The 115,343-nt window shown below is 50.8% G+C and carries 111 protein-coding genes and 1 tRNA gene (1 of these 112 running past the window's edge); 60 read left to right on the forward strand and 52 right to left on the reverse strand.

The window, feature by feature from the left end; translation table 11 throughout:
• Positions 1–46: 46 nt before the first annotated feature.
• From AC5JLP_RS32250 to fghA, 3 genes are all read right to left on the reverse strand, one after another.
• A complete protein-coding gene (locus AC5JLP_RS32250; protein WP_496071964.1) occupies positions 47–382 on the reverse strand; it encodes a DUF6883 domain-containing protein in 336 nt (111 codons plus the stop codon).
• 65 nt (positions 383–447) lie between these two features.
• The gene (locus tag AC5JLP_RS32255; protein WP_496071965.1) at positions 448–690 is read right to left on the reverse strand and encodes a hypothetical protein; all 243 of its coding nucleotides are present in this window, start codon (positions 688–690) and stop codon (positions 448–450) included.
• Positions 691–786: 96 nt separating this feature from the next.
• Positions 787–1,635, reverse strand: coding sequence for an S-formylglutathione hydrolase (fghA, locus tag AC5JLP_RS32260; protein ID WP_496071966.1), 849 nt, complete (start codon positions 1,633–1,635; stop codon positions 787–789).
• Between the two features lie 125 nt (positions 1,636–1,760).
• On the opposite strand from fghA, the gene AC5JLP_RS32265 reads away from it, so the two are divergent.
• Positions 1,761–1,898, forward strand: coding sequence for an IS1/IS1595 family N-terminal zinc-binding domain-containing protein (locus AC5JLP_RS32265; RefSeq protein WP_496071967.1), 138 nt, complete (start codon positions 1,761–1,763; stop codon positions 1,896–1,898).
• Between the two features lie 256 nt (positions 1,899–2,154).
• A complete protein-coding gene (locus AC5JLP_RS32270) occupies positions 2,155–2,559 on the forward strand; it encodes a TIGR03985 family CRISPR-associated protein (protein WP_496072140.1) in 405 nt (134 codons plus the stop codon).
• A gap of 483 nt (positions 2,560–3,042) precedes the next feature.
• On the opposite strand, the gene AC5JLP_RS32275 is transcribed toward AC5JLP_RS32270, so the two are convergent.
• Complete coding sequence (locus AC5JLP_RS32275; protein WP_496071968.1) at positions 3,043–4,305, reverse strand: ATP-binding protein; 1,263 nt, start codon at positions 4,303–4,305, stop codon at positions 3,043–3,045.
• A gap of 855 nt (positions 4,306–5,160) precedes the next feature.
• On the opposite strand from AC5JLP_RS32275, the gene AC5JLP_RS32280 reads away from it, so the two are divergent.
• From AC5JLP_RS32280 to AC5JLP_RS32300, 5 genes are all read left to right on the forward strand, one after another.
• The gene (locus AC5JLP_RS32280) at positions 5,161–5,694 is read left to right on the forward strand and encodes a DM13 domain-containing protein (protein WP_496071969.1); all 534 of its coding nucleotides are present in this window, start codon (positions 5,161–5,163) and stop codon (positions 5,692–5,694) included.
• A gap of 169 nt (positions 5,695–5,863) precedes the next feature.
• Positions 5,864–7,255, forward strand: coding sequence for a glycoside hydrolase 100 family protein (locus tag AC5JLP_RS32285; protein WP_496071970.1), 1,392 nt, complete (start codon positions 5,864–5,866; stop codon positions 7,253–7,255).
• 57 nt (positions 7,256–7,312) lie between these two features.
• Positions 7,313–8,635, forward strand: coding sequence for a 2Fe-2S iron-sulfur cluster-binding protein (locus AC5JLP_RS32290; RefSeq protein WP_496071971.1), 1,323 nt, complete (start codon positions 7,313–7,315; stop codon positions 8,633–8,635).
• Positions 8,636–8,876: 241 nt separating this feature from the next.
• Complete coding sequence (locus AC5JLP_RS32295; protein ID WP_496071972.1) at positions 8,877–9,755, forward strand: hypothetical protein; 879 nt, start codon at positions 8,877–8,879, stop codon at positions 9,753–9,755.
• A gap of 47 nt (positions 9,756–9,802) precedes the next feature.
• Complete coding sequence (locus AC5JLP_RS32300) at positions 9,803–11,023, forward strand: VOC family protein (protein ID WP_496071973.1); 1,221 nt, start codon at positions 9,803–9,805, stop codon at positions 11,021–11,023.
• A 285-nt stretch (positions 11,024–11,308) separates the two neighbouring features.
• Here AC5JLP_RS32300 and AC5JLP_RS32305 read toward each other — a convergent pair whose 3' ends face one another.
• A complete protein-coding gene (locus tag AC5JLP_RS32305; RefSeq protein WP_496071974.1) occupies positions 11,309–12,214 on the reverse strand; it encodes a LysR family transcriptional regulator in 906 nt (301 codons plus the stop codon).
• Between the two features lie 180 nt (positions 12,215–12,394).
• Between AC5JLP_RS32305 and AC5JLP_RS32310 the strand changes: the two genes are divergently transcribed.
• The 4 genes from AC5JLP_RS32310 (at position 12,395) to AC5JLP_RS32325 (ending at position 15,763) form a co-directional block, all read left to right on the forward strand.
• Entirely contained in the window at positions 12,395–12,676 is a 282-nt protein-coding gene (locus AC5JLP_RS32310) for a hypothetical protein (RefSeq protein WP_496071975.1), read from the forward strand.
• 175 nt (positions 12,677–12,851) lie between these two features.
• Positions 12,852–13,733 (forward strand): formylglycine-generating enzyme family protein, encoded by an 882-nt coding sequence (locus AC5JLP_RS32315; protein WP_496071976.1) that lies wholly within the window; start codon positions 12,852–12,854, stop codon positions 13,731–13,733.
• 81 nt (positions 13,734–13,814) lie between these two features.
• Positions 13,815–14,741, forward strand: coding sequence for a homoserine kinase (gene thrB / locus AC5JLP_RS32320; RefSeq protein ID WP_496071977.1), 927 nt, complete (start codon positions 13,815–13,817; stop codon positions 14,739–14,741).
• A gap of 98 nt (positions 14,742–14,839) precedes the next feature.
• Positions 14,840–15,763 (forward strand): ion channel, encoded by a 924-nt coding sequence (locus tag AC5JLP_RS32325; protein WP_496071978.1) that lies wholly within the window; start codon positions 14,840–14,842, stop codon positions 15,761–15,763.
• A 12-nt stretch (positions 15,764–15,775) separates the two neighbouring features.
• Here AC5JLP_RS32325 and AC5JLP_RS32330 read toward each other — a convergent pair whose 3' ends face one another.
• A complete protein-coding gene (locus tag AC5JLP_RS32330) occupies positions 15,776–16,048 on the reverse strand; it encodes a hypothetical protein (protein WP_496071979.1) in 273 nt (90 codons plus the stop codon).
• A 174-nt stretch (positions 16,049–16,222) separates the two neighbouring features.
• On the opposite strand from AC5JLP_RS32330, the gene AC5JLP_RS32335 reads away from it, so the two are divergent.
• Positions 16,223–17,446 carry a heavy metal-binding domain-containing protein gene (locus AC5JLP_RS32335; RefSeq protein WP_496071980.1) on the forward strand — a complete coding sequence of 408 codons (1,224 nt, stop codon included), beginning with the start codon at positions 16,223–16,225 and terminating at the stop codon, positions 17,444–17,446.
• Positions 17,447–17,571: 125 nt separating this feature from the next.
• Here the strand turns inward: AC5JLP_RS32335 and AC5JLP_RS32340 are convergent, their stop codons facing one another.
• Positions 17,572–18,267 (reverse strand): dienelactone hydrolase family protein, encoded by a 696-nt coding sequence (locus AC5JLP_RS32340; protein ID WP_496071981.1) that lies wholly within the window; start codon positions 18,265–18,267, stop codon positions 17,572–17,574.
• A gap of 274 nt (positions 18,268–18,541) precedes the next feature.
• Between AC5JLP_RS32340 and AC5JLP_RS32345 the strand changes: the two genes are divergently transcribed.
• From AC5JLP_RS32345 to frr, 8 genes are all read left to right on the forward strand, one after another.
• Positions 18,542–20,758 carry a phosphoketolase family protein gene (locus AC5JLP_RS32345; protein ID WP_496071982.1) on the forward strand — a complete coding sequence of 739 codons (2,217 nt, stop codon included), beginning with the start codon at positions 18,542–18,544 and terminating at the stop codon, positions 20,756–20,758.
• A 334-nt stretch (positions 20,759–21,092) separates the two neighbouring features.
• Positions 21,093–21,491: a hypothetical protein gene (locus tag AC5JLP_RS32350; protein ID WP_496071983.1), complete on the forward strand. Its 399-nt coding sequence runs from the start codon at positions 21,093–21,095 to the stop codon at positions 21,489–21,491.
• 530 nt (positions 21,492–22,021) lie between these two features.
• Positions 22,022–22,567: a dTDP-4-dehydrorhamnose 3,5-epimerase gene (rfbC, locus tag AC5JLP_RS32355; protein WP_496071984.1), complete on the forward strand. Its 546-nt coding sequence runs from the start codon at positions 22,022–22,024 to the stop codon at positions 22,565–22,567.
• Positions 22,568–22,596: 29 nt separating this feature from the next.
• On the forward strand, positions 22,597–23,670 hold the full coding sequence (locus AC5JLP_RS32360; RefSeq protein ID WP_496071985.1) for a glucose-1-phosphate thymidylyltransferase: 1,074 nt from the start codon (positions 22,597–22,599) through the stop codon (positions 23,668–23,670).
• Between the two features lie 189 nt (positions 23,671–23,859).
• Positions 23,860–25,272, forward strand: coding sequence for a glycosyltransferase family 4 protein (locus AC5JLP_RS32365; protein WP_496071986.1), 1,413 nt, complete (start codon positions 23,860–23,862; stop codon positions 25,270–25,272).
• A 113-nt stretch (positions 25,273–25,385) separates the two neighbouring features.
• Entirely contained in the window at positions 25,386–26,489 is a 1,104-nt protein-coding gene (gene rfbB, locus AC5JLP_RS32370) for a dTDP-glucose 4,6-dehydratase (protein WP_496071987.1), read from the forward strand.
• Positions 26,490–26,713: 224 nt separating this feature from the next.
• Positions 26,714–27,442, forward strand: a complete 729-nt coding sequence (gene pyrH, locus AC5JLP_RS32375) for a UMP kinase (RefSeq protein WP_496071988.1) — start codon at positions 26,714–26,716, stop codon at positions 27,440–27,442.
• On the forward strand, positions 27,429–27,977 hold the full coding sequence (gene frr, locus AC5JLP_RS32380) for a ribosome recycling factor (protein ID WP_496071989.1): 549 nt from the start codon (positions 27,429–27,431) through the stop codon (positions 27,975–27,977). The genes pyrH and frr overlap by 14 nt, the downstream gene beginning before the upstream one ends.
• A 107-nt stretch (positions 27,978–28,084) precedes the next feature.
• Here frr and AC5JLP_RS32385 read toward each other — a convergent pair whose 3' ends face one another.
• Entirely contained in the window at positions 28,085–28,255 is a 171-nt protein-coding gene (locus AC5JLP_RS32385; RefSeq protein ID WP_496071990.1) for a family 2 glycosyl transferase, read from the reverse strand.
• Between the two features lie 595 nt (positions 28,256–28,850).
• Between AC5JLP_RS32385 and AC5JLP_RS32390 the strand changes: the two genes are divergently transcribed.
• Positions 28,851–29,975 carry a geranylgeranyl reductase family protein gene (locus tag AC5JLP_RS32390; protein WP_496071991.1) on the forward strand — a complete coding sequence of 375 codons (1,125 nt, stop codon included), beginning with the start codon at positions 28,851–28,853 and terminating at the stop codon, positions 29,973–29,975.
• A 91-nt stretch (positions 29,976–30,066) separates the two neighbouring features.
• Here AC5JLP_RS32390 and AC5JLP_RS32395 read toward each other — a convergent pair whose 3' ends face one another.
• The 3 genes from AC5JLP_RS32395 to AC5JLP_RS32405 all read right to left on the reverse strand — a co-directional run bounded on the left by AC5JLP_RS32395 (position 30,067) and on the right by AC5JLP_RS32405 (position 33,918).
• Positions 30,067–31,449: a chloride channel protein gene (locus AC5JLP_RS32395; protein ID WP_496071992.1), complete on the reverse strand. Its 1,383-nt coding sequence runs from the start codon at positions 31,447–31,449 to the stop codon at positions 30,067–30,069.
• Positions 31,450–31,544: 95 nt separating this feature from the next.
• Positions 31,545–33,029 (reverse strand): NarK family nitrate/nitrite MFS transporter, encoded by a 1,485-nt coding sequence (locus AC5JLP_RS32400; protein ID WP_496071993.1) that lies wholly within the window; start codon positions 33,027–33,029, stop codon positions 31,545–31,547.
• A 718-nt stretch (positions 33,030–33,747) separates the two neighbouring features.
• Positions 33,748–33,918, reverse strand: coding sequence for a hypothetical protein (locus tag AC5JLP_RS32405; protein ID WP_496071994.1), 171 nt, complete (start codon positions 33,916–33,918; stop codon positions 33,748–33,750).
• A 25-nt stretch (positions 33,919–33,943) separates the two neighbouring features.
• Between AC5JLP_RS32405 and AC5JLP_RS32410 the strand changes: the two genes are divergently transcribed.
• Both AC5JLP_RS32410 and gpmI read left to right on the forward strand, forming a co-directional pair.
• Positions 33,944–34,855, forward strand: coding sequence for an ABC transporter permease (locus AC5JLP_RS32410; RefSeq protein WP_496071995.1), 912 nt, complete (start codon positions 33,944–33,946; stop codon positions 34,853–34,855).
• Positions 34,856–35,115: 260 nt separating this feature from the next.
• Complete coding sequence (gene gpmI / locus AC5JLP_RS32415; protein WP_496071996.1) at positions 35,116–36,732, forward strand: 2,3-bisphosphoglycerate-independent phosphoglycerate mutase; 1,617 nt, start codon at positions 35,116–35,118, stop codon at positions 36,730–36,732.
• 152 nt (positions 36,733–36,884) lie between these two features.
• On the opposite strand, the gene AC5JLP_RS32420 is transcribed toward gpmI, so the two are convergent.
• Complete coding sequence (locus AC5JLP_RS32420; RefSeq protein WP_496071997.1) at positions 36,885–37,721, reverse strand: Cof-type HAD-IIB family hydrolase; 837 nt, start codon at positions 37,719–37,721, stop codon at positions 36,885–36,887.
• Positions 37,722–38,004: 283 nt separating this feature from the next.
• Here AC5JLP_RS32420 and AC5JLP_RS32425 point away from each other — a divergent pair, with 283 nt between their 5' ends.
• Positions 38,005–38,898 (forward strand): cation diffusion facilitator family transporter, encoded by an 894-nt coding sequence (locus AC5JLP_RS32425; protein WP_496071998.1) that lies wholly within the window; start codon positions 38,005–38,007, stop codon positions 38,896–38,898.
• Positions 38,899–38,940: 42 nt separating this feature from the next.
• Here the strand turns inward: AC5JLP_RS32425 and AC5JLP_RS32430 are convergent, their stop codons facing one another.
• Entirely contained in the window at positions 38,941–39,510 is a 570-nt protein-coding gene (locus AC5JLP_RS32430; protein WP_496071999.1) for a hypothetical protein, read from the reverse strand.
• Between the two features lie 632 nt (positions 39,511–40,142).
• On the opposite strand from AC5JLP_RS32430, the gene polA reads away from it, so the two are divergent.
• From polA to AC5JLP_RS32445, 3 genes are all read left to right on the forward strand, one after another.
• The gene (polA, locus tag AC5JLP_RS32435) at positions 40,143–43,061 is read left to right on the forward strand and encodes a DNA polymerase I (protein WP_496072000.1); all 2,919 of its coding nucleotides are present in this window, start codon (positions 40,143–40,145) and stop codon (positions 43,059–43,061) included.
• A gap of 70 nt (positions 43,062–43,131) precedes the next feature.
• Complete coding sequence (locus AC5JLP_RS32440) at positions 43,132–43,329, forward strand: hypothetical protein (protein WP_496072001.1); 198 nt, start codon at positions 43,132–43,134, stop codon at positions 43,327–43,329.
• A 6-nt stretch (positions 43,330–43,335) separates the two neighbouring features.
• Positions 43,336–43,527 (forward strand): hypothetical protein, encoded by a 192-nt coding sequence (locus AC5JLP_RS32445; protein WP_496072002.1) that lies wholly within the window; start codon positions 43,336–43,338, stop codon positions 43,525–43,527.
• 111 nt (positions 43,528–43,638) lie between these two features.
• Here AC5JLP_RS32445 and AC5JLP_RS32450 read toward each other — a convergent pair whose 3' ends face one another.
• Entirely contained in the window at positions 43,639–44,007 is a 369-nt protein-coding gene (locus AC5JLP_RS32450) for a clan AA aspartic protease (protein WP_496072003.1), read from the reverse strand.
• Positions 44,004–44,303: a hypothetical protein gene (locus AC5JLP_RS32455; RefSeq protein WP_496072004.1), complete on the reverse strand. Its 300-nt coding sequence runs from the start codon at positions 44,301–44,303 to the stop codon at positions 44,004–44,006. The genes AC5JLP_RS32450 and AC5JLP_RS32455 overlap by 4 nt, the downstream gene beginning before the upstream one ends.
• Positions 44,304–44,513: 210 nt before the next feature.
• Here AC5JLP_RS32455 and AC5JLP_RS32460 point away from each other — a divergent pair, with 210 nt between their 5' ends.
• Positions 44,514–45,023: a hypothetical protein gene (locus AC5JLP_RS32460; RefSeq protein ID WP_496072005.1), complete on the forward strand. Its 510-nt coding sequence runs from the start codon at positions 44,514–44,516 to the stop codon at positions 45,021–45,023.
• 48 nt (positions 45,024–45,071) lie between these two features.
• Here AC5JLP_RS32460 and AC5JLP_RS32465 read toward each other — a convergent pair whose 3' ends face one another.
• A complete protein-coding gene (locus AC5JLP_RS32465) occupies positions 45,072–45,305 on the reverse strand; it encodes an ankyrin repeat domain-containing protein (RefSeq protein ID WP_496072006.1) in 234 nt (77 codons plus the stop codon).
• Positions 45,306–45,580: 275 nt separating this feature from the next.
• Between AC5JLP_RS32465 and purE the strand changes: the two genes are divergently transcribed.
• Entirely contained in the window at positions 45,581–46,108 is a 528-nt protein-coding gene (gene purE, locus AC5JLP_RS32470; RefSeq protein WP_496072007.1) for a 5-(carboxyamino)imidazole ribonucleotide mutase, read from the forward strand.
• A 33-nt stretch (positions 46,109–46,141) separates the two neighbouring features.
• Here the strand turns inward: purE and AC5JLP_RS32475 are convergent, their stop codons facing one another.
• From AC5JLP_RS32475 to AC5JLP_RS32490, 4 genes are all read right to left on the reverse strand, one after another.
• Positions 46,142–46,879: a Uma2 family endonuclease gene (locus AC5JLP_RS32475; RefSeq protein WP_496072008.1), complete on the reverse strand. Its 738-nt coding sequence runs from the start codon at positions 46,877–46,879 to the stop codon at positions 46,142–46,144.
• 52 nt (positions 46,880–46,931) lie between these two features.
• Positions 46,932–47,507: a GNAT family N-acetyltransferase gene (locus AC5JLP_RS32480; RefSeq protein WP_496072009.1), complete on the reverse strand. Its 576-nt coding sequence runs from the start codon at positions 47,505–47,507 to the stop codon at positions 46,932–46,934.
• A 181-nt stretch (positions 47,508–47,688) separates the two neighbouring features.
• A complete protein-coding gene (locus tag AC5JLP_RS32485) occupies positions 47,689–48,549 on the reverse strand; it encodes a PD-(D/E)XK nuclease family protein (RefSeq protein ID WP_496072010.1) in 861 nt (286 codons plus the stop codon).
• 311 nt (positions 48,550–48,860) lie between these two features.
• Complete coding sequence (locus tag AC5JLP_RS32490) at positions 48,861–49,445, reverse strand: PAP/fibrillin family protein (protein WP_496072011.1); 585 nt, start codon at positions 49,443–49,445, stop codon at positions 48,861–48,863.
• 280 nt (positions 49,446–49,725) lie between these two features.
• Here AC5JLP_RS32490 and AC5JLP_RS32495 point away from each other — a divergent pair, with 280 nt between their 5' ends.
• Together AC5JLP_RS32495 and mraY are read left to right on the forward strand one after the other, a co-directional pair.
• Entirely contained in the window at positions 49,726–49,965 is a 240-nt protein-coding gene (locus AC5JLP_RS32495; protein WP_496072012.1) for a DUF3134 domain-containing protein, read from the forward strand.
• A gap of 98 nt (positions 49,966–50,063) precedes the next feature.
• A complete protein-coding gene (gene mraY / locus AC5JLP_RS32500) occupies positions 50,064–51,158 on the forward strand; it encodes a phospho-N-acetylmuramoyl-pentapeptide-transferase (protein ID WP_496072013.1) in 1,095 nt (364 codons plus the stop codon).
• Here the strand turns inward: mraY and AC5JLP_RS32505 are convergent.
• A complete protein-coding gene (locus AC5JLP_RS32505; RefSeq protein WP_496072014.1) occupies positions 51,155–51,295 on the reverse strand; it encodes a hypothetical protein in 141 nt (46 codons plus the stop codon). The two genes, mraY and AC5JLP_RS32505, sit on opposite strands and share 4 nt — an antisense overlap.
• A 15-nt stretch (positions 51,296–51,310) precedes the next feature.
• On the opposite strand from AC5JLP_RS32505, the gene AC5JLP_RS32510 reads away from it, so the two are divergent.
• Both AC5JLP_RS32510 and AC5JLP_RS32515 read left to right on the forward strand, forming a co-directional pair.
• Positions 51,311–51,402: transfer RNA gene (locus AC5JLP_RS32510), tRNA-Ser, on the forward strand.
• Positions 51,403–51,642: 240 nt separating this feature from the next.
• The gene (locus AC5JLP_RS32515) at positions 51,643–52,404 is read left to right on the forward strand and encodes a hypothetical protein (RefSeq protein ID WP_496072015.1); all 762 of its coding nucleotides are present in this window, start codon (positions 51,643–51,645) and stop codon (positions 52,402–52,404) included.
• A gap of 71 nt (positions 52,405–52,475) precedes the next feature.
• Here AC5JLP_RS32515 and AC5JLP_RS32520 read toward each other — a convergent pair whose 3' ends face one another.
• From AC5JLP_RS32520 to AC5JLP_RS32535, 4 genes are all read right to left on the reverse strand, one after another.
• Positions 52,476–53,429 carry a hypothetical protein gene (locus tag AC5JLP_RS32520; protein ID WP_496072016.1) on the reverse strand — a complete coding sequence of 318 codons (954 nt, stop codon included), beginning with the start codon at positions 53,427–53,429 and terminating at the stop codon, positions 52,476–52,478.
• A 58-nt stretch (positions 53,430–53,487) separates the two neighbouring features.
• A complete protein-coding gene (locus AC5JLP_RS32525) occupies positions 53,488–54,027 on the reverse strand; it encodes a hypothetical protein (RefSeq protein ID WP_496072017.1) in 540 nt (179 codons plus the stop codon).
• A gap of 178 nt (positions 54,028–54,205) precedes the next feature.
• Positions 54,206–55,276, reverse strand: a complete 1,071-nt coding sequence (locus AC5JLP_RS32530; RefSeq protein WP_496072018.1) for a zinc-dependent alcohol dehydrogenase — start codon at positions 55,274–55,276, stop codon at positions 54,206–54,208.
• Between the two features lie 70 nt (positions 55,277–55,346).
• Positions 55,347–56,456 carry a tetratricopeptide repeat-containing glycosyltransferase family 2 protein gene (locus tag AC5JLP_RS32535; protein ID WP_496072019.1) on the reverse strand — a complete coding sequence of 370 codons (1,110 nt, stop codon included), beginning with the start codon at positions 56,454–56,456 and terminating at the stop codon, positions 55,347–55,349.
• Positions 56,457–56,608: 152 nt separating this feature from the next.
• Here AC5JLP_RS32535 and AC5JLP_RS32540 point away from each other — a divergent pair, with 152 nt between their 5' ends.
• The 3 genes from AC5JLP_RS32540 (at position 56,609) to AC5JLP_RS32550 (ending at position 58,329) form a co-directional block, all read left to right on the forward strand.
• The gene (locus tag AC5JLP_RS32540) at positions 56,609–57,331 is read left to right on the forward strand and encodes a hypothetical protein (RefSeq protein ID WP_496072020.1); all 723 of its coding nucleotides are present in this window, start codon (positions 56,609–56,611) and stop codon (positions 57,329–57,331) included.
• A gap of 490 nt (positions 57,332–57,821) precedes the next feature.
• Complete coding sequence (locus tag AC5JLP_RS32545; protein WP_496072021.1) at positions 57,822–57,989, forward strand: hypothetical protein; 168 nt, start codon at positions 57,822–57,824, stop codon at positions 57,987–57,989.
• The gene (locus tag AC5JLP_RS32550; RefSeq protein WP_496072022.1) at positions 57,961–58,329 is read left to right on the forward strand and encodes a nuclear transport factor 2 family protein; all 369 of its coding nucleotides are present in this window, start codon (positions 57,961–57,963) and stop codon (positions 58,327–58,329) included. Before AC5JLP_RS32545 ends, AC5JLP_RS32550 begins: the two co-directional genes overlap by 29 nt.
• 162 nt (positions 58,330–58,491) lie before the next feature.
• Here AC5JLP_RS32550 and AC5JLP_RS32555 read toward each other — a convergent pair whose 3' ends face one another.
• From AC5JLP_RS32555 to AC5JLP_RS32570, 4 genes are all read right to left on the reverse strand, one after another.
• Entirely contained in the window at positions 58,492–59,199 is a 708-nt protein-coding gene (locus AC5JLP_RS32555; RefSeq protein ID WP_496072023.1) for a PHP domain-containing protein, read from the reverse strand.
• Positions 59,200–59,606: 407 nt separating this feature from the next.
• Positions 59,607–60,521 carry a ferritin-like domain-containing protein gene (locus tag AC5JLP_RS32560; protein WP_496072024.1) on the reverse strand — a complete coding sequence of 305 codons (915 nt, stop codon included), beginning with the start codon at positions 60,519–60,521 and terminating at the stop codon, positions 59,607–59,609.
• A gap of 363 nt (positions 60,522–60,884) precedes the next feature.
• Positions 60,885–62,303, reverse strand: a complete 1,419-nt coding sequence (glnA, locus tag AC5JLP_RS32565; RefSeq protein WP_496072025.1) for a type I glutamate--ammonia ligase — start codon at positions 62,301–62,303, stop codon at positions 60,885–60,887.
• A gap of 517 nt (positions 62,304–62,820) precedes the next feature.
• Positions 62,821–62,973, reverse strand: a complete 153-nt coding sequence (locus AC5JLP_RS32570; protein ID WP_496072026.1) for a hypothetical protein — start codon at positions 62,971–62,973, stop codon at positions 62,821–62,823.
• A gap of 101 nt (positions 62,974–63,074) precedes the next feature.
• Between AC5JLP_RS32570 and apcB the strand changes: the two genes are divergently transcribed.
• Positions 63,075–63,584, forward strand: coding sequence for an allophycocyanin subunit beta (gene apcB, locus AC5JLP_RS32575; RefSeq protein WP_496072027.1), 510 nt, complete (start codon positions 63,075–63,077; stop codon positions 63,582–63,584).
• 194 nt (positions 63,585–63,778) lie between these two features.
• Here the strand turns inward: apcB and AC5JLP_RS32580 are convergent, their stop codons facing one another.
• Positions 63,779–65,158 (reverse strand): S-layer homology domain-containing protein, encoded by a 1,380-nt coding sequence (locus tag AC5JLP_RS32580; RefSeq protein ID WP_496072028.1) that lies wholly within the window; start codon positions 65,156–65,158, stop codon positions 63,779–63,781.
• Positions 65,159–65,529: 371 nt separating this feature from the next.
• On the opposite strand from AC5JLP_RS32580, the gene AC5JLP_RS32585 reads away from it, so the two are divergent.
• Together AC5JLP_RS32585 and AC5JLP_RS32590 are read left to right on the forward strand one after the other, a co-directional pair.
• Positions 65,530–66,579, forward strand: a complete 1,050-nt coding sequence (locus AC5JLP_RS32585; protein ID WP_496072029.1) for a potassium channel family protein — start codon at positions 65,530–65,532, stop codon at positions 66,577–66,579.
• A gap of 187 nt (positions 66,580–66,766) precedes the next feature.
• A complete protein-coding gene (locus AC5JLP_RS32590; RefSeq protein WP_496072030.1) occupies positions 66,767–67,249 on the forward strand; it encodes a glutathione peroxidase in 483 nt (160 codons plus the stop codon).
• A gap of 82 nt (positions 67,250–67,331) precedes the next feature.
• Here AC5JLP_RS32590 and phnE read toward each other — a convergent pair whose 3' ends face one another.
• The 4 genes from phnE to AC5JLP_RS32610 form a co-directional block, all read right to left on the reverse strand.
• Positions 67,332–68,135 carry a phosphonate ABC transporter, permease protein PhnE gene (phnE, locus tag AC5JLP_RS32595; protein ID WP_496072031.1) on the reverse strand — a complete coding sequence of 268 codons (804 nt, stop codon included), beginning with the start codon at positions 68,133–68,135 and terminating at the stop codon, positions 67,332–67,334.
• Positions 68,132–68,950: a phosphonate ABC transporter ATP-binding protein gene (locus AC5JLP_RS32600; protein WP_496072032.1), complete on the reverse strand. Its 819-nt coding sequence runs from the start codon at positions 68,948–68,950 to the stop codon at positions 68,132–68,134. Before AC5JLP_RS32600 ends, phnE begins: the two co-directional genes overlap by 4 nt.
• 28 nt (positions 68,951–68,978) lie before the next feature.
• A complete protein-coding gene (locus AC5JLP_RS32605) occupies positions 68,979–69,968 on the reverse strand; it encodes a phosphate/phosphite/phosphonate ABC transporter substrate-binding protein (RefSeq protein WP_496072033.1) in 990 nt (329 codons plus the stop codon).
• Between the two features lie 482 nt (positions 69,969–70,450).
• Complete coding sequence (locus tag AC5JLP_RS32610) at positions 70,451–71,326, reverse strand: SDR family oxidoreductase (RefSeq protein WP_496072034.1); 876 nt, start codon at positions 71,324–71,326, stop codon at positions 70,451–70,453.
• 114 nt (positions 71,327–71,440) lie between these two features.
• Between AC5JLP_RS32610 and AC5JLP_RS32615 the strand changes: the two genes are divergently transcribed.
• The gene (locus AC5JLP_RS32615) at positions 71,441–72,427 is read left to right on the forward strand and encodes an alpha/beta fold hydrolase (RefSeq protein WP_496072035.1); all 987 of its coding nucleotides are present in this window, start codon (positions 71,441–71,443) and stop codon (positions 72,425–72,427) included.
• Positions 72,428–72,715: 288 nt separating this feature from the next.
• On the opposite strand, the gene AC5JLP_RS32620 is transcribed toward AC5JLP_RS32615, so the two are convergent.
• Positions 72,716–73,087: a clan AA aspartic protease gene (locus AC5JLP_RS32620; protein WP_496072036.1), complete on the reverse strand. Its 372-nt coding sequence runs from the start codon at positions 73,085–73,087 to the stop codon at positions 72,716–72,718.
• Positions 73,084–73,359, reverse strand: a complete 276-nt coding sequence (locus tag AC5JLP_RS32625) for a hypothetical protein (protein WP_496072037.1) — start codon at positions 73,357–73,359, stop codon at positions 73,084–73,086. Before AC5JLP_RS32625 ends, AC5JLP_RS32620 begins: the two co-directional genes overlap by 4 nt.
• A 566-nt stretch (positions 73,360–73,925) precedes the next feature.
• Here AC5JLP_RS32625 and dnaK point away from each other — a divergent pair.
• A complete protein-coding gene (dnaK, locus tag AC5JLP_RS32630; RefSeq protein ID WP_496072038.1) occupies positions 73,926–76,436 on the forward strand; it encodes a molecular chaperone DnaK in 2,511 nt (836 codons plus the stop codon).
• Between the two features lie 90 nt (positions 76,437–76,526).
• On the forward strand, positions 76,527–77,495 hold the full coding sequence (locus tag AC5JLP_RS32635; protein WP_496072039.1) for a DnaJ C-terminal domain-containing protein: 969 nt from the start codon (positions 76,527–76,529) through the stop codon (positions 77,493–77,495).
• A 10-nt stretch (positions 77,496–77,505) separates the two neighbouring features.
• Here the strand turns inward: AC5JLP_RS32635 and AC5JLP_RS32640 are convergent, their stop codons facing one another.
• On the reverse strand, positions 77,506–79,806 hold the full coding sequence (locus AC5JLP_RS32640; RefSeq protein ID WP_496072040.1) for a recombinase family protein: 2,301 nt from the start codon (positions 79,804–79,806) through the stop codon (positions 77,506–77,508).
• A 146-nt stretch (positions 79,807–79,952) separates the two neighbouring features.
• Here AC5JLP_RS32640 and AC5JLP_RS32645 point away from each other — a divergent pair, with 146 nt between their 5' ends.
• Entirely contained in the window at positions 79,953–81,467 is a 1,515-nt protein-coding gene (locus tag AC5JLP_RS32645; protein WP_496072041.1) for a proton extrusion protein PcxA, read from the forward strand.
• Between the two features lie 410 nt (positions 81,468–81,877).
• Positions 81,878–82,225, forward strand: a complete 348-nt coding sequence (locus AC5JLP_RS32650; RefSeq protein ID WP_496072141.1) for an HU family DNA-binding protein — start codon at positions 81,878–81,880, stop codon at positions 82,223–82,225.
• A gap of 307 nt (positions 82,226–82,532) precedes the next feature.
• Here the strand turns inward: AC5JLP_RS32650 and AC5JLP_RS32655 are convergent, their stop codons facing one another.
• Positions 82,533–82,691 (reverse strand): lmo0937 family membrane protein, encoded by a 159-nt coding sequence (locus AC5JLP_RS32655; RefSeq protein ID WP_496072042.1) that lies wholly within the window; start codon positions 82,689–82,691, stop codon positions 82,533–82,535.
• Positions 82,692–83,168: 477 nt separating this feature from the next.
• On the opposite strand from AC5JLP_RS32655, the gene AC5JLP_RS32660 reads away from it, so the two are divergent.
• From AC5JLP_RS32660 to AC5JLP_RS32670, 3 genes are all read left to right on the forward strand, one after another.
• A complete protein-coding gene (locus tag AC5JLP_RS32660) occupies positions 83,169–83,732 on the forward strand; it encodes an antibiotic biosynthesis monooxygenase (RefSeq protein ID WP_496072043.1) in 564 nt (187 codons plus the stop codon).
• Between the two features lie 347 nt (positions 83,733–84,079).
• On the forward strand, positions 84,080–84,511 hold the full coding sequence (locus tag AC5JLP_RS32665; RefSeq protein ID WP_496072044.1) for a hypothetical protein: 432 nt from the start codon (positions 84,080–84,082) through the stop codon (positions 84,509–84,511).
• Positions 84,512–84,606: 95 nt separating this feature from the next.
• Positions 84,607–85,122, forward strand: coding sequence for a hypothetical protein (locus AC5JLP_RS32670; protein WP_496072045.1), 516 nt, complete (start codon positions 84,607–84,609; stop codon positions 85,120–85,122).
• Positions 85,123–85,833: 711 nt separating this feature from the next.
• Here AC5JLP_RS32670 and AC5JLP_RS32675 read toward each other — a convergent pair.
• From AC5JLP_RS32675 to AC5JLP_RS32685, 3 genes are all read right to left on the reverse strand, one after another.
• Entirely contained in the window at positions 85,834–87,105 is a 1,272-nt protein-coding gene (locus AC5JLP_RS32675) for an ATP-grasp domain-containing protein (protein ID WP_496072046.1), read from the reverse strand.
• Positions 87,106–87,115: 10 nt separating this feature from the next.
• Positions 87,116–87,343 carry an isoaspartyl peptidase/L-asparaginase gene (locus tag AC5JLP_RS32680; protein WP_496072047.1) on the reverse strand — a complete coding sequence of 76 codons (228 nt, stop codon included), beginning with the start codon at positions 87,341–87,343 and terminating at the stop codon, positions 87,116–87,118.
• Between the two features lie 256 nt (positions 87,344–87,599).
• Complete coding sequence (locus tag AC5JLP_RS32685; RefSeq protein ID WP_496072048.1) at positions 87,600–88,004, reverse strand: response regulator transcription factor; 405 nt, start codon at positions 88,002–88,004, stop codon at positions 87,600–87,602.
• Positions 88,005–88,369: 365 nt separating this feature from the next.
• Here AC5JLP_RS32685 and AC5JLP_RS32690 point away from each other — a divergent pair, with 365 nt between their 5' ends.
• Positions 88,370–88,759, forward strand: coding sequence for a hypothetical protein (locus AC5JLP_RS32690; RefSeq protein ID WP_496072049.1), 390 nt, complete (start codon positions 88,370–88,372; stop codon positions 88,757–88,759).
• A 130-nt stretch (positions 88,760–88,889) separates the two neighbouring features.
• Here AC5JLP_RS32690 and AC5JLP_RS32695 read toward each other — a convergent pair whose 3' ends face one another.
• The 3 genes from AC5JLP_RS32695 to AC5JLP_RS32705 form a co-directional block, all read right to left on the reverse strand.
• Positions 88,890–89,489, reverse strand: coding sequence for a pentapeptide repeat-containing protein (locus AC5JLP_RS32695; protein ID WP_496072050.1), 600 nt, complete (start codon positions 89,487–89,489; stop codon positions 88,890–88,892).
• A gap of 55 nt (positions 89,490–89,544) precedes the next feature.
• Positions 89,545–90,348, reverse strand: coding sequence for an SPFH domain-containing protein (locus AC5JLP_RS32700; RefSeq protein ID WP_496072051.1), 804 nt, complete (start codon positions 90,346–90,348; stop codon positions 89,545–89,547).
• Between the two features lie 400 nt (positions 90,349–90,748).
• Positions 90,749–92,335 carry a cation:proton antiporter gene (locus AC5JLP_RS32705; RefSeq protein ID WP_496072052.1) on the reverse strand — a complete coding sequence of 529 codons (1,587 nt, stop codon included), beginning with the start codon at positions 92,333–92,335 and terminating at the stop codon, positions 90,749–90,751.
• Between the two features lie 248 nt (positions 92,336–92,583).
• On the opposite strand from AC5JLP_RS32705, the gene AC5JLP_RS32710 reads away from it, so the two are divergent.
• Positions 92,584–93,858, forward strand: a complete 1,275-nt coding sequence (locus AC5JLP_RS32710; RefSeq protein WP_496072053.1) for an aspartate aminotransferase family protein — start codon at positions 92,584–92,586, stop codon at positions 93,856–93,858.
• Positions 93,859–94,036: 178 nt separating this feature from the next.
• Here the strand turns inward: AC5JLP_RS32710 and AC5JLP_RS32715 are convergent, their stop codons facing one another.
• A complete protein-coding gene (locus tag AC5JLP_RS32715) occupies positions 94,037–94,228 on the reverse strand; it encodes a PIN domain-containing protein (RefSeq protein WP_496072054.1) in 192 nt (63 codons plus the stop codon).
• Positions 94,218–94,535: an antitoxin family protein gene (locus AC5JLP_RS32720; protein ID WP_496072055.1), complete on the reverse strand. Its 318-nt coding sequence runs from the start codon at positions 94,533–94,535 to the stop codon at positions 94,218–94,220. Before AC5JLP_RS32720 ends, AC5JLP_RS32715 begins: the two co-directional genes overlap by 11 nt.
• Positions 94,536–94,653: 118 nt before the next feature.
• Here AC5JLP_RS32720 and AC5JLP_RS32725 point away from each other — a divergent pair, with 118 nt between their 5' ends.
• On the forward strand, positions 94,654–95,421 hold the full coding sequence (locus tag AC5JLP_RS32725) for a hypothetical protein (RefSeq protein ID WP_496072056.1): 768 nt from the start codon (positions 94,654–94,656) through the stop codon (positions 95,419–95,421).
• A gap of 104 nt (positions 95,422–95,525) precedes the next feature.
• Here AC5JLP_RS32725 and AC5JLP_RS32730 read toward each other — a convergent pair whose 3' ends face one another.
• Entirely contained in the window at positions 95,526–95,690 is a 165-nt protein-coding gene (locus AC5JLP_RS32730; protein WP_496072057.1) for a hypothetical protein, read from the reverse strand.
• A gap of 214 nt (positions 95,691–95,904) precedes the next feature.
• Between AC5JLP_RS32730 and mfd the strand changes: the two genes are divergently transcribed.
• Positions 95,905–99,471, forward strand: coding sequence for a transcription-repair coupling factor (gene mfd / locus AC5JLP_RS32735; RefSeq protein ID WP_496072058.1), 3,567 nt, complete (start codon positions 95,905–95,907; stop codon positions 99,469–99,471).
• A gap of 462 nt (positions 99,472–99,933) precedes the next feature.
• A complete protein-coding gene (locus AC5JLP_RS32740) occupies positions 99,934–100,353 on the forward strand; it encodes a response regulator (protein ID WP_496072059.1) in 420 nt (139 codons plus the stop codon).
• A 187-nt stretch (positions 100,354–100,540) separates the two neighbouring features.
• Here the strand turns inward: AC5JLP_RS32740 and AC5JLP_RS32745 are convergent, their stop codons facing one another.
• On the reverse strand, positions 100,541–100,720 hold the full coding sequence (locus tag AC5JLP_RS32745; protein ID WP_496072060.1) for a hypothetical protein: 180 nt from the start codon (positions 100,718–100,720) through the stop codon (positions 100,541–100,543).
• Positions 100,721–100,867: 147 nt separating this feature from the next.
• Between AC5JLP_RS32745 and uvrC the strand changes: the two genes are divergently transcribed.
• From uvrC to AC5JLP_RS32760, 3 genes are all read left to right on the forward strand, one after another.
• Positions 100,868–102,826 carry an excinuclease ABC subunit UvrC gene (gene uvrC / locus AC5JLP_RS32750; protein WP_496072061.1) on the forward strand — a complete coding sequence of 653 codons (1,959 nt, stop codon included), beginning with the start codon at positions 100,868–100,870 and terminating at the stop codon, positions 102,824–102,826.
• Positions 102,827–103,192: 366 nt separating this feature from the next.
• Positions 103,193–104,233, forward strand: a complete 1,041-nt coding sequence (locus AC5JLP_RS32755) for a glycosyltransferase family 2 protein (RefSeq protein ID WP_496072062.1) — start codon at positions 103,193–103,195, stop codon at positions 104,231–104,233.
• Positions 104,234–104,236: 3 nt separating this feature from the next.
• Entirely contained in the window at positions 104,237–106,384 is a 2,148-nt protein-coding gene (locus AC5JLP_RS32760; RefSeq protein ID WP_496072063.1) for an NAD-dependent epimerase/dehydratase family protein, read from the forward strand.
• A gap of 23 nt (positions 106,385–106,407) precedes the next feature.
• Here AC5JLP_RS32760 and AC5JLP_RS32765 read toward each other — a convergent pair whose 3' ends face one another.
• The 3 genes from AC5JLP_RS32765 to AC5JLP_RS32775 all read right to left on the reverse strand — a co-directional run bounded on the left by AC5JLP_RS32765 (position 106,408) and on the right by AC5JLP_RS32775 (position 109,650).
• Positions 106,408–107,769, reverse strand: a complete 1,362-nt coding sequence (locus tag AC5JLP_RS32765; protein ID WP_496072064.1) for a bifunctional folylpolyglutamate synthase/dihydrofolate synthase — start codon at positions 107,767–107,769, stop codon at positions 106,408–106,410.
• A 73-nt stretch (positions 107,770–107,842) separates the two neighbouring features.
• A complete protein-coding gene (locus AC5JLP_RS32770; protein ID WP_496072065.1) occupies positions 107,843–109,123 on the reverse strand; it encodes a serpin family protein in 1,281 nt (426 codons plus the stop codon).
• A gap of 329 nt (positions 109,124–109,452) precedes the next feature.
• Positions 109,453–109,650, reverse strand: coding sequence for a PIN domain-containing protein (locus AC5JLP_RS32775; RefSeq protein ID WP_496072142.1), 198 nt, complete (start codon positions 109,648–109,650; stop codon positions 109,453–109,455).
• Positions 109,651–109,681: 31 nt separating this feature from the next.
• Between AC5JLP_RS32775 and AC5JLP_RS32780 the strand changes: the two genes are divergently transcribed.
• Positions 109,682–109,918: a hypothetical protein gene (locus tag AC5JLP_RS32780; protein WP_496072066.1), complete on the forward strand. Its 237-nt coding sequence runs from the start codon at positions 109,682–109,684 to the stop codon at positions 109,916–109,918.
• A gap of 47 nt (positions 109,919–109,965) precedes the next feature.
• On the opposite strand, the gene AC5JLP_RS32785 is transcribed toward AC5JLP_RS32780, so the two are convergent.
• The gene (locus AC5JLP_RS32785; protein WP_496072067.1) at positions 109,966–110,934 is read right to left on the reverse strand and encodes a hypothetical protein; all 969 of its coding nucleotides are present in this window, start codon (positions 110,932–110,934) and stop codon (positions 109,966–109,968) included.
• 356 nt (positions 110,935–111,290) lie between these two features.
• Between AC5JLP_RS32785 and AC5JLP_RS32790 the strand changes: the two genes are divergently transcribed.
• The 4 genes from AC5JLP_RS32790 to AC5JLP_RS32805 form a co-directional block, all read left to right on the forward strand.
• Positions 111,291–111,941 (forward strand): Uma2 family endonuclease, encoded by a 651-nt coding sequence (locus tag AC5JLP_RS32790; RefSeq protein ID WP_496072068.1) that lies wholly within the window; start codon positions 111,291–111,293, stop codon positions 111,939–111,941.
• Positions 111,942–112,282: 341 nt separating this feature from the next.
• Positions 112,283–114,910, forward strand: a complete 2,628-nt coding sequence (gene alaS / locus AC5JLP_RS32795; protein ID WP_496072069.1) for an alanine--tRNA ligase — start codon at positions 112,283–112,285, stop codon at positions 114,908–114,910.
• Positions 114,911–114,961: 51 nt separating this feature from the next.
• Positions 114,962–115,159 (forward strand): hypothetical protein, encoded by a 198-nt coding sequence (locus tag AC5JLP_RS32800; protein WP_496072070.1) that lies wholly within the window; start codon positions 114,962–114,964, stop codon positions 115,157–115,159.
• Positions 115,160–115,184: 25 nt separating this feature from the next.
• Positions 115,185–115,343, forward strand: partial view of a hypothetical protein gene (locus AC5JLP_RS32805; RefSeq protein ID WP_496072071.1) — the beginning only. Its footprint extends 372 nt past the window's final position; 159 of the gene's 531 nt are visible here — the first part of the coding sequence; the start codon lies at positions 115,185–115,187; the stop codon falls past the right edge of the window.

Genomic DNA, 115,343 nt, shown 5'->3' on the forward strand with positions numbered 1-115,343 from the left:
GTTTCAAGTCCATACGGTTACCGCCGCTGCTTAAGAGTTGTGTCAGTCAATCAGGAGGGTAGCAGGTTGTTAGCTTAGGAATCGCTGAGTCATGCTCAATGATCCAGCCACTGCGAAGGGTTACACTTCTATTTTGCCATTCGATTGTGAAGTCGAGCGTGTAGCGCTGTCCAAACTCATCTCGTCTTCCCAACTGGGCTTTCTGCACTTTGACAGCCTCAAGCAGGATTTGACGCAACTCCTCAGCATGATCAACCGTCATTCCAAGCATTGAGCCAAAAAGCCGTGCTTTGTGCTTTCCATCGTTATGTTCTAAGTTGAGGCAGTAGTCACGCAGTTTACGAACATCAACAACGGCATTCTCTGAATTTGGAATGAGCATCTTGAAGCAGCACTATTTCACAAGTGGCTATTGCACTTAAGTCTTTGCCAATCAGCATCCGCCTCTCATCTAGTTGCTACCCAACCCAGCGGCAAATCGGCTAACTGCATTACAGAGCAATCAAGCTCGACAATTCTTTTCAACGCCACGACTTTAGCATCCGATTCATTCATCGTCGCACCTGTATGGAACTGCCAAGCACCGTCTTCTTCATCGTGACTCACATACAAAATTGTCTCGCCCTTCAAGACCTGATGAGTTGTCAGAACCGCTACATTTGGCGGATCATCAAACAACCAATGACTCATAACACAGACTTTGAAAGCATGGTTTTCTCAGACAATATAGCCTACAGCGAAGGCTAGTGAGCCATCCCCTAATCACTCAAGCAGCACAACAAGCCATTAGTGGTACAGCACTTCGGCATGATGGCGAATGTGGTCTTCGATAAAGGTGGAGACGAAGTAGTAGCTGTGGTCGTAGCCGTTCTGCATTCGTAGGGTTAGTGGTTGTCCTGCTTTCGCACACGCCTGCTCAAACACCTGGGGTATCAGTTGCTTTTCCAGGAAGTTATCTGCTGTACCCTGATCGATCAGAATCGGATGCTGGAGTTGAGTTTTCAAAACTAGTTCGCTGGCATCGTACGATCGCCACTTTTCCTGATCCGCTCCTAGATAGTTAGTAAACGCTTTCTGTCCCCAAGGTACACAGGTAGGAGCGACGATCGGCGCAAAGGCAGACACCGATCGATACTGGTCAGGGTTCCGTAGCGCGCAGACCAAGGCACCATGTCCGCCCATCGAATGCCCGAAGATACCCTGACGATTGACTAGCACCGGAAAGTTTGCTGCAATCAACGCAGGCAATTCTTGCGTGACGTAGCTGTACATCTGGTAGTGCGATCGCCAGGGTGCTTCAGTAGCATCTACATAGAATCCGGCTCCCGTGCCAAAATCCCAATCGTCATCTTCACCCAGAATTCCTGCACCACGTGGACTAGTATCTGGTGCAACGAGAATGACCCTGTATTTTGCTGCAAACTGCTGCGCACCCGCTTTCGCCATAAAATTCTCTTCCGTACAGGTCAGCCCCGACAGAAAATACAGCACAGGCAAAGGTTCAGTCTGCGATCGGGTTGGCAAGTACACCGCAAATTTCATCATCCCATTACAGCTCACTGACAGATGGCTGTAGAAACTGACGGTACCGCCAAAGCAGGCAGACTGATTCAAGAGGCTAAGTGGTTGAGACATAATTTAATCAATAACCGACTACTTGAAGGTTTGGGCCACTTGATAGTGCTCAATCTACGGTTGGGTTAGTAAAGTAGAAGAGCATTTACTCTCAAACACGAGTTATGAAATGTGTAACACGAGCTATGGAATGTCGGCTCTGTGGTCATCCACCTTCGCATGAGTATGGCAAAGCTCTCGACAGCAGCCAGCGATATTTCTGTCCCCAATGCCAGCAAACGTTCAACGAACGGTTTGATACCTCGTACTACACCAACAAGTGACTCCAGAACAAATTCGGCAGGTTCTACAGGCCCATAGTTAGAGCAGCAGTTTTAGAGAAATCAGTCGTACGAATGGACTGCGCATAACATAGTCGTTAATATTGTTCGTGCTGCTAGCTAGCAAGCGCAGTTGGCACATAATCCTCAGGTTCAAGCAGTACAAACCGAGAAGGTGAGTGCGAATGAGCTGTGGTCATGGTAGCAAAAAAAACAGAAGCAGTGCTTCCCCGATGAGTTAGCAGTAGGGATTGGTGAACTGCCCTCCCCGGAAGCTGTCAAAGCGAAGTTAGACGAGGCGTGGGGGTTCAATTTCTACCTGCCTCGTCAACTGCTACTTTTGCGCTTCCCAGCCACCTTTGCCCGTTGGTATGTAGACAACACTGTGCGCCACCCCACCTTTCGCTCGATCGCTTACAGTCGCCTGCCGGATTTAGTTCGTCAGGAGATTCCTGATCCACTGGAGCAGCAGGAAGTCTTAAAGCTGATCGATCGGCGCTCCGCCAACGACGCTTATTCCGCTGTATGGATTCGGGCAGGCGATATTAACGTCACGATGCGCCTGCGCGACTGGCGACCCAATGGCGAAGTGATTGCACCCCTGTCACTAAGGCAAGACATTGCGAAGGAGGTAACCCAGGAGTTGGCACACTATAGTGATTAACCAAGCATGAGCCATTGCTTTGTCAGGTGATTAGCCAGAAACCCTTATAAAATAGGGAGATTAGCCAAATGAGTCAGTTTTACATAGCAGGCTGCAAATTAATTCAAGGACTGTAGGGTGTGTGGCGAACGGTTATTTTTCTCTCAATGTTTACGTCGTAGACAATGCACGAGTAAAAGAGCTAACGCCAAAACTGACAAAGGAATAACAGGCACTTCAGCCTTTAGACTGTTTTAAGCACAGTGCTTTTTTGAGTCCTGAAAAGACTTCTTGGCAAGCATTTCGGTCTTAGGCTTTGCGCTCGAATCCCGCCAATCTCGTATGTTTCAAGCCAAAATCGAAGACAGCTGGGGGTAAGCTGCAAGCCTGAGAACGTGGGAAAGGCGTTGGAACGGATTAGAGGCTTACGGTATCGGTCGTATTGCAAAGCATGGGCGTGAGATTGGCAGCGTGCTCATCGCTACTCTCGCAATCGCTGAGCTGTTATGGGTTTAGCACAGGCAGTGTAATGCTGACGATCGTCCCCCGTTCGGCTGTCGATTGAATTGCTAATGTACCACCATGAGCAGTCGCAATGCGTTTGGTAATCGCTAGCCCTAACCCAGTACCACCAGGCTTTGTAGAACAAAAGGGCTGCGTCAACCTGGGCAGGATAGCGGCTGGAATTGGTTCGCCACCGTTATGAATGCGAATGTCAATCTGCTGAGTGGCTGTACTGTCGACAGCCCAGGTGACGACCTCTCCTGCTGCGATCGCCTCGCAAGCGTTGCGAATGAGATTAATAAACACCTGTTTCAGTTTATCTTCGTCTCCCAGGATCTTGATAGGTGCGGGTGCAGGTGTGAAGGCAATGCGTCGCTCTTGAGCTTCCGGCATCTCCTTGATTACAATCAGCAGCTTGTGCAAAAAAGCGTTGATCTCTAATTCAACCAGCTGCAATGTTTGGGGCTTGGCATACTGCAAAATCTCACCCAGCAACCGTTCCAGACGGCTGGCTTCATCCAGAGCGAGTGACAGCCGTTCTTGCGCCGAGGTTGTCAGCACCGTTTTTTGAAAATATTTCAACCCCATAGCGATCGTGGTGAATGGGTTCCGAATTTCGTGCACAATCATAGCTGCAAATTCACCAATCGCCGCCAGTCGTTCCCGTTCCACCAGCTTTGCTTGAGCGATTTGCAATTCTTCGGTTCGCTTTTGCACTTCGGTTTCCAGAGCTTCGTTAAACTGGCGTTGCTGCTGATAAAGATGAAAGTGGTCGATCGCGGTTGCAGCCCGTTCGGCAAACAGTTCCACGATTTGAATTTCCTCTGGTGTAAATTCGCGGGGCTGGCGATGAAAGGAGCAAACGGTGCCGATGATTTCACTTTCAGCCGTCCGCATGGGAATGCCAAGATAGGCCCGATAGCCCGGCGCTGGCTTACCATACTCTGGTTGCGCGATCGCGTCTCTGACCGCCAGCGTGCAGCGATTTTGCATCACCGTGTTAATCAGCCGTCCATGTAGGGCATAAGTGCGAGGCGCATCGCCCATCTCTAAACTACTTGCCAGGACGTTCTCAAACCCTGCCTGACAAATGGTTACAACTGTCCAATCCACATCAACCAGTTGGCTCACGGCGCAGGCAATGTTGTGTAAATAGCCGTTAAGTTCACCTGTGCGATAGTTGAGGGAGGATAAGATCGCCATTGCTTGCCGCTCTCGCTGCCAGGCAAGCTGTTGTCGAGACTCATCATCCGCACTTATCACAAGTCACAACCTGCATCATACGTGGAGCTATAGCGATCCAATTTGATTTGTGAAAATGATTCTGCTTGGCTATCAGCATTCAGCGTTCAGCGTTCAGCTTTAAACTCCAGGCTGATAGCTGACGGCTGATTAACTCAAACACAGCATGCTTTTCACGAATAATTTAGGACTGCTATGTCAGAAATCTACCATGTTTGTTGGTCAAGTTTGTTAATTGAGATCTTGCATCTCTCGCAATAACCCGCCCTGTAATAATTACGGGCTATAAATGGCAGTCAAAGATCATGCACAACCGCGTAGGGTGTGTTAGCGACAGCGTAACGCACCAAACTCAAGACCAGCGCTGCGTTACGGCAAAGCCTAACACACCCTACGCAATCGTAGAGGACTTTGCAAATAGGTACGAACAAACATTGCTGGGTTAATAACAGTACGAAGTCCGTTAAAACGGACTGCAAAGCGTCTCAGTTGATTTTCAGTCCACTTCTAGTGGACTTTCCTCTGTTAGACCGCACTTTTAGTACAGGGCGAGGCAAGGCGATCGCCAGAAAGGCCCAAAAGGCATTTTCTTGAGAATGGTGCAAGATTTGAATTGATCAAGTTTGTTACTCAAAGAGGCTCAGTGCCACACGACTTCACCACACCAAGCAGAATCAACGTTACTTCGTCTTCATCCTGCCAAAGCTGAAAACTGGCTGAGAAAACACTAAGAAGCTTCTCACGAAACTTTCAGTCTTCTAAATTAAATCCCTTAGACATTCATCATCTTGCCTGCGTGACCTTAAGCCACAATCAAGGAGCCTTCAAAGAACAAAACAACGGTTCATTAATGTTGTCTTAAGGACGGTTTCCATCATGAAAGTAAGACGTTGGTTTTGCTTCAGTCTAGCGGCTCTGGTACTTGCAGGGTCTCTCGGAAGCATTGAGAAGAGTCTGGCGATCGTCAATGCTATTTCTGGCATCACGCAATCTGCGACCTCACAAGAACAACCCACCACGATCGCCCAGATGATGGAATCGGCAAAACCTGTGGTGGTTAGTTCTGGCAGCTTTCGGTCTGGAGAACACCCAACTCAGGGCACTGCACGGATTCTTCGTCAAAATGGCAAGCTCTTTCTCGAACTGAATCAAGGCTTTAACACCTCTAGGAGTGGGCCAGATTTGGTCGTTGTTTTACATCGCTCTGGTAACGTCATTGGTTCTACCAAACCGCCTGCCTATCCGCTGAAAACGGGTGATTACGTTATTCTGGCACCCCTACAAAAGTTCAGCGGCGCACAACGGTATCTCATCCCTGCCAATATTAATGTGGCAAATTACAAATCTGCGGTCATCTGGTGTCGTAAGTTTAACGCAACGTTTGGCGCTGCCAGCTTAGGAGGGATGTAACGGGCAAGTCGTGATGATTTCTGGCGGCACAGTTTATTCTGTGGGGAGGCGATCGCACCATCAATTGAAAAGCAACCTCAATAGACCTGGTATCTTCAGACATGGTTGAGACGCGCTTTCTGTATCGTCTTTTTAAAGCGCGGGTGGATGACGTTTAGGGAATGGTTTCATGCTGGCAAACAATGCTCTGGTGGAAGAGGCTACCGCAGCCCTTAATGATGCAGTTCTCTACTATCAGGGTCGCCCGATTGGAACGGTCGCGGCTCGCGATCCAGAAGCAGATGCTCTTAATTACGACCAGTGCTTTGTGCGTGATTTTGTGTCTTCGGGCTTGTTCTTTCTCATGCAAGGCAAGCCAGAAATTGTACGCAATTTCTTAGTAGAAGTATTGCAGCTTCAAAGCCATGAAAGACGAATGGATTGTTTTCAACCAGGGCAAGGGTTGCAACCAGCCAGCTTTAAGGTGATTGTGCAGGAGGGAGAAGAACGTCTCCTGGCTGATTTTGGTGAGCAGGCGATCGCGCGTGTGGCACCGATCGATTCTTGCTTTTGGTGGCTGATTTTGCTACGGGCTTACGTCAAAGCAACGGGCGATTTGGCGTTAGCGCACCGCGATGATTTTCAGCACGGTATTCATTTAATTTTGCAGCTTTGTCTGGAAGCACGGTTTGATCTGTTCCCCACCCTTCTGGTACCTGAAGGCTCGTTCATGATCGATCGACGGATGGGCGTTTACGGCTATCCCTTAGAAATTCAAGCGCTCTTCTATGCCGCTTTGCGATCGGCACGCGAATTGCTGCGATCGGATGATGTCGGTTATACGTATCTTCAAGCCGTAGAAACGCGGTTAAATCACCTGGCTTATCATGTGCGGGCCTATTACTGGGTTGACCTCAAACGCCTCAATGAGATCTATCGCTACAAGGGGGAAGAATTTGGCGCAACGGCATTGAATCGCTTCAATATTTATCCTGATACGATTCCCTCCTGGTTGATTGAGTGGCTTCCAGATACAGGCGGCTACATGGCGGGAAACCTGGGGCCGGGACAAATAGACTTTCGGTTCTTTGGGCTAGGGAATTTAATGGCGGTGATTGCATCACTGGCTGATGAAGTTCAATCGAACGCCATCATCGCGCTGATCGAACAATGCTGGAATGATTTAGTCGGTCACATGCCGATGAAAATTTGCTTTCCAGCCGTTGAAGGGCAAGATTGGCGCACTATCACGGGATCTGACCCCAAAAATATTCCCTGGTCTTATCACAATGGCGGCAACTGGCCTGTCTTGCTTTGGCTTCTCACAGCAGCAACTTTAAAGGTGGGCAAGGTTGAACTAGCCTACAAAGCACTGGCGATCGCCGAACAACGTCTCTCAACCGATCGCTGGCTTGAGTATTACGACGGCAGGCATGGCAGGCTCACTGGCAAAGAGGCGAGAAAATACCAGACCTGGACGATCGCAGCCTTCTTGGTCACACGAACCCTGTTAGAAAACCCAGACCATTTAGCGCTCATTTCCTTTACTGAAGATCCGAATGTGATCGCGTGCACCATTTGATGCCATCAATCCATAAATGGAAACACACCGTCATGATTATCGTAAACGAGGTCGCAGATGATTAGAAGTCTTCAAGCAATCCACAACCCTTTCGCCAGAAGCGCCACCGCTGCTCTAACCGCATTTTCAGCCATTACGCTTGCGTCTGCGATCGTGATTGGTACCACTAAAGCAAAAGATGATGCCTACAAAACAGCCTTTTATGCCGCTTTAGCAGGTGCAGGATGTGGCGCTCTACTTGGATGGGTTTACGCTGGAACATCACAAACGACAGACGAGGTACGAGATGAGCCATCTTCTCCACCCCTTGAGTGGCATACCTGGAAAGATTGGCGTAATTTTGTGGTGGCTCGCAAAGTGAAAGAGAGCGAGGAAATTACCTCTTTCTATTTACAGTCTCAGGACGGTGGGGAACTGCCAAACTTTCAACCCGGTCAGTTTTTGACCATAAAATTGGATATTTCTGGACAGGCTAAGCCTGTGATTCGCACCTATTCGCTCTCCGATTATGTTGAACCACACACCTATTATCGGTTGTCGATTAAGCGAGAACCCATACCTGCTGGCTTAGATGTCATGCCAGGGATTGCCTCTAACTTTCTGCATGACCAGATTCACGAAGGGGACGTGATTTCAGCCAAACCACCAAGCGGTAAATTTGTTTTAGATGTGAGTAAACCATCCCCAGTCGTATTAATTAGTAACGGGGTCGGTATTACACCCATGATCAGTATGGCAAAAGCGCTGACGCAGTTGAACCCTAACCGTTCCATCTGGTTTTTTCATGGAGCGCGTGATGGTCGTTTTCATGCTTTTCGAGACGAAGTGAAGGCGATCGCAGCGCAAAATCCTAACTTGATGCTTCATTTCGCCTATAGCCGTCCCAGAGCAGAGGATATAGGTCACCACCACAGTGTTGGTTATGTGGATGCTGGCCTCATTCAATCATTGATGGTGCAAGATGCAGATTATTTTCTCTGCGGCTCTCCACCGTTTATGGAATCCATCCGTGAGGGCTTGAAACAGGCAGATGTACCTGAAAGTCGGGTCTTCTTTGAAATGTTTACGAAGGCCACAAAGACAACGGCTGAACGCCCCCTAGAGGATGCGAGTGACGTTGAGAATGCAGAAATTGTATTTGCGCAGTCAAACAAAACAGCGCTCTGGCAAGCTGGTGCAGACAATCTTTTAGAGTTCGCCGAGACCAATGGGTTAAATCCTCCCTATAGTTGCCGTCAAGGCATTTGTGGCACCTGCCAATGCAAGCTTTTGGAGGGTGAGGTGGAGTATGTGGAAACACCAACCGCTGCGATCGACGATGGTTCCGTCCTTATTTGCATTGCCAAACCCAAACCATCAAGGCTGGTGCTAGATGTATAGACATATCTACTTATTTTCATCATCTGCAATGGGTGTGGCAGATTGGGTGGAAGGTAGAAGGCAGAAGGTAAAAGGTAAAAGGCAGACGTTATTGGTGTACAAGCGAAGCCGTCAATGATGTTAGATAGGAGAAAAATTAGCCCTGGGTGGGCGATGGCGGCACTTAGCAGCTGTGATAAGAGATTGTTGACTGGCAATTTTTTCCAGCTTTCAACCCCTCTCTCACAGTAAGGCAACTACTATGACGGCAACCTGGCAATTCATTGGTACCATTCCATCTAAAGACTTGACCGAAAGTAGAGTGCAATTACACTACGCGATTCAATTGGCCGCCGCTGTGGGAGCAACACTAAAAGAGCCTTTACCAGACGCTAGCCACACGACTGTGGCATGGAATCCAGATCTCAAAGCATTTGTTGATACACTGCCCCGATCGCCTCAACCGTTTCAAGTCGTACTCGATCCTGCTCGCCTGACGCTTCACCTCCTGAATCAACAGCGTGAGGCAATCGCCTCTCTGCCGCTAACTGGAAACACGATGGCAGAAGGATTGGACTGGCTCAAGCAAGCAGTGTCTAAATTGGGTATCGATACCAGCAAGATCGTGGTTCTGGATGCTCCGCCCGATGATTTTCCGACTCATCCCCTGGCTCAAGGTGCCCGTTTTGATGCCAGTCATACCGCCGCTTTAAATGAGTTGACCGCATATTATGCCAACACTCATTCTTTATTGGAACGGATCGTGTCAATGACTGACAACGTTTCAGCGATCCGCACTTGGCCTCACCAATTTGATATGGCAATTCTCATAACGCTTGCTGGCACAAAAGATGGTAATCCTCTCACGATCGGCGTTGGCTTATCCCCAGGCGACACGAGCTATGACGAACCTTATTGGTATGTATCGCCTTATCCCTATCCCGATACAGCCAGTCTTCCCGCCCTGGACAGTCATGGGTTTTGGCACACTCAACACTGGGTTGGCGCGGTTTTAACCACCTCCCAATTACCGAAGCATGCTGGTGCTAAAGCGCAACAGCAACAGGTCGAGGCATTTCTCAATTCAGCCTTAGAGGCTTCGATCGCCCTCCTGCAATCTGCCCCCCCTGCCGAGGTCTAATACCATTTTCATTTCATTGGGCTACAGATCAAGAACCCCAAACAGTGATGGAACAGAGCCTCTGCAACTCAAAACTCTCTAGCTTGTCGGTGCGTAAAGCCTCTGGCATACAAGAAACACGAAGTGGCTCCTTCGGAGTTAGTGCTACTGAAAACTCAAAACTCAAAACTGGTGTAACCATGCCTGCACGCTGGACAAAACCCCTCAAACGATTGCTCCTTTCTGCGGTTGTTTTTACCGCGATCGCGCTTGCACCCCAACTACAAGCAGCCTCTCAGATTCAGCAAGGTACGGTCACAAACCAGACTGCACAAGCGCAAACGGCTCAAGGTGCAGTTGTTGCGATTGATTCGGTTGGGATGACGGTTGCAGAGATGGATCGGTCGCTGGCGTTTTACACCACAGTGCTCCCGTTTAAGAAAGTCTCTGATGTGGAAGTGCTGGGTACGGAATATGAACAATTGCAAGGGCTGTTTGGCGTGCGGTTACGGGTCGTCAAACTACAACTTGGTACTGAGTTCATTGAACTCACCGAATATCTCACTCCCAAAGGGCGACCAATTCCCATTGCTTCACGCAGCAACGATCGCTGGTTTCAACATATTGCGATCGTCGTAAGCAATATGGATCAAGCGTATCAACAGTTGCGCCAAGCCAAAGTGCAATATGCGTCTACGGCTCCCCAGCGTCTTCCTGACTCTAATAAAGCGGCTGCGGGTATTCGCGCCTTCTATTTCAAAGATCCCGATGGACACAATCTAGAAATTATTTATTTTCCCAAGGGGAAAGGCGATCCCAAATGGCAAACACCCACAAAGCAAATCTTTTTAGGGATTGACCATACCGCGATCGTCGTGTCTAACACCGCAGCCAGCCTCAAATTCTATCGAGATGTGCTGGGGTTGAAGCTAGCTGGGGAAAGCATGAACAGCGGGACTGAGCAAGAACATCTCAACAATGTGCAAGGTGCACGGCTACACATTAGCGGCTTGCGTTCTCCGGCTGGCCCCGGCATTGAATTTTTGGAGTATTTAGAACCTAAAGATGGCCGATCGCTTCCTGCGGATGCCAGACCAAATGACTTGCTGCACTGGCAAACCACATTGATCGTGAACAATCTTGCGGCAATGGCTGAGCAGCTACGACTCCATCAATCCACCTTTATTTCTCCAAACGTTGTTACTATTCCAAAGCAAAGCCTGGGCTTCAAGAAGGGAGTGCTGGTACGCGATCCAGACGGGCATCCCCTGCGCCTAGTGGAACGGTAGCCTATACTAGTTTTGAGTTTTGAGTGCCCAAACCTGCATGATATACCTATTTGGAGTACATTATCTGTAGCCGAATGGCATTGAAATAAACCAAAAACAGCCCCTTTTCTTGTATGCCCAAAGGGCTTTAAGCTCCTAGCCTTGGGGACTTTATGGTTCGGCTCCTCCAGATTTTGGGGTTTGGGGGCGATTCGGATCGTTCCGTCAGTGCCATTTATCCATAGCCCAATCAAAGGAAAATGGGATTACCCTCGCTTTACGCACCAAGCTTACTATCTGCCAAACTTACTGCCTGTCAAACTTAGCCGTCTTCAGCAAATCTAAAAAGGCAAAAACGGCAGGTGTTTGCAGGGCATTCGCCAGCATCGCCACACCGATACTGCGTTCTAAAGGCACAGGCAGACTGAGAACCTGCACCTCTGGTGGGATTGGTTCCGCTGACAGACGTGCGAGGATAGCGGCTCCCAAACCCTGCACGGCCATGCTGACCATTGTGGAGCTTTCTTTGACATCGTAGGCAATTTTGATGGGAAACTGGCAGCGAGTCAAATGCTTGTGAATCAAGGTGTAGCAGTTGCCGCCATTGGATGGAAAGATCAGCGGGTAGGTGGCTAACTGCTCCCAGGTGAGCTGATCGACAGTGTTCAACGTTTTCGGCGGTAGCAAGACGATGTATTCGTCCCGTAACAGCTCCCATGTTTCAAATTCGTCAGTTGTAGGCAATTGTGTAAAGCCTAAATCGACGCGACCATCGCGTAAGTCTTGCTCGACACCGATATAATCCCAATGCTCATTGAGCGTCACAGCAATATTGGGAAAGCGATCGCGAAAGCGATTAATGACGGCTGGCAACAAATGCGTGGCAACCGTGCGAAAACACGCAATCCGTACTTGGCCGCTTTGTAACCGTTTTTCCAGGTTCACATCTTTAACCAGCGCACTTAATGGCTTGAGTACGCGATGGGCATGGTCAATAACACGATCGCCGACCGGAGTAGGATAGGCACCATGACGACCCCGTGTGAATAACACGACCCCTAACTCTGCCTCAAGGTTCGCGATCGCGTGGCTGATGGCTGACTGTGAAAGCTCTAAATGCAGCCCCGCTTCACCAAAGTTGCCATAGGTTGCCACCGCGACCACAGCGCGCAATTGAGCAAGCGTAATACGACTCTCATCAATAGCCTTCATGAGGATGACCGCAGCAATAGTTTCGATTGTTGCAAAAGACGCGATCGCTTGCCAGGGTCAATTGATGAATTTTTTTCATAGAAGCGATGCAGTGACTGCTTTGTTACGGCTTTAAGCAATTGGTAGAGTGTGTTTGAAGGTACCTGAAGGTAGTCCATTTACTGTTTGTAGGGTAATGCTATGCAGCGATCGCACCTCGATTTAAAGCGAGAAACCTTAGAGCGAATGTATCGTGTCGATAGTCATGAAGGGATGCAAACAACGCCTCTGCTTGTGGCAATCACTAAAGTTTGGCATCGCTTGAGCACACTGTTTCATAAGAGAAGAAATGTGATTGTACAGCAGCAGTGTGATGGCGCTGGCAAGATTGTCTGGCATGCATATGACCCTGTTACTGGATGCTCGCAAAATTTCGATACGACGACCAAACTGCTGAGATGGATTGAGCAGAAGTCGGATTGAGTGGAGAGTTCGCGATCTGGCAGAACGTCAGACACAACAGCCCCACTCCCATCGCACGTTTATCCTCACTAATCTTTTTAGAATCGGTTCACGCATCGCGGTATCTGGTAATGTTCTTTTGGGCACAATTGCCTGTCTAACGGAGCTTAGTTGATTCCTGCGATCGTGACTCTTTATGATTGACGCATCCGTCTTTGAGTTTGGCACTCTGACTGTTGATCCGTATGGGCAAATCTACGAGAAACGCCTTCAAACGGCTCCTGGCCGAACAGAAGCGTTAGGTGATGGCACAACGATGGATCTGGTTACGATTCCTGGTGGCACTTTAATGATGGGAGCGCCACCCACTGAGAACGGTTGGCACCCAAACCAGAGTCCGCAACACTTGGTGACGATCGCGCCATTCTGGATGGGCAAATATCCGGTGACGCAGGCGCAATGGAGTGCTGTAGCGAACTTGCCAAAAGTGAACCAGCCGTTATCGCCCAAAATTTCTTGCTTTACAGGTGCAACCCGTCCAGTGGAGCAGGTGTCCTGGCAGGACGCGATCGAGTTTTGCGATCGGCTCTCTCTTTCTACAGGCCGTTCTTACCGTCTGCCCAGCGAGGCCGAATGGGAATATGCCTGTCGGGCTACCACGACAACCCCATTCTGGTTTGGTGAAACGATTACAACAGAACTCGCTAACTATTCTGGCATTGATTGGGAGTACGAAGGCAGGGTGTGCAGCAAAGGTTCCTATGGCAAAGGACCAACCGGGAGCGATCGCCGCGAAACCACCGAGGTTGGCAGCTTTGCGATCGCCAACGCCTTTGGTCTGTACGATATGCACGGCCTGGTGCGCGAATGGTGCATCGATCGCTGGCACGATAACTACAATGGTGCCCCAAGCGATGGGTCTGCCTGGGTCGAGAACGGCATGACTGACCAGCGAGTGTTGCGCGGTGGCTCCTGGAATTCAGGCCCCAAAACTTGCCGCTCTGCCTTTCGTGGCAAACTGAACCCTGATACGCATTTGTATGACATTGGGTTTCGCGTGGTGAGCGACCACCTGTAGGGACGTTACATGTAACGTCCCTACAGAAACGTCCTTACAATCGTGGGAAAATGAAACGGTTCAATATCTTGCCGCATTTTTGTGATTTCTACTGTTAATGTTACGGTTCCAGCGACTACCGCTAACTTGGGGCCGGGCTTTGATTGTCTGGGAGCAGCACTGACGCTCTCAAATCAGTTTTGCTTTTCGCTGCCGCCTGGTGATGAGACGGTTGTGATTACGGCGATCGGTGCAGAAGCTCATCTGGTGACAACAGATGAGAGCAATCTGGCGTACCAGGCGTTTATCAGGGTTTACCACCACTTAAAGCAAGCGCCGCCGCCTGTAAAGATTGAGATTCAGTTGGGTGTACCGTTGTCACGTGGGTTGGGTAGCTCGGCGACGGCGATCGTGGGTGGTCTGGTAGGAGCCAATAAGCTGGCAGGATCGCCACTCACGGTTGAGGTTTTGATGCAACTGGCGATCGCCCTTGAGGGGCACCCCGATAACGTCGTGCCAGCACTGGTGGGAGGATGCTGCCTGTCCGCAACGGGGATCGATCGCGATTGGGAGCTTTGCGAAATCCCTTGGCATAGCAGCGTCATTCCGATCGTCGCCATCCCAGCCTTTGAGCTTTCTACAAAGGTGGCTCGACAAGTGCTGCCAAACTCCTACAGCCGTGCTGATGCCGTCTTTAATGTGGCACATTTGGGTTTACTACTGCGTGGGCTAGAAACGGGTAACGGGGAATGGCTCAAGGCTGCCATGCAGGATCGCATCCATCAGCCCTATCGACAGGCACTCATTCCAGGCTATGAAGCGGTACAAACGGCTGCACTCAAGGCAGGAGCGTATGGCCTGGTGATCAGTGGCGCGGGGCCAACCCTACTGGCGCTGGCAAATCCGCAAACAGCAGAAACAGTGAAGGATGCGATCGCCACTGCCTGGACTGAGCAAGCGTTTGCCGTGCAGGTGCATAGACTTCAAATTGATCATCAGGGCGCGATCGCGCAAACCATCACGAAGTAAAGCAATCTCACTGCGATCAGCATCGTGCCAGCAGCATCGTGTACGTTACAACGTAGGAACCTCAGCTTGCTATCGACCCTTTGTTACGATCGCACATTATGAAACGCCGCTTTAGAAAATTACTTTCAAAAAAACGCCAACGCCGTATTCCGCACGTTCACATTAAAGTCCAGGATGGGCGCTTTCAGGTAGACGGTGCCGGGGCCTGGTATTCTTACTGGCGTGACCCCTACCATCTGCTGCTGACACTTCCCTGGAGCGGGTTTCTGGCATTCATCGTGCTGTCGTATGCTGCCATCAATTCGCTGTTTGCAGTGCTGTATCTCATCGGTGGCGATTGCATTGCCAATGCCCGTCCAGGCTCGTTTCTAGATGCGTTTTTCTTCAGCGTAGAAACGATCGCCTCGATCGGCTACGGGGCCATGTACCCCAGAAATGACTACGCCAATGCGATCATGACGATTGAGGCAATGGTCAGTCTGGTCGGTGTTGCTGTGTTGACGGGGTTGGCCTTTGCCCGCTTCTCTCGACCCACCGCGCGGGTGTTGTTCAGTCGTGTTGCCGTCATTGCACCCAATGATGGTGTCCCTGCCCTCTTTTTTCGCACAGCAAACCAGCGCCGCAACCAAATTCTGGAAGCCCAGTTGCGTGTGTATCTCCTGCGTGACGAAGTGCGATCGGATGGGCAGTTTATTCGTCGCATCCATGACCTTCGCCTGATGCGGGACCAATCACCAGGGTTTATGCTTAGTTGGCTGGCAATCCACTTAATTGACGAAACTAGTCCTCTCTATGGCATGACCGCCGAAGCACTGGTGCAAACTCAGGCAACCATCTCCGTTTCACTCAGTGGCATTGACGAAACCGTTGCACAGGTGGTGCATGCGCGTCATATCTACGCTGCCACTGAAATTCTCTGGAATAATCAGTTTGTTGACATTATTCGCCACACGGAGGATGGCGATCGCTACATCGATTACAACTACTTTCACGATGTCATCCCACTTGCACTAGACGAATGACGAATCGCTCAATCACCTTGCCGCGTTATTGGCATCTGTAGGGTCTACTTCATCTGTAGGCGTCATATCTTTGACCACAACCCGACCACGCTCTACAACGGTACATTGTTTTGGCACAACACGATCAGACGCGATCGTTACCCGACTCTTCAAGGCATTTTTTCCGCCAATATGGTCTGCTCTAGCTTGATCACTCTTAGCTTGAACACAATGTTCGTGGTGTTGCATTGCTTGCTGCTGCTGGTTAAGCACCACGGCACAACAAGCAGAGGCAGGAACTGTCATGTAAACCTCTCTCAATGATCTTATTCTTCCGTATTTCCTGGATTTTCTCTTCATTCCAATTGGGTATACAACGTAAGAGGTTCCCGTAGCAATTGCTTCCACAAGGCAAACAAGATAAATAAAACGGGCAAGACGGGCGCGATGCCCACCCCATACATTGCGAGGACACGACGGATGGCTATCATTACAGGCTTATCGGGCAATGAAATCTTTTGCCTCCAGCGCCAGGGGCTTACACCGGGCGATCTCGTCATTGGCAACAGTGTCATTTCGCTAGGGCTGATTGGCAGCATCAGTTCGGGACTCAAAACGCTTTTTGGAGGAGAGGTACATCAGGTGACGCGCATCATCCATGAAGGGCGGCAGCGAGCCTATGCGCGCATGGTTGCCGAGGCAAAGCGGCATGGTGGCGTGGGTATTACAGGCGTGGCGAATGAACTAGTGCTGCATGGGACAAATGTCGAGTTTTTGGCGATCGGCTCTTGCCTCCATCATGCTGAAGCCAGAACTGAAACGCTGGAGTTCTCGACGGCTGCGGATGGTCAAGCGCTCTATTGCCAAATGGATGCAGGCTTTGAGCCGAAACGGTTTGTGTTCGGCAACGTTGCCTACTCGATCGGGCTGGGGGGCGGTTTGATTGGCATCTTGAAAAGCTTGCAGCGCGGCGAAATCAAAGAGTTTTCGCAGATTTTCAATGAAACGCGACATCTAGCCCTCAAACGCATTAAGGCAGAAGCGCGAGAAGCGGGTGCAAATGCAGTCGTTGGCATCAAAACCTCAATTCTGCCCTTTGCGGGAATGCAAGAAATGGTCATGATTGGCACTGCCTCAAAACATCCAGCCTTGCCGATCGGCTTCAATCAAAACCCCATTACCAGCGACCTCACAAACGATGAAATGTGGGGACTGATGAATCAGGGCTATATGCCGATTCAACTCGTGCTTGGCGTTTCAGTGTATTCCCTCGGCCTGGTAGGTGGCATTACCTCCTTCTTCAAATCCTTTGTGCGCGGCGAAATCCAGGAAGTCACTACGCTGATCTACGAAGCGCGTGAAGAAGCCCTTGCCCACATTGCCGAAGAAGCCCGTCGTTGCAGTGCCGATCAGGTCGTTGGCATCAAAACTTACGTGTATAACCTGGGCGGCGGAATCATCGAATTTATGGCGATCGGTACCGCTGTCAAAAAAATGCCTGGAGTCGGCACCCACTCTGAAACGCTGCCACCCCAGGCAATCATCCGCGATCAAGACACCTTCATCAACACTGCCGAAGCCACGAATGTTTCGTCGCTCAACCAACCAACCAACACAAAGAACGCCGTCACTACCTTTGTCGGCTTTGGAGTCTTTGCTCTCTGGCTAATCTTTATCTTCCTCCGCGTTCTCTTGCATCACTAGTAGTCAGCATGAGCAGTCAGCGGGCAGCGGGCAGCTATCAGCCATCAGCTTCTACCCATTCCCAACTCCCTATTCCCGACTCCCGACTCTGCCTTCTGCCTTTTACCTTCTGCCCTCTGCCTTCCCTACTGCATTTCCCCTGTTCCAAGATATGCCTCAAAGAAGGCCAGCACTCGTTGCCAAGAGTCGATCGCCGCATCAGCATCATACATACGACTGCGATCGTTAAAAAACGAATGCTTTGCTCCCTCATAGATCTTGATGTCGTGATCAACGTCGTACTGCGTTAGAGCGGCTTCTAGCTTGCGCCCTGATTTTGCCGTGAAATCTTGGCTGGGATAAGACCCCACAACGGGACAGACACGGGCAACAGCTTCCAGTGGTCGCGGATTGGCACCGTAATAGGGAGCAATCACCTTGAGGCGTTCATCAGTACAGGCCCATGCCACTGCAAACCCTCCACCCAGACAAAACCCGATCGCGCCCAGCTTTTCTGCATCGACATTCGGTTGCTCAGCTAAAAACGTGAGTGCCGCTTTTAGATCATGAATGCCACCATGATCCAGCGCGTTGGTAAATATGTCAGCCAGGAAGCGCACCATGCAAACCACGCGATTCCGTCCCGTAAATAGATCAACAGCTAAGGCAGCATAGCCTGCATCGGCAAAACGTTGCGTAATGTCTTTAATATTCTCTGTCAGCCCAAACACTTCGTGAATCACAACCACGCCTGGAAACGTCCCCGCACCGTCGGGACACGCATAGTAAGCGTGAAGTGTTTCCTTCCCAGATGTGAACGTTAGTGATCGCAGCAGAGACATCGGCAAAATACTTTAACTAGATGGCCTTGAGTCTAGCAGGTTGCCTGTGGATGTAAGGCATCAATCAGTTCCGGGGTTACACCATTTACAGGTAACTAGGCTACAAATCAAGAACCTCAAATAGTGATGGAACAAAGCTTCTGTAAGTCAAAACTCAAAACTCAAAACTGGTATTAGCCATCCAAACTCACACCACCTTTTTGTGCAACGGGCTGTGTACTATTGTTAAAAGGCGATCGCCGCCAAACTCTTCGTTGCAGTAGGTATCTCAAGCATGACCGCAGTGACTCCCAATTCCCAATCCGTGAGCGCTCCAGCCTTTTGCGAAGGCATCCAATATTTCAGTGATTCAGTTTCAGGGTTTGATGCCTACGGCAAAGCTCCGGTGATTGGAGACGGACACACTGCGATCGCTGATCTCGCTGATCCGGCTGCGGCGTACCAAACGCTTTTGTATGCGGATGCGCTGCGCTATCTGATTTTGCAAGTCACGGCGAGTAAAGCATCGGGACATCCAGGTGGCTTTGCGAGTCAGGCAGAAGCCTACGCTGCCCTGGTGATGCTGGGCTACAAAAATATCATTACGGAAGTAGGGCACCATGCACCCGGTTTCTACAGCGCCATGTTTCTGGATCGATCACTAGAGGACATGGGCATTACCACCGTCCAGCAGTTGCGCGATCGCTTCCGCGAACAGCATGGGCTATTGGGCCATCTTTCTGGCTTCATTCCAGGCATTCTTGCGCCAGCAGGCCCACTGGGGCAGGGGCAGCACTTCGCCATGTCAGCCGCACTTCTTCATCGAGACAAGCTCTTTCCGTTCACGGTCGGTGATGGGGGCTTGGGTGAGCCATACATTGTGAGCGCGATCGCCCACTTCCACACGGCCTATCCACACGCCACCAACTTCCTGCCTGTCCTTGTCTGGAACGGCTACTCGCAAGAACACCACAGCATGGTATCGCTGAAAACGAATGCGGAAATGGAGGCATACTGGCGCGGCAACGGGTTTGAACAAGTCGTGCTGATTGATGCCAAAGACTTTGACGACCAAAACCAGCCTGGAGCGTATGTAGACAACACCGCTTTCTCGTTTGAGCAACGACTCGCCTTTGGTCAGGCCGTGCTGGCAAAAACCGACGAAGCGGCGCGATCGGCGTTGGGTGGCAAACTTACCGTGCTTATCATCAAGCAGCTTAAAGGAGCCGGAGTGCATGCCCGTGGGTCAAAATCTCATAACCTTTATGCCCAGCACACGTTAGAAAACCCTGACATTATTGCAGCCCTTCATGCTCGTGCCTTGACTCCTGCTGCCTGGGAGCTAGTGCGGACTAACTGCGAACGGGCAAGCGGTGGCCCTGCGAGTAAAACAGCCGTTACGGAGTCTGTGCTTCCCTTACCTGATTTAGGTTCACTACCGTTAGAAGAATTTACGGTTGGTGGCGACTCAAAAGTCTCGACAACGGCGATGGGCAAACTGGTTGCCGCTGTAGGGCAAGCTGATCCCGGCTTTGTGGTAACAAATGCAGACGGCAATGAAGCCTCTGGGATCGCCAATATCAACCAGGTGCTCAAAATCATTCACCCAACTGAAGATCCCCTTTACTACCAGAAACCCATTGGTCAGGTTTACGAACCGCTGAGCGAGGATGCTTGCGCGGGCCTAGCCGCTGGTTTAGCACTGATGGGATCGCGATCGCTCTGGTGTTCTTATGAATCCTTTGCCATTAACGGGCTACCCATCTGGCAGACGGTCACGCAAGCAATGGCAGAACTTCGCCGACCCACACCTGCCACCGTAACGCTCTTTACCGCTGGTGCGTTAGAACAGGGGCGCAATGGTTGGACGCATCAACGGCCAGAGATTGAAGCCTATTTTGCTGCCATGATGCGAAACGGCAATGTATTTCCGCTTTTTCCACCCGATGCTAATAGCATTCAGGTGTGCTACGAGTGGGCGCTGTCGCAGAAAAACAAGGGTGTTGTGATTACTGCCAGCAAATCCCCTTTGCCCATTCGGATGACGTTTGAGCAGGCAAAGCAAGCGATCGCCAACGGTGCCCTTACCCTCCGCGAAACTAGTGGTAGCAAAACCGTCGTCTTTGCAGTCATTGGCGATATGACGTTGCTGCCAGTCTTTGAAACGGCTACACGCCTCACGGCAGAAGGGATTGGTGTACGCATAGTCTCCGTCGTCAACCCTCGCCGCCTGTACCGCACTTCAGATGTTGCCTGGGATCTCTGCTCTGAACCCGATGGTGACTTCTTGAGTGATACGGCCTTTGAGTCGCTGTTTGGCGGCGATGCGCTTGTGGGTGTGACGGGTGGCGCTAGCGGTATGCTAGAGCCAATCATGCTGCGAAGCGCTGCTAAACGAGATACGTTCGCTTGGAAACGTGGTGAAACAACGGCTAGCGCTGGAGAATTGATGTCAGTCAACGGTATTACAGCAGCAGCACTGGCAGAACGTGCCATCGCATTAATTGGTTAGAGGTATTACAGGCAACCGCTATCATCTCAAATTCCATGCCTGCCGAATCCCTATTTTTCGTCAATTTTTGCGAGATGTTACCTGAAACGCCACGATCGCACCTGATAAGATTCGTTCACATAGCCTTACGATATTTCAAGCGCTTAAGCTATGGTAATGTGCATAGGGTTCATAGTGTATGAGCAATGGCTTAAAGCTTATTCCTTTCGAGGGATTAATGATAGCGACCTGTTAGCTCTATAAATGATAGAGATATCAATTACAGGGGCATTGCCTCGTTATCGATTGCTCAAAGACAGTCAATCACTACAGATTTATTGAGGAGAACTCCGCTATGTTGAAACGAATTGCGATTGCTGCTACGGTTGCACTTTCGCTGGGTTATGCTGCTGCTGCCTCTGCGGCCCCCTTGGCAGTGACCACTTCCCCCGACAGCGAAACGATTGTAGGCGGTCGCTCGGTTGATCTTCCTACGCCACCCGTCACACCGATCTATTTCACACTGCCGATCGAACTGGCGATCGTGAAAGACCCTGCTATCACCACAAATACCCCCATCACTGACGGTACGCCGACCGACTATCCGGCTTGGGGTGAGAAAATTAGAGCGTGCTTGCTTCAGAAGCCAGTCTTCCTTAGAAAGGTTGGAGACGGCCAAGAGCCTTTCGTTGTTGGCGGTTCAGAAGGAACCATTAAGCTCAACGCCAACGACAAGCCTGTTTGCAGCGTTTAAGCTTCAACTTGTCAGACCACTCTCAATATGAAGTAGGCGTAGCAAAGCAGCAATTAGGAAACTCCGTTTCATCTGATTGCCTTCGCTACGCTTTTGCATAAGTGGCTTCATCTGAACACGACTAAGAACTTGGGAAACTGAAGAAAAGTCTGTGCGCCTACCACTGTGATCCAAAACCATTAGCCTCTAAGCAAGTCATCTTTAAACAAGGGGATGTCCTGGTTTTTAGGAATAGATGGGCACCAGCAGGCTTGCTGTTTCCTTTAAGACTTGACACAAATGTATCTGTATTGCAACTGAGTGCTTTGCTGAGTGGATTTACGGATGCCAGCATGAATTCACATATTACAGGCGGTTTTTGAGTAGGATCTTCATTTTTTAATGAAGATTTTTCCTACGCATTGAGTATTAACCGATCAGCAGGCTATAACGCTTAGAGTTAGCGCACAAAAGTTGGGAAAATTGAGTGCAAAGTTCTCATAAAACGCTTTAAATCTTGGGTGTAGGGGACGTATTGTGAGGATTCTTCGATGAACGTTTTGCCCACTGAAATACCCGATGTCATGCTCTTTGAGCCTCGCGTCTTTGAAGACGATCGCGGCTTCTTCTTTGAAAGCTTTAATGAACGTGTCTTTGCCGATAAAACTGGCTTTACTGGTCAGTTCGTGCAAGACAACCACTCGCGTTCCTGCCAAAACGTCCTGCGGGGGTTGCATTACCAGATCCAACAGCCTCAGGGTAAGTTAGTGCGGGCCATTGTCGGCGCTATCTTAGATGTCGCAGTTGACCTTCGTCAGCATTCGCCAACGTTTGGGCAATGGGTGAGCCGACCCCTGAGCGCTGAAAACAAGCACATGCTTTGGGTGCCTGCTGGGTTTGGTCACGGCTTTGTAGTGCTTTCAGACGTTGCCGAAGTGCTGTACAAAGCGACCGACTACTACGCGCCGCAATACGAGCGTTGCGTGCTTTGGAATGATCCTGATTTAGCGATCAATTGGTCTCTAGCCGCAGAACCAATTTTGTCTACGAAAGATCAAGCCGGAAAGCCGCTTAAACTAGCCGAAGTCTATCCTTAACACATAACGCTCATCCAGAGACCCTTTTTATGAAAGCAATTATTCTTAGTGGTGGTAAGGGTACACGGTTACGTCCATTGACCCACACGGGAGCCAAGCAGTTGGTGCCTGTTGCAAACAAACCCATTCTTTGGTACGGCATTGAAGCCATTGTAGCGGCAGGCATTACAGAAATTGGGATTATCATCAGCCCCGAAACGGGTGAAGAAGTGAAGGCAAAAACGGGTGATGGCGAGCGTTTTGGTGCCAGAATCACTTACATTTTGCAAGAGCACCCGGCTGGTCTAGCGCATGCCGTCAAGATTGCCCGTCCCTTTCTGGGCAATGCGCCCTTTGTCATGTACTTGGGTGATAACCTGATTCAAAACGAACTTGGCGGGTTTTTAAATCACTTTAAGGATCAGCACATGGATGCGCTCATCATGTTGCGTCCTGTTGCTAATCCAAGCGCCTTTGGCGTTGCTCAGGTAGATGGGCAGGGGCGAGTCATCCACTTAGTCGAAAAGCCCAAAGTGCCGCCATCAAATCTAGCGTTGGTCGGCATTTACTTTTTTGCGCCTACCATTCATGGGTCGATCGATTGCATTCAACCGTCTGCGCGAGGTGAGCTTGAAATTACGGATGCTATCCAAAACCTGATTGACCAGAAAAAGCACGTCGAGGCACGCCAAATCGAAGGGTGGTGGCTGGACACGGGCAAAAAAGATGACTTACTCGAAGCCAATCAGATTATCCTCGATACGTGTTTGACACTAGACCTTGGTGGCGAAGTGGATGCTCAAACCCAAATTTCTGGGCGTGTACAGATTGGTTCTGGTTCCAAGCTCGTCAATTGTACTGTACGTGGCCCTGTGACAATTGGGAAAAATTGCCACCTGGAAAACTCTTTTATTGGTCCTTACAGTAGTATTGCGGATCAAGTAACGCTCATTGACGCAGATTTAGAACATAGTGTGATCCTTCAAGGTGCACGGATTGTCGGTATTCATCAGCGGATTGTTGACAGTGTGATTGGACAGCGCGCTCACCTTAAAACGGCACCGCAACGTCCTAAAGCGCTTCGTTTTATGATTGGCGACGACTGCCAAATTGAGCTAGCCTAGCGGCACTAGCGTTAGTATTGCTCCTGCACTGTGATGTCGATCGCGGCTCGATCTATTCTCAACGCACTGATCCTCAATACATGGATTGAAACACCCAAACACTAACCAATAGTAGAAGCTGTTAGCCTGCACACCATGTTATAGAACTGCTTAGCCAATGGGTGTATTACCAGTGTTTAAAAGCTTGATATGACTACCAATAAACCTCGTGTGCTGCTTGTGGCAGAACATGCATCGGCAAAATTTGGCGGTGAGGCGGTACTACCGCTCCATTACTTTCGCGTGTTGCGTAAACGCCAAGTGGAAGTCTGGTTGGTTGTGCATGAACGCACTCGTGATGAGTTAAAGCTGCTTTTGGGGAAGGATTTCGATCGAGTCTATTTTGTCTCTGATACCCACCTGCATCGGCTTTTATGGAAAGTTGGTCGTTTTCTGCCACATCGCCTAGCATATGTCACCGTTGGCTTTGTATCGCGCCTTCTCACTCAGATGGAGCAGCGTCTTCTGGTGCGAGAAACGGTACAGCACCACCAAATTAACCTGGTACATCAACCAATTCCCGTCTCCCCTAAAGAGCCATCGCTGATTTTTGACGTGGGTGCGCCAGTCATCATTGGCCCCATGAATGGTGGCATGAACTACCCGCCCTCCTTCCAGTACATGCAAAGCCGCTTTGTCCATCTCACGCTTGGAATTGGTCGTCTGATAGCAAATTGGTTGAATTGGCTATTACCGGGCAAGCGTCGAGCAGCAGCCTTACTCGTAGCAAACGCACGTACCCATGCGGCACTACCTAAGGGTACCTGTGACTGCGTGGTTGAGCTGTATGAGAATGGCGTTGATCTGTCGATTTGGCAACCAGAGCTTGCAAGCAGTAAGGTGGCTTCCAAATATGCACATTCAGAGTATGCACATTTAGAAGCAACGGTGCAACCCACAAAATTTGTTTTTGTCGGTCGACTTGTTCACTGGAAAGCGGTTGACCTTCTGCTGATTGCCTTTGAGCGCGTTGCCCGCACCCTACCCGTTGAGCTAGAAATTATTGGTAATGGGCCTGAGTCTGCTCAACTGCAACAGCAGGCGATCGCCTTGGGCTTATTGCACTCAGTTCCCGATCCAGCAAGCGATCAAGGCATTCTAAAGCAACCTCAGCACAGGGGTTCAGTGACCTTTCCAGGGTGGTTGTCTCAAGCTGAGTGCGCGCAGCGGTTGCAACAGTCAGATGTGATGGTATTACCAAGTATGCTGGAGTGCGGCGGTGCCGTTGTTCTAGAATCGATGGCGATGGGCGTTCCAGTCATTGCCACAAACTGGGGTGGCCCTTCAGAGTATTTGAACGAGTCCTGTGGCATTTTGATTGAGCCGCGATCGCCAGAGTTGTTTATTGATGACCTCGCGGCAGCCATGATCCGTATGGCAGCATCTCCAGCGCTGCGTCGATCGATGGGGCAAAAGGGCTACTATCGCGCTGTGAGCCAGTTTGATTGGGATGTCAAAGCTGATGACATTCTCGACATTTATCGGCGACTCCTAAGCGACTCGTTGGTGCCACGATCGTTGACCAGGCAAAACCAGCCTGACCCTGTAATTAGTAGGGTGTAGCGCGTCATATGGCCGTCACGTCAAGTTTGCTGTTTTTCCAGTCGTCTTCAAGGCAACGCCTTCTCGGTTCCGTTCGACCAGTCTAACGTTATACATGTGAGTACTTAGAGTTTATGACCCTTATAGAGCACGAGCAATCTTTATCCAGAACCCCACGCACCATTTTAATTACGGGCGGGGCAGGTTTTATTGGCGCTAATTTTGTTCATCACTGGTGCGCAAAGTATCCCGGTGATCGCGTGGTCGTGTTGGATGCCCTCACCTATGCAGGCAACCGCAAAACGCTAGCAGTACAGGAAGAGCAAGCAAATCTACGCTTTGTAGAGGGTGATATTTGCGATCGCGCCCTGGTTGATGCCTTGCTGCAAGAAGAAGCGGTTGATACGATCGCCCACTTTGCGGCAGAGTCCCATGTTGATCGCTCCATCTTGGGGCCTGATGCTTTCGTGCGGACAAATATCAATGGCACTTTCACGCTAGTCGAAACCTTTCGGCAGTATTGGAAAGCGCAGCAGGAGCCAACGCATTTTCGCTTCCATCACGTGTCTACCGATGAGGTGTACGGTAGTTTGAGCGCTGATGATCCGGCCTTTTCTGAAACCACTCCCTATGCGCCGAACAGCCCCTACTCCGCGTCAAAAGCAGGGAGTGACCATCTGGTACGCGCTTACTACCACACCTACGGCCTGCCAACGCTCATTACAAACTGTTCCAATAACTACGGCCCCTATCACTTTCCCGAAAAACTCATCCCATTGATGTGCATCAACATTTTGATGGGCAAGCCGCTGCCTGTGTATGGCGACGGGCAGAATATTCGCGACTGGCTCTTTGTAGGTGACCATTGCAGCGCTTTGGATGTGGTGATTCATCGCGGTACTCCCGGCGAGACATACAACATTGGCGGTAATAACGAAGTCAAGAATCTGGATCTCGTGCATATGCTGTGTGCGCTGATGGACGAACTCGCACCGGAGTTACCTGTGCGACCCTCTAGCAGTTTGATTACATTTGTCAAAGACCGCGCGGGGCACGATCGCCGCTATGCCATCAACGCTACTAAACTCAAGACCGAACTGGGCTGGAGTCCTGCACAAACGATCGAAACTGGCTTGCGGCAAACGGTAGAGTGGTATCTGGCAAACCGCGACTGGTGGCAACCGCTCCTCTCTGAGGAGTACCAGGCTTACTACGCAAAAGTTTATACCAGCGTTTAGGGTAGGCGTTGGGAAGACAACTCGTCGATGGGGCACGCAACGGTGCATCACAGAGACTCTGCGCGATCGTGGGGCAGATGCTATGACGTGGAGAAGGCACAGAGAGTCACACCGTTCTACTTCACTCATGTCATCCCCCCTCGCCGATTCAAAGTGGACGAATCTCGCCACGAAGGAGTATCGTTATGGTTGAAAGCAACCTGGAGTAAGAGAAATAGCACCACATGGGAGTCACTTACCAGCGAGTCGTGCTGAAATTAAGCGGTGAAGCCCTCATGGGTGAGCTTTCTTACGGAATCGACGCCAATATTGTGCAAGATATTGCTCAAGAAGTTGCCGACGTGATTGCCACCGGAGTACAGGTGGCGATCGTCGTTGGGGGTGGCAATATCTTCCGAGGAGTCAAAGGCGCTGCTGCGGGCATGGATCGCGCGACTGCTGACTATATTGGGATGATCGCCACGGTTATGAACGCCATGACGCTCCAAGATGCGCTAGAGCAGATTGGAGTGCCGACACGCGTTCAAACCGCAATTTCCATGCAAGAAGTCGCAGAACCTTACATACGGCGACGAGCGATGCGCCACCTTGAAAAAGGGCGAGTGGTGATTTTTGGTGCAGGCTCCGGCAACCCTTTCTTTACCACAGATACCACAGCGGCGCTTCGTGCAGCTGAAATTGGGGCAGACGTATTGTTCAAGGCAACTAAAGTCGATGGCGTTTACGACTCTGATCCACGTATTAATCCTGAGGCACGCCGTTACAAATCCCTTACCTACGGGCATATTCTCACGCAAGATCTACGGGTGATGGACAGTACTGCGATATCCTTATGTAAGGACAACAATATCCCGATTATCGTGTTTGACCTTTCCGTAAAAGGAAACGTGCGTCGAGCCGTTGCGGGCGAACAAATTGGAACGCTTGTCGGAGGTTCTTGTGAAGTTAGCTGATGTAGAAGAACACATGCAGAAGGCGGTTGAAGCCGCTCAGCGATCGTTCAATACGATTCGGACTGGGCGCGCGAATGCCTCCATTCTCGATCGTGTCCAGGTCGAGTATTATGGTGCACCCACACCGCTCAAATCGCTTGCAAACATTAATACACCCGATGCTTCGACGATCACGGTACAACCATTCGATCGTGGCAGCCTCAGCCTTATTGAAAAGGCCATTTCGCTGTCTGATATTGGGCTGACGCCAAACAATGATGGCTCGACGATTCGTCTTAATATCCCGCCACTGACGAGCGATCGACGCAAAGAGTTAGTCAAAATGGCCGCAAAATACGCTGAAGAAGGTAAGGTGTCGATTCGCAACATTCGGCGCGATGCGGTTGATTCGGTGCGAAAGCAAGAAAAGAGTAGCGAATTGCCCGAAGATGAAGCTCGCGATTTGCAGGATAAGATCCAGAAGCTGACGGATAAATACACTGCCAAAGTCGACGACGTGCTTGCTGACAAAGAAAAAGACATCATGACTGTTTAGACGCGATCAGCCATCAGCCATGAAGCCACTCCAAGGAGCGTTACAAGCGACATTACCAGCCAAGGGGGTGACTCCTCCCAAGCTCTTTAACCGCTGACTGCTGCTAGCTAATGGCTAAATGCGATTTCCTGCGCTGGTCGTACAATGTAAGCAACATGCATCGGATAGCCCTCTAAATAAATGGTATCAATACGCTTGAGGGCTACTTCCCGATCTTTGTAGGAGCGAAGTGCACGTTCCTGTCCGTTGGGATACCGAATACAAACTTCCCAAAGCATAAATTTAGCCTCACCAGATGGGTTGCAATGGGCATGAGCAGATGATCAATGGCTCGTCGTAAAGCTCAATTTGAACGAGCAGCCCCCTCTTGTTCAGCATTGTCCAGCACTGGAGTGCAAAGTCGATGACTCATGACTACTGGTACTGAGCGAGGCTGCGCGCTTTATAAAAGATTTATGCTTCCATCCTAAGATTCTTATCGGAACTTTGCACTCCGTGTAACTGGTGAATCGCATAATTGAGGCGAGTACGTAGATGAGATTCATTGGCTCACTTTCAAGCGTGTCTTCCCTAAGGCTTTTGAGCGAGAATAATCCATTTTGCACTGACTTACGTCAAATAACTGAGGCTTAACGCTTGCTACTTTTAAGATGGGGCCGTCTTCAGTACAATTTCTGACGCATTTACAGTTAAGTGTATGACGATCATGTAGGTATTTTGAGCTTAGTCGTGCCTCAAATCGCAATCATGATCGATGTGAGAGTGTAAGCGAGAGTGCTTATTTAACACATCGCCTTTTAAGAGACGTTTCTGAACAAAGCCGCCAAACTGCTAGCGTCAAAGGTCTTGGAGTGTTGAAGGAGAGTCGGTCTAATGTTTGATTGCATTGTTGTGGGAGCTGGCCCTGCTGGAGCAAGTGCGGCTTACCATCTGGCAAAACGGGGTCGATCGGTGCTGCTGCTCGAAAAACAGCCGTTACCGCGCTATAAGTCGTGTAGTGGCGGGGTGTCTCCCGCGATCGCGCAATGGTTCGATTTTGATTTTGCGCCTGCCATCGATCGCAAACTGGAAAACATCTGCTATACCTGGAAGCTTGGTGATCCGGTTGATGCTAAGCTGCAAACCTCCGAGCCAATGTGGATGGTACGCCGCGATGTGTTTGATCACTTTCTCGTGCAGCAGGCACAAAAGCAGGGTGCGGAGCTAAAAGACAAGACTGAGGCAACAGGTATTGAGTTTAAAACTGATCACTGGCAGGTAAACACTCCTAATGGTGCCATCACTGGGCGTTATCTTATTGCCGCTGATGGGGCAAACGGTCTTACATCAAAATGGCTTGGCTTTAAGGAGCCGAAGCGACGGTCTGGAGCGGTTCTAGAAGTGCCAGCAGCCAACGTTGATGCCGAGAAAGCTTTTTTTGAGTTCGGCATGGTCAAAAATGGCTATATTTGGCAGTTTCCCAAAGCTGATGGCTACTCTCTGGGCATTGCAACGTTTCGCGGCCATGATCCTAATGACTTGAGCAATCTACTAACTGAATACGCTCAGAAGTCTGGTCTGAACGTGAAAGCGGGTCAACTAACGGCTCACACCCTCTGCCTGTGGGATGGAAATCAACCGCTCCACGCTCAAAATGCACTGTTGGCAGGAGAAGCTGCCTGTGTGGTTGATCCCTTCACCGCTGAAGGCATTCGTCCTGCTATCTTTACAGGAGTTAAGGCGGCAGGGGCGATCGACGAAGCACTGGCAGGCAATGTCAATGCACTGCAAGGCTATACCGATCTCATCAATAACGAATGGGGTGCTGATATGGCTTGGGCACAGCGGCTAGCTGGAGTGTTTTACCGCATTCCTCACATTGGCTACAAGGTTGGCATCAAACGCCCTGCTGCCACTGAGCGCATTGGGCAGATTTTGTGTGGTGAACTGCGTTACGCCGATGTTGCCAGTCGTGCCCTTAAGCGCCTTAGCAGCAGCTTGATCCCTGGAATGGGTTAGATTTCAGTAAGGAAGCCGTTCCGTTGGACTGAGTATAGGGGACAGGGGGCACACCCCAAACCCTTGTAACCGAGTTTGCAAGATCTGCTCCCTACACTTCTACAGGCACTTCTACCGCGATCGCTTGGGGAGCTGACTGGAAGCTTGGTTCGGCGGGGAAGATGGTGCGCGATCGCTGGGTGCCAATGAGCGAAACCTGGGTTGTGAGCAAAAAGCTGGTAAAGCTCGCAATCAAGATCACAGGCACCATCGCGGTATCGGATAAAACGCTCAGAATAACTGTGCTGCTGATGGGCGTTTTAGTAATGGCAACATTAACCGCTGCCATCATGCACACCATTGCAATGGTGGGATGCATACCAGGAAAAACCTGCACGATCGCGCAGCCAAAGGCGGCACCCAGATAAAATAGCGGGAAGATAAAACCACCCCGAAAGCCAGAATGCAGCGTGAACCCGATCGCCAGCATCTTAGTGAACCCGACAATCAGCAACATCGTTAGTCCTAACGTTGCGCCCGTTTCGACGATCGTCTGAATTTCTTTCTCACCAAAAAATAGTGTCTGAGGTACTGCCAGCGCTAGCAGACCAATAACCAATCCACCCAGCGTTGCCAACAAGATAGTGTGGTGCTCTAGCCGCTTCAGCAGAGAGCCAATCAGTCGAAAGATGACTACAAAGGTGACGGCTACCGCTGCGCCTGCTGCACCTAGTAGCAACCCATGTACCAAGCTCATCAGCGTCAGTTCTGGAATGGCTTCAAAATGGTACATACCGCCGATCGTCAGCCCTGTGTTAAACCGAAACACAAAGAAGCTGAGAATGGCTGACAGAACGGCTGGAATTAGTGCTTCATAGTATTCCAACCCGCGTCGATGCGGCAATTCCAAGGCAAACAAGGCTCCTCCTAACGGCGCGCCAAAAAAGGCACCCAACGCTGCACTCATCCCACAAAAGGTTAAGACACGAGTATTTGACAGAGTGAGCCGCAGTTTGCCACCTAACCAACCGCCAAAGCTGCCCAGAATTTGTACTAAGGGTGCTTCTGGCCCTGCACTACCGCCAGCCGTAATAGAAAACAGTGATGCCACAATCATTGCAGGCGTTTGCTTCACTTCAATCCGACCGGGATCGTGCACCTTGTCCACCACCATAGCCACTTCACCGGGCAACCCCATAAAGCGCAGGGTCAAACCCACACAAAACCCACCGATCGTCGTTGCAATCCAGACGTAGTTCCAAACGGGGAAATTGGTAGGGAAATAGGGGTCGATCGCCTCTGGCACTGCATGCCAGACCAGGTGCAGACAGGCTTCTAAGACATAGTAGTAAGCGGTCGCGACCAGACCACCCGCAATACCAATCAACGCCGCGCAAATAATTAACTGTTGATAGCCCAGTTCATTCGAGCCATAGTTGCTCTGCACTTCAAAGCTTTCAGCCGCCGCATCGTTACTTGAAGACTTGAGTACCATAGGGGTTTCCAGTGAATATAGGATGAGAGGCGCTGAACGGCTCTCAGGGGCAGAAAGCCGCTCAGCGATCGCATAAACCAATCAACGACACAGTTCTAATGCCCTACAAGGACTGGATCTTCGGCAAATGCTTCGCTCTTAGCTACAACTGGCTCTTTCAAAACGAAGGCACAGAGGAAACAAACCACGATCGCTGTCATACCCAAGCACTGAAAAAATGTGCGGTTCCCTTCAACCGTCTGAGGCAGCAAACTATAGGTGGTCGCGTAAATAACTGACCCCACACTGCCGTAAGCGCCAATGTTTCCTGCAATTTGCCCTGTGACACGCCGTTTGATCAAAGGAGCAATGCCAAATGTGGCACCCGCACCGCCAAAGACAAAGAACGCGCAGCACATCGTCATGGTGACGGCTAGAGCAAGCAACCAACCGCCTGTGATCAGGCTCATCATCATGTAGCCAACACCAACGCCGCCAATCATGGCAGTCAGTGTCCACTTGCGGCTGCCAATTTTGTCTGAAATTAAGCCACCCGCAGGGCGGGAAATTAAGTTCATAAGTGGATAGGTTGCAGCGACGGGGCCAGCGATCTGGTGGCTGAGATTAAACGTATGCTCAAAAAATTCTGGAAGCATGGAGACAACGGCTAATTCCGAGCCAAAGCTGACAGCATAGGCAAGATTGAGCACCATGATTTGGCTAATTTGATAGCGATCGTCGGGCGGGTAATGTTTCGTGCCCTGCACCACTTCACGATTTACCTGATACAGCTGATAGGTCTGAATGGCAAACAAAACGATCAGAAACGCCCAGATGCCATACATCGCTGCGGGACTGAGAAATTTCACTAACTGTAAGCGCCAAGTAATGAGTGCCAGTGCGCCAAACATCGGGATGTTGGTGAGAACAAGTGCCCAAAAGCTTTTGCGGCTGGTAACTTCCATACCGCCGTTGCGAGTGGGGCGTTGGTATTCCCTACCGGGAGGCGTGTTCTGTACGTTGAAATAGAAGATCACACCGTAAATAGCGGAGACGATTCCGCAAAGCGCGATCGCCAGTCGCCAGTTTTCATGCCCCGCATACAGAAAGGCAGAACCAAACGCAATGAGAGGCAACACCGCTTCTGCTGCAAAGGAGCCAAAATTACCCCAACCGCCGTAAATACCTTGAGCAAAGCCAATTTGCTTTGGTTGAAACCATTCCCCCACAAGACGAATGCCAACCACAAATCCAGCCCCTACAATGCCCATAGCTAAACGGCTAAGTACTAGCTGGTTAAAGTCTTGAGCCGAGGCAAAGGCAAAGCATGGAATAGCTGCATAGATTAAGAGTGCTGAAAACGTAATGCGGGGGCCAAAGCGATCGAGCACCATGCCAATAATGATTCGTGCTGGAATGGTGAGTGCTAAATTACACAAACCAATGGTGCGAGCCTGAGCAACTGTGAGATGCAAATCTTCTCTAATAACGGTGGTAAACGGCGCGTAATTAAACCACAGCACGAAGGTCAGAAAGAAAGCGAACCAGGCAAAGTTTAAGATCCGATAGGGACCTCTAAACGACAAAAGTCCTCGCAGCATGGTGATGTTTCCTGTTAGAAAATAACGTCAACAGTTGTTCAATGATCTGTATTCTTCTTTGTCATCAACAATGTGTGCTGATGTCTATACATCCGGTCTAGCAAGAATGCGCCAACGATTTGGCAGGCACTTTAGCAATGATTAGCCTCAACTACGTGCCGTTTTGGTTGTGCAAAATCGTATTGGATATACCCACAATGGTTTGATTTGGGCAGTAAGAAAATGCTTCCTTCAGGTGATGAGCCTTACGGTAAATTTGAAAAGCGTGAATAATTGTATTGAATGTAACGGTTAGAAGTAAAACTTGCATGATTGGCATTTGCTAAATGCCAATCATGCATTTACTTATAGGGGTGCCGATAAAAAGCTTAAATACGTGTCGATCGCAACGCCTAAAGCTTCAATGCTGACTACGATCGTGCCACTGTTTGTCAACACAATCTGTTTGCAAAAAACGCAATATTAAATGCTGTAAACGCATTGGGTTTAATGCTATACAAGTAATGATGCATTGCGGTGATGGATGAAATAGCAAATGGCACCAATACAGCCAACTGTAAGCGTGCTCCATTGCCTATCGCTTAGACCGCAGAATGCCCCCTTAAGTGCCTTGAGCATTGCAGAAACACCTCTAAAATTTACTGAAAGGTATTAACCCAATGCAAAAACGCTTTTCTAGAAAAGACTCCCTCGCTCAAATGCGAACCAACTGAAGCATTTAATGGCGTTTTTGGTCTAGCTTGGCAAGCAACTGTTTGGCTTCTTCGCGTTCGGGCACGTTGGCAGCAACGGCTTGCACTGTGATCAACAATCCCAACGCATCAACTAAGGTAAGGGCATGGTGGTGACTAGCATTAGCGCTGGAATGATCACATGAGCGAATAACCAAAAACTAACCTTTACACGACTTCCCTATGACCCTTTCCATATCCCAATTCTTTCGTTTTGCTGATCGTCCCTCCCTTTCTGCACGCATGACGCAGGTTGGGTTGCTCATCACCATCTTCTTTTTGGGGCTGGCAGTGCTCGCTCCGGTGTTGCAACAATTTGGTTGGTTGCAAGACCCAACAGAGTTCCTGGCAAATCCGACGCAGGAGCCACCGTCTTGGGCACATTGGTTTGGCACCACACGTTTGGGATATGATGTGCTGTCTCGCACAGTGTTTGGCAGTCAGGCAGCACTTCAGGTGGTCGTTCTAGCAACCCTGCTGAGTTTGGTCATTGGTGTACCGTTGGGCATGGTTAGCGGGTATCTGAGCGGTAAGCTCGATCGCTTGCTGCTGTTTTTGATGGATACTATTTACACGCTACCGGGACTGTTGCTATCGGTGACGCTGGCCTTTGTGGTGGGTCGTGGAGTGCTAAATGCCGCGATCGCGCTCAGCATCGCATATGTGCCGCAGTACTACCGCGTTGTGCGCAACCACACCGTTAGCGTCAAAACTGAGCTATTTATTGAGGCAGCACAGGCAATGGGCGCTTCTACCTGGGCCATTCTCAGCCGATACCTGTTTTTGAACGTGGTGCAAAGTGTGCCAGTGCTATTTACGCTCAACGCTGCCGATGCCATTCTGACGTTAGGTGGATTGGGCTTTTTGGGCTTAGGCTTGCCCGAAGAAACCGCTGAATGGGGCTACGACTTGCGGCAGGCACTGGATGGTCTCTCCACGGGCGGTATCTGGTGGACAACGTTGTTTCCCGGTCTGGCGATGACGGTGATGGTTGTGGGCTTGTCGCTGCTAGGAGAGGGCTTGAACGAGTGGATTAATCCTGCGATGAGGGTGCGATCGATTGATACTAGTGGGTTGAAGCCAAGCGGGGAGTGAGGGGGGCGGAGGAGGCAGACGGAGCGAGGTTTGAGTTGCTTTAGCAGTGAGCTTCTTTCTTCAAAAAACTAGCCTTCTTCTACTCTCCCTGCTTCCCCCGCTTTCCTTACTTCCCTGCTCCTACCCCTGGCATCCGCACAATCTTGCTAAAAGCACAAAACGCTTCATCAATCCATCAAGACTACAAAAAGATTGCAATCCGGACTCACTATAGCTTTAAGGATACAAGCGGCAATGCTATTATTTCTGAGAACTCATTCATGGAAGGGCGAGTTTCTATGGCGCAAGCGCCTATCTCTCCAGTAGTGCTGGTGATTTTGGATGGTTGGGGATATCGAGAGGACACTGATTGTAACGCCGTTACAGCAGCAAAAACCCCTGTGATTGACAGTCTTTGGACGGTGTATCCTCATACCTTAATTCGCACTTCAGGCAAGGATGTTGGGTTGCCAGACGGGCAGATGGGCAATTCAGAGGTCGGGCACCTGAACATCGGCGCTGGGCGAGTTGTACCGCAAGAATTGGTGAGAATTTCGGATGCGGTAGAAGATGGGACGTTGCTGAGCAACGCAGCTCTCGTTAAAGTCTGCCAGGATGTCAAACGAAACGGTACAAAGCTGCACCTGGTAGGGCTATGTTCGGATGGTGGCGTCCATTCGCATCTGACTCATCTGTTTGGATTGATCGACCTGGCAAAGGATCAACATCTAGATGATGTATGCATTCATGTGATTACCGATGGTCGTGATACGGCACCAACCGCTGGCAAAGTTTCCGTTGAAAAGATTCAAAACTACATTGTCGATCGTGGTATTGGGCGCATTGCCACACTCTGCGGACGCTACTACAGCATGGATCGCGACCACCGTTGGGATCGGGTCAAGCTTGCGTATGACGTGATGATGCAGGATGGCGAAGGCGATGGGCGATCGGCTCTAGACCTTTTGCTAGCCTCTTATGAAGAAGGGACACATGACGAATTCGTGCTACCCACACGGGTTGCGCCCGGTGCGGTACAGCCTGGTGATGGGGTGATTTTTTTCAACTTCCGCCCCGATCGGGCACGGCAGTTAACGCAAGCGTTCGTTGATCCCGCGTTTGATGGCTTCCAGCGGGAGCTGATTTACCCCCTCTCGTTCGTCACGTTCACTCAGTACGATTCACAGTTACCCGTTGCTGTGGCCTTTGCACCCCAGGATTTGACCAATATTCTGGGCGAAGTGATTGCCCACAACGGTTTGCGCCAGTTTCGCTCGGCTGAAACCGAAAAGTACGCCCACGTTACCTACTTTTTCAACGGCGGGATTGAAGACCCCTTTGAAGGCGAAGATCGGGAGTTGGTGCCCAGTCCGATGGTAGCCACATACGATAAAGCGCCTGCCATGTCTGCTGAGAAAGTAACGGAGGTGGCGATCGCAGCCATTGACAAGCGTATTTATTCGCTGATTGTGCTGAATTACGCCAACCCGGATATGGTGGGTCATACGGGCAAAATAGAACCGACGGTGACAGCGCTAGAAACGGTCGATCGCTGCCTCGGTCGTTTGCTAGAAAGCATTATCCAGGCAGGCGGTACCACAATTATCACCGCTGATCATGGCAACGCAGAGGTGATGTGCGATGGGCAGGGTAACCCCTGGACAGCCCATACCACCAATCCTGTACCCTTCATTCTGGTGGAAGGCGAAGGACGCAAAATTCCCGTTCATGGAACGGAGGTGCCGTTACGCGAAGACGGTCGTCTGGCCGATATTGCCCCCACCATTCTGGATATTTTGAAGCTACCTCAACCGCTTGAGATGACTGGTCGATCGATGATTCAGCCTGCTGAATTTGAGGTGAAGCCTAACCGGACTCCGGTACAGGTGTCGCGCTAGGCAGAAGATGAGGGATGAAGAGAAAGGCTAAGGGCTAAAGGCTAAAGGTGGTAAAAGCTGACCACTGACCGCTAATAATTGATAGCTGACTGCTAGATAGAGGGCAGAAGGCTCGTGCTTGCTAGAAGTCCGCTTGATCGCAAGCACTGGCGTTAGAGCAAAAACGTTTCAATGGCGGTCGCAACCCCATCGTCTTCTACATCAGGAGCGACCCAGTTGGCTAAAGCTTGAACGGCCTCTGGCGCATTGCCCATGGCAACGCCAACGCCAGCGTACTCAATCATCTCAACGTCGTTAAAGTTGTCACCGATCGCCATCACATTCGCTGGTTGTAGTCCCAAATGCTCCTCTGCCAAATAGCGCACCGCTGTTCCTTTGCTGACGAGGGGATTGGTCGCTTCAAAAAAGGTGGCAACAGATTTCGTCAGGTACAGTTCAGCAGGCGTGTAACGAGTCTGCAAACTGCCTAATAGGGTATTGATTAAGTCGGTATCATCGCTGAGTGCCAGCACTTTTGTGGGTTCCGTTGTTAAAGCGGTGCGCAAATCGCCAACTGCAAGTGGGGTAACGCCTGAACGCTCGGCATACTCTTTCGTTTCTGGCGTGATCTCGCGGACGTAAAGCTGGTCATTGATGTAGAAGTGGACAGAGAGGAGCGCTCGCAACTCTGGTTGTTCAAAATAATCCAAAAGCTGAAGCACCAATGCTTTTGGCACTGTCCAATGGCGGTAGACTTCCTGAGTCGTGGGGTCTTGAATCAAAGCACCTTGATACGCCATCAGCGGAAGAGTAGAGCCGATCGCCTGATGGAAGCGCACCGCCGCCTGATACATCCGGCCCGTCGCGATCGCGACCTGAATCCCCTTTGCCTGAGCAGCACGGACAGCCTCAATGACGGGTTTGCGAATCTCGTTTGAAACACCCGCGATCGTGCCGTCAATGTCAAGCACGAGCAGTTTGATGTCGTTACCAATAGACTGATTTTGCATGGGAAGGAAGAAAGTTTTGAGTTTTGAGTTGGAAGAGCGGTCAGCTAACCCTGCGGGAAGCAAGCTACAGCGGTCAGCTATCAGCCGCTAGCGTAAAAGGTTTGAGTTAGCATTCGCCTCCCCTGCTTTTCCAAAAACTAAAAACCAACAACCAACAACTACTTCTGCCCTTTACCTTCTGCCTTAGCTTCCAAGTTTTTCTCGCGATCATCAATTACTTTCCGTTCATTACTAAATTAACCGCTGATAATGTGAAAGCAAATCTCATAGTAGCTTGTAGGCTATGGCTGAGGCACAGGGTCGTCGTCGGGCGGTGGGTCAAGTGTTGTTCGCATCACTTTGGCTGACACTGCTTGTTTTGGTTGTAAAGGTTTGGATTGGTTGGGCAACGCAGTCATTGAGCTTGCTTGCAGAGTCACTCCAGACGTTGGTTAATGGATTTAGCATTCTGTTGAGCGCGATCGCTATTACCTCGCGCTATCCGGCCGGCCGGGAAGTGAGCGGGCACGGTAGGGTAGAAGCGATACTGGCACTCTTGCTAGCCGCCTTTATGGGGTTTGCGTGCCTTAGTGTACTGGCATCATCCGTACAGCAGCTAGGGGCGATCGCGCAAGATGCTGGAAATGTATTGCCGCTGCGGATGAGTCCGCCCCTCTTTCAGCTTTTGGGCGTGGTGCTGACCATTAACTTTTGCCTTGCCTGCTTTCAACGTTACGAGGCGGGTCTTTTAGAGAATACTGCATTGCGCTTCAGTGCCTCTTACCTCTTTCAAGATACGTGGCTGGTCATTCCGGTGATGGCTGCATTAGTGGGAGTCGGGCATGGATATCTTTGGCTTGATCCCTTGCTGGCGATCGTGATGCTCATTGTTGCCGTTTGCAACTGCTGGCGAGTCTTTAACTGGCAGTTGCCATCGCTGATGAAGCAAATGGCGATCGCGCCAGAAGCTCTCGCCCAAACCATCCATCAGGTGGAAGGGATTACCCACTGCTACGGCATCCAGTCACGCGGGGTTGTCGGCCGTCAGGTCTTTGTCGAAATGCGGCTCATCCTGCACCCAGAATGCATGAGTGTGGCGCGCACGATCGCCGAACGGGTGGAACGGGTCATCCGCGATCGCTATGGCCCTGCGAAAGTGGTGATTTATATCGATAGCGATCGACCAAAGGGCGAGTAACCTCAAGACCTTGGAGGTCTGACTAGCAACCTTTTATGCCGATTAGTCGTAACCCAAGAACCACAACATTCCAATGCGCTTGAGTGAGATCAGTATTATGCCTTCATCCCAGCAAGACCCTACGTTAAAGACACCAAATCCGGCTTTATTTTCAAGATAGTAATCGTCAGGTGTCCGCCAGTGTATGCGCCGTTTAACGTTGGTTACAAAATGACAAGACTCGCCAATGAGTTGAAGCAGTTTGTGAGTGAATTCGATCGCTGGCTCTACGTAGTCGAAGGCAGAAGGCTCCGCTACTACGCTATGAGTCAGTAACCGCACGATTATCCTTTCAGCTTCTTGAGAAGACGGAATTTCCCACCAAGGCTGAATTGCATGATGTGCAGGTAAATACTTTTTGTAGGGTTCATCTAGACAATCGAGAAAGCCGTTAGCAAGGACAATTGGATCAATTGAGTCTTCTAAGCTTTCGTTAGTTTCAATCTCCTTGATGATTAAGAATACTGTACCAAGATCAAAGGTGTCCTCAGCATACGTCGCGCCAGCTTCAATCACCTGTTGAAGCTGAAGAGCTTCTTCAGACAAACATGGATGGAATTTAATCTGAGACATCGATCGCACCTTCAAAACAGGAGTCAGAAGTCAGTTCGTAGTTCTAGTTCGTAGTTGATGCGTTACGCCATAGCTAACGCATCCTACGTAGAGGTAGCTTGAGACAGTAGAATACTGAACCGAGCTATTCTGCAAGCTAGTTGAGCTATCTCTAAGATAGGACGAGCCAGTTCTGAGATGGGTTGAGTCATTAAATGACTTGAATGAGCTATGGCAGAGATAGGTTGAGTAAGCAAAACGATGGCTCGAGCAAGGGGTGAACTCAGTCGAGTAGTCTTCCAGATAAGTCAAGTTAACTTTGCGCTCAGTCGAGCAATCTTTTTACTGAGTTGAGCAATCTTTTAGCTGAGTCGAGTAATCTTTTAGCTGAGTCGAGCAACCTCTGAACTAGGTTGAGCAATATCTGAACTGGTTCAAGTGATCTCTGGGACTAGTCGGGCGATTGCACCCGCAGGACAGCCTATCCGAATCATGTGAGTGCGATCGTCCTTCACTGTTCCTTAAGGGAAAGAGTGCCCTCAAGCCTTCGCAGGTTTCAAGACCTCGGAGGTTTTGGAAACCTCCGAGGTCTAAGACAACGACGATCGCCTGAATTCCTTACAATAGACTTTGTCTCCTTCAATGGCATTCCCTTGGCTTCTCCTGCTAACTCCTCCACCAAACCGCTTATTCTCCTCATCGACGGGCATTCGCTGGCGTTCCGTTCCTACTTTGCGTTTGCAAAAGGACGAGACGGCGGACTCCGAACGAAAAGCGGGATTCCTACCAGCGTCTCCTATGGCTTTCTGAAAGCGCTGCTGGAAACGATGGAGGCGGAGAAGCCGCAGTATGTGGCGATCGCCTTTGACCTGTCTGAAAAAACCTTCCGTCACGATGCGGATGAGACTTACAAGGCAGGCAGAGCCGAAACGCCAGAGGATTTCATTCCCGATCTGGCAAATCTGCAAGAATTGCTGCTGGCGCTGAATCTGCCCATTCTGACCGCAGAAAACTACGAAGCGGATGATGTGATTGGGACGCTGGCACGACGAGCGAGTGCGGATGGCTTTTTGGTCAAGATTTTGAGTGGCGATCGGGACTTGTTCCAACTCATCGATCCCGAATCGGCGACAAAAGTCCTCTATCTCAGCACGGTTTACGGCAAAGGCACGCCCCCACCCAGAGAATTTGGCGTGGAGCAGGTGAAGGAAAAAATGGGGATTCTGCCGTCGCAGGTGGTGGACTACAAAGCGCTGTGTGGCGACAGTTCCGACAATATTCCTGGCGTGAAAGGCATTGGCGATAAGACGGCAGTGCAGTTGCTCACCACCTATGGATCGCTGGAAAAGGTCTACGAGTCGCTGGATCAGATCAAGGGTGCCGTCCGGCAAAAGCTAGAGGCAGGTAAAGACGAAGCGCGTCATTCGCAGTGGATGGCGCAGATTCACCTGGATGTGCCACTGGAGGTCGATTGGGAGTCGTGCCGCATCCGCGATTTCGATGAGACGATCGTCAATGAACTGCTGGAAAAGCTGGAATTTCGCACGTTTATCGATCGCATCCAGAAAGTGCATCGCCAGTTTAGCGGTGGTCAAGAAGACACATCTGATACGGCTCCCGTAGATAAGGCAACCCCAACGCCCCAGTACCGGGAAGATGGCGATCTGTGGTTTTTCAGCGCTGAAGATACGATCGCTGCGCAGAAGGTCTTGCCCGTTACTATTACGCCTCATATCATCGATACGCCTGAGAAGCTGACAGAGTTAGTCGATCGCCTCAAGACCTTCACCACCGTTGAAACTCCCGTCGCTTGGGATACTGAAACCACTGCGCTCGAACCCCGCGATGCCGATCTGGTAGGAATTGGCTGCTGCTGGGGTGCCGCACTAGACGACATGGCATACATTCCGCTGGGACACACCAATGGTGGCAACCTCGATAAAGCGATCGCGCTGGAGGCACTGCGCCCCATCCTCGAAAGCGCCGACTATCCGAAAGCGTTGCAGAATGCCAAGTTCGATCGCCTAGTGTTGCGCTGTCAGGGTATCAAACTGGCAGGCGTGATCTTTGATCCCATGCTGGCAAGCTACGTGCTCAACCCTGACGAAAGCCACAATCTGACCGAGTTGAGCGGCAAACACCTGAACATTACGGCGCAAAGCTACACCGATCTGGTACCCAAAGGGAAAACGATCGCCAATATCGCCATTCCTGCTGTCGCAGACTACTGCGGCTTAGATGCCTACACCACCTTCCTCCTGGTGCCCAAACTTCGCGCTCTATTAGAGGAAATTCCCGCCCTGCATCGGCTGTTACTGGATGTGGAGCAACCGCTGGAGCCTGTCCTGGCAGAGATGGAATACTGCGGGGTGCATATTGACGTTGCCTATTTGAAGGAGCTTTCCAAGAAGCTAGAGACGGATCTGGCGGCGATCGAGCGTCACGCCTACGACGTGGCCGGACAGAAATTTAACCTTGGCTCGCCTAAACAACTCAGCGATTTGCTGTTCAATACCCTGGGACTGGACACCAAAAAATCGCGCCGCATGAAGACGGGCTTTTCGACCGATGCCGCCACGCTGGAAAAGTTGCAAGGCGATCATCCCGTCATTGATGCCATTCTGGAGCAGCGCACACTCAGCAAGCTGAAATCCACCTACGTCGATGCGTTGCCCCTGCTGGTGCGCCCCGACACCCACCGCGTCCATACCGACTTCAACCAGACGGGAACAACGACGGGACGGCTCTCTTCTTCCAATCCAAACCTGCAAAACATTCCCATCCGTACTGCCTTCAGTCGCCAGATTCGCAAAGCCTTCGTCTCCGAACCCGGTTGGGTGATGGTCGCCGCCGACTATTCCCAAATCGAACTCCGCATTCTGACCCACCTCAGCCAGGAACCCATCTTGCTCGACACCTACCGGGAGAATGGCGACATTCACACGCTCACGGCACGACTGCTGCTGGAGAAAGACGACATCAACTCCGAAGAACGCCGCCTCGCCAAAATCATCAACTTCGGCGTAATCTACGGCATGGGTGCCCAACGGTTTGCACGAGAATCAGGCGTAAAAGTCAGCGAAGCCCGCCTGTTTATCGATCGCTTCAACGATCGCTACTCCAACGTCTTCCAATACCTCCAGCAAATGCAGCGCGAGGCGATCGCCAACGGCTACGTCGAAACCATCCTCGGTCGTCGCCGCTACTTCAACTTTGCCAGCGAATCACTCAAGCGGTTGCGGGGGGCGGAACCGGGGGCGATCGACCTCACCAAACTCAAACTCCGCGACCAGTACGATGCCGGATCGCTCCGTGCCGCCGCCAATGCTCCCATTCAAGGCTCCAGTGCCGACATCATCAAAATTGCGATGGTCAAACTCCACGACCTCATCGAGCCGTACCAGGCGCGACTCTTGCTGCAAGTCCACGATGAACTCGTCTTCGAGATGCCCCCTGAAGAATGGGCAGAACTGGGACCCAAAATCAAAGCTACAATGGAATCAGCCGTCGAACTATCCATTCCCTTAGTCGTCGAAATTCACTCTGGCGAAAACTGGATGGAAACCAAGTAGTTAGCCTACTGAGTGATTGCCTTTGTCAGCAAAGCTATAATTTCCCTCAAAAACAGAGCGGTAACAGTTGATGTCACTTGAGAACATTGAAAATGCAATTCTCTCACTGCCGTCTCATGAGTTTGAGAGACTAAGGGCTTGGTTTTTCGATCTGGATTACGCACGGTGGGATGAACAGATTGAACAGGATATTGCAGACGGTAAATTAGAGACGTTGGCGCAAGAGGCGATCGCTGAATTTGAAGCTGGGCACTGCCGAGAACTGTGATACCCAATGCACCATACCACTCGACGCTTCTGGCAATGCTACGATGCTTTACCCGAAAGCGTTCAGCGAACGGCTGATCAGTGCTACGAGTTGCTCAAAACCGATCCGTCTCACCCCTCGTTGCATTTCAAAAAGCTAGGGAACAAGTATTGGTCAGTTCGAGCAGGGTTAAGCCACCGTGCGTTGGGTGTGAGGTAAAGAACGGCATTTCCTGGTTTTGGATTGGAACACACGCAGAGTACGACAAGCTAATCAGCAACCTTTAAAGACCTAAGAAGAGTGGGCACTGCCCACCCTACGATCTATCCGCTACGCGATCGGCAGAATTGCCACACTGCCACCTTCATAGGCTTGTACCCTGAGTTCAAACCCTTCCAGTAAAGCCATTCCTACTAAAGGTGCCGTATCAGAGGCATTGATCTCAACCACCCGAAGCTGACCGTCCCAGATGACTGTCCCACGATAGACATCAAATGTTCTACGACTCCCATCACCTAGAAACCCTTCCTGCTGTGTAAACCAAGTCAACGCCAGATCCGCAATCATGGTTAACGGCAGCGTCAAGCCTCCTGTAAAGCCCGTGTCAATGACGGCGCGAATCCCTTGCTTCTTTTGCTGATCGCCAATCACCACAAGCTGAACAATTGCCTCTCGATGATGCACAAAACCAAAAATCATTGTGCTTCTATCGGGGTATGAAATCCCAAACGATGAACCGGACCAGTGCCAATCCGAACGCACCAAGGTTGAGCATCGGGAAGGCGTTGGAAAAGCCGATCGGCTGCACTCAAGCTATCATCGCCAATCTCAAACTCACCCGTCTCGATATCGATCGCCACAATCTTGTTCCGGTGGTTTGGCTCAACCTGAAGCCGGATTTTGGATTCATAGAGGGCATTGCCCCGTTGGGTAAATTCTTCTTTACTATATCGGGGTCGTCGTTGGTGAAACCTCTCCTCTGGAGAAACTGCCATGAGTTTGACCTCGCTGCGACTTGCACCCTTTATTTTAGCCTGGGCAGTTGATCGCTAGTTTCAAAATTTGTGTTGGGTTTCACGTTGTTCAACCCAACCTACAAGATCTACCAGTACTTCAGCTTAAAATAGCTGATGTTATTGGTGAGACAATAATGGACATCTTCTTTAGACAATCAACATCCATTTAGTTCACACGAGCAAGCATCTGTGGCTACTGATAATTCTTCCGACCAATACTGGAAGCGTATGAGGTCACTTGGTGAATTGCGCTGCCAAGTGATAGCGTGTACAGTTTCTGATATTCCTAGATTCAAGCGCTACTTCAATCCACCTCCAGAAGCAAACTTGACTGAAGAGCTTCACATTCATTTGTTACAGCTATGGGAGCATGATCTGCCAAACGCGACAGGTAACCAATACAATGGCATGGCGGTAATAGCGGCAGGAATTTTGACATTCGGGAACTTAAGTATGGTTGACTACATTCTTGCCAACTTGCCACCCCATCGAATTGTGCTCGATCACGGCTGCGGATTTTGTAATTTATTAGCGTTTAGAGCCGTTGCAAGATTGCTGCCTCTACCGAAGGAACTTTCAAATTACTCATTGTGGGTAAAAGGAAGCTCTGAAGCTAAACAAGTTAAAAATTGGGTTCATGAGTATCGTTCACATTTAATTTGGAACCCAAAAAACGAACAATTTATTGTGAATGAATAGCAGCACAATTTCCAAGTAAGCTTTCTGACATCAATTAAAACTTATCCCTTATCCTTTAGCCTTTCTAGATTTTTCGTTACGATTCTTAGTTTCTGAGTTTGCGCCATTTGCTAGCAAAATGTCTATCAGATCTTGATCTCCAGCCTCCATAAGTGCCGTCTTGCCACTATGGTTTTTGGCGTTGACATCTGAGCCTAACTCAATCAGTGTTTCTATCACTTCGACACGATTTAGCCCCTTTCTTGCTGCACAGTAGATTAAGTGGTGTTCTACCCCATTCATCTCGATGCTTTAAACTTGCCCCTTTCAATACCAAAAGGCGGATTTGACCCACATCACCATTTGCAATGGCATCATTCAGCTCTCGGTTTAGATCCATGACACTTAACATACGAAAAACTAGTTATCAAGACCGTTTGCCGCGCTATTGGCACATTAGAGCTTGTTTAACTCAATGCTAAATGCCAACAAGTTCTTCAACGCGCTCAGCATGGCAACAATATGCAACCTAGCATAACGGCTTCTTAACTCCCCACTCCCTACTTCCCATTCCCTCTATGTCCTCCCCCCCCATCGGTATCATCATGGGCAGCGATTCAGATTTGCCCACCATGCAGGACGCGATCGCCGCTTGCGAAGAATTTGATGTTCTCTGCGAAATCGGCATCGTTTCAGCACACCGTACACCTGAACGCATGGTCGATTATGCCCAGCAAGCGCATGTGCGCGGGTTAAAAGTGATCATTGCAGGCGCGGGTGGTGCGGCACACCTGCCGGGAATGGTAGCAGCACTCACGCCCTTACCTGTGATTGGCGTACCTGTGATTAGCCGTCACTTACAAGGACTGGATTCGCTGTACTCGATCGTCCAAATGCCAGCCGGAGTTCCCGTCGCAACAGTGGCGATCGGCAATGCCCGTAACGCCGGACTCCTCGCCGTGCAAATTCTGGCAACCCACGATCCAGCGCTACTCGAAAAGGTGCAGCAGTATCGTCAGAGCCTTACTCAAATCGTGATTGAAAAGCAGGCGAAGCTCCAGGAAAAAGGCTACAAGCGCTATCTGGATGAGGAGATGAGGCTTTAGGAGGCAGAAGGCAGGAGGCAGAGAGCAGAAGGGTTAGAGCGTATCGGGATCGATGCCACGATCGCGCAACTTCGCCAGTAGTTCTTCGCGTAGCTGCCGTTCCTGTGCTGCCTGTTGTTCTGCGAGTGCTACCTGTTGTTCTGCGAGTGCTGCCTGTTCATCAGGAGTAGGATAACGATCGCCGTTCTCGTCAAACCAGTACAGCCACTCGCGTTCCCAGGCAGCATATTTGCCCTGTCCACGCCCGATCGCAATGCCAACTTCTGGCATCCAGAACGGTTCGCCTGACTGCTTGATATAGCGATCGTTGTCCAGACGATAGACCTCAAACGGTTCGTGATTGGGGCGTTGACGACTGTGGTTGTAAATAATGTAATACAGCACACCCAGTTGGATATACTTCGCCATTTTGGTGTCGTACTCACCGTTATAGGTTTCTGAAACGGTTTCCAACGCCAGAATCGGTGGAATGTTATTCTCCCGCCAGAGCAAGTAACTCAGCCGCCCCTGATCGCCTCGCGTCCGTCGCTCCACACCCAAACTCAGAAAGCCATCGGGAATAATTGGCACATACGGCGGTTCGGGAATGTAGTAAATCCCCATATCCACACCAAAAAACCAGTCCTGGCGATCGTCCCAAATAGTTGCCAGGATGGTCAGCAGCAGATTTGGGATCAGGTTTTGCAGCTCATTATCCACAGGGGTTTCATCCGAAGAAGGCAAGTCCTCATCGGTTGGAAGGTATCGCAACGGATCGTACTGTTGTACCATGACCAGTCCCCTATAGGCTTATGGATTGTATTTTAGCCAGTCTGGGTAATTGTTATGCTTTGGGTGATCGCTTCCTCGGCCGTTTCCAGACCTGACGTTCGGCTTTTTCGCGTTCGTAGGCGATGAGTTTGCCGTAGTATTCGTGCTTACTCAAGTTCATTGATAGGTAGACGTGCTTTCGCATGTTGCCAAAGCCTTTGCGGGCAAAGAACTTGAGCGCTGGCGTATTTTCGGGGTCAGTGTCTACCATCATGAACCGTGCGCCATCGTCAATCATGCGTTCAACGAGGCGATCGACCAGTTTGTCAGCAATCCCCCGTCGATGGAAGGCAGGATTTACACCCAGCCAGATAATGTAACCGTATGTCCAGGAGGCTTTGTTGATGATGGTACCCAGGATAAAGCCCGCCAATTGCTCCTGCACTTCAGCCACCAGGCAGTACTCTGGATCGGTGTTGTACAGCCCAATTACCTCCCACTGATCCCAGGTGCGGTAGATGTAGGGATACAGATCGCTGGTAAAAAGGGTTTCGCCCAGATGAAAAACGGGCGCGAGGTCATCGATTTCCATCTCGCGTATGTCGATCGCTAACTGAGGTTCTTCAGAAGATTTTGCAGTGTCAGTCATGGTTGAAGAGAGTTTTGAATTTTGAATTTTGAGTTGTCCTTGCACTCCTGACTCCTGCCCTCTGCCTCCTCCTTTTGCCTTTTACCCTTTGCCTCTTTCTGCCTTCTGCCTCCTGCCCCCTAACCCCCAGCCTCTAACCCCAACCCCCAATCCCTAACCCCTAATCCCTAACCCCAGTACATCACAACGCCACTTCCTGAATATCAGCAAGACTCGGTAACGCAAACGCATTCTCTTGATCGCTCGGCTGCTGCGATCGCGTCTCCTCTCGAAGCGTTACCCGATCGCACCGAATGGCAAAGCTACAGCGATCGCACTCTTTCGATTCTAAAGGCACCTGCGGAAAGGGTTCACCATTCTGATAGCGCTCTAACCAGCGTGTTAGCTGGGTTAGCAAGTGGATGAGATCGTGACGGGTTTGCTCATGCTGTATCGTATCGTAGGCAACACTGAAGCGGCGGGCTTCTGGGGCTTGCTCACCCGACTCAAAAAACCAGTAAATCATCGCCGTGTGATCGGCATCGTAAGCACTCGTTTCAGCCAGTACAAAGGGGTAAAGCCGCGTTTGCCAATTGTGCAGCAGCCAACGTGGATTTTGCGGACGTGGATAGGTTTTCCAGTCCAAGATTTGTGCCTGCTGTTCGTTAGCAAGCAACAAGTCGTAGACCACCGTCAGCAAATAGCCTTCAAATGCCAAGGTTCGTGAGTGTTCGCTTTGTCCCCATACAGGGCGGTCGTCTGCCAGGGTCAAAATTTTAGGGGCCACTGCCATAAACGCGCTGAACCAGGCTTGCAGTTGAGGATCTTCCTGCACCAGCAGTTCTACAGGTAGCCCTAACAGCCACTGCTGCATTAACAAGTGAAAGCGTGTTCCCTGGGCTTGCCGCTCCTGCTGGTCGGGTTCGCTCGGTGCCGCCAACTGCTCCAGATCTGTATGCTGAAACTTGCGGGGACAAGCAGCCAGTCGGTTTAACTGCGACTGAGACAGGCGGAGAGGAGGTAAGGGGAGAGGGGAGAGGGGAGAGGTGTACGGGTTAGCCATATAGAGTAGGGGCAGGGGAAGCGGTGGGAGCAGGGGAGGCAGGGGAAGGAAGAGGAACCAGAAGGGTGAAAGGGCGCAGAGGCAGTAGGGGGAGGATGAGTGAAGCATTTTGAGTTGATTGAGCGGTTAAGTATTAGCTGTTAATTGTTTTAGCTCTCCTGACTCCTGGCTTCTGATACCAATTTGAATTGAAAATGCGACACATCCTGTAGGGGCAAGGCAATGCCTTGCCCCTACCCAGCGATTGATCTATAGCCGTCATTCTTTTAATCGGTATGACTCCTCTCTCCTCACCCCTCACTCCTCTCTTCTTACCCTTTCGTCAATACAAACACACTCCCTTCATTGCCGCGTCCAATCCGCATATCCTCATCAAGATAGGTAATGTCGAGCCAGCCTTGTTGATCGCGATTGCCAATGCCAAAGTCGATCGCCGCAAATTTTCTGCCTGCTTCGATGTCTTGAATCAAGCGATTGGGAGATTGGTAGCCGATGAACCGCGTTAGCCCAATAATCGCTCGTTCAAATTTGACCTCTACCCGTCGGTCGGAGGCAGGGCTGAAGCGAGCAGCCACACTGATGAGACCATCAAGATACGGTAGGCCGTTGATTTCAGCAATATTGTAGATCTTATTGTCAGCAACCCGAATGCACTGATAAATCTGTCCCAGCTTTGCAAGAGGCACCCGATCGAGGCCCAAAAGCTCCTGGCTGGTGGTGTAGAGTAAGCGCCAATCGCCTTCTAGCATGGCGGGTGTTTCGAGCGGGCGCGGGGTGGGATTGCGATCTTCTAACTGCGCGATCGTCACACCAATAGCCTGCCGATCGCGATCGGTAGCCAATAAGCCCCGATTTGTGCCTGCGATCGCGTTAAGTAAGGCTGCTTTACCAAGCATGTCTTATTAATCTCCAGGAAAACAACATCAATGAGAGGTTTGTGCGGATAGCGAGATATCTTTAGTGAAACGTACAGTAGTAGGGTGATTTTGGGTGTCTAAGCTACTGAAACCGCTAAACCAAATGAAGGTTGAAAGCGAAAGGCGAAAAAAACTCTTGCAATTCATCTCTATGGTGATACACTCTGGTTGTTTCATCCGTAAAGGTCGGAGAAGTCGTCCGATTATGGCTAAGATTTGAATAGAACCGATCGCATGACTGAATCTCATCTAAGAACGTATGACATATAATCCTTCTCTTCGTGAAGAACCTCGTAGCCAACGAGCCGCTGTCATTCCACTCAAGCAAGAAGTGTCTATTCTAGACTGGCTGGAAAATACAGGTCGTCTGCTGGCACGCGATAGCCAGGATGTAAATTACCTTGAGGCCGATGGCGAAGAGCTGAACGATCTCATGGCGGGTGAGGACAACAGTTTTGATATTGATGATGACGACGACGATTTGGAGCTAGAAGACTAGAGCTTTAAGGCTGACGCGTTTCTAGTGGCTCGCATCCAAAGCTGATCTCAATTTTGACAGTGAGCGCGTGTGTGTAGTGTGGAGTGAATGAGGGTTTTGTGGACGCTAAGTTATTTTCAACTCAAACGTTAACGCTTTCGGGGATGCGGCTGTTCGTTCTGATTGCGGCCGGGCTAAGCACCTTCGCGCTGATTGCCGATGAAGCAGCAGGCCGATCGCTGGCTCAGGTTTTTTCTCTGACCTTACCATTCTGGTTTTGCGCGGTTGCGGCAGCGGCGTTAGGCTTTTGGGCCGTGCCGTCGCTAAGAGCGTTTAAAGCGGGTCAGGTGATCCGTGAAGATGGGCCAAAGTCTCACCTGAAGAAAGCGGGCACGCCGACAATGGGCGGCATCTTCTTTCTACCGATCGCGTTGCTCGTGGCGATCGTCTGGTCTGGCTTTGCTCCATCGGTGATGGCGGTTTCCATTGTGACGTTTGCTTATGGCGCGATCGGCTGGATCGACGATTGGCAAATTATTCGCGGTTGCTCCAATAAAGGCATTACGCCTCGAATGAAATTGCTCTTGCAGGTGGCAGTCGGCGCGCTGTTTTGTCTTTGGCTAGCCTGGACGCAGCCTGCAACGATCACCACCATTGCCTTACCCTTTGGTTTGATGTTGCCCCTGGGAGGGCTCTTTTGGGTGGTTGCGGTCTTTGTTCTAGCGGCAGAAAGCAACGCGACGAACCTGACCGATGGTGTCGATGGCTTAGCGGGTGGAACGGTAGCGATCGCCCTTCTGGGTTTAGGCGCTCTGGTTGCGCCCACATCGCCAGAGCTCATGCTGTTCTGCGCGTGCCTCAGTGGCGGCTGTCTGGGCTTCCTTTTGCACAACCGTAACCCGGCACGAGTTTTTATGGGCAATACGGGTTCTACGGCGTTGGGTGGTGCGCTGGCTGCCGTTGCCTTGATGACCAATAGTCTCTTTGCCCTCTTGATTCTCAGCGGCCTTTTCCTGGTCGAAACCCTTTCTGTGATGATACAGGTTGGCTATTACAAGGCGACCAAAGGCCCGGACGGGATTGGCAAGCGCTTCTTCAAAATGTCTCCTTATCACAATCACTTAGAGCTTTCTGGTTGGTCTGAGACACGCATTGTGGCTGCGTTCTATGTTATTGCAGGCCTGTTATCGTTTGTGACACTAGCCATCTGTTAATTGGCGAGGTTGTTTGTCATGAAAGGGCACAACGTTCCGATACCTGTGCTCTTTTGGCGATTCTTGGCGTTGATGCTGAGATTTCTACCAAAGCGATCGCACAACGCTGGTACGGTTGCAGCGAGATCTGCTATCATGATGTTCCAATGTCTGGAGAGATGGCTGAGTGGTCGAAAGCGGCAGATTGCTAATCTGTTGTACGAATCGTAAGACCGTACCGAGGGTTCGAATCCCTCTCTCTCCGTATCTTAGCTACAGCAGTGCTGCACTCAGTGAGCGATCGCCTTGTTAAAAGGGGTATGGAGTGAGGGTTACAGCGTATGGCGCAGGCAAACGAATCGGGCTGTAAGTCAACCATGCCTCTACGCTGATGAAGCCTGGATGATTTTTGGGCTTGCTTTTGCAATTTCACCGGACTGGTGGTTCGTTGTCTGAAGGGATAGAAGGACAACGGTGTTGCTCAATCACAGGTCTTGCGTCAATTATGGGAAACGGCTCTCGCGTCTATCTGGCTCCCTTTCGGTGCAAAGGATGGTTTCTGTTTGCCTCGGTGCTGCTGCTGAGTACAGGGTGCTCGCGGTTGCTGCAAGGGAAGCCTTCACAGGACATTAACTTGAAGTTTGCGGTAGACAATCGCTTACCTGGGATTTATGCGATCGCAGGTAAAACGAACCTGCCTGAAAAAACGCAGATTATGGTCGCAGCGATTCGCTATCTTTACCCAGCGACGATCGCGGCCAAAAATTTCAACCCTAACCCGACCTATGCGGTCTTGGCGTATCAACCTGTAGAGGTGAATCGAGGAACGTGGGACACCACGCTGAACCTCTGGGAGACTGGAACCGATGGACGGTTTCAGGAGTCTTGGCAGCTTGACCAAACGAAGCTAAACTTGACGGTTGCTCCCTCGAATGAGGTTGTGTTTCTGGCAACGCTCGCCCCGGTCGATCGCAGTGATCAGTTAAAGCAACTCGAAAATCAGCTAGCCAAGCAGAACATTCAGCTTTCCCGCAAGCTTGTTCACGGCACGGCAGACGGTCAGCAATACCTTCAGGTGAGTCAGACGCTGGCGATCGCCCTGCCAACGGGAAACACAACGCCTCCTTCCATCCGTCCAGAAGACATCAACGGTGGCTGGGGCAATCGCTTTTTGATCCCGCTTGAGCCACAAAATCCAATCAAGCTGGAGTTGCCGAAGGAACGGCGGACGAATGCGCCTGTGACGGCTGAAGAGTTTTTTAGGTAGAAAGGGCAGGAGGCAGGGGAAGCGGGAGGCAGAGGGAGCAGAGGAGACGGAGGAGAAGCTAAGAGGAGAAGCTAAAGTGATTGGCTTTTGGGCGCACTGCTTGCACGTGCGTAGTAAAGGCCAACCGCGATCGCAACAAGGTACAGGACGGAGCCAAGCAAAAACACGAGGCTGCTGACAAGCCGAGTCTGTGCGAGCAGGTTCATGTCTAGCAGCAAAAAATGCCAGTCGTGCAGCACGCCTTCCCCACCCAGCAATGGCAACGATCGCTCCTGTGCATCTTGAATGTAGATGGAGACATCCCATACGTTTTGAGCAGCCCAACAAAGCGCGATCGCCCCAGCATACATCTGACGTGTGACGACGAAATAGCCTGCGATCGCGGCTGGCACCATCACCTGCATCAGCGAACCACCCAGAATGTGCAGGAATTGACCAAACCCTGCTAGAAGGGTATGCCCTGCTTCGTGGAAGATCAAATTGACCCCATGCAAAAACATCATGATGGCATCGCTGCCGTCCAGAAAGCCGTCTACGGTGTAGTGAGAGGCTCCAAACAGGCCATAAAGCGCCAAACAAGCAATGCATGCTAGTTTCAGAGGATTGAACTTCGCTAAAAATTGCCTTACATCGTTAAATGTCAGAGTAAAGGGCGGCTTACGGTGAGTAGATTTAACAGCATGCGATGGTTGCTGCAAGGAGGTTGTGATCGCGGGGGCCGTCTCAAGCTGAAGTTCTTGCACCCAGACGGGTTGATTGGCTACCGTCTGTTTGCCGCTGATGGTGATGGTGGTGAGGGCTGGCAAGTGCAAGCGCAACAGTTCACGCTGAAGCAGGGTTGTAGCAATCTGCTGGTCAGGGGTGAGCTCTGCTTCCAGGTAAATGTCTAAATGATGAGCGTCAAACACTACATGAGCGGTTATGTGCTTGTGAGCGATCGCACTTTGAATGATTTGGGCAATGGCAGCACGATCACCCAGTTTTGCCCGTTGCCTCATTGTTAAGGATCGATCGGGTTGCGTCATCCAGTTTACGCCTCCTGGCATCAGTGGTTTGAACGCATTATTCCCGTTCAGGGTAGCACTATACGCCCATCACCATAAAATAGGCCATTGTGGCTAGCACTAGCACAAATCCCATCTTGAAGAGTTCAAACCGTCGTTTAGGGGATAGTTCTAAGGATACTGACTGCGGCTGCGTTGACACAGGCTTTGAGGTGCTGCTTAAAGAAGATGATTCTGGAGCCTGACTGTTAGAGACAAGTGCTTCCGAAGCGGTCTTTTGTGGGGGGAAGGTGGCGATCGAGTTGAGATGGCTTTCGGGCGATGGTTCCAGTGGGAAGGTAGCAATCCAGAGTGGAAAGGCATCTCCGGTTCGCCACGCATAGGCTCTGACCTGGGAGATCGCCTGTGGCTGAAGCTTGAGTAAACCTCGATGCAAAAACGCGATACAGGTGGCTTGATGCAGCGGGTCAGGCGATTTGAGCATGATCTGAAGACAATCAGCATCCAGCGCAGCCTTTACCCATACGTCTTGGGATTGCAACACGTTGTTCATCAACCCTGCGATGGCTTCAGCGTTTCCTTGCTTGGCGCGTTCTAGCAAACTCAGTGAGGTAATCATAGGGAGAGAAAAGGGAAACGATCGCTCCCATTAGCCAATGAGCGATCGTTTCCCTGATTATAGTACAAGTGTACGAATTTGAGCAAAATCTATAGGCTTTTGCGTTTGATTGTAGGCGCTGTCAGGTTGAACGAGCGAACAATTTCGCGTTGCCGTCCGCATGCTAAAGATCGTTCGTTTAGGGCGCGATCGCAACTTTCACGACCTGTCGCTGCTTCATAGCTTCAAACACAGAGCCTAACTCGGTCAAGGGCTGTTGCTCACTCACCAGCAGCTCAAAGGGCAACGTGCGGCTTGCCAACAGGTTGAGCGCGGCGCGAACATGGGTTGGCGTGTTATGAAACACCCCTTTGAGCGTCAATTCGCTGTAGTGCAGTCGCTCTGTACTCACTGTAATACTGGTATCACGAGGGCAGCCGCCAAAGAGATTCACCGTTGCGCCTGGACATGCACAGGCGATCGCGGTCTCCCACACGGATGGTACGCCTGTCGCTTCAATCACCACATCAGATCCCCACCCATCGGTCAAGGATCTCACCAGCGCTGGAACATCCTCTACGCGGCGATAGTTGAAGGTTTTGGTGGCTCCCAACGTTTTGCCCAACTGCAACCGTTGCTCGTTGCCGCCAAAGAGAATAACTTCGGCAAAGCGATGACCGTCAGTTGTCAGTGGTTGATTGTGCCATTCGCCTCGGCCAGAAGCTAACGCGGCCACAAACATTAGCCCGATCGCTCCATCGCCCAAAACAACGACGCGATCGCCCGATTTGACATGCGAGCGAGCAGCTCCATGCAGCACACAGGCTAACGGTTCGGTCATAGACGCTAACGCATAGGGCAGTGCGGCAGGAAGCGGCAGCAGATTGTGCTGGACGATCGGCGCGGGAATCTTCAGGTACTCCGCAAAGGTGCCGTTGTTAAACAGCAAGTTCTGACAGAGCGAATAGGCCTGTTTCTGGCAGAAAAAGCACGTCATGCAAGGGGCGGAATTGTTGGCAACCACGCGATCGCCCACCTTCCAGCCTGTCACCCCCTGACCGATCGCCACAATTTCTCCGGCTGCTTCATGCCCAAAAAGGGTCGGTGGCTTCAGCATGCGGGCATGTCCACCCCGTCGCCATACTTTCAGGTCTGTGCCACAGGTGGTTGCGACTCCGACCCGCAGCACCACTTCACCGAGGCCTGGAGTGGGGTCTGCAACCGTTTCTAAGCGTAAATCTTCTTGACCGTATAGGAGAGCTGCTAGCAAAGTTAGGTTGCCTTCATCGAACAGTACCGTTCATCTTAATTTTTGATGGCGACAACCGCAGAAATTGTTATCAAAAATGGCGATCGCGCTCATCGGGTGGCACGTCAAAACGAGCGATCGCCTTTTCTGGTTGACCAAGCTGTTGATAGGCGCGCTTCACTCCACCAGCAGGATCGGTTGTAATCGCACTTTTGGGGCAGGGATCCGTTTGATAGTAGCTGCCCTCCTGTCCCAAACGGAGAGAGGTTTCAAAATAGGCGATCGCGCCGAGCGGAAAGCCCAGCATCAGCAAGATTTCCCCAGCCAGATTGTTGAGAGGGGCGTGATTCGAGCACCATTCCAGTCCACGCTGACACAAGAGACGAGTGGACTCCAGATCTTCGGCATCCAGCGATCGCCAGCCCAGTTCACACACTAATGTGGGCACCCAGAAAAACTCTGTGGGCGGTTCGCCGCTGAGAAGGTGAGGCAAAAGGCGATCAAAGGCTTCGGCATAACATTCCTGGGCGTGATCTGGTTGCTGAGTACGAATGTAGTTACGTGCCAGACAATCCAGCAGCCAGAGGTTTAAGCCCTGTTCCTGCCGCATTTTTTCGAGTAAGGGGATATCACGCTCGATCGTTTTCTTTAAAACTGCCTGCTCATCACGATTGCCGTAATGCAGGATTTTAAGTGCGTGAAATGTATCGACCGTCAATGGTTTACCGTCTTGATGCCGCAACTGCTCGTGATAGCGCCCGACATACCGTAGGCGGAAATCGTTGCGAAACAGCCGGATGTGAAACCCGCCGCTGAGATCTCCTTCAAACAGGGTAATTTCTGTACGGGTGAGCGCATATCCCATCACTTCAGGGGTGGAAGCTGCCAACTGCTGCTGTAGCGTGTCAGTCTCCACTACCAGCGTTTCGTCGGCATCGAGAATGAGCACCCACGCACCCGTCACTTTTTCGAGAGAAAAATTCCGGGCAGCGGCGAAATCATCACACCAGTCAAAGTGGAAGAGGAGCGCACCAAAACGGTGCGCGATCGCCACTGTATCGTCCTGCGACCCAGTATCGACAACCACGATTTCATCGACATAGGGTTGGGCACTCCTTAGACAACGTGCTAGATGTTTGCTCTCATCTCTGACGATCATGCAGAGGGATAGAAACGGCTTTGGGTGAGAACTTGCTGTCATGAGAGTGCCATATGTCTACAACGCAGTAGAAATCTGAATATATTCTAGTTTGAGTCTTAGGGGCAGCTAGAGCTTATCGCAAGCCTGACTGACAAAATCTGTGATGAGCTGTCTGCTCCAACACTGCTGGATATTAGTTAAAGTGAAGAAACATGCCTATAGGTAGAGGACATTTTTTCCAACGCATGACCTTCTTTAACGCCAGTGAACCGCTAATCCGCAAAAAACAAGAAGCGCTTGATGTTCAAGATTTACAAGGTCTATGGAGGCTGCGTTGGCAGGTTGGGCGCGTCAATCTTTTATCGTTACTTTATACCCGTATTGATCAGGTTTTTGTCGTTTGGGGCTGGATCACAGGACTCATCTTTATTACGGCTCAATTTTTGCCCCTGAGCTGGCAGCTACAAGCGGTGTTGTGGTCAGTGCTAACGCTGGTTGGCACGCTCATGATGTCAGCTTTAGTCTGGTTTTGGGTGCGAGTCGAGCAGCTTTGTTGGCTGGTATACGTGTGGGCAGCGCTCATGTTCGTTGGTCTTGGCTTGACGGACTGTGGTATTTTTTTGGGTTGGGGTCAGGTTTTAATGCAGCTCTGCCCAATGTGGCTGGGACTAAGCGCGATCGGCTACTTCTGTACAGGTTGGGGGGTACGATCGCGCACCTTCATGCTGGCAGGTGTACTGCATTTACTGGGGATTGCAGTGCTACCCTACAGCGCTCCCTGGTCATTCGCGACAACGGGGGCAGTGATTGCTGGCACATTGCTGTTTTTAGCAGAGGTACAGTGGGATATGCGTCCACCTTCGGCAACAGCGCTGTTAACCGTTGAGCAACAACAATTCAACCGCGAACAGTACCAGCGTAGACTTGCTGAATAAGAACACCACGGTTGGCACAGTTCATCACATCAGCCGCGTCCTAACTCGTCTCCTACTAGCGAGTGAGCAGTTAGTTCAGTAGCTCCACCAATAGGGGTAGGCTTACTCCAATCTTATGAATGAGTTGCTTCAAGCCGCTAATCGCTACATTAGACACATCATCGTAAAGACAGTTCACTGCATGGGCGTTGTACCGCTGTGGCCCAGAACTTTACCCCCAAGGAGAGCGACCGCAAGGGTAAGGGCAGTGCGAAGGTCAAACGATTGTAACGGTTGTGGAGTTTTTGTCGCTTCCTCCACTTTGCTACTACCAACGGGAGGCGAAACCCTCCATCAGAGCGGTCAGAGGTAGGGACGTTCGTGTTGCGGTGCAGAGTTTAGATTGAGTCTTGGGATTTACGTAGTCCCAGGACTCGATTCTATAGGTACTCCATAAGCTGGTGGCGATGCGCTTTAAGCTCTTTGTAACTAACGGGATCGCTGACAGACGATGCCTTTACGGCAATGTACGATCGCGTTTCCCGCTCACGTTGCTTGCAGCAGCTATGATGCTAATGTTTCTAGTTCACCCTGCACAGGTTATAGCCACACCACGATTAGTTTCAACGATCCAGAGCGAGGTAAGAGCGATGCCTGGTACCGTGCGATCGCTCATTGAACGAGCCGCAACCACCTGGATGAAAGGCGATGCCAAAGCGTTTGCAGCCTTGTTTACGCCGGATGGTGAATTTATTGTACCTGGACAACGCTGGGTTGGTCGTGAGGCGATCGAGAAGGTTGCGTTGGAGTTTGCTAGAGGCCATAGCCACGTCAAAATCAGCATTCAGCGCCTCATCGCTGATCAACAACAAGCTGCCGTTGAATGGCGATGGGAGGAGATCGAGACCAGCACCGGGAAAAAGACTCAAGCCGATGATGCGATCGTCGTTGATTTTGCCAATGGGTATATCAAGCGTTGGCGAGAATACATTGACAGCGAAACTCCCAAGGTGAGTTAGAATCCTCTGGGTAACGTTAGGGCGCGTCATCAATTAAGCTCAAGAACCTTGAGTATCAGCCTTACAACGCCCGTCCTCACAAACAAGGTTAGGGCTGGAACCCTTGCTAAAAGTCATGTGTATAAGTCATTGATGACAGCCCCTAACGCTGACGAACTGGCACTAAAGTCGCTGTCGTAAGTTTAACCCGTGAGTGTCCGTGCCACAGGTGTTTAGCAGGTTAAAGGCAGCACTCAACCGTTGGACTCGCAGCGTTTGCTCAGGGCTGGTTTGCCAAGGATTCGGATTATTGTAGGCATAGAACGTTTCTACGCCATCAATGCCAAACTGAGCTGCTTGAGGAATCAGGTCTTCGGGCGATCGCTTGTAGCGAACAGGATGCGCCAGTACGGCTAAGCCGCCCGCTTGATGAATCGCGCTAATGACCTGCTCAGCGTCTGCATTTGGGCCTTTCGGGGCGTGATGCAGGAGGTACGGATGCATTGAAGGATTTTCAGGATTGAATGCATAGCCAAGAATGTGAACTTCTGTTTCCAGCAAGAGGGATGTGACCTCGATGCCAGTCCAGAGGTGCGGAAGAGGGCGATCGCGCTCTTCACACGGCTGTTCCTCTAGCCAGCGATGAGCGATACGGTAGCCATTGACCGAGTGATGATCCGTAATCGCTAACCCTTGTAGACCAATGGCGATCGCTTGTTGTACCAATCGTTCTGGCTGTAACTGCCCGTCCGAATTAACGGTATGCATGTGGAAGTTAAAAGAGGTTGGGCAACTGTCTGCGTGAATCTGTTCAAAGACCCGTCTCAGTGCTAAAGCGTCCTGAGCGGCAGGAATGAGCGGATTCGACGCTGGAGCCAGTTCGGCGGCCATAGATGCCTCAAAAAATAGATGGGCTAGTTATGTCTACGTCTGTATTTTAACCTTTGTTCCTCTGAAGCCGTTTTAGCTACCGAATTTTCTACAGCCAGAAATTTAAGGGGTATCAGCCTACGTCTTTCGGTTTGAACGCTTGGTCATGCTTAACAACCGCTTGAAGCATCGGAATTCCAGAGTTTTTTGGGATTGCGTTGGCGTGCGAAGGTAAGCGATCGAACGTGGCCTTACGATCCCAACTTAAACAAACCTCATACCCGATATTTGCTAATCAAAAGAGCTGGCTGCTCTAAAAACAATAACGAGATGCCTGTGAAAGCATCTCGTCATTATTTCAGCCTATCGCTTTACCTTTAACATCAACGAGTCCTTCTTCCTGCCTATGAGGACTAAGAAGATGAGGACTAAGAAGGCGTGTTGGCCTGTGGGGTCTTGATCTGCTGTGCGCTGTTACGGTTCAGCCCACCCAAAAACATGGGCACAAACCGCTCCATGAATGCTTTTGGATCGCGCTTCCACGCCCGTTGAGCGACATCAATGCGCGTGAACTGAAGATCGGGAGAGAGCAGCGTTTGGGGTAGGCGTTCCATCAAATATTGAGGACGTTCCCACACAGACATGGTGTTGGCAATATCTAAAAGATTGCTCACGCGGCGGAGTTCGGCTCCTAACGTGATATCCAGTCCTGACTCAAAGGCAGCTTGCTCGATCGCAGCATACCGCTGCTTCGCTGTCTCAACCTTACGACGGTTTTCTGGACTTTTATCAGCCAGTTTTGCTAACCATCGATTGCCCCACCGCACATGCCCTGCTTCTTCGGGAAAAATGCGCTCGATCGTCTCACGGATTTTGATATTTTCTTCAGTCTGGGGTGCTTGTTTGAGTGCATAGATGTGAGCCGAAAAATACTCACAGCCACGCTTCTCAGTAACGTTAATGGCTGCCAGCGTCGAAATGAGAAAGCCATCCAAATCGGTTTCTGGGTCGTGTAGTTCGGCATCCAGCAGGCGCTCAAATTCCTCGATGTAGGAGGAACCTGGTGGTGTACCCACACTGGACCCTAAAGCGACTAGCAAATCGGTTAGCCACATGGCATGGCGGGCTTCGTCAGAAATGTGTCGCGACAAGTCTCGAATCAACTCAGGCGATTTGCCATTCAGTTGCTCAATCAAGTTTGTGAGATCCTTACAGCTCCGCTGTTCGCTGTAGCGATAGCGGTTCAGCGTGATCAGGTGAATCTCACGATCACGCACAACCTGACTGAGAATTTCGCGTGCGCCTAGAGTTTTACTGAGTTTGCGGGGATAAGCGACTGTCATGGTTTAAGCTCGGTTTTTTAACTAGGGGCGATTGTACCGTTGTCAGGAGTGTGCTGATGAACGAGTTAAGCAGCCCAAAACAGTGCTTGTTCTTGCTGCAAAGCCTGGTGTATCAGCTTGTCAAAACCTTGAGGGCAGCATTTAGACACTGACAACTGTAACTGATTGTAACGAATCTCATCAGCAAATGCCGCAAACGGGTGAACAACCAATCGCTCTGTCGGGGAACGATCGCTCCAAACAGCTAACACAAAAAGCGGCAACCACTCTACCTTTCTCTAAGGGTGCCTGAAGGCAGGAGAAGGGGTTGAGCGATCGCCGCAAACAAAACATTAGATGTGCCGTTGCTTGTAGCCGCTTGGCTTAGCAGTCGTAGTACAGCGCAAACTCATAGGGATGAGGGCGAATGCTGACGGGAATGACTTCGCGATCGAGCTTATAGCTGATCCAGTTTTCGATGAAGTCTTCCGTAAACACACCACCTGCCGTCAAGAATGCGTGATCCGTCTCCAGGTTCTTCAACGCATCCATCAGAGAACCAGGCGTCGAGGGCACCTTCGCCAATTCTTCAGGGGTGAGTTCGTAGATGTCTACATCCAGCGAATCGCCCGGATCAATTTGGTTCTTGATGCCGTCAATACCCGCGCACAGCATAGCTGCAAACGCCAGATAAGGGTTACAAGACGCATCCGGACAACGGAATTCCAGACGCTTCGCTTTGGGGTTGCCACCAGAAAGCGGAATCCGGATGGACGCCGAGCGGTTGCCCTGAGAGTAGGCCAGGTTTACAGGTGCTTCAAACCCAGGCACCAGCCGCTTGTAAGAGTTGGTGGTGGGGTTGGTGAACGCTAGCAAGGAGGGAGCGTGCTTTAACAAACCACCGATGTAGTGCATCGCCGTTTTGCTGAGTTGAGCGTACTCTTCGCCAAAGAAGGTGGGCTGTCCGTCTTTCCAAATGGATTGGTGACAGTGCATCCCGGTACCGTTGTCACCAAAGATGGGCTTGGGCATGAAGGTGGCAGACTTGCCGTACTTCTTCGCCACGTTCTTGATGCAATATTTGTAGGTCAGCAGGTAGTCGGCGGCTTTGACCAATGAGGCAAACCGAAAACCCAGTTCGCACTGTCCGCCAGTAGCCACCTCATGGTGATGCTTCTCGATCGGTACGCCGCAGTGCTTCATCGCCAGCAGCATCTCGGTGCGGATGTCTTGCAGCGTGTCGGTGGGTGCCACGGGGAAGTAGCCTTCTTTATTCCGAGGCTTGTAACCCAGGTTGCCGCCAGCTTCTTCGCGTCCAGAGTTCCACACCCCTTCATCGCTATCGACGTAGTAGTAGCCCGAATTCTGGGTTTGATCGTAACGCACGTCATCAAACAGGAAGAACTCGGCTTCAGGCCCAAAGAACGCGTTGTCGCCGATACCACTAGTTTTCAGGTAGTCGATCGCTTTTTGGGCGATCGATCGAGGGTCACGGCTGTAGGGTTGCCCGGTACGTGGCTCGATAATACTGCAAATCATGCTCAGGGTCGGTTCTGCCATGAAGGGATCGATCCAAGCCGTATCTGGATCGGGCACCATTGCCATGTCTGAGTCATTGATGGCTTTCCACCCCCGGATGCTGGAGCCATCAAAGGCAACGCCATCGCTAAAGCTGCTCTCGTCAATCATGTCGTGGAACAGCGTTAAGTGCTGCCACGTTCCTGGTGTGTCAATAAATTTCAGATCGATCATCTGAATCTTGTCACGTTTAATCCATTCCAGGATTTCCTGCGGGGTTGCCATGTATTACTCCTTGTTGAAGTACTGTCTCAAAGTTGGGAGAAGAGAAACTACGGTAGAAACGGTTTTGGCTCGGAGGTGAATGAGTTAACCGTGAACGATACTTAAGCGATCAAGCAATGAAAGCGCGGACGAAAGCGTTGAGCCGCAGAGTTGAACCCGAATGAGAGATCACCTATAAGCCTCAAACCAGAATTGCTCTATGCCAAAGGACTTTGTTAAGTCTCCGAAGCTAAGAAAAGTGCTTTGCAGAGGCATCTTCGCCGCCAAAAAACACCTTAGATTTCAGAGCTTGTGTATCTGAATCATCCTAGAGATAGGCTTGAGTGGTTTTTGTATCAAATATTACAAAAAGTCGGTCTCTCTTGGTAAGCTTAAACTTAGATTAAGATTGCAATCTGTCGCTGCACTGAATGAAAGCACTTACTTTCGTCGTGTTGTCAGTCTTGTAACAGTTAATGTTTACAATCACGCTGCGTCACGATTCGGTTTCACGCGCATGGTAAACTTTACTAGGCGTTTAGAGGCTTCCAAAAAGCTGACAGTGTTGCCTTTTAAGCTGGGTAAAGGGTAATTGAGCCGTTGTTACCCGTTTGCGATCGCAACCAGCGGTTGTCACTGTGAGGCTGAGCGCTTGGGGAAATTTGCGCCGACGTTCATCTGAACTGTTCATCTGCAAAGTGGTGTTGATCACATCCCAACCTTGAACAAAGCAACTTGAACGAACCAACCATAGCCAAACGTCATATATAAGGATCATTGGGAGAGAACTTTATGCGGGATGCAGTGACGAGTCTGATCAGAAACTACGACATTACTGGTCGCTATCTGGACCGCAATGCCATCGACAGCCTGAAGTCTTACTTCGACACAGGCATCGCAAGAGTCCAGGCATCAGCCGTGATCAACGCAAACGCGGCTTCGATCGTCAAGCAGGCAGGTCTTCAGTTGTTTGATGAGCTGCCAGAGTTAATTCGTCCTGGTGGTAATGCCTACACAACCCGTCGGTATGCGGCTTGTCTGCGGGATTTGGACTACTACTTGCGCTATGCCTCGTATGCACTAGTCGCAGGCGATACTGATGTGCTAGATGAACGGGTGCTGGAAGGCTTGCGAGAAACCTACAACTCCCTTGGTGTGCCACCTGGCCCAACCGTCCGGGGCATTCAAATCCTCAAGGCGATCGTTCAGGAGCGGGTTGCTGAAGCTGGCATCACCAACACAGCCTTTTTAGACCAGCCATTTGATTACATGGCGCGCGAACTAAGCGAGAAGAATCTCTAACGCACCTAATTTTCAACGTGACTGACGATAGTGTCACGTTACGAGAACGGGCAGGTCACTCATTAGTGGCTTGCCCGTTCTCTTTGGCTATTCTTAGTCTACTTTTCTCTATGTCTGCTGACGTACAAAGTGGTTTTTGTGGACGGTTCGCGATCGTGACTTGTAAACTGCCGTCCACACGGGCAATTCACCGACTAAAGAGCCGTATTGCTGTTTACCGTCAGGGTCAGATCAGCATCGGGATTGATCACCACAACTTTGCTGTTGCCAGAGCGATCAAGAATACCGCCCAGGGTGGCACCAGCCGCTGCACCTGTTGTCACTTTTTGAGGAGTAATCGTGCGATTACCTGTGACACCCGCCACGCCTGCGCCTAATGCAGCACCGATCGCGGCATCCCGAATGGTTTTACCAAGATTCCGATTCTGATTGGCACCGATTGCCGATCCCAACACGGTGCCCAACACGGTAGTCTGGCCTGAGATCACTCGATCGCCTGTAACCCCTTGAATCACCGCAGAAGCCGCTGAACCCAACGCTGCGCCACCAAGAATGGTGCCAAAGTTTGGATCACGAACATCGCGGGTTTCTGTAATCACACTGGAGGAGGCATTCAGAGCAATTTGCCGCCCGTTCACAACTAGTTGATTGGCAACAAACTGTGAACCACCTTGCGCGGGTTGCACTTGACCAATAATCTGGCTGCCTGCTGGAACCACCACCACACCTTGGCTGTTTCGCACATCCTGAGCCACTGTCAGGGAAACAGGTGCCGTTTCACTGGGTGAGACGATGATGCGTTGCGCAGCGGTGTATCGCACTGGAATCGAAGTGCCTGCAAGCACCAGATTGCTCTGGGCCTGATTGCCTTGAGACGTCGCGCCCGCGATGTACTGGCTCGAAATGGTGCTGGCCGTTTGTCCCGTGCCCGCTAGCGACTGACACAGAAAGGCAGACACTTCAGCCCGACTAGCCAGCTGATTCGGATTCAAGGTGCTCACATCGGGATAGTTAACCACAAGACGCTTTTCGGTGGCAGCAGCAATACCCGTCTGGGCATAAGCTGGAATCGCAGCCGCATCAGAGAAACTAGCATTAAGAGTGTTAATAGCTGGCTGAGACGGCGCGTAGTTCAGTCCACTGGCTAGCGCAACCAGGACTTGAGCACGGGGAATATTTTGCGTTGGGTTGAAGACGTTACCAGGATAGCCAGACAAGAAGCCCGTTTGAGTCGCAGTCGTGATGGCGCTATACGCCCAATAGTTAGAAGCTACGTCAACAAACTGGACAGCACTGCGCGATCGAGCGACGTTGGGGAATGCTTTGCCCACCATTGAAGCAAATTCGGAGCGAGTTACCGGGGCGCTGGGGCGGAAAGTGCCATCGGGATACCCACTAATAATGCCCTGCTGCGTCAGTGACACAATGCACGACTGCGCCCAATTACCCTGCACATCTGAAAAGCTCGTTTGGGCAGAGGCAGGAGCTAATGTCACAAGCGGTGCAGCACCAGCTACCGCTGATACAGCCGCAATCAAAGCAGACAGCGATCGAACCTTTGGGGTCTGAAACATATCGTTTATCACCACAACAACTTCCCCTATTGATGGTGAGGGATCAAAAGTGTTCCTCAAATCATCTCGGTAGAGGGCAGTAGCAAAAGTGGCATAATTCCAACCCGATCGGTTTCGAGGGCTACATTGGAGTGGTAAACGCCTACAGTAGTATCAGCAAATTACTCTGTAGAGATATTTAGGGATCGAAGCATTGAGACTCAGTGAACCTTTGTCAGTTACCCTTCGACCAGCAAATACTTTGACATCAAACGTTCTGACAGTAAAAATGCTTTGACAGCCGAAACAGTGGAGAGGTCAAACGCAGTTGATTCCCGCTGCCAAGTTGCAGCAGTTAGTTATCTGACGTTCACGCGCGATCGCAATACGGTATGCACGGTTCACTCAAACGGATTCTGACTGGCACAGGCTTTCTCAGCCTAACCCTAGTGGTTGCTGTGACAGGGTACAAACTGGCTGGCTGGAGCCTGCTTGATTCTGTATATATGGTGGTAATCACCGTCTTTGGTGTGGGCTTTGGCGAAATTGGTCCCATGTCTCCACAGCTTAGAGTGTTCACCATGTTTGTGATTATTGCGGGTTGTACGTCTGTCGGCTATATCTTCGGCGGCTTCTTCCAGATGATCACTGAAGGTGAAATCAACCGCGCATTGGGAGCAAGACGGATGACCAAAGAGATTCAAACCCTTGAGCATCACATCATCATCTGTGGCTACGGTCGCATTGGGCAAATCCTGGCGCGCCAGATGGTGGAGGCAAGTCAGCCATTTGTCATTATTGACAACAACTTGGGACGCATTGAAACGGCAGAAGCGATGGGCTATCTCGTTCGCCTTGGGAACGCGACTGACGAAGGCATTCTTGAATCAGCGGGCATTGAACGAGCCAAAGTGCTGGCAACGGTTTTACCAGATGATGCAGCCAACGTCTTTATTACGCTGACAGCCCGTGGACTTAACCCCGACCTCATGATCATGTCACGCGGCGAATACCCTTCGACAGAAAAGAAACTGCGCCAAGCAGGAGCCGATCACGTCATTTTGCCTGCTGAAATTGGCGCACTCCGAATGTCACATCTTATTACCCATCCAGCAGCCCTTAGCTTTTTGGATGCAACGGTAGATGGCAGTAGCCTGAATGAATTGCTATCGCAAATTGATGTGCAGGTCGATGAACTTGCAGTACCGTTGGGTTCACCGCTAGTCGGCAGCACCATTAATGCGGTACAGGTACGCGGCAAAGGCACCTTTATTGTCGTGGCGTTGCGAAAGTCAGACGGCAACACGATCGTCAACCCGAATCAAGACGTCTTGCTGGATGAAGGCGATACTGTCATTGTGATGGGGCATAAAGGCGACATTCCCAAATTCGCTCACAACTATGCGCTGAAGCGGCAGATGCGATGGGGCGCGAGGGGATGAAGAAGTGAGGGGTGAGAAAAGGTTGAAAGCTGAAACCTGAGGGCTGAAGGCTAAAAGTAGGGTGAGTCGTAGGTGGTCAAAATTATTTCAAAACTCTTTTATCCTTTATCTTTCATCCCTCATCCCTTCCCCACTCCCGCCCATGCTCTTCTACGATAAAGATGGCCTTATCTACAACTGAGACAAAATGACTGCAACCATTACGGATATTGCTGTAAAGACGATCGATGGCAAAGAGCAGCCTCTAGCGGAGTATGCGGGCAAGGTTTTGCTCATTGTGAATGTGGCATCGCGCTGTGGCTATACACCGCAATACACTGGCCTGGAGCAGCTTTATCAGACGTATCACGCGCAAGGGCTAGAAGTGCTGGCGTTTCCCTGCAACGACTACGGTGGGCAAGAACCGGGCACGAACGAAGAAATCGTGCAGTTTTGCACAACACAGTACGATGTCACTTTTCCCTTGTTCGACAAAGTGCACGCGAAGGGGACACAGCAGCATCCGCTTTATAGCCGCCTCACATCTGTAGATTCGGCAGGCGATGTGTCCTGGAATTTTGAAAAATTTCTGGTGAATAAGAAGGGTGAAGTCGTGGCACGGTTTAAGAGTGCCGTGAAGCCTGATGCGCCAGAGTTAATTGGGGCGATCGAGCAAGCGTTGGCAGAATAGCTATCAGCAAAAATAACCGCAGAGGCGCAGAGAACGCAGAGAGTTTTTCTGTTGCCTTTGCGTCTCTGCGGTAAATCAAGCTCTAGTGATGTTCTAAATGCTGGCGCAGACTACCGCTAAGGGCATCGATCGCGGTCACCACGACTAGCAGCACTAGCATCATGGTGGTGGCTTTGTTGTACTCAAACCCTCGAATGTAGTTGACTAACTCAAAGCCGATGCCACCCGCACCAACGACACCCAGCACCGAAGCCGCCCGAATGTTGTATTCAAACATATAGAGCGTGTAGCCAAGCGCCAGGGGCAACACTTGCGGCAAAACACCATACTGCGCTATTTGCAGCCAGGATGCTCCCACTACCTGTAGAGCTTCGATCGGACGCGGATCAACCGCTTCGATCGCCTGCTGATAAAACTTTGCCAGATAGCCGATGGTGTAGATGCCCAGCGCCAGCGTGCCTGCGGGTGCGCCTAAGCCAGTTGCGGCCACAAAAAACAGCCCCAGCACGATCGACGGCACAGACCGTACCGCATTTTGCAGCAGGGCTGCCAGCCAGCGCAGCCACCGAGGGGCAAGATTCTGAGCCGACAAAATGGCAATGGGAACGGACAGCACAACGCCGATCGTTGTGCCCCAAAGCGACATCTGCACGGTTTCAATCAGTGCTTTAACTGCCACATCTACCACAGCCAGATCGGGGGGAAACAGCCGCGAGACGAAATCGGTCATGTAGGGCACGCTGTCTTGCAGCAGTTGCAAATCGACCTTTAGCCCCTCCAGTGCCCATCCATAAACGAGCACTACTAGTCCAACCAAGCCTACTCGTGTCAGCCACCCGCCAATTTTGAGACGAGATGCTTTGGAGAACAATAAAGGGGATGTCATGGCTGCATCGCTCGAATGAGCGGCGTAAAGTGAGTAGAAAGATGCTCACAGTCTCCATCGTGAACGATTCGCCCGACATCAAGCAGAATGGCTCGTTCGGCATAGGTTTCGGCGATTGCCAAATCATGCAGCACCGCGACGATCGTCATCCCGCGATCGCGGTGCAATGCCGCTAGCGTTGCCATTACCTGTTGAGTTGCTGCCACGTCCAGTCCAGCCGTAGGTTCATCGACGAGTAAAATCTGAGGCGATTGGATCAGTGCCCGCGCGATCGCCACTCGCTGCTGCTGCCCACCGCTGAGCTGGCTCGTTTTGCGATCGGCGTGATCGCTCAACCCCAACTGAGCCAACAACTCCAGCGCTTGACGGCGATCGTGCCGACTAAAGCCACCCAGCGATTGCCAGGTTTTTAGCGCTCCCAAGCGCCCACAGAGGACATTTTCTAAAGCAGACAGTTGGCGAATCAACCCGCCGCCTTGAAACAGCATTCCTACCTGTTGACGTATCTGTGGCAGTGAGCGGAGTGTCAGGGGAACCCCATTCACCTCAACGCTGCCCTGCCGGATGGGAACCAGCCCCACCCAACTTTTGAGCAACGTTGACTTTCCGGCTCCATTCAACCCCAAAAGCGCCACAAATTCGCCAGAACGAATTGTGCAGGTAATGTCATTTAAGATCGGGCGATCCAACGCCGCTACGGGAGCGGTCGTGAGCCGATGGCAGGCAAGAGCCAGAGAGCGAACCGTTGGGACATTAGACGCACTCAGGCGTGAGGTTGAAGGGTCGGGCGCGGAGAAAGGTCGCGCGGCGTTCATACTCATAAACCAGTAAGGGGAATGGTCACTAGGGTGCGATTCCAACTTGTTGCAGTGCATCCCGCATGGGTTGGAGGTGCCGAGAGTGATCGACTTGCACCAGTTCAGTGGAGTTGTAAAGATTCTTCAGCAGTGCGTTATTGCCCGGTTGGTTGAGCTTGAGTAACGCGTTGATAATCTGCGTCCGCTGACGCACTGGAATGTCATCATCGATCGCTACACCATGCGCTGGCACTCCTGCAATCGAATAGAGACGACGCAACTGATTTGCTTCTGCTGCTGTAATGTAGGGCGGTTTCAGCGCATATTCTGAGACGGCTGCCACATCTGCCTGCCGCCGCAGCACCGCTTGCAGCGCACCGCTGTAATTACCCCCATAGGTTACTTGCTGAAAGAAGCCATCCAGTCGATCGCGGCTGGGTACCAATCCTTGCTTGACCAAAGCACCTACCGGAAAGATGAATCCTGAGCCGGAAGTCGGTGACGTAAACGCCATTTTTTTGCCACGCAGTTGCTCTAGTGTTTGCTTCGCGTTGGCTTTGCTCGACAGTGGGCTGTCTTTCCGTACAACCATGACCGAACTGTAGGTATAGCGCCCAGAGTAGTTAGGACGTACTTCCGCCAGATAAACCCGTGCCTTGGCTAATTGCTCTGCCTTTAAAGCCGGACGGCTACTGAGAAACGCCATATCCACTCGATTGGCTCGCAGGGCTTCAACGGCTGCGGTGTCATCCGACACGATCGCTTCTACAGGCGTTTTCAACTCTTGAGACAAAAACCGGGCAACGTCATTGGCTTTACGCTGCAAGTCGGTGGAGTCAGCCCGACTGGGAAACGCAATTTTGATGGTTGATTGGGGTTTTTGTGCGAGAGTTGTCTTCACAAGCGCTGACGCATCTTGTGCGATCGACGACTGGTTATCAGCTTGAGCCGTTTGACTCAAACTATTGAGAAAAACTCCGCTTAAAATGAGCACACCTGCACCCGCAACAAAAGAAAGCTTTTGACCTAGAGTCATGGGAAATTCCTTTGAAATCAGTGTTTTAGAAGATCAACACGTTAAAACGTAGAAAATGAGCAAGCTTGACAAGAGCGTAGCAAAAATTGAAGACTTGCCTGTTCAAAGCAGATCTGCATCTGCCGCCGCTTGAGGCTAAAAGCAAGAATCGCCAAAAAATCAGCTCAACAGCCCTTGGAAAGATTCGCCGCTCCGTTTGCTAAATGCTTGCATCAAAATCAAGATGATTGTAGGAATAGTTGAGAACTTAAGTCAATAGCTGTTACAGCAATTTAATTGATCAAGAGTTTGCCTTCTGCCTTTGATCTAGCGGTCAGCGGTCAGCTTTTTAGCCTTTAGCCTATTCCCCACTCCCTACCAATGCGGTCAGCCTATCCTTCGGGAAGCAAGCTACAGCTTTTTAGCCTTTAGCCTTCATCCCTCATCCTTCACTCCTCATCCTTCATCTCTCATCCCTTCTACCCACAGCCTCCTGTCCTGCATCACACCTTGCCCACTAGTGCCTCCAACTCAGCACACAGCGATGGGGGCGCATAGCCGAGCTTAAACGCTTTAGTACTGTCTAAAGACAGGTCGGGCGGGCGGTTAGCAGCCATCGGTACATCTTCTTGACGGCAGGCAACCATGCTGGTGGTTGGTAGTGAGAGAATCGCTGCCATTAAGCAACCAAATTCGTAGCGTGACACGCGTTCTTTGCCGCCTAGGTGCAACCGTCCCTGTACCGTTTGTAGCGCGAGCAGTAAGCCTCTCGCCGCTGTGGTACCACTCACAGGTGTCCGAATCTCATCTGTAAAGAGCTTGAGTTCTTTGCCTGATCGCAACGCTTGGATGAATGGCTGGATAAAGCTACTGGCAGTGGGTGGCACCGCGCCAAACATCAGCGGCATTCGACAAATGGCAGCGTTAGGGTAGCGATCGAGAATTTTCACTTCAGCGAGAGCTTTTTGCTCACCATAGCGATTAATGGGTGAGACTGGATCTTCTTCTTTGTAGGGTGCGTTTAAGCCATCAAAGACCATTTCACTCGAAGCAAAAGCAAAGGGAATCGACTGATCGGCGCACAGTCCTGCAAGATTCACCGCTGTAGTGACGTTCAGCCGATACGATTCCTCCGGTTGATTCTGGCACACGTTAGGACTGGATTGTGCAGCTAAATGGACGACTGCATCCGGTTGCACGTCTTGAAAGAGGCGTTGTATCGCGGCAAAGTCAGTCAAGTCGATCGCCAGCATCGTTGTACCAGGCATGGCGATCGACCTGGTAAACAAAGTGCCATAAACCTTCCATGTAGGTGCCGCCACCTGGCAAAGGTTCCAACCCAAAAAGCCGCTAGCGCCAGTGACGAGGAGATTTTGCATCGGTGCCTATGTGCCAACCTGATGTGTCAGTCTAGAGAGCGGGTGTGATAGCCAGCTACCGCCGTTGGATGCCATTATCCTAAAGCTAAAGTGAGTTGGAATCAGTACGCGCTCATGCCAATTCAAGCAATGTCGTTTAATAAGGATGTCGTCATGCAGGATTGGTGGCAAGCAACGTTTCCTAAAGGGCGACAAACGCTGATGATCCGTGATGCTAACGATCGCTCCGTTGCTATTGCCTACGGGGAAAAAGGGACGGGTAAGCCGCTGGTGTTTGTTCATGGCGTAGCAAGCTGGAGCTATTGCTGGCACGCCAATATTGCACCGTTAGCACAGCACTTTCGCGTCATTTGCTTTGATGCCAAAGGCAGTGGGTTTTCTGACAAGCCGCTGCAACCAGAGCAACCCAACCATAAGGTCATCGAGTTAACGCGAGTGCTACAAGCCTTGTGCGATGAACCTGCTGTGATCGTGGCAGAATCGCTGGGAGCGCTAGTCGCACTGGCAGCCGTTCAGGCCCACCCAGAACTGTGCGATCGCCTCGTGCTCCTGAATGTACCCATCTTCCCGCAACAGTTGCCCAACTGGGGCATGCGACTCCTTGCCGATCTCCCGATGGGTCTGGTTGAAATCGCTGATCAACTCCGTCTTGCCAAAGTGCTTGACCCCGTCATCCGTCAACTCGTCTATGCTCTACGGGCAGAAGTCATTGCCGATCCCGCTCATGCCACGATCGATGACGTTTACTGGAGTACCTACCCGCAAATCGAGTTTCCTGGCACGCTCACCAAACTGGCAGAAGAATTTCAACTGGCTGCACGCGAAATCAAGCGACTGGAACAGGGACAGCCCAATCTCATTCGATCGGTGCAAGAGAAACTACCGCAAGTTACCTGCCCAACGCTGATTCTCTGGGCAGACCAGGATCGCTGGTTTCCCGTTAGCGATGGCGAACAGTTGCGCGATCGCCTACCCAACGCCACCCTCAAAATTATCCTCAACTGCGGACACTACGCCGCTGGCGGTCAACCAGAATTTGTCAATGCCGCCATTCTCTCTTTTCTGCACGATCTGATAGCCCCTCCAAAAGCCGTTGGGTAGAAGGCAGAAGGTAAAGAAGTTGTTGGTTTTTAGTTGTATAGCTCTTTGGGCATTCAAGAAAAGTTTTTAGAAGGAGCCAGAAGTCAGGAGCCAGAAGTCAGCGGACAACGAACACTCAAAGCTTCACCTTTAGCCCCACTCCCTACTCCCTACTCCACATTCCCCCTCTTCTCTAACAACTAACGGCTAAGGTGAGCGGCGGTGAATAACCCTGAAACGAAGCGCGAAGACTCTATTCCGTCCGCTCCACTGCGTTGCCAGACCGTGCCTCAATGGAGGAACCTTCAACTACTCAGTAGGCTTGATGGTGACGTTACCACCTTCTACCGCTCGAATATACAAGTCGTAACCATACAGTAAACTCATCCCGACTAAAGGATCAGTCTCCGCTTCATTCACAGGAATATTCCGGTATTGCCCATCCCAAATCACAGTTGCGGCATAAACTTCAAAAGTAACTTCGCTTCCATCGCCCAATGTTCCGCGATCGATGCCCGTCCAAGACAAGTTCAAAGCAACAATAATTTCACGCGGCAGGCTCAGAAATCCTGTGTATCCTGTATCAACCACTGCATTAATCAGGCGTGTCTGACGATTTGTATTGCTCACAACCAGCGAAATAATCGCCTCACAGCTTAAGCTCACGACACCGTGCATCATACGGATTTTCTTAGGCTCCGTGCGCCAAAGCGATGAACAGCACGATGCCCGATCCGGACGATCCAAGGTTGGGCATCAGGAAGTCGTTCAAATAAGCGATCGGTTGCCTCCAAAATTTCGTCTGCGACTTCAAAAGCTCCCGTTTCGATGTCGATCGCCACAATTCTGCCGTGATTGCCTTCCTTAACTTGCGATCGCACCTGCGACTCATAAATTTCGTCACCGCGTCGAGCAAACTCTTCTTTGCTGTAGCGGGGTTGTCGAATGGTCATCAGCCTGACCTCGTTATCAATTGGGTCCCTTACTTTAACTTAGGCGATCACGCAATCACTTATCAGAGATCGCCCTCAAAAATAAATTGATCTTGCTCTGGGTTTGTAACGATACAGTTTCGGAAAGATTCAACCATCGCAATAAACTGTCTATCCTCATTGGCTGTTGCAGCTTCCTTCAGCATTTGGATTTACGCTTCCAGCTTCTCTAACTCATTTCTAGTAAGAATTAAGCGATCTTCAATCCCACTTATTTGGTGATACTCTCCAATTCCCAACTCCGTATTGATTCGGTACATATCTGTAAGGGCACCCGAATCTGTATTGCCACACAATGTGACAACCGCTATTAATTTCACACCCGACCAGTCTACTCATAAGATGCTAGCTATAGCTTTTGTCTATGATATTCAGAGTATTCGATCTAACAACTGGTTCAACTCCTCACTCTTCCTCCTCTCCCACACCAATTACCGGGTCTGTTGCATCAGCGCGATAGAATAAACTCAACATAATGTATCAATAACAGTACGTCGCGCAAGCAGCTTACGGGAGATCAGAGACGCATGGGCAAGGTAGTCGGCATTGATCTGGGAACCACCAACTCAGTTGTCGCCGTGATGGAAGGCGGTAAGGCAGTGGTGATTGCCAATGCTGAAGGGATGCGAACCACTCCATCCGTCGTTGGCTTTAGCAAAGATGGTGAACGATTGGTGGGGCAATTAGCGCGACGGCAGGCCATTTCTGACCCACAAAATACGTTCTACGCGGTGAAGCGTTACATTGGTCGCAAGTACGCCGAACTCAGCCCAGAGTCTAAGCGTGTGCCCTACACCTTGCGTAAAGATGACATGGGCAACATCAAGCTCAAGTGTCCTCGCTTGCAAAAAGAATTTGCTCCCGAAGAAATTGCGGCGATGGTGCTACAAAAACTGGTAGATGAAGCCAGTCGCTATCTCGGCTCATCCGTGACCGACGCTGTGATTACGGTGCCTGCCTATTTCAACGACTCGCAGCGGCAGGCAACGCGGGATGCTGGGCGGATTGCAGGGCTGGAGGTCAAGCGTATTCTCAATGAACCAACGGCGGCCGCGCTGGCATACGGACTCGATCGCCGTGAGAGTCAGACCATCCTTGTCTTTGACCTGGGTGGTGGCACCTTTGATGTGTCCATTCTGGATGTGGGCGACGGGGTGTTTGAAGTGAAAGCCACTAGTGGCGATACCCAACTCGGCGGTAATGATTTTGATAAAAAGATTGTAGATTGGCTGGCAGAGCAGTTTCTAGAAACGGAGGGTGTGGATTTGCGGCGCGATCGTCAGGCACTGCAACGCCTCAGCGAAGCTGCCGAAAAAGCCAAAATCGAGCTATCGGGTGTCACCGTGACGGATATCAATCTACCCTTCATCACAGCGACCGAAGAGGGGCCGAAACATCTGGAAACGCGCCTAACCCGATCGCAGTTTGAAGGGTTGTGCAGCGACCTGATTAGCCGTGTGCGTAATCCCGTCAAGCAAGCCATTCGGGATGCAAACTTGAATCCTAGCCAGATCGATGAAGTGGTGCTGGTGGGCGGCTCTACTCGCATTCCCATTATTCAACAGTTGGTGCAGAGTTTGATCGATCGCGAACCCAATCAGAACGTGAATCCAGATGAAGTGGTTGCGGTTGGTGCGGCGATTCAAGCAGGCATTCTGGCGGGTGACGTGAAAGATGTGTTGCTGCTGGATGTCACACCGCTGTCGTTGGGGCTAGAGACAGTGGGCGGCGTGATGAAAAAGCTCATTCCTCGTAACACCACGATTCCGGTGCGCCGTTCCGACATTTTCTCTACTGGAGAAGATAATCAAACCCTGGTAGAAGTCCACGTGCTGCAAGGGGAACGGGAGATGGCCTCAGGCAACAAATCGATCGGGCGCTTCAAGCTCACAGGCATTCCTCCAGCACCGCGCGGCCTACCCCAGATTCAAGTTTCGTTCGATATCGATGCAAACGGCATTTTGCAGGTTGCGGCGATGGAGCGCACTACCGGACGCGAACAAACCATTACCGTCCAGAATGCCTCTACTTTGAGCGATGAAGAAGTCAAGCGCATGATCCGCGAAGCACAGGAGTACGCCGACACCGATCGCCAGAAGAAAGAAAAAGTCGAAAAGCGCAATCAGGCAGAATCTCAAATCTTCCAGGCAGAACGCCAACTGCGAGAAGCCACGCTCGATTTTGGCATGCAGTTTGTCAGTGGCTACCGCTCTAAGATTGAACGGGCGATCCAGTCCTTGCGGGAAGCGCTCAACGCCAACGACGATCGCGGCATCGATCGTGCCAAAGCCGACCTGGATGATGCTCTGTATGATCTCCGCCGCGAAGTCTACCAGCGCAACAAAGAAGATGAAGAGAGCGACAGTCTGTTTGGAGCCATCAAAAGCTTCTTCACCGATGACGATGACGACTACTACGATGACGATCGTCGCGATTACGATAATTTTGGTGGTGTGCCTCGTCGTCCTAACTACCCCCGTAATCCTTATAGCGGCGGGGCTGCGGAACGACCTGATTCTTGGAATCGTGACCGCCCTTACTATTCAAACGATCGACGCGATTCTGGTGATCGGTACAGCGCCAGCAGATACGCTGGACAAGACACAAGTGCCAGCAGTTCCTCTTGGAACGACAGTCGCTATAGTGGTCGGGATGCTGGATCTTCTCGCAGCGATCGCTCCGACAACTCAGACTGGGACGACGATCGCCCCAATACTCGCTCGAATGACCGCCCCAGCGATCGTCCTCGTTATAACGATGAGCGCGGTTATGATAGTGGACGCAACGACAGTGGATATGGCGAGAGTGGACGCAGCGACAGTGGACGTAGCGATGGTCGTAGCCAACCCTCTAGCAGACCCCGCAGCGAACCACGCGACTCCTATCAAGACAGCGGCTCTACCCGTGACGATCGACCCTCCTACGACTCCCGCCCTGCTGATCGCGATCGCAGCGATCGACGGCCCTCTCGCCCCCCCAAAAACGCCCGCCCTAATCTGTATCAAGACAACTGGGATGAAGACGATGAATGGCTGTAATCCAGTTTTGAATGATGAGTTCTGAGTTTTGAGTGTCCAAAATTCAAAACTCAGAACTCAAAACTCAAAACTTAAAACTATATTCTTTCCATGCAAGACTTTCGGAACTATTACGACATTTTAGGCGTTGCAAAAGATGCCACCGTTGACGAGATTAAGAAGGAGTTTCGGCGACTGGCGCGGCAGTTTCATCCTGATCTGAACCCTGGCAACAAGCAGGCAGAAGAGAAGTTCAAAGACATTAATGAAGCCTATGAGGTGCTCTCTGATCCCACGAAGCGCGCTCAGTATGATCAGTTTGGTAAATTCTGGCAGCAGCGGGGTTTTAAGGGTGGTCAACAGCCCAAAACGTCGCGTGGTTGGGATGGAAGGAGTGATCGCGTTGGAGACGATGTAGACTTCGCGGAGTTTGCCGATTTCAATAGCTTTGTCGATCAACTGCTCAATCGTCGCGCCAATAAAGACACGACCCCACCCCGCGCTGGTACCCGCGATTACTTCCAGCCGGGTACCACAAAGACAAGTTATACCGTCCCCCGTGCGACTCGTCGAGATGCCGAAGCGCGGTTAGAAGTGCCCCTGGAAAAAGCCTACACCGGGGGACAAGAGCGGATTCGACTGGAAGATGGGCGATCGCTCGAAGTCAAGATGCCGCCGGGACTGGTCACGGGACAGCGCCTCCGGTTGGAAGGTCAGGGCGTAGCAGGGGGCGATCTGTACCTCAAAATTATCGTGAAACCCCATCCCTTCTTCCGGCTGGAAGGCTCTGACATTCAATGCCTGCTCCCCATCACACCTAGCGAAGCCGTTCTCGGTGGGCCGCTGGAAGTCCCCACGCTGGATGGCCTGGTGAAAATGACTATTCCGGCAGGTGTGCGGACGGGACAACGCCTGCGACTCGCCTCCAAAGGCTATCCCACTGCTAGCGGCAGACGCGGTGATCAGATCGTCGAAATTCAGATCATGGTGCCACGCGATCCCAGCCCACAAGAGCGCGACCTGTACGAAAAGCTCCGCCAACTCGAAACCTTCGACCCGCGTGCCGATTTACCTGTGTAAAACTCGCCAATCAACCCATATCCAACGGTATAGCAGCATTCACCAGCGACAACAGCACGCCCGTTTGCTCCTGCCCATTGGTTGCCAGATCGCTGTGGCAGAGGTAGATGCGTTCTCCCACACGACCGAGCAAATCATGCAAAATGCGGCGCAAACGGCGTTCATTGGCCTCCATCGTGTCGGCTGATGTCCAAGCGCGGCCCGACCAGCCTTGCAAAAAGAGGGGAGCCGCAAACAGCGAATCGACGCCACTCAACCATCGTGGTGAGCCAGCATCCAGCCAAAATTGCCAGCGATGGGCACGACGACTAGAGCGATACTGAAACACATTCGTCAGCAACACCGCATTACTAGCAGGCCCGATCGGACGTACAGGGTAAGGATTTGCCGTCACAGTACCACTTTGCAGAAGCTGAATGAATCGACTCACCGTCATAGAGGCAGGGGCATCGAAGCGTTGACGATGGCGCAGTCTGCTATCCACCTCCCAGTAATGTTGGGCGGCTTCAATTAACTGACGCAGCGCAGACACTTGCTCAAATGGCAAGGAGCCACCCCCAAACAAAAAGTGCTGAATGGCTCGATCGAGCAGCGACACCGCATTGGGGATCAACCGCTGCTCTAACTGGCTCTGCTGAGTTTCAATCCACTGCACGATCGCCTGATAAGCCCCACTCGCCTGATAGCCCAATCGATCCCATCGGGGAAACGTGGTAGCGGGCAGCAACCGGGGTCGATCAGGATGCGGTACAAAGCAATAGTCAGCCAGTAGGCCAGCACGAACAGGGTCGATCGAGAAGGATGAAGGATAAGGGCTAAAGGATAAAAGAGCGTCTTGAGTCATATCTACCTCCTGCCCCCTGCCCCCTGCCCCCTGCCCCCTGCCCCCTGTCCCCTGTCTCCCATGCCCCATCCCCTGTCCCCCATTCCCCATCCCCTGACTCAACACCACCAACATCTCCGCCACCGCATTTCGATCAACCAGTCGTCCCAAACCTGCATAAACGAGAGTCAATAGGGTTAACAATGCCCGAATCACGGGTGAACTGGTAAGAGGACGTTGATCATTAAGCGACTCAACCGAAATTTGGTGCTTGGCTAGTAGTTCGGTCAGGCTGTAGCGAGCGATCGCGTCTACACCAGGGGCAATCACCGCCATGTCGCGCGGCTGTACCTGTTGCGTCTGCACCGCTTCGATGATGATTTCTGCTGTACGGCCTAACAGTTGAGCGCGGGAGGTTGTTTGAATCGTTTGAACGCTGTCTGGCAGGGTGGCGAAAAAAATGGGATCAGTTGCCAGAGCGACGATCTCGTCATCCAGCGTGTCGCCTAAACAAGAGACTGGACGATCGGTCAGCATTTCTACCTGGCAGCGATCAGCTAACCCAGACAGGTAGGCAGGATCAGCACCCAGACCCAAACGGACTGCGCCATCGGGGTTATAGGTAAAAATGGCACTGGCTCCAGCATCTAATAAGGTGTCGAAGAGCGTCCGGGCGATCGCGGGATACTCATCTACATCATCTGCCAGCAGCAGTTGATACCGCTGTGCCAACTGCTGTTGATAGACTGGATGGGGCAGTAAGTGCTGCCAGTACAGCCCCGCAATAATGCCGTAGGTCAGCAGTCCTCGTTCCAGGCACCACTGCTGCCAGAGCTGCAACAGGTCGCCTACTTCAGCATCCGGCAGCGGGAGTGCGTCTACTTGCCCGTTGAGTCCCTGGTCTAAGATAACGGGCACATCAGCGAGGGGAATACCCGCCAGCGACGCTAGCTGCAACAGGTCCAGTAGCCGTCGCACTAACCGGCCTTCTACAATGGTTGGCTGCTGCCCGATCACCCGGTCTAACGTCGATCGCCAAAGCTGGGTCGCCAATTCCTGTTCATTTTCGGGTGCCAGTCGCACGGGAAACTGGGCTTTGAGGTCAAGCTGCTGAATGAGCAACGACCAAAACAGCAACACCTCTTCCTGAAAGAAGCCCAGTGGAGTCGTAGAGTGCAAGGATATGCGTCCCTCCGTCGCCGCTGTCAGACGATCGAGCAAGTCAATGCGGTTATCGCCGATCGCCGCCAACACCAGCACTCCAGGCGCAAACCCACCCGCAGGCAAAGGTCGAGCGATCGATGAAGTGGCTGAAGTCGTCGAAACACCACGATCTTTCCCCTGTAGACTCTCCACGCGATGAGCCGCACTCGCACCATCAACCCAGCCTCGTGCGCCAGACCGCATCCAGCGACGAAACTGATCGACCAGAAACGTTGTTTTGCCGCTGCGCGTTGCCCCTGTTACCCAAATTGGTTCACCAGTCACTCATTGCTCTCAACTGATTTTGTTACTATGTCTAAATGCTTTTAGCGGTAGCTCTAATGTCTGACGATCAAGCCCTATCCTTCCAGGCTACCAAACCTTGATTGCTAGCGTTGAAGACCTGGCAAAATTCTGCACTTATTTGTGTCATGCAAACAACAATTTGGATGCGGCTGAAGCAGTCGCTCTCTTCTATAAGGCAGTGGTATGAACAAACGCCAGAGCGAGCGCTTGATCAAGCCTATGCGGCTGCCTTAATGATTAAGTCGATCGAGGACGAGCATTTTGATGGCAACCCGATCTCAGAAAACTCAGAGAAATACGGCACCAATTCTGCGGCAGTCTTTCAAGCAGAACTGAAAAAATGTCTCAAGATTGCAACGCTGCGATTATCAGAATTTAAGGCCAGTCGATATATCTTTAATACTACCGATGGATCTGCCAATGCACTTAAAGGCGTGACTTCACTCGCCAACAAAGAGCGATCGGCCATCATTTTAGAGAAGCTGAAGTTTATTGATGATGTACTCGCCACCTATCAGCCCCAACCAGCAGAATCGCTCTCGCTTGTCCCCGTTGAGCCAAATGGTGCCCCTCGGTTATCTGAACGCGAACAAGCTCAGCTAATAGTGCGCCCCACTGGAGATCTGAGCAATCAGCGCTTGAGTAACGGCCAAACGATTGAGCAACTCCAGCGATCGGGTGCAGCTTTGGATGATGATGGCACGGGTATTTTTGACAAGTCTGGAGTGCTACCTCGAACCCTTGCCAGCACCATTAACCGCATCAAGCGAGATTTAGACCCAAATGCTGAACAGCAGGTGGTACGGAGCTTTCGGAGTACCAAGGTAAAAACACAAACGGCCATCCGCCTTTTACTTATCCTCATTGTTGTGCCCTTGCTGACCGAGCAAATCTCTAAAACAGTCCTGATCGGCCCTGTTGTCGATGCTTTTCGATCGCCCGCTATCGCTGAACCCTTCTTAAACTTTGAGCTTCAAGAAGAAGCACTCCAAGAACTGCAAACCTTTAAAGAACGACTAGAGTTTGATTTGCTCTTGGGGAAAGCACCCAGCCTTACCGATGAGGGCGGTGGGGAGCGTGGTGGCATTGGTGAAGCAACACCCAACGAAGGTCAATCTGAAGGTAAACCTAGCGAAGGTAAACCCAGTTCTAGTGGTGAAGCGCCCAAGCCACTGAGCAAAGTCGAGCAAGAAGCTGCCATTGAAGAAAAGTTGAAGGAAAGAGCTGAAGAGATCAAATTGGAATACAGCCGTACCAGCTCCGATGCCATCAAAAACGTCTTCGCTGATCTCTTTGCGGTAGGGGCCTTCGCGCTCGTGCTGCTGCTAAGGCGGCGTGATGTGGCAATTCTTAAGTCTTTTATTGACGACACCGTATACGGCCTGAGCGATAGCGCTAAAGCCTTCGTCATTATCTTGTTTACGGATATGTTTGTGGGGTTCCACTCACCTCACGGTTGGGAAGTGCTGCTAGAGGGGCTATCTAAACACTGGGGTTTGCCGCCCAACCACAGCTTCATCTTTCTCTTTATCGCCACATTTCCAGTGATCTTAGACACCATCTTCAAGTACTGGATCTTCCGCTACCTCAACCGCATTTCACCGTCGGCAGTGGCAACTTACAAAAATATGAACGAATAAAGAGAGGCGCGGTAAGACTGTTAAAGAGAGACGCGGTAGGACTGTATACAGAGCGCGCAGAGCAGTCACTTGGCACTGAAACAGGCTTCTTTCAGGAGTTTCGGGAATCGCTAACGACATCTCGATCGCCAGTATCGTACTAGATTGCAGGATTTACAGTCGCAAAATGCTGGCTGGGCACACCACTTTTTAGAACAAAATTAGCTTCATAAAGCAAGAAGTTTATCGCGTTATGGGCAGTAAGGTTGGTTCAGTTTCTGCCCTAAGATTTTGTCTGGCACCGAGCCAGTAAATCATACGTTGGGGTAGGGGTAATACGAATATAAAGAAATTAACAATAACTGAATGTGGATTTATTGCTCCATCTGCAAATAGCTGAACTATAATCACGGCACACATTTGAATCAACAATCCTAAAGGCTCATGCCATGAACAAAAGTGAATTAGTGGACGCGATCGCAGCAAAGGCATCAATTACCAAGAAAGATGCAGACGCCGTACTCAGTGCAGCCGTAGATGCCATCATCGAGGCAGTCTCTTCTGGAGACAAAGTAACACTAGTCGGCTTTGGCACCTTTGAAGCGCGTCAACGCCAGGAGCGCGAAGGGCGCAACCCCAGTACAGGTAAGCCGATCAAGATTCCAGCAACGACTGTACCTGCGTTTTCGGCAGGTAAGTTGTTTAAGGAAAAAGTAGCTCCTGCAAAGGAAGAGAAAGAGGAAAAAGCTACGAAGGGGAAAGCCAAAGCGAAGAAATAACAGCTAATTCGCTTATTTGGTATGACGGCCTGCTAGTCGGTACCCCTTGCCAGCGGCATGGGGTTTTGTTTCTGCTGCGCGGTTCCTGCTTGAGCGCTCAGGGGCTCCTGAAGCGTTTTTGTGCTTCGAGTCTGGGCAGGTTCAGTGATCGTCGGCTACTATTCTCAAGACGACCTTCATCTGCCCTTCTGCTTCTAGAAACAAACTCTCAGGTACGTTCCAGGCAAACAATTTAGCTACACGGCGCTAAGGCTGTGCCATCAAGCTGTCGCAAAACGCACAACTGCTTGACATTTAAGGCTTGTGTTTACTGTCGAGCGTCACGATTCATCGCAAAGTTGTAGACGGCAACCGCGATCGCGAGCACCAGCAAGAGGTGAATGAGTCCACCAGCAATATGAAGCGAGAAGCCCAATAGCCAAAAGGCTGCTAGAACCACAACAAGCCCCCAAAGCAATCCAAACATAGTTATTACCTTCGATTGATGATGATATTGTAGGAGTCGCCACCGCGCTCAGAAAACACTCCAAAAGTAGAGATTGCTGTTCTGGCTCGTTCAGACTTATGGCATGGTGCCAAGACCAGAACAGCGCCGTTCTGCACTCAATATCTGAAGCAGTAGATCGCTCCCCTTAGTGAAGAAAGCCAGTGCATGGTGTTGATCAAAAAGCCTGGAGTTGCAATTTACAGCGATTCTCGATCGAGTAAGCCACAGTCTTTCTAGGACGGGTGCAAGGTGTAGGGGCGCGGGTGTGGTGAAACCAAATGAAAACGTCTGTAAGGGACTTTAACCATCAAGAAGCTTAGTGCCGCTGGCTGAGGCGATCGTGACAAGGCAAATCACAGCGTTTGCACAAGAGAAGTGCTTCAAGTGACTGTTGGGTGCCCTCCTTTGCTGCTACACCTCAGCATGTTCAGCTTTTTGCCCCTGGCTTGTTTGCATATGAATCGTGTCGAACCAGAAGCACAGCCGATCACGCTAGTGATCTCCGAAGTCGTAGAACCTGCCCAAGTCCAAGCTTACGAAGCCTGGACGAAAGGTATCAATCAGGCTGCCAGCCAGTTTGAAGGTTATCTAGGAGTCGATATTATTCGTCCTAGAGATCATACGTTCTCCGAATACGTCATTATTGTGAAATTTGACCAGTACGCCCATTTTAGAAACTGGGCTACTTCAGCCACCTATAAGAACTGGATGGCGCAATCTCGTGGTTTAGTGGTATCGCGATCGCGCCAGCAATCGCCGGGAGGACTGGCGTTATGGTTTATGTTGCCAAGCCATACTGGACAAAAGCCTCAACAACCTGCTTATTACAAAATGGTAGCTCTTGGTGTCCTAGCAGTTTATCCATTAATCTTGCTTGCCAATGCCCTGCTTGGGCCATTGCTACAGGGTTTGCCAGGACTACTATCCTTGTTGATCTCAGTAACTTTTGTGTCAGCGTTGCTGACCTATCCAGTGATGCCTTGGCTCACACGGAGATTAAGCTTCTGGCTTTACCCATGATTCTGGCTTAGCCTTTAGCTTTCAGCGTTAAATGTCAGGCTGACTGCTGACCGCTAACTGCTAAACGCTAGTTAGGTCTAACACAGCATGCTTTTCACGCATGATTTAGGACTGCTCCATCTAAATAGAGAGTAGTGGCAGCTTTCAATATCCCCAAAGCCAGACGTTAGGGTTACTCGCTTTTTCTAATCTGAATTAGATCTGATAGGTATTGAGTCTGCAAACTGCCTGCAAAGCGGATTCTCATGCTCTCTTGTTAAAGGCTTACCTTTGAATACCAATTTTCAGCCATTTGAATACTAATTTTCAGCCATTTCACTTTTCTAGTGTTTTAGGAGGTTAATACGATGCTGCATCAGCATTTACGAAAATTTTTCGTTGCCTTGTTTCTTGTGTTCGTTCTTCTGACAACTTCTGCGTGCGCTACAGCCACTCAGGCAAAAGAGACCCCTTATTCTTCAGCAAAACCCACGATCGGCTACAGACAACTTGAACGCGGCAACACAGCCGCAGGACAAGGATTTGGTGACTGGGTGGTTCAAGCAAGCCGAGGGTTAGTTCAAGACGCTTATGTACGAGATAACGATAAGTTGGGGGCTGTGATTTCGTCCAAGGTGCAGCCTACAGAGGTGCGATCGCTAGCGAAATCTTTGGTTCAGGGCTTTCATCAGAATGCACCCAATCGGGATTTAACTGTTTTGATCTATGCCCCTGATAAAAAGCTGATTCTAACTGCCAAGTACAACAACGCTACGAAGCAGATTGATTACCAGGCATAGTTAGCTGCAACCACCATTTGCTCAACTATTTCAATGCAAATCGCTTCAGCTTATTTCATTTCAAGCCTATAAGTTTGTAAACGGAGTTTACCACCATGAGTAGCAGTGACCAGTACAAACGCGAAATCATGAATGATTTGGCACGAGGCAATACTGACTCTCTCGATAAGATGCCAGAGGCAAGCAATTATGACAACTTTGACGATTTTGCCCAACGCTCTAGCCGTGAAGAACGCCGTCAGTTGTTCGGCAAAGCACTGAATCCCGATCGCATTCCTTCGACACAGATGGAGCCTGAACTGCAAAAAGCGATCGCCCAAATCAAACCCAATGAGCGAGCGGATGTAGCAAAAGATTTCTTTAAGCATCTTAAGCAACATCACTTAAGCGATCGTGATTTGGAGAGCCAGTTAGGGTTATCGTCTCACCATCCCAGCCATATGACGGCTGACGATGTCACTAAGCTAGCTGGATATGCTTATCACAACCATCCTGACGTTTTCCACGAGGTTCTCGCGGATCAACCGATCTTGATTCGTTTTCTCAGCAATCCGCTTGTGGGTGCCGCTTTTGGCGCAGTCGCAGCAAAGTGGCTTGGGCACCGCAAATAGCCATGCACGTTCAATGTGTTTAGCGTAGCGCTATAGGGTTCTGAAAGCGTGAGTAAGAAAACGCGAAAGCCGCAACGAAGATGGCTCTGATGGTGGTTGAAAGCTTTAAACCCTTCATCATCAAAGCTTTCCAGGTTTTTCGTTTTTTGCTCTACTCACACCAATTCTCTATGGAGCTGCATTCAATCTTGAGGGAGGGGCATGGCACTGCCATGCCCGTACAGCCTCGAATTTAGTGCAAGAACAAAAAGATTTGGTATCAGAACCCTAAAAGTCATCAATGCTAGTCGAGGTATTGATGGGAGCGGACACGCTTACTGGGTTGATCAAAAAGCTGGTTTTACAACCCAAGAACAAACTGACTTAATTCAATTTCTACTCTCGCTCGACGATAACCCGGCAATCTTATCTTAGGTGATTAATTGCGTTAGATCCAGATGAAGTAAGTGCAAAGGCTGGCATTTTGGAAAAGCCATCATCTCAGTTTTTTGAGGATCACTGATGCATCAGTCTTATTTCGGTGAGAACTGACTTACCGCACGCCCTCAAATTCTTTCGTAGCTTCATCAGACTGTCCATCAAGGGGTGATGCCATAGCTGATGTTAACCCCCTACGGGAAGCAATCAAGCCACGGGCAACGATGCTTCCCGTCTTTAAGAGATGACTAATTGACTGCTTAGCCCTTACAACGTTTCAGGTATTCTCTTCACTCAGCCTACCAACCGCAATCCTTTGGTATGCAGGGTTTGCTCAAGTTGCTCCATTTCTTGCAGAGTTTCCCCCGCGACAATGCCGTAAATTTCGGTATAGATTTTGCCGTATTTCACTTTCTCCAGAGCAGAAAGAATGATCAAGTCCTGTCGTTCTAAATGCGATTTAAGTGTGACTAGAATGGCATCCAGCGTGCCATCCATGCGGTAGTCGGTGGAGTATTTGGCGATCGTCTTGTTCAACTTCAGCGATTGATGGCGTTGGAGACAGAGCGGTGTGGAACCGTTAATGCGAAAATTGGCATCGATCGCGTAAAGAGAGCCATCTCGGTCTTCCAAAACATCAAAGCCAATGACACCAAAGTACCCCTGTTGATGAGCATATTGACCGATCGCGGCGATCATGTCAGAGAATTGGCTCAAATCATGCGTGTAATCAATTACACCTCCTAAATACGTGCCAGTAGCACTAACAAGTTGCTGAGTAACGCCAATGAGAGTAATTTCTCTCTGTTTGTTGACATAAAACTGTACGCAATAATTGTGAGTTTCGTTTTTAACAAATTCTGAAACAATGATTGTCCTTAACAGATTAATCTTGAGGTATTGCTTCAGTTCTTCAAGGCAATAGTTCAGGTCACTTTGATTGTGGATGATGTAAGTGCCCTCTCCAGAAAGACCGTGAGATGTTTTGATCAAGTAAGGGAATGGCCGGGAAAGCTGCATCTGGTCGAGGTTACTGTGATCCACCTGATAAGTTTGATAGGTGGGACAGAGTACCCCCAACTCAGCCAAGGTTGCTTTACTCAGCAGTCGATAATGCACCTCTGGATTAACGGCATGTTTTTCACGTCTCAGGTGGTCGAAGGGAAAGAGTGTCAGCACTCGATCGATGCGATCGCTCTGGCTCAGATCATCCAAGTAGGTTGAACAGTCTAGAAATTCTAACTGCTGGTATTGAAAGCCAAAATGGTCTCGCCAATAGTGCATCAGCAAGTCTTGAGGTGGACTAATCACCACACCGGGCAACGTGTCTCCTAACACGGCCAGATTTTTCCAGGGTTCTTTCTGGCAAATCTTATCGAACGATGTTTTGGTGGCTTCACTGTTACCATCCTGGAGAAAATATTTCTGAACGTTGGGGTAGGCTGCCCAACGGGCGGTTGCTGGATAGTTCAGGAGCAGCGCATAGTTCTCAACGTCAATGTCTTGTGCAAAAACATCGGAAAGAGAATTTCCCTGAAAAAACGGAAAGGTGTTCTGAGAAACCATATCAGGGTCTTTAGGCGATCGCCAACGGTTGATCCTTACGGGTAAAAACAGTCGGTTGCTGCAACGCTTCGGTCATATAGGCAACCGCCGTATCTTGCGAATTATAGGCCCAACCGATGCGTCCCTGACGATCGATTACAATGCAACCTGCTTCACCCTCAACCTGTTCCTTTAAAGTATCGATCGTATGTCGAGACGCTGCTTCTGGGTGTTTGTCTCCTGCGAAGTCATCGATCACCGTCTTTGGCTGCGACTTTATCTTCTGTCACGGTTTTGGCTCCACCGTGAACAATGATGGCTGGGATAAGTGGATGGGCGAATAAGTAGTGAGATGTTATTTTCCAGAGAGTTCTAACCCTGGTTGACTGACAAATCTTTCTGCGATCGCTGGGCCCGTCCTGCACTGCAAGTGCTGGCTTACAGAAGGAAGTCCGGATTTTCATCACGGGCAGGTGAGCAGCGTACTGAAGGGCTTTAAAGCACGCTCTAACCTGTTAGCGAGTTTTAGAACTCAATAGGTTCTGAACAGTTTGTAAAATCTCATCTAATCCACAATCCTTGGGCATGACAACGTCTACCTGCAAGCCAAAGGCATTGTCCAGGGTGAGATCGCCACGACTGATAAACGCTGACGTGAGAATGGTGAGGGGTGGGCGTTTCAGTTGCGTTTTTAGCTGATGAATGATTTCGATACCGGTTATAGGCGTTTCATGACGATGATGAGGCGCGATCGTGAAGTCGATGATCACCAGATCGTAAGATTCAAGGGCAGAATTCAAAAAACTCTGGGCATCTGTAAAGGTTGTAACCTCAAAACTCGCCCTAAAGAAGCGTTGAATGGCAATACACCAACGTTCGTCGTCGTCCAGTACAGCCACCTTGGGCATTGCATTAGTCATTGGCACAAATCAAGACCTTAGCTTGTCAGGTAACGGTCTAAGCGCATCTATCAACTTCAGCTAAACAGGTTTGGCTCAGTTTTCCCAGTCTTACAGCGTTTAGTAAAGTGGGCAGTGCCCACAATGGCTTAAAAGCCTTGTTGCAAGGGCTGTAGGTTTATATCCACTCTACAATTGTGGCTTATCGATGTAAAAACGGCTGTAATCCACAGTTTTATAGGTTGCCACTTGACCTTTTGAGACTAGATAACTCGTTTAACTATCGTACTGCGAACCGGAAGCCAGAAACTTCAGCTTTTATTAATCAGCATCTTGATCAACATTTGCTAGCATCTTGACGAACAGCAACCTAAGGCACGTTTGATATGGCACCTGCAACTGTATTGCGATTCATGCAAAAGACTGCCGAAGACGAAGCATTACGGCAACAACTTGAAACCTTGCTGGGTGTTGGTGATGGCAACATTAGCAGCGAAGCCGAGCTAGATGCTGATGAAACCGAAGCGCTGAAGGGAGAACGCGCTCCCGTAGTGGCGGCCTTTGCCACCCAAAATGGGTTTGCCTTTTCTGCGGCTGATCTCGTCACGGTTGTGGAAGCCTTCCAGAAGCACCAGTTTGGCGAATTATCGGATGCTGAGTTTGCGGCCTTAGTGGGTGTTCCAACGGCTGGGGAAGCGGCAGCTCTCAAGGCAACAGCGAGTCCGCTCAAGCGCTTATCACGCTACCTAGGTGAAACCTATCTTGGCATTCGTTAGGCCACGATCGCCAAACTAAAGCTGGCACGTGTCAGCGATCGTCGATCGAGCCTCCCAGTTGGGAGCGCTGGCATCATTTCTGCACCTTACAGCCAGTTGCATTCACCCCACCCCAAACCCAATACCCGGTTTAATAAGATGGCCGATCGACTTGAGCGCCGCTGTAGCTGACCGTGTTTGCCTGTGGAAACTTAGTGTGACTCGTCTCTGCGCCAGCCAGCTCAACTCCAGCCAGTATTGCATCTGTGAGGGTGGCACCGCTGAGAATAGCGTCGGTGAAGTCAGTATTGGTCAAATTGGCGCGCTGCAACTTCGCGTAACGTAGATTCGCGCTACGTAGAACGGCGTTTGTCAGGTTTGCATCGCGCAGATCAATGCCGATGAGATTCGCGCCGATTAAGTTAGCATCGGTGAGGTCGGCACCGCTGAGGTTCGCGCCGATGAGGTTTGCTCCACGCAGTTCAGCTTCGGTAAGGTCATCGCCCGCCATTTGCGCTCCGGTAAGATTGCTACCGCTGAGGTTCGCGCTACGCAGATTGGCACCACTAAAGTCGTCACCGCTCCAATTAGAACCGCTGAGATCGGCGGCTTCCAAATCGGCATGGCTGAGATCAATATGGCTCAAATTGACGCCAACAAAATTTGGAGTGACGTGACCATGAGCTTGCCGCCATTGATTCCAAACGCTAACACCCTGTCTAAGTAGGTTAAGATGCGATTCGTCGGCCACAACGTTACCTCCTCTTTGAGCCTGCGATCGACGTATGACTGGCTACTTAGAGCAATCAAAGATTATTACCATTGCCATTCAGACCAGTTTCGGTCTGATCGGTTGAGATCAACTCACCAAGGGTTTCATTCAGCGCTTTTGGATCCATGAAGATAATCTTGGAGTTATCACTTTCGCTGAGCTTCAAATTGGCATCAACATATTTTTGGGCGATGAGGTACTGCAACACCGCTTGAGAATTGGGCTGCCCCTGTAACGCTAAGGAAATACGTCGAATTGATTCTACCATTCCCTCAGTTTCCGACATCGTTGCCTTACGCCGACTTTCAGCCGATCGCTCCAGCTCTAAAGACTCCAAAATTGTTTTTGAGGGCGCGAGTTCTTGCACTTCTACCCGCATAATCTTCACGCCCCAGCTTTCGGTCGCCTCATCAAGCTGATGGAGCAGCGCTTGGTTGATCTTATTGCGCCCCGAAACGGCTTCTCGCAAATCCATTTGACCAATTTCGCCTCGCAGAGCCGTCACCACTAAATTGGTCAGAGCGGATTCTAAGTCTTCAACACCGTAATAAGCTTTTTGGACATCCAGAATCTTCCAAAACATGACGGCATCCACCGTGAGCGGTACATTGTCACGAGTAATGGTTTGCTGCGGATCGATGTCCAGCACCTGTTCGCGTGTAGATTCGACCAGAACCGTATCAAACACTGGGATGACAAAGTTGAGTCCTGGCTTCAGGTTGCGCCGATGCTTCCCCAAACGCTCCACAATGCCCTCATTACCCTCATTAATGATTTTGACCGAACCAGCGATGTAGCCAACCACTACTAGCGTAAGGGCGGCAATCAACGATTCCATAGGTAAGGCTCCTGCGGATGTGCAGTATGAATGAGTGCACTCACTCAATTGTATTCCCAGTCTCGTTTATCGGCAGTAATTGAGTGAGGAGTGAGGAGTGATAAAGAGTTTTGAGTTTTAAGTTAAAGAGCGATCAGCGGTCAGCGTGCTTCTAAAAACCAAAAACTTTTCTTAATGCCCAACGGGCTATATAACCAAAAACTTCTCCGCTTCCCCTGCTTTTTCCGCTTCCCTTGCCTCATACCGATTTAAAGAATGATGGCTACAGATCAATTGGTGGGTGGGGGCAAGGCAATGCCTTGCCCCTACAGAATGTGTCGCATTTTCAATTCAAATTGGTATCACCTGCCCTGCTTCCCCTGCCCCCCGCTCCCCGTGCCCTCTGCCCTCTGCCCTCTACCTAGTCATCTTCCAGATTCAATAACTGCTGGTCGATCGTCTGCACGCGCGATTTAACAACCTCTTCTGATAGCACACGCTTGCGTAATGCCTCATTCAAAGCATCTTTCTCTGCCAGCAGCAGGCGACGACGAATGGCATCCAGACGTGCAACCCTGCCGCTGGCAGCGGTTAGTTGGTCGGGGCGGCGGTTGTAAAAATCACGCAAGGAGCGTTCGGCGGCAGCAATGCGAACTTGATAACTGGCGCGCATTTCTTCATAGACGGCTTTGGGCAGTACGCCTGTTTTAAGCAAGGTATCCAGTTCGTCCTGCGCGGCTTTAGCAGTAATGAGTTGGGATTGGAGCGATTCGATCCATTGCTGTGATTCAGAGGTATGCACCAGTTCCAGACGATTGATCAACCACGGTAGGCTCAGCCCCTGCCCAACAAGAGAGACTAAGACAGAGCCAAAAATCAGAGCAATGAGCGCTTCACGATCGGGCAATGTGCTGGGCAGGCTGAGTGCCAAGGCCATTGATAGCGAGCCTTTGATATTGCCGAAAAACAGGACGTGCTGCCAGCGGAGCGGCAAGTGGCGATCGACTCGTTTGACGATCGCCAGCAATGGGTACACCGACAGAAAGCGCCCCACCTGATAAGCTAGTACCGCTAGAAGTACAGCGGGAAGGGTTTTAAGCAACGTTTCCAGGTTGATTTCAATGCCAATCAGCAGAAAGATGAAGGTGTTGACCCCAAACCCCGCGTATTCCCAAAAGCTCAGCACCGTAATACGGCTGGAAGCAGAAACCGTTTGGGAGCGCTCTAAATTGCCGACTACTAGACCTGCGACCACAACAGCAACAACGCCAGACATGCCAAAAAACTGGCTGAGTTGGAAGGTACCGAGCGCGATCGCCACTGTCAATAGAATATTGCTCAGGGAGTCGTTCGATCGAGCATAAAGTCCTACACCCAAGTACCCAAGAGCCAAACCTACCAGGCCGCCCCCCAGAATGACCACCAACAGTTCTTTAATGCCGTCAGCAAACGTCAGGGAACCTGTTGCGTTCACTTTCAAAATCAAGCTGAACAGCACCAGCGCGATGCCATCGTTAAAGAGACTTTCGCCTTCGACGATCGTGGTCAATCGAGGCGGCACCGTCACTTCCTTAAAGACCGCAATCACTGAAACGGTGTCCGTAATTGCCAGGATTACGCCGATTAATAAGGCAGAAATCCAAGGCAAGCCCAAGCCAAACTTTAAAATAGCAGCCGTGACACCAGAGGCAATGACCACACCTGGCCCTGCCAGTAGAGTGACGGGTTTGATCGTGCTGCGAAGCCGACTAATATCGGTGTTGATCGCCGCTTCAAACAGCAGAATGGGCAAGAAAAGATTCAGAATCAACGCTGAATCAAGTCCAATTTTGCGCGGTAGAAGCTCTGTAATGGCTAGCCCAGCCACCACTAGCCCGGTCACGTAAGGAATCCGCAAGCGCCGTGACACGAGCGCCACTCCAGTTGCGACCAACAGCAGGATGATCAGCACCGTGACTAATTGAGTGGCGTTCGACTGTTCGCTGTTGACGATCGCAAAAAATGTCATAGGAACGTAACCTGTAAGCCAACGAAGACGGCTGCAAATGGATAAGCTATAGTCAGGTTCAGTGAATTGGACATGAGTCTCAGTGTTCTTACACTAGACCGATCGTGCTGCTGGCATCCTACCAGTGCTTGCAAGCCAGTTTAGAGTGTAAGGCTTACAGTCCAATGTCTAAAGGGCCAATGTCTAAAGAGCCAATGTTTAAAGGGCACTCCTTCCCATTTGTTCTACCGATTTGAGGAGCTATTTCAGTGAGTCCAGAAGCACTAGTCCAACCTCTACCCACGATCGCCACACCGCTCGCTACCACCAGTCCCTTTAGCCCAGAGGACTTTAACGAGCATGTGATGACAACCTACGCCCGCTACCCGATCGCCCTGGAGCGAGGAGCCGGTTGCCGCGTATGGGATACAAACGGGCGCGAATATCTGGATTTTGTTGCGGGTATCGCCACCTGCACACTGGGACATGCTCATCCCGTCATGGTGCAAGCTGTAACGGAGCAGATTCAAACGCTGCACCATGTCTCTAACCTGTACTACGTGCCACAGCAGGGCGCATTGGCAAAGTGGCTGGTCGAGCATTCTTGCGCTGATCGTGCCTTCTTCTGCAATTCTGGAGCCGAAGCCAACGAAGGAGCGATCAAACTCGCCCGGAAGTACGCCCACGAAGTACAAAACATTGCTGATCCGATCGTGATTACGGCCCACGCTAGCTTTCACGGACGCACGCTAGCGACGGTTACTGCCACTGGACAGCCCAAGTATCAAAAAGGATTCAGCCCGCTGGTGCCCGGTTTCTACTACGTCACCTATAACGACACTGCTGCGCTGGAAGCTGCACTGGATGACCTAGATCGCAATGAACCACGAGTCGCTGCCATCATGCTCGAAGCACTACAAGGGGAAGGTGGAGTGCGTCCGGGCGATCGCGCTTACTTCCAACGAGTGCGCCAGCTTTGTGATGAGCGTGGCATTCTGCTAATTCTGGATGAAGTGCAGGTCGGGATGGGTCGCTCTGGGCATCTGTGGGGCTACGAAAATCTGGGCATTGAACCGGATATCTTTACCTCTGCAAAAGGTCTGGGCGGCGGTATCCCCATTGGTGCCATGCTCTGCAAGTCCTTTTGCAACGTCTTTCAACCGGGCGACCACGCCAGCACCTTTGGCGGCAATCCCTTTGCCTGTGGTGTGGCGCTTTCAGTCTGCGAAACGATCGAGCGCGAAAACCTGCTGTCAAATGTGCGCGATCGGGGTGAGCAGTTGAGAGAGGGACTGCGAGCGATCGCCCAAAAACACCCCAATCACATCGCCGAAGTACGCGGCTGGGGACTCATTAACGGTCTAGAAATCGAAGCCGACTCACCACTGACCTCATCCGAAATTGTCAAAGTGACAATGGCAAACGGCCTGTTACTGGTGCCTGCGGGACCCAAAGTCGTCCGCTTTGTACCACCGCTCATTGTGACGGAAGATGAGATCGACCAGGCGTTAGGCGCGATCGAGCAAGCATTTGCCTCTCTGTAGGGTTTATTAGCCCAAGTTTGCAATACATACGTCAAACATACAACGAGTCTAATGCTCTAACGGGCTTCTAACTCCTTGTCCACCTCGATTTGTTGGTTTGCCTTTTTGCTTTAAGTTGAGGCGCACTTGGTAACACGCGATCGCGGTTTCCTGTCTCATCGGTACAACCAAGCAGGCATCAATGAAGGCTAAGTAACGGGCCAGTTTTTTTTGTGGCAAGGGCAGAGTTCGCAGCACCAAAGAGCAATTCACCGACGACAGTGAGTGGTAAAATCACGTTCGACAAGGCAAGCACCCGCTGAACAACTGCTTCATCACCGTTGAGGTAACGGATAGCAACGGAGGTGTCGAGGGCGACTTTACCAGCCACTTACGTCAACCTTGCCAAATTCTTCAGCAAGAATCGTTTGGACTTCCTCGGCTTCTTCGTTGCTGAGAATGCCTGCAAATTTTGCCAGGGGATGTACGGCTTGAGCCTCGTACTCGATCGCCAGCCTGACCTTGCTATGCTCAACTAAGCCAGTAACAGGATGTACCGGGCGAAGAATGCCATTTTCATACACTGCCTCGATCGTCTGTGATTCAGTCATGCGCTTGGTTTGATAGACGATAACTCCAGTGTAGCGATCGCGCCCAACCGATGAGGCGATCGTCCGATCAGGATGCTTAGATTTCACTTCAGTGAATGGCTAGTGGGCAAAGGCTTGACAAGTTCAACCCAATCTACGGTGAGGGGCGATCTTGCTAGATTGAACATAGTTAAAATGATTCTAGTTACTGAATTGGAAGACTGTTGTGAGTTTTGAAAAGCTACACTATGCCACAAGATTAGTTAGTGGAAGTACTCGTTATCATGAAATTGTTGGAGAGTGGCACTTAAAACGTCAGCAATTAGCTGTCCAGTTAGAAGCTTTTCCTTTCTTAATTGAAGCCTACAAATTTACTGAGGGAACTCCTTATGAAAAAGATTCTAGGATTAAACTGTCTGATCCATTTCCTCGTTTACATTTAGCTAATGCTTGCGAGTCAACAGTTAATGCACTTTATTCGTTAGCAGAAGTGGCTTCGCACTTTGCAAATCGAGTAAGTACTGGTAGGCTACCCTCAAGTTTCAATTCACTGAAAAAGAAAGTTGAGATAGAACAAGTAGATGAAGCACTAATTGCTGCTCTTGGTGACCTTCAATGGTATCGAAAAGTAAGGAAATTACGCACCGAATGGGTTCATTACTCGACCATCTTTATTTGCGAGGATCAGAATGGAGAGCCAATGATTTCCGTAAGGTCATACAGGCGACCTTCTGATAAATCTGAAATTCTTGAACAAACTCAATACCTTGTCACTGAAGTGGTTGATTGGGTAAGGAAAGCTATTATTACGGTTGATGCTTATGGTAGTTACTTGTTAAGTAAATATGTAATGCATCGCTTTAATCCTGATGAAATAATTACAGTTACAAAATATGATGAGAACGGCTATCCTCTGCTTTTAGAAGATTTCCGTTTTAAAGTGGAAAAGATTACGATTAAGGAGTACATGTGTCGAGGAGGAATTACAATATAATCTGCTTTCTAATGCTAATTTTTGTACGATGGCGCGAGAACTAACTAGTCGATCGTCACCACGTTCGACTTCATTACGGCTAAAGTCACCCAACAAGCTCTTTATTATGACGATAGGTAACTCTCCTCAACAGGCTGTACGGCTTCAACATGGCGGTTTCTGACATCACTCGTGTGCTGGGGCGATCGCCCTTCGACATCAGTTGAACTGTCGGTAAAGAATCTAAGCGGTGAGTTGATTTGGTGGCGATCACTAAAGTAGTTACTCAAGACGATCTAGCACAGGACATGATGGATAAAATCCGTCTGGTTATGCTGTCCGCACAGTGTAGAGAGCGGCGTTCGGTCATAAGTGGAAAGATGAATCATTGAGAATGGCCGCAAGTCGATGCAGGGTCGATCGCGCCACTCAAAACTGAAGCGCGCAATAAGTTCTCTACTATGAAGATAGGTAACTCTCCTCGACAGGCTTCGCGGTTTCAACATGGCGTTTTCTTCTATCACTCGTGCGCTGGGGCGATTGCCCCTCACAACCGAACTTCTAACCAAGCTTCAGCAGCATCAATACCTGAAGCTAAACGGCTTAGCACGGTTGCCAAAAGGATTGGTCAGTTCTGCCTTGGCACAAGCCCAGTCTCGCAACCTGCTGGTTGTCACCGCTACGCTTGAAGAAGCCGGACGCTGGACTGCCCAACTGGAAGCAATGGGCTGGCAAACGGTTCACTTTTATCCCACGTCCGAGTCATCACCTTACGAACCATTTGATCCAGAGTCGGAGATGGTGTGGGGGCAGTTGCAGGTGTTGGCGGACTTGGTAAAGGATAAAGGCGAAAGTATAAAGGATAAAAGTGAAGCCAATTCATCCTTTAGCCTTCATTCTTCATCCTTTGCGATCGTTACGACCGAACGTGCCCTTCAACCTCATTTACCGCCTGTTGCGACCTTTAAGCCATACTGTCTGACACTGAAGCGAGGCGCGGAATTAGACCTGGAAACGCTGGGGCAGGAATTAGCGCGATTGGGCTACGATCGTGTCCCGCTGGTTGAAACTGAAGGGCAATGGAGTCGGCGCGGCGACATTATTGATGTGTTTCCGGTTGCATCGGAGTTACCAATGCGGTTGGAGCTGTTTGGCGATGAGTTGGATCAGATTCGGGAGTTTGACCCCGCTACGCAACGATCGCTCGATCGCATCGAACAGCTTGTACTCACACCCACAAACTTCGCACCCATCATTCAAACCGCGCTCATTGTTGAGAAAGCTGAAGCGTTGAAAGCATTTCTATCTGAAGAAGATCAGGAAAAATTTGACCAGGGGCAAATGCCGGAAGGGTCTCGTCGTTTTCTGGGGATTGCGTTTGACAGACCTGCGTCCCTGCTGGATTATTTGCCGGAAAATACGCTAATCGCGATCGACGAACCCGATCAATCGGAAGCGCATGGCGATCGCTGGTTCGAGCACGCCGAAGAGCAGTATGGGGAAAACAGCGGTCAGCAGTCAGCGGTCAGCGGTCAGCCCTTACCACGTATTCATCGATCGTTTGCAGAATCGTTGGCGGAGGTGGAGTTGTTCGATCGGCTTTACTTATCGGAGTTGGCAGAAGAACCAAAAGTGCGCACTGCTCAAGATAAAGGCCCTGCTCCGATTAATTTGGCGAGTCGATCGGTGCCTGCGATTCCCCATCAGTTTGGCAGGCTGGCGGAGACATTGCGGGAGGAGCGCGATCGCGGTTTTTCGATCTGGCTGGTATCGGCGCAACCCTCGCGATCGGTGGCGTTGCTGCAAGAGCACGATTGTCCCGCACAATTTATTCCCAATCCGCGTGATTATCTGGCGATCGACAAACTTCAGGTGCAGCACGTTCCCGTTGCCGTGAAGTACTCCGGGTTGGCGGAACTAGAAGGCTTCATTCTGCCGACGTTTCGGTTGGTGGTAGTGACCGATCGAGAGTTTTTCGGGCAACATTCTCTCGCTACGCCCAGCTATGTTCGCAAACGTCGTCGTGCGGCATCCAAGCAGGTTGACCCAAATAAGCTGCGACCGGGCGATTACGTGGTGCACAAAAATCATGGTGTGGGTCGGTTTCTCAAGCTCGAAAGCCTGACGCTAAACCACGAAACCCGCGAATACCTGGTGTTGCAGTACGCCGATGGCTTATTGCGTGTGGCAGCCGATCAACTCAGTTCACTGTCACGCTTTCGGGGGGCAGGCGATACTGTACCCGAACTTAACAAAATGTCTAGCAAAGCCTGGGAGCGCACTAAGAGCAAGGTTCGTAAAGCCATCAAGAAAGTCGCGGTGGACTTGCTTCAACTGTATGCCCAACGTGCCCAACAGGCTGGCTTTACCTACCCTCCCGATATGCCCTGGCAGGAAGAAATGGAAGAGTCCTTTCCCTACCAACCCACGCCGGACCAATTGAAGGCCACGCAAGATGTGAAGCAAGATATGCAGAGCGATCGCCCAATGGATCGGCTCGTCTGCGGCGATGTGGGTTTTGGCAAAACCGAGGTTGCTATTCGCGCCATCTTCAAAGCGGTCACAGCGGGTAAGCAAGTGGCAATGCTAGCTCCCACGACTATTCTGACCCAGCAGCACTATCACACGCTGAAGGAACGGTTTGCACCCTACCCCATTCAAATCGGCCTACTCAACCGTTTTCGAACGCCCCAAGAACGGAAGGATATCATCCAACGCCTCAAAACGGGTGAACTGGATATTGTCGTCGGCACCCATCAGTTGCTTAGCAAGGATGTGCAGCCAAAGGATCTGGGCTTGCTGGTGGTGGATGAAGAGCAGCGGTTTGGGGTGAATCAGAAGGAAAAAATTAAGTCCCTCAGAACGCAGGTGGATGTCCTCACGCTCAGCGCCACCCCGATTCCACGCACCCTTTATATGGCGTTGTCTGGCGTGCGCGAGATGAGCCTCATCACCACACCGCCCCCGTCTCGTCGTCCCATCAAAACCCATCTGTCGCCCTACGACCCCGAAGTGATGCGAACCGCCATGCGCCAGGAACTCGATCGCGGCGGGCAAGTTTTTTACGTGGTGCCCCGTGTGGAAGGTATTGAAGAAATCGCCGTTCGTATCCGTGAAATGATACCGAGCATTCGGATTGCGATCGCGCACGGACAGATGCCCGAAGCGGAACTGGAAACGACCATGCTGACCTTCAGCGAAGGCGAAGCCGATCTTCTCCTCTGCACCACCATTATTGAATCGGGGTTGGATATTCCTCGCGTCAATACCATTTTGATTGAAGACGCACAGCGCTTTGGACTCTCGCAGCTTTATCAGTTGCGGGGACGAGTGGGCAGGGCAGGCATTCAGGCACACGCATGGCTCTTTTACCCCAAGCAGAGTCAGCTTACCGACACGGCACGCCAGCGATTACGAGCCATTCAAGAATTTGCGCAGCTAGGTTCTGGCTATCAGTTAGCAGTACGCGATATGGAAATTCGGGGAGTCGGTAATCTACTGGGAGCCGAGCAATCGGGACAACTGGACGCGATCGGCTTTGACCTTTACATTGAAATGCTGGAAGAAGCGATCGGCGAAATCCGTGGGCAAGAAATTCCGACTGTCGATGATACGCAGATTGATCTCAACTTGACGGCATTTATTCCCGCCGATTACATTCCTGACCTGGATCAAAAGATGAGCGCCTACCGTACCGTAGCCTCTGCTAGCAGCAAACAGGAACTCACGCAAATTGCCGCAGACTGGAGCGATCGCTACGGTGCCATTCCCGCAGCCGCCCTCCAACTGATACGGATTGTAGAGTTGAAGCAGATTGCCAAAAAGCTGGGCTTCTCGCGCATCAAGCCTGACGGCACACAGCATATTGCGCTAGAAACACCGATGGCAGAACCCGCCTGGAACTTACTCAAAGCCAACCTGCCGGATCATCTGCATTCGCGCTTTGTCTATACGCCAGGAAAGGTTACAGTTCGAGGCTTAGGCGCACTCAAGGCCGAACAACAGCTAGATAGCTTGCTGAACTGGCTCGGTCGCATGCAAGGTGCATTACCTGAACCCGCGATCGTTTGAAAAATAAGGGATGCTGAGCAAGCTGGAGCCGTGCTATTCACACACCAAGCGCTTCTGCGAAAGTTTAGGCATACTGACGCAAAATATTTAAATGCAAGTTACTATTAGCACAGTGACCTGACAATATTACTGAGTGATCTCGATCGTTGACATTGCCATCTACGCGATGTATCTTCATCGATCTGTATCATCTGTTTAACAAAATTAGGACTTACGCGTCTGAAGCTTAAACCTTCGATCCCTCCTTCCTCCCTTAAAAGGGAGGAACTCCAAAAGCCCCCTCTCAAGGAGTTGGGATTTAACTGCGTAAGCCCTGAAAACGATCTCGCATCTGAAAATCGATCACAAGAACCAATCGTATCGCTCTACCTAAGCCGTATTTTAATGTTGAGGATCCAGAAGTCTGGCTTCAAGGTTTTCTAAGAAACGGTGGGTTGGTTAGCTACAGAGCAACAAGGTGCTATGCAAACAACGATCGCTGCCCCTGTATCCAACTTGAACTCCAGCATCCGCATCTTACTGGTTGAGGATAATGATATCAGTCGTCAATTGATGACTGACTTTTTGAGGCACTGCGGTTACTCGATTAACGCCCTTTCAAACGGTTCTACGTTTGCGCGCGAGATGGCGTTGTTTTGCCCCCACTTGGTGTTGCTCGACCTGAAGTTACCCGATATAGATGGCTTTGCGGTATTAGAGCAAGCACAGCAAACCACAGAGTGGGCAGAGACTCCCATTATTGTGATTTCAGCATTTGCTTTTCAAACGGATCGAGAGCGAGCCTTAAGCTTGGGCGCTCGTCAGTATTTGGTCAAGCCTGTAATGCTACCCCAAATTCAACAAGCGATTCATGATGAGCTAAAAGCACTCACGGTACAGTAGGCAAGCCTCTGCACCTCAACATTTTTATGACGATTCACTTAAACGCATGATCTATGGGTGATTAGCAGGACTTACATTATCCTCACTCAACGATCACCACTGCGGTTGGGCTTGTGCTGCAATTGGCTTAAGGACAGGGCTTTAATCCGACTCAATATATGGGCACAAGCGGCTATGCCATTAGGGGCTACTGGCTTCGTTGCTGCGTGACAAACGTTTCAATATTTTGGCTGAGAGACTGTACCGTTCTACCAGTCTGCGAGATTTGGGCAGTTAGTTCCGCAATAAGTAGCGTTGCTGATTGCAGTTGGTTGAGGGTCTGTTCTAGTTCTTCACGGGTCTGTGATTCAAACTCTTCGAGCGTCATATACAAAACCTGACGTATCAGTGTGCGGTTGTTTAATTAATTACACATCGATCTTAGCGATTACGGAGATGCGCGTCTCTAGCAATGTTTGAAGTCTCCATAGATTCGTTTAAAATTGAGATAAAGCCCCATCACCAATCGTTGTCTGTGACATCTGCAAAAGCGTTAACACTGGTTAAAGACCCAGATCGTTTGGAACGTCGCCTCAAAGAGATTCCAGCGGAGCCGGGTGTGTACTACATGCGGGATGCGAACGATCAGATTCTCTATATTGGGAAGTCTAAAAAGCTACGATCGCGCGTCCGCTCCTATTTTCGGGACAATCAAGGCTTGAGTCCTCGCATTGCGTTAATGGTGAAGCAAGTGGCGGAGATCGAGTTTATCGTCACCGATACCGAAGCCGAAGCTTTAGCGCTAGAGGCAAACCTGGTCAAGCAGCACCAACCCCACTTCAATGTGCTGCTGAAGGACGACAAAAAATATCCTTATCTCTGCATCACCTGGTCGGAAGCCTATCCGCGCATCTTCATCACGCGTAAGCGACGGGTGAGTAAGGAAAAAAAGGATCGCTATTACGGTCCCTATGTGGATACGGGATTACTGCGGCAGACGCTGCATCTGGTGAAACGGATCTTCCCCCTGCGGCAACGACCCCAACCGCTCTTTAAGGATCGTCCGTGCCTGAACTACGATATTGGTCGCTGCCCCGGTGTATGTCAGGCGTTGATCACCCCAGAGGACTATCACAAGATCGTGCAGAAGGTGGCGATGATCTTCCAGGGGCGATCGCGCGAACTAACCGACATCCTCACCGCGCAGATGGAAAAGGCAGCAGAGTCGTTGAACTTTGAGCAAGCCGCCAGAATTCGTGACCAGATTGCAGGTTTAAAGCTGCTCGGTGCTGACCAAAAAGTGTCGATGGCGGACGATACCATTTCACGGGATGCGATCGCTCTGGCTGCCGATGATCAATATGCCTGTGTGCAACTCTTCCAGATTCGTGCGGGTCGCCTAGTAGGGCGCTTGGGCTTTGTTGCCGATGCTCAATCGGGTTCACCCGGAGACATTTTGCAGCGCGTGTTGGAAGAGCATTATCAAACCGTCGATGCAGTGGAAATTCCCGCTGAGATTATGGTGCAGCACGAACTGCCCGAAGGTGACATGCTGGCAGAGTTTCTGACGGAGGCAAAGGGGCGGAAGGTGACGATCGTCGCGCCTCAGCGTCAGACCAAAGCTGAGATGATCGAGATGGTCGAGCGCAATGCCGAGTATGAGTTAGCACGGACGCAACGGTTTGCCGATCGTAACGCCCAAGCTATGCTCGACCTTGCCGAAATTCTCGACTTGCCAGAACTACCTCGCCGCATTGAAGGGTACGACATTTCTCACATCCAGGGTTCAGATGCGGTGGCATCGCAAGTCGTCTTCGTTGATGGGCTACCAGCCAAACAGCACTATCGCCATTACAAAATCAAAAATCCGACGGTGACGTCTGGGCACTCCGATGATTTCGCCAGCATGGCAGAGGTGATTCGTCGCCGTTTTCGCAAGTATGCAGCGATGAAAGAAAAGGGTGAGTTGGTGAAAGCTGAAGCCGATTCTGTGTTGAGCCGTCATGTGTCTGCAACGGCTGATTTTCCCGATCTGGTGATGATTGATGGGGGCAAAGGACAGCTTTCGGCAGTGGTCGCGGTTTTGCGCGAGATGAATTTGCTGGACGATGTGAAAGTCGTTAGCCTTGCCAAGCAGCGCGAAGAAATTTTCTTGCCTGGAGAATCCTTGCCGCTGAACACGGATGCTGAGCAGCCCGGTGTGCAGGTACTCCGTCGTTTGCGGGATGAAGCGCACCGCTTTGCCGTGAGCTTTCACCGCCAACAGCGCAGCGATCGCATGCGTCGATCGCGCCTCGACGAAATTCCCGGCCTCGGACATCATCGTCAGAAACAACTGCTTGCCACCTTTCGGTCGATCGACTACCTGCGTGAAGCCAGTCCTGCTCAGATTGCAACGGTTCCTGGTATTGGCCCTCGTCTAGCCCAGCAAATTTACGACTATTTTCATCCTGCACAGGATGCTCCTGAGCCAGAGTCAGCAACGATGAATTGATTAGCGGTCAGCGGTCAGCTTTAGAGTTACTTCTGGCTCCTGATTTCCGTTTCTGACCACTAAAACCAGAGCGATTTACTTCTCATAGCGCTTAATATCTGCTTCACAAACTCGGTGTGTACGGATAATTTTGCGCTCCAGTGTCGGCTTTGGCTTTAACCCCATCCGCTTCTATGTTGTACTGGAAGTCGGCACAGGAACGAGTGGTTCGCTTTATTCATCTGAGATGAACACCGCACAATTTTTTGGGCACTCTACGCTTAATTCCTTCGCCGCGCTGAGAGTCTAGACTGAATTCTTACCGGATGGAACGATCGCACGATGAAAAGGTTCTGCAATGGCAAGTGGTGTTAAAAGGGAGGGTGCGTGACTAGCTCACACAAGGTTGGAGTCGTCATCATTGGGCGCAACGAGGGCGATCGTCTCTTTCGCAGTTTAGATTCCGTTGTGGATGGCTCTCGTCCCGTTGTGTATGTGGACTCTGGCTCGACGGATGGAAGCTGTGAGGCTGCTGGCGATCGCGGCGTTATCGTAGTCAATTTGGACTTATCGATTCCCTTTACAGCCGCGCGTGCTCGTAATGCTGGGTTCGCTCGTCTGCGGGAACAGCATCCTGATATTGAATACGTCCAATTTATCGATGGTGATTGCGAAGTGGTAGCAGGTTGGCTCGAAGCTGCCGCCGCTGCGCTGGACGAAAATCCTACGGTCGTAGCCGTATGTGGCTGGCGGCGTGAACGCTACCCGGATCGCAGCCCCTATAACCGCATTTGTGACGTTGAGTGGCGGATGGGGTCAGTGGGTGAAACCGCTCACTTTGGTGGCGATGTCATGATTCGTGCCAGTGCGTTCGCCGCTGTAAGTGGCTATGACAGCAGCGTGATTGCGGCGGAAGATGATGAACTGAGCGTGCGGCTGCGACAGGCAAACGGGTCTATCCTCCGCATCGACCATGACAGCACCCTCCATGATGCCAATATCCATCAGCTCTCACAATGGTGGCAACGGGCGAAACGCTGTGGCTATGCCTACGCTCAGGTTCACAGCCTGCACGGTGCGCCGCCAGAACGGAAGTTTGTCAAGGAGATCCGGCGCACCTGGCTGTGGGGCGTCTTGGTGCCTGTGGGCGCGATCGCGCTTGCACCCTTCACCCTTGGGCTTTCGCTCCTTGCCTTCGGACGCTATCCACTGACGGCGTTGCGAACCATTCTGGGTACACACAAACGAGGGTTTTCCTGGGAGGAGAGTATTCCCTGGGGTTTGTCCTGCGGGGCGTCTGTATTTCCAGAAGCATTTGGAGTCATCAAGTTTACGAGCGATCGTTTGCTCAACCGACAACACAAGATCATTGAATATAAGGGCGCTCAAACGCCTGTTGTCAATACCGTTCACATCACAGGGAGATAGCCAATGGCAGTTCATAACGGACAAAGCAAACCCGTCGCCGTCGCGCTGCTTGGGGCAGGCTACATTTCTGATTATCACCTCGCAGCACTGCGCCTTCTACCCAACGTTGAGGTGCGTGCGATCTGTGACTTGAACAAGCGGTTAGCAGAGCAGTTTGCACAGTCAAAGGGCATTTCAACCGTTTATGGTGATCTGGGTGAGATGCTGTCTAAAGAGCGTCTGGATGTGGTGCATATTCTCACACCGCCTCATGTGCACTTTGCCACGGGTTGCCAGGTGGTTGAAGCGGGAGTCGATGCCTTTATTGAGAAGCCTTTGTGCCATCGGGTGAGCGACTGTCAAGAACTCCGTCGTCGTGCCGAAACCATTGGACAGACGATCGGTGTGAGCCACAACTTCCTCTACTTCCCGGTGTACGAAAAGCTTGTCGCCGATTTGCGTAGCGGACGGCTCGGACGTGTTGATCAAATTGATATCGTCTGGAACAAGGAACTGGGTCAACTCACAGGTGGCCCTTACGGCGCGTGGATGCTTCAAACACCCAAGAACATTCTGTTTGAAGTCGCGCCCCACTCCTTTACCCATCTGGTTCACTTGATTGGGCAACCCGATTCGCTGTCGGTAGATGTGAACGATCGCATCGATTTGCCTCGTGGGCTGGAGTTCTACCGACGTTGGGAAATTCGCGGCTGGAAGGGCAACACCAGCATTCGTATCCGGTTCTCATTCATTGACGGCTATCCAGAACACTACATCCATGTGCGCGGCACCAATGCGATCGCCCATGTGGACTTTGAGAACAATACCTACACCTGCCAGGAGCACACACCGTATCTGCTGGACGTCGATCGCTTTGCCACCGTTGCCGCCACTGCCCGCGAATCTTTCTCGCAAGCGGCTGGCACGCTGACGAGCGCAGTTCTCGCCAAAGCTGGTCTTTCCAAAGTCTCTGCACCGTTCTCCTACAGCATTGCGCGGACGGTCGAAAGCTTCTACACGACCCGTCGCAGCAAGCTGGATGAGCGGATCGATCCATCCTTGGGAGAAGGCGCGATCGCCCTGGCTGAATGGGTTGCCCGCGAAACACACCTGCCAGAGCCGAAAACTGATGTCTTTGCGTTGAATCAGCCTGCGATCGCAGAACTGCCAAAGTCCAATGTACTCGTCATTGGTGGCACAGGCTTTATTGGTCAAGCGCTGGTGAAACGCTTGCGACAAGACGGTCATGGGGTTCGCATTCTCGCCCGCGACCCCAACAACTGCTCACCCGCACTTCGCAATCTGGGCGTGGAACTGGCGAAAGGTGATTTCGCTGATGCCAACGCTGTTGCAGCCGCTCTGGACGGTATTGAATACGTTTACCATCTGGCACGCGGCAATGGCAAAACCTGGGCAGACTACCTCAAAACGGATGTGGAGCCGACACGCAAAGTCGCGGAACTGTGTCTGGAGCATGGCGTGAAGCGCTTGTTCTATGCGTCGTCGATCGCCATCTACTACGCAGGCAACGGTGCCGGGACGATTACCGAAACCACAAAACCTCATGAAGGGATGCTGCGAGTCGCACCATACCCGCGATCGAAAGTCGAAAACGAACGTATCTTGCTTCAGCTTCAGCGCGAAAAGGGTTTACCTGTCGTAATCTTCCGTCCCGGTGTGGTTCTCGGTCGGGGTGGCAATCCCTACCACTGGGGCATTGCTGCATGGCCCTATAACTCCGTCTGTCGTCTGTGGGGTGATGGTAACAGTAAGCTGCCGATCGTGCTGGTGGATGATGTTGCGGACGCAATGGCACGGGCGATCGCGGTTCCTGGCATTGAAGGCGAGTCCTTTAACCTCACCAGCGAACCTCAAGTCACTGCCAATGATTACCTTGACGAATTTGAGCAACAAGCGGGGTTGAAGCTTCGACGTATTCCCACCTCTAGCTGGCGCAACTACTCAGAGTCGTTAGCGAAGTGGGCAGTGAAGAAACTCGGACGTGACCCCAACGCCGCCTTCCCCAGCTATGCCGACTGGGAGGGTCGCAGCTTTGCCGCCGTGTTTGATTCCTCCAAAGCCGAGCGCCAGCTTGGTTGGTCGCCCATCAAAGATCGCACCACTCTGATCAAAGAAGGCATCCACGCTCCGGCTGAAGAGTTCTTTGCCTGATGTGTAGTGGCACAAGATTGGCTTTACAGTGCAGCATCTACAGCTTGGAAAAAATGCCCAATCAGGTAGAGAGAGCCGCACAGAACCGTGAGAGGAGCGTCTGTCTTTGGCTTCATTCTTGTTGCGCTTGGCTGATCGCTTGTGGCGGCTTCTAACGCGGGAAGCACATCGAGATAAGTTTGACAGGCTGCCAGGTCAGGGCAAACCTCGTAGGCTAAGGCGGCCAATTTCTCAGGGTCGGCGGTGCTATGGTCGGGGACAGGCACGAGGTAGAGCCGATCGCCCCCTCGCAGCAGTGCCTTAAATACATCGGCATGATCTTTTGTGGAGAGCATGCCCATGACCCAATGAATTTGGGTGCTGCGGTTGCTGACGATCGCGGGACTATCCATAAACTGCCGCAAAACTTCTGCGCTGGCAGGATTGTGGGCACCATCAATCAGAATCTTGTGTCCTTCCCAATGGAACCATTGCAAGCGTCCTGCCCATCTCGTTTTAGCGATGCCGTTGACGATCGTCGCGTCCGATATTTGCCATCCTTGCTGTCGTAGCACCTGAAGCGCGGCGATCGCGAGTGCTGCGTTATGGCGCTGAATGTCTCCAAGCAGAGGCGATCGATACTTGAGCGCTTTGAGGATAATGATGCCTTCTGCTTCGAGATCAGGCGATTCTGGCTGAATGTCGTACTCTTCCACACCTTGATATTCTGCCCATCCATCGCCCAAAGCTTTTGCAGGCTGAGGATACACCGTCAAGCACTCTAGCTCAGCCGTGCGACGATGAATGACCGCAGCTGCTTCTGACGGTAGTTGCCCAATGACGGCGATGCCACTGTGCTTAAGAATGCCTGCTTTTTCCCAGGCGATGTCTGCCAGCGTAGGCCCCAAGCGCTGCCAGTGTTCACGGCTGATGGAGGTAATGATGCTCACAAGGGGACGATCGCACACGTTAGTAGCATCCAGTCGTCCACCCAGCCCTACTTCGATAACTGCGATGTCAACATGCTGTTGTGCAAAGTAAAGCCATGCAGCAGCTGTGAAAACCTCAAACTGAGTCGGGGACGGATCAAGTGATTGACTGGCAGCGATGACTTGCTGAAGTACCTGTTCCAGATCGGAAGTAGCGATCGGCTGCTCATTGACGCAAATGCGCTCTTCCCAACGCACCAGATGCGGCGAGGTATAGCGTCCCACCCGATAGCCTGCCTCCGTCAGCACCGCAGAAAGATACGCACAAACCGATCCTTTGCCGTTGCTCCCCGCCACATGGACAATCGGCACCTGCTCATGGGGGTTGCCCAGTGCCTTTAGAAGCTGCTGAATCGATTCTAACCCCAGCCGTACCCCAAAGCGGGCAAATGTTTGTAGTGTTGCATCGATGTCCAAAATCTCTGCGCTCTCTGCGTCTCTGCGATTCCTTTTACTATTTTAGGCTGTACCGCAGAGGCACGAAAGAAGACTATTTGGGATCGACGATCGCACCCATAAACAATATCGTTCCCGTCCGATTATCACGGATGGCGCAGAAAAAGGGACGATCGACCACCATTCGAAACGGTTCATTCATCGGCATGGAGGTTGCCACAATGCCGACTGACGTTGCTGCCGCTGCTTCCGTACCTTCTTCGTTCATGTCCACAAAGGTTTTATGTTTCACCTGATCGATTTTGGTAGAGGCTGTACTTAGTGCGTCAAAGTTAGCCTTGCTGGCATCGAAGGCGATCGGCATGCCCAGAGCCGATAATGCTTTTTTCAGTTCCACCTCATATTCCAGCTTAAAACGAGGCACCTGCACAGAACCGGGTTGGGTGCGAAACCGACTCATCCACTGCTGCCAACTCTCAGCGGTCAGCGTTTTAGTAAAGTCTGGCAGGTTAAAAGATTTCTTTGGCAAAAAGAGAACCATGCTGACCTGTTTTTTGTCGTAGGGAAGGCTAACCGCTTGAAACTGATTGGTTTCGTAATACTTGTAGCTGCCCGTTTGCGCCATCATTGGGTGGCGCTTTTGGCTACCATCTGCCCGGTAAAACGGCTTATTAACCGTGTCAGTCTTATCAAAGGCTTTCGCCCAGGTGCCTTTAAAGTAGATGGCATTGATTAGAAACATCACATCATCGGGTTTCAGACTATCTACAATCTGGCTAATTTTGCCGCGAGTGTTTTCTTTCACCCAGTTGTTGATTGTCGCTGTGGCATTAGGAGCCGCAAAGTCCAAATCGGTTACCTGTGCGCCGTAAAATTTCTGATTATGTTGAATGAAGGCTGGCTTGAAGGGAACGCCTTGCCGTGCCCAAAGTGAGTTTGCGATCGCAAGCTGCACGCCTGCATCAGGAGTCTCAAGCAACGCTTTCAGAGTTGCGTTTGCCTGGTTGAGTTCAGTTAAACTCATCCCTTGAAGCTCAAGAGTTTTTGCCATCTGCTGCTGCGTTTCACCGCTTGCACCGTTGTAAGCCATCGACAGCGCGATCGCAATACTGGACGGTGATACAAACACATTCTGGTTGCCCTCCTGCTTAAGCAACTCTGAAAACAGCTTGAAACCAAAGGTAGTATTCGCAGTGACTAGCTTCGGATTGACAGCTTGAGGCTTCTGCATCGCGATCGTCTGAGGTGGTTGAAGCGGTTGCGGACTGGCGATCGCTGGATGCACACTCGTTGCCTTCAAGCATCCCATCAAACCCAGTAGCATCAAGCTACCGCTCACAATCGCACCTGTATGCCGCAAGCTACAATGACTCATTTTCACACTCCTGATCAAATGCTGCATGATGCTTTCTACACTTCCACGATCTTATGTTCGGGATGGAAGGACGCGATCGTTGCAGATTCAGTCACTAACCGTAAGGAGGACACTCTCTTTGCTAGAGCGCGTTATCAATTAAGCTTTTGGTATCTGTTGTAAAATTTCAGCCAGTGTCGAGTCTTGAAACCGCGCCTCACGTTCTTCTGTATAATTTCCATACCCTGTCGAAAACTGATTGAGAAAGCGGAGGGTATTGGCAATGCCGAGCTCTTACATCAGAAGTGCGATCGCTTCTTGAGTGGTTTGGTTAAGAGATTTGGGCTGAGTTATGTTGATAGCTCTGCAATTAACTCTAAAGTTGAAACCACTTTCGTCGGCTGAGTCTCTGCTAGTTTTGCTCGTCTCAGAAATCGGTCATCACAGGTGCAAAAGTAATCGGCTTGAGCTGCGATCGCCGAGGCTAAGTGCAACGCATCCAACGGTTTGATGCCCAACTCCACGAATGCTTGGGCGCGATGCTCGATCGACTAGCTGCGCAGCATCTCATGAGCAGCAATGTATCTGTTTTGGGAAAAATCTAGCGATCGCACCCATTGGTTTCTCACAAAAGCGGCTCTCACCAACAGTCCGATCTCTCTCACAAAGGGCATCGATCGCACCCCATCATTTCAGCCGCATCTGCCACCGTGCGATCGTTGTTTTGTCAGCACCATGCGATCGTTTGGCAGATTTGAAACCTTTAGTGTCAAAGATTTTAGCGATCGTCGCCAAAGGTTAGGCTATTGTAGTTGACACATAAAAAATAGAGCATAGACAATAACCACTCTCTCATGAGCTTACTAACTGGCGTCTGGGGTACCGAGCCTTACCTTACAGGCTCGAATAAGCTCTTGGTGAGCCTCATACGCCGCTGTTGCCGTAGCATTTAGTTCATCTCTTTTCTTCCAACGAGGATTTGCATCATCAAACTCATCCAGTTCCATAGAAAAGATATCGCCCTCATCCCCCGATCTCCATCCGTTCACGCTTAGCCCATCTCGGAATGAGATCAGCTTTTCCATAAAATCTGTTCGCTTGCTTTCAAGGTGAGGGTCTATGAACTCATACAGCGCATTTCCCCAATCGTGGATGAAATCGTTAACTCCAGTTAACCATCTGTAAGGGAATGCGCCTCCAAGATCCCAATCACGAAGGAAAAATGCTGTAGTGCCGTTTGAAGGAAACTGCTCCAAGAGCTTAGCAAATAGCAGTCGATCAGATCGTATCGATGAATTTGTAGTGGGAGTCGAGAATAGAATACCACTGCCGCACATTACCTTAAGTGCTTCAGTAAGCTTGAAGACGAGATCTTTATGAACCTCTCGATAAGTCTGCTTATCTGCATTCGGATGGAGAGTGAAGGTAATTGGCCAACGGCGTGTGGCAAGATTGAAGGGCATTTGGTCTTTTGGACTTCCAAACGCATCATTCATTACTAAGATTAACCGTTCATCACTAAGCGAGTGTAGTGCAAATCCGAGCTCAATAAGGACATTGGCGTTCGCGCAAAGCCTGCCTTCAGCGGATTCTGAAGTAAAGGATACGTCAGCAACAAAAGCAGAACTCGCTTCAATCTTTGAGAAAATTGTATACACGATTTCTGGCGATCCTGGTGTCCCTTTTGTATCGTGATCTACTTCTGGACGCTCATCAAGTCCATAATCTCGTTTGATAACGCGCATTGCGTCTTTAAGAGCATCTCGAATAAAGTACCGATTGACATTCTCAGGGTGTTCACTTTGCCATGAATAGAAAACTGAGATCGTCATATTTCACTGTATTCGCAACACTTGTTTAGACAGACCCTTACCATCTAAGAGCTTTAAGTTAGACAATTAGACCGAAATCGCGCTGTCTAAAATCTGATCGAGGTAATTAGGCTGCGACTTGCTAAGCAGTAGCCTTCTACAAGGATAGCGATTATTGCTTGTGCTCAAACCATTGTCACTTCTGCTAGAGCGATCGTTACTCACGATGAATCTGATCTTGACTACACTCCATCGATCAACCTTGCCCTGTGCCTAGAACGCTAGCGGTTCTCTCAGCACCGTGGCAGCACCGAGAGGCATCAAGGCACAGGTTAGAATCCTATTAGAATCAGTGAAAGGGCAACGAGGAACGGGTGATGCTGCTGCTGGAAGACCTCTCTCAATGGTTAGAGCTAGATGACCCGGAAGAACGGCGAGTGATCTCTAACGTCTCCTGGTCACAATACGAAGCATTGCTGACCCGGATGGGAGACAGTCTGGCGTATCGCATCAACTATTTAGATGGAGTTCTGGAAATTGTGGCACCCAGCCGTCGGCATGAAAGTGGCAAAACTCGCATTGGGACACTTTTAGAAATCTATTTTCTGGAGACGGATACCGAATATTTCCCCACTGGCTCCACGACCTTTCGCAACGCAGACAAACGAGTTGGAACGGAGCCAGATGAAAGCTACTGCATTGGCACCGATAAAGCGGTTCCTGATCTGGCGATCGAAGTGGTGGTAACGAGCGGCGATCTTAATCGACTGGAACGGTTTCAGCGCTTGGGAGTCCAGGAGGTCTGGTTCTGGCAAAACAACTGCTTCCTGCTGTATCACCTGCGTGCAGAGAACCTGGAGCAATGGGCGCAAACCTTTGGCTATGAGGCGATCGACCAGAGTGAACTGCTTCCCAACCTGGATATGACATTGCTGAGTGAGTGTGTGCAGAATCCTAATCCACTGGCGGCAGCAAAGGCGTTCCAGCAAGGAATTCGCGATCGCCACTGCCTTAACCATCGTTGCTGATGTTACGTTGAACCCAGCGATCGTTACTTATGCTCAAGCGGTGGTTACCAACGAAGAAGCTGTGGTTACTTACACTCAAGCGGTGGTTACTTCCGTTCAAGCTGCGGTTACTTATGCTTGAGTTATGTTTACTTACGCTCAAGCTGTGGTTAGTAATGATGAAGCTGTGGTTACTAGCATTAAAGCTGTGGTTACTAACATTGAAGTTACCGTAAAGCAAATAAAGCAAGGAGCAAATAAAGTAAATAGCGAATTAACCCCGATCGCAGTGGGAGATTGGCTAGTTCATGCGGCATCATTAAGATCAGCGAATAATTTCTTACAGTCCCCCACCACGTTTCATGGCTACTCCTCCTAGCGGCACTCAAATTCGGCAAACCTTTCTCGACTTCTACGCAGCCAGAGGGCACACGATTCTGCCCAGTGCTTCTTTGGTGCCGGAAGATCCTACCGTGCTGTTGACGATCGCCGGGATGTTGCCGTTCAAACCGATCTTTTTGGGACAGCGTCCGGCTGAGTTTCCTCGCGCGACGACTTCGCAGAAGTGCATTCGCACCAACGACATCGAGAATGTGGGACGCACGGCGCGGCACCACACCTTCTTCGAGATGCTGGGAAACTTCAGCTTTGGGGATTATTTCAAACAGCAGGCGATCGCGTGGGCGTGGGAACTGTCTACGAAGGTCTACGGCTTGCCACCGGAACGCCTGATCGTGAGCGTCTTTGAAGACGACGATGAGGCCTTTGCAATCTGGCGAGACGAAATTGGCATTCCGGCTCATCGGATTCAGCGCATGGGTGAGAAAGATAACTTCTGGGTGTCGGGGCCTACGGGGCCATGCGGACCGTGTTCTGAAATCTACTACGACTTCCATCCCGAAAAGGGCGATGCACACATTGACCTGGAAGATGACGCCCGGTTTATTGAGTTCTACAATCTGGTGTTCATGCAGTACAACCGGGATACGGCAGGTACTTTGACCCCACTGCAAAACAAGAATATTGACACCGGGTTAGGTCTGGAACGGATGGCACAAATCCTCCAGAAGGTGCCCAATAACTATGAGACTGACCTGATCTTTCCGATTATCCAGAAGGCAGCGTCGATCGCCAACGTCGATTATGCTACCGCTGACGGAGCAACCAAAATCGCGCTTAAGGTCATTGGAGATCACATTCGTGCCGTCGTTCACATGATTGCCGATGGCATTGTGGCTTCCAACGAAGGTCGCGGCTACGTGCTGCGTCGCTTGATTCGTCGCGTCATTCGCTACGGTCGCTTGATTGGCATCGATCGCGAGTTCACGCCCAAAGTTGCTGAAACCGCGATCGCCCTTTCAGAGTCTGCTTATCCCAACGTGCGCGTCATGGAGCGAACCATCAAAGTCGCGCTGCAACGCGAAGAAATTAATTTTCTCAAGACGCTCGATAAGGGCGAACATCTGCTGGCAGAAATCGCCGCGCAAGTTGGTGTAGGTGGGCAAATTTCGGGCAAAGATGCCTTTAAGCTCTACGACACACACGGCTTTCCTCTAGAACTAACAGAAGAGATTGCAGCTGAACGAGAATTGACCGTCGATGTCGCTGGGTTTGAAGCCGAAATGGATAAGCAACGGCGGCTCTCCCAAATGGCGCACACGACCATTGACCTCACGGCTCAAGGCTCTCTCGATCAACTCGCAGCCCACATCGAGCAAACCGAGTTTGTGGGCTATACCCAACCCGTCACCGAAGCTGTTGCGCAAGTATTGATGGTGAACGGCAAACCCAAACAAACGGTAGAAGCAGGCACAGAGGTTCAGGTTGTGCTGGATGAAACGCCGTTTTACGCCGAGTCAGGCGGGCAAGTTGGCGATCGCGGCTACCTCTCTGGCGACGACGTTCTGGTACGCATTGAGGACGTGCAAAAAGAGTCGGCGTTCTTCGTCCACTATGGTCGTGTAGAACGAGGCACGCTACATACAGGTGATACCGTTACAGCGCAGATTGACCTTGCTTGCCGTCGTCGCGTTCAGGCACACCACACCGCAACGCACCTCCTCCAATCGGCATTGAAAAAGCTGGTGGATGACAACATTTCGCAGGCGGGTTCGCTGGTCTCCTTCGATCGCCTCCGCTTTGACTTTCATTGCCCCCGTCCCCTCACACTTGACGAACTCCAGCAGGTTGAAGAGCAGGTCAACACCTGGATTGCTGAAGCGCATTATGCTCAGACATCCATCATGTCGATCGCCGAAGCAAAGGCAAAAGGCGCGATCGCCATGTTTGGCGAAAAATACGGCAGCGAAGTCCGCGTGCTGGATGTGGCAGGTGTATCGATAGAACTGTGTGGCGGCACCCATGTCAGCAATACCGCCGAAATTGGTCTGTTCAAAATCGTTTCTGAAACAGGCGTTGCGGCTGGCATTCGTCGCATTGAAGCCATTGCGGGTACGGCAGTGCTGGAATACCTGAACCTGCGCGATGCGATCGTCCGTGACCTGAGCGATCGCTTCAAGGTGAAGCCAGAAGAAATTGGCGATCGCATCACGTCTCTGCAAACCGAACTCAAAACCACTCAAAAGCAACTCGAAACCGTTAAAGGACAGCTTGCCCTCGCTAAAGCTGATAGTCTTTTGACGCAGGCTGAACCCGTTGGCGAATTCCACATTCTCATTGCTCAACTGGATGGCGTTGACCCCGAATCCCTCAAAACCGCTGCGGAACAGCTTCAGCAAAAGTTGACCAATGGCGCGGTTGTTCTTGGTTCCGTGCCCGAAGCGGATAAGGTCAGCCTAGTCGCTGCCTTCAGCCCTGCCGTGATTCAGAAAGGACTTCAGGCTGAGAAACTGGTAGGCGCGATCGCCAAACTCACAGGCGGCGGCGGCGGCGGTCGTCCTAACCTCGCTCAAGCAGGCGGACGCGATGCCAGCAAACTACCAGAAGCACTCGCAGAAGCCAAAAATCAGCTAATCTCTGGTTTGAGCTAAATTGGTAGACCAGCGAAATATTTGCTAAATCGCCCCTCTGGAGGAACGGGCTTGGGCAGGAAAAAAGACATTCAGCAGGTTGAAGTGGTTGCAAGAGAATTCAACATGACCCCAGAAGAACGCAGAGACTTTGGTGATTTTCTAGAAGCAGAAAAACTCAGTGATCATAGTGGCACTAAAAACGATCGCGGTGATTTCACCTATGAAGAACTGAGGCAAAAAGCGCGAGAATTCTTAGGATTGAGTTAACTGAGTTAAGACATTTCTTAATGCAATGACAATCGAACTTACTCACCAAATTACTGACATTAAAGGGATTAATCAGCTCTACGCAATCGCAAGTCGTGTGATTGGTGAGACATGCTGGAAAGCAACTCTCAGCTATGGAGATGAGTTAACGCTTCACTTCGGCGAACAAATTCCGTATACTCAT

This window comes from Stenomitos rutilans (assembly GCF_059505485.1).

Excerpts from the sequence above, each read along its gene's own strand:
- phnE (WP_496072031.1), bottom strand. The coding sequence starts at position 68,135 with ATGACATCCCCTTTATTGTTCTCCAAAGCATCTCGTCTCAAAATTGGC.
- AC5JLP_RS32625 (WP_496072037.1), bottom strand. The coding sequence starts at position 73,359 with ATGACCATTCGACAACCCCGCTACAGCAAAGAAGAGTTTGCTCGACGC.
- AC5JLP_RS32480 (WP_496072009.1), bottom strand. The coding sequence starts at position 47,507 with ATGACTGACACTGCAAAATCTTCTGAAGAACCTCAGTTAGCGATCGAC.
- AC5JLP_RS32285 (WP_496071970.1), top strand. The coding sequence starts at position 5,864 with ATGCTGGCAAACAATGCTCTGGTGGAAGAGGCTACCGCAGCCCTTAAT.
- AC5JLP_RS32295 (WP_496071972.1), top strand. The coding sequence starts at position 8,877 with ATGACGGCAACCTGGCAATTCATTGGTACCATTCCATCTAAAGACTTG.
- AC5JLP_RS32495 (WP_496072012.1), top strand. The coding sequence starts at position 49,726 with ATGACATATAATCCTTCTCTTCGTGAAGAACCTCGTAGCCAACGAGCC.
- AC5JLP_RS32555 (WP_496072023.1), bottom strand. The coding sequence starts at position 59,199 with ATGGCCGCCGAACTGGCTCCAGCGTCGAATCCGCTCATTCCTGCCGCT.
- AC5JLP_RS32660 (WP_496072043.1), top strand. The coding sequence starts at position 83,169 with ATGAATCGTGTCGAACCAGAAGCACAGCCGATCACGCTAGTGATCTCC.
- gpmI (WP_496071996.1), top strand. The coding sequence starts at position 35,116 with ATGGAAGGGCGAGTTTCTATGGCGCAAGCGCCTATCTCTCCAGTAGTG.
- AC5JLP_RS32580 (WP_496072028.1), bottom strand. The coding sequence starts at position 65,158 with ATGTTTCAGACCCCAAAGGTTCGATCGCTGTCTGCTTTGATTGCGGCT.
- AC5JLP_RS32310 (WP_496071975.1), top strand. The coding sequence starts at position 12,395 with ATGCAGCGATCGCACCTCGATTTAAAGCGAGAAACCTTAGAGCGAATG.
- AC5JLP_RS32475 (WP_496072008.1), bottom strand. The coding sequence starts at position 46,879 with ATGGTACAACAGTACGATCCGTTGCGATACCTTCCAACCGATGAGGAC.
- AC5JLP_RS32385 (WP_496071990.1), bottom strand. The coding sequence starts at position 28,255 with ATGCTTTGGGAAGTTTGTATTCGGTATCCCAACGGACAGGAACGTGCA.
- AC5JLP_RS32290 (WP_496071971.1), top strand. The coding sequence starts at position 7,313 with ATGATTAGAAGTCTTCAAGCAATCCACAACCCTTTCGCCAGAAGCGCC.
- AC5JLP_RS32515 (WP_496072015.1), top strand. The coding sequence starts at position 51,643 with ATGGGAAACGGCTCTCGCGTCTATCTGGCTCCCTTTCGGTGCAAAGGA.
- AC5JLP_RS32350 (WP_496071983.1), top strand. The coding sequence starts at position 21,093 with ATGTTGAAACGAATTGCGATTGCTGCTACGGTTGCACTTTCGCTGGGT.
- AC5JLP_RS32590 (WP_496072030.1), top strand. The coding sequence starts at position 66,767 with ATGACTGCAACCATTACGGATATTGCTGTAAAGACGATCGATGGCAAA.
- rfbC (WP_496071984.1), top strand. The coding sequence starts at position 22,022 with ATGAACGTTTTGCCCACTGAAATACCCGATGTCATGCTCTTTGAGCCT.
- pyrH (WP_496071988.1), top strand. The coding sequence starts at position 26,714 with ATGGGAGTCACTTACCAGCGAGTCGTGCTGAAATTAAGCGGTGAAGCC.
- AC5JLP_RS32785 (WP_496072067.1), bottom strand. The coding sequence starts at position 110,934 with ATGACGATCTCAGTTTTCTATTCATGGCAAAGTGAACACCCTGAGAAT.
- AC5JLP_RS32560 (WP_496072024.1), bottom strand. The coding sequence starts at position 60,521 with ATGACAGTCGCTTATCCCCGCAAACTCAGTAAAACTCTAGGCGCACGC.
- AC5JLP_RS32395 (WP_496071992.1), bottom strand. The coding sequence starts at position 31,449 with ATGGTACTCAAGTCTTCAAGTAACGATGCGGCGGCTGAAAGCTTTGAA.
- alaS (WP_496072069.1), top strand. The coding sequence starts at position 112,283 with ATGGCTACTCCTCCTAGCGGCACTCAAATTCGGCAAACCTTTCTCGAC.
- AC5JLP_RS32315 (WP_496071976.1), top strand. The coding sequence starts at position 12,852 with ATGATTGACGCATCCGTCTTTGAGTTTGGCACTCTGACTGTTGATCCG.
- AC5JLP_RS32455 (WP_496072004.1), bottom strand. The coding sequence starts at position 44,303 with ATGGCAGTTTCTCCAGAGGAGAGGTTTCACCAACGACGACCCCGATAT.
- AC5JLP_RS32425 (WP_496071998.1), top strand. The coding sequence starts at position 38,005 with ATGGCTGAGGCACAGGGTCGTCGTCGGGCGGTGGGTCAAGTGTTGTTC.
- AC5JLP_RS32345 (WP_496071982.1), top strand. The coding sequence starts at position 18,542 with ATGACCGCAGTGACTCCCAATTCCCAATCCGTGAGCGCTCCAGCCTTT.
- AC5JLP_RS32610 (WP_496072034.1), bottom strand. The coding sequence starts at position 71,326 with ATGCAAAATCTCCTCGTCACTGGCGCTAGCGGCTTTTTGGGTTGGAAC.
- AC5JLP_RS32780 (WP_496072066.1), top strand. The coding sequence starts at position 109,682 with ATGTATCTGTTTTGGGAAAAATCTAGCGATCGCACCCATTGGTTTCTC.
- AC5JLP_RS32305 (WP_496071974.1), bottom strand. The coding sequence starts at position 12,214 with ATGAAGGCTATTGATGAGAGTCGTATTACGCTTGCTCAATTGCGCGCT.
- AC5JLP_RS32550 (WP_496072022.1), top strand. The coding sequence starts at position 57,961 with ATGCCTGGTACCGTGCGATCGCTCATTGAACGAGCCGCAACCACCTGG.
- AC5JLP_RS32645 (WP_496072041.1), top strand. The coding sequence starts at position 79,953 with ATGCAAACAACAATTTGGATGCGGCTGAAGCAGTCGCTCTCTTCTATA.
- fghA (WP_496071966.1), bottom strand. The coding sequence starts at position 1,635 with ATGTCTCAACCACTTAGCCTCTTGAATCAGTCTGCCTGCTTTGGCGGT.
- AC5JLP_RS32440 (WP_496072001.1), top strand. The coding sequence starts at position 43,132 with ATGTCACTTGAGAACATTGAAAATGCAATTCTCTCACTGCCGTCTCAT.
- AC5JLP_RS32655 (WP_496072042.1), bottom strand. The coding sequence starts at position 82,691 with ATGTTTGGATTGCTTTGGGGGCTTGTTGTGGTTCTAGCAGCCTTTTGG.
- AC5JLP_RS32490 (WP_496072011.1), bottom strand. The coding sequence starts at position 49,445 with ATGCTTGGTAAAGCAGCCTTACTTAACGCGATCGCAGGCACAAATCGG.
- AC5JLP_RS32690 (WP_496072049.1), top strand. The coding sequence starts at position 88,370 with ATGGCACCTGCAACTGTATTGCGATTCATGCAAAAGACTGCCGAAGAC.
- apcB (WP_496072027.1), top strand. The coding sequence starts at position 63,075 with ATGCGGGATGCAGTGACGAGTCTGATCAGAAACTACGACATTACTGGT.
- AC5JLP_RS32740 (WP_496072059.1), top strand. The coding sequence starts at position 99,934 with ATGCAAACAACGATCGCTGCCCCTGTATCCAACTTGAACTCCAGCATC.
- AC5JLP_RS32670 (WP_496072045.1), top strand. The coding sequence starts at position 84,607 with ATGAGTAGCAGTGACCAGTACAAACGCGAAATCATGAATGATTTGGCA.
- AC5JLP_RS32600 (WP_496072032.1), bottom strand. The coding sequence starts at position 68,950 with ATGAACGCCGCGCGACCTTTCTCCGCGCCCGACCCTTCAACCTCACGC.
- AC5JLP_RS32445 (WP_496072002.1), top strand. The coding sequence starts at position 43,336 with ATGCACCATACCACTCGACGCTTCTGGCAATGCTACGATGCTTTACCC.
- rfbB (WP_496071987.1), top strand. The coding sequence starts at position 25,386 with ATGACCCTTATAGAGCACGAGCAATCTTTATCCAGAACCCCACGCACC.
- AC5JLP_RS32545 (WP_496072021.1), top strand. The coding sequence starts at position 57,822 with ATGCCTTTACGGCAATGTACGATCGCGTTTCCCGCTCACGTTGCTTGC.
- AC5JLP_RS32685 (WP_496072048.1), bottom strand. The coding sequence starts at position 88,004 with ATGACTAATGCAATGCCCAAGGTGGCTGTACTGGACGACGACGAACGT.
- AC5JLP_RS32615 (WP_496072035.1), top strand. The coding sequence starts at position 71,441 with ATGCCAATTCAAGCAATGTCGTTTAATAAGGATGTCGTCATGCAGGAT.
- AC5JLP_RS32360 (WP_496071985.1), top strand. The coding sequence starts at position 22,597 with ATGAAAGCAATTATTCTTAGTGGTGGTAAGGGTACACGGTTACGTCCA.
- AC5JLP_RS32280 (WP_496071969.1), top strand. The coding sequence starts at position 5,161 with ATGAAAGTAAGACGTTGGTTTTGCTTCAGTCTAGCGGCTCTGGTACTT.
- AC5JLP_RS32760 (WP_496072063.1), top strand. The coding sequence starts at position 104,237 with ATGGCAGTTCATAACGGACAAAGCAAACCCGTCGCCGTCGCGCTGCTT.
- AC5JLP_RS32540 (WP_496072020.1), top strand. The coding sequence starts at position 56,609 with ATGCCTATAGGTAGAGGACATTTTTTCCAACGCATGACCTTCTTTAAC.
- AC5JLP_RS32585 (WP_496072029.1), top strand. The coding sequence starts at position 65,530 with ATGCACGGTTCACTCAAACGGATTCTGACTGGCACAGGCTTTCTCAGC.
- AC5JLP_RS32535 (WP_496072019.1), bottom strand. The coding sequence starts at position 56,456 with ATGACAGCAAGTTCTCACCCAAAGCCGTTTCTATCCCTCTGCATGATC.
- AC5JLP_RS32410 (WP_496071995.1), top strand. The coding sequence starts at position 33,944 with ATGACCCTTTCCATATCCCAATTCTTTCGTTTTGCTGATCGTCCCTCC.
- AC5JLP_RS32465 (WP_496072006.1), bottom strand. The coding sequence starts at position 45,305 with ATGAATGGGGTAGAACACCACTTAATCTACTGTGCAGCAAGAAAGGGG.
- AC5JLP_RS32605 (WP_496072033.1), bottom strand. The coding sequence starts at position 69,968 with ATGACTCTAGGTCAAAAGCTTTCTTTTGTTGCGGGTGCAGGTGTGCTC.
- AC5JLP_RS32335 (WP_496071980.1), top strand. The coding sequence starts at position 16,223 with ATGGCTATCATTACAGGCTTATCGGGCAATGAAATCTTTTGCCTCCAG.
- AC5JLP_RS32340 (WP_496071981.1), bottom strand. The coding sequence starts at position 18,267 with ATGTCTCTGCTGCGATCACTAACGTTCACATCTGGGAAGGAAACACTT.
- AC5JLP_RS32485 (WP_496072010.1), bottom strand. The coding sequence starts at position 48,549 with ATGGCTAACCCGTACACCTCTCCCCTCTCCCCTCTCCCCTTACCTCCT.
- AC5JLP_RS32675 (WP_496072046.1), bottom strand. The coding sequence starts at position 87,105 with ATGGTTTCTCAGAACACCTTTCCGTTTTTTCAGGGAAATTCTCTTTCC.
- AC5JLP_RS32390 (WP_496071991.1), top strand. The coding sequence starts at position 28,851 with ATGTTTGATTGCATTGTTGTGGGAGCTGGCCCTGCTGGAGCAAGTGCG.
- AC5JLP_RS32330 (WP_496071979.1), bottom strand. The coding sequence starts at position 16,048 with ATGACAGTTCCTGCCTCTGCTTGTTGTGCCGTGGTGCTTAACCAGCAG.
- AC5JLP_RS32635 (WP_496072039.1), top strand. The coding sequence starts at position 76,527 with ATGCAAGACTTTCGGAACTATTACGACATTTTAGGCGTTGCAAAAGAT.
- glnA (WP_496072025.1), bottom strand. The coding sequence starts at position 62,303 with ATGGCAACCCCGCAGGAAATCCTGGAATGGATTAAACGTGACAAGATT.
- mfd (WP_496072058.1), top strand. The coding sequence starts at position 95,905 with ATGGCGTTTTCTTCTATCACTCGTGCGCTGGGGCGATTGCCCCTCACA.
- AC5JLP_RS32525 (WP_496072017.1), bottom strand. The coding sequence starts at position 54,027 with ATGATTACCTCACTGAGTTTGCTAGAACGCGCCAAGCAAGGAAACGCT.
- AC5JLP_RS32620 (WP_496072036.1), bottom strand. The coding sequence starts at position 73,087 with ATGATGCACGGTGTCGTGAGCTTAAGCTGTGAGGCGATTATTTCGCTG.
- AC5JLP_RS32745 (WP_496072060.1), bottom strand. The coding sequence starts at position 100,720 with ATGACGCTCGAAGAGTTTGAATCACAGACCCGTGAAGAACTAGAACAG.
- AC5JLP_RS32430 (WP_496071999.1), bottom strand. The coding sequence starts at position 39,510 with ATGTCTCAGATTAAATTCCATCCATGTTTGTCTGAAGAAGCTCTTCAG.
- AC5JLP_RS32365 (WP_496071986.1), top strand. The coding sequence starts at position 23,860 with ATGACTACCAATAAACCTCGTGTGCTGCTTGTGGCAGAACATGCATCG.
- AC5JLP_RS32705 (WP_496072052.1), bottom strand. The coding sequence starts at position 92,335 with ATGACATTTTTTGCGATCGTCAACAGCGAACAGTCGAACGCCACTCAA.
- AC5JLP_RS32505 (WP_496072014.1), bottom strand. The coding sequence starts at position 51,295 with ATGATAGCAGATCTCGCTGCAACCGTACCAGCGTTGTGCGATCGCTTT.
- AC5JLP_RS32450 (WP_496072003.1), bottom strand. The coding sequence starts at position 44,007 with ATGATTTTTGGTTTTGTGCATCATCGAGAGGCAATTGTTCAGCTTGTG.
- AC5JLP_RS32250 (WP_496071964.1), bottom strand. The coding sequence starts at position 382 with ATGCTCATTCCAAATTCAGAGAATGCCGTTGTTGATGTTCGTAAACTG.
- purE (WP_496072007.1), top strand. The coding sequence starts at position 45,581 with ATGTCCTCCCCCCCCATCGGTATCATCATGGGCAGCGATTCAGATTTG.
- AC5JLP_RS32790 (WP_496072068.1), top strand. The coding sequence starts at position 111,291 with ATGCTGCTGCTGGAAGACCTCTCTCAATGGTTAGAGCTAGATGACCCG.
- AC5JLP_RS32265 (WP_496071967.1), top strand. The coding sequence starts at position 1,761 with ATGGAATGTCGGCTCTGTGGTCATCCACCTTCGCATGAGTATGGCAAA.
- AC5JLP_RS32420 (WP_496071997.1), bottom strand. The coding sequence starts at position 37,721 with ATGCAAAATCAGTCTATTGGTAACGACATCAAACTGCTCGTGCTTGAC.
- AC5JLP_RS32255 (WP_496071965.1), bottom strand. The coding sequence starts at position 690 with ATGAGTCATTGGTTGTTTGATGATCCGCCAAATGTAGCGGTTCTGACA.
- AC5JLP_RS32700 (WP_496072051.1), bottom strand. The coding sequence starts at position 90,348 with ATGGAATCGTTGATTGCCGCCCTTACGCTAGTAGTGGTTGGCTACATC.
- dnaK (WP_496072038.1), top strand. The coding sequence starts at position 73,926 with ATGGGCAAGGTAGTCGGCATTGATCTGGGAACCACCAACTCAGTTGTC.
- AC5JLP_RS32665 (WP_496072044.1), top strand. The coding sequence starts at position 84,080 with ATGCTGCATCAGCATTTACGAAAATTTTTCGTTGCCTTGTTTCTTGTG.
- AC5JLP_RS32400 (WP_496071993.1), bottom strand. The coding sequence starts at position 33,029 with ATGCTGCGAGGACTTTTGTCGTTTAGAGGTCCCTATCGGATCTTAAAC.
- AC5JLP_RS32325 (WP_496071978.1), top strand. The coding sequence starts at position 14,840 with ATGAAACGCCGCTTTAGAAAATTACTTTCAAAAAAACGCCAACGCCGT.
- AC5JLP_RS32520 (WP_496072016.1), bottom strand. The coding sequence starts at position 53,429 with ATGACGCAACCCGATCGATCCTTAACAATGAGGCAACGGGCAAAACTG.
- AC5JLP_RS32570 (WP_496072026.1), bottom strand. The coding sequence starts at position 62,973 with ATGAACAGTTCAGATGAACGTCGGCGCAAATTTCCCCAAGCGCTCAGC.
- AC5JLP_RS32300 (WP_496071973.1), top strand. The coding sequence starts at position 9,803 with ATGGAACAGAGCCTCTGCAACTCAAAACTCTCTAGCTTGTCGGTGCGT.
- AC5JLP_RS32770 (WP_496072065.1), bottom strand. The coding sequence starts at position 109,123 with ATGAGTCATTGTAGCTTGCGGCATACAGGTGCGATTGTGAGCGGTAGC.